This is a genomic window from Shinella sp. OV683 (assembly GCF_057787725.1).
In genome coordinates this window covers 2,961,722-3,073,479 of record NZ_CM173543.1, presented here as the reverse complement: position 1 = coordinate 3,073,479, position 111,758 = coordinate 2,961,722, and the positions used below count along the sequence as shown (strand labels likewise).

Below are 111,758 nucleotides of genomic sequence, written 5' to 3'. Positions count from 1 at the left end.
TTTCAGAGTTTTCTTGAGCAAGTTCAGTTGCAAGGCCGATTTTTTCAAGTTGACTGCGGATCGCATCAATCACTTTCTCGCCAAAACTATCATCAGACAGCTTAATGAACTGAATATCCTTCAATTCTACAGGCACCGGCGCGTCGTCATCCAGCAGGACCGGTATCAAATAAATGTCATCGATAAGTTTTTCATCCGCTCTATCCAAAGCTCGCTTGATTTCCTTTTGGACGTATCCACGCTTATTCACTGAGTTGTTTGATATGAAGACTATGATGATCGCGGCACCATCGAGGGCCCTGAGAATTTCAAAGTCCCAGTTTTGTCCGGGCTTTATCCTTCGATAATCCATCCAGGCGCGGATCCCGTGCGCTTGGAGCTGATCCACCACCTCAGTAACTCTCTCCCTGTCGGCAACTGTATAACTGATGAAAACGTTTGGTTGAATATCTGAGATTTCCATTAATTATCCCCGGTTACGAATAAGATTTCGACATTGACACCCACTGGCTTTCAGGATTTCTCCCGCAGATCTGCCTCGGTTGTTAAGTTGGTTCTTGTACATCGTGGCTTGTTTCGTTTGGTTGCGCTAGTCGGCTCGTAACAAGTAGATGCTTCGGTCAACAGCGATCTACTTGTGTGGGGTGGTGTGGGCGGGTTGGCCGCGCAGCCAGCTGCGCAGATTGGCGTGCGGCTCTCAGCGTTGAACAAGCGGAACGAAACGTGAAAAATTTGCGCCAGATTTGCGCCTGTAGCGAAAAAACACTGGCGCAAATCGGCGCAAAGGGACGCAAAAGGGAACATAACAAGTACGAGCAATGCCGAAAAAAGATAAGCAAATACAAAGGATTAGTACGAAATTTGCGCAACGACGCAAATCAAGCGATTGTTAGCGACTTTGCTGTCATGTAACTGTCGTCATTCTGTAATAATTCCGGCCGAAGACATTAACCAACCCATTTCCCGAGACGGACAAGCAGCATGAATGTGAACGCGACAGATACGATCCAGCCGGCAGTGTCGGTCGTGGAGGCCGCTGCGGAAAACACCATTACCAGCAGTCCGGACCGCTTCATCAACCGCGAATTCTCCTGGCTGCAGTTCAACCGCCGCGTTCTCGAGGAGACGCTGAACACCAACCACCCGCTGCTCGAACGCGTGCGGTTCCTGTCGATTTCGGCGGCCAATCTCGACGAATTCTTCATGGTACGCGTGGCAGGCCTCGAAGGCCAGGTGCGCGAAGGCATCGTCATCAAGAGCCCCGACGGCAAGACACCGGCCGAACAGCTCGAGGCGATCCTCAAGGAAATCAACAATCTGCAGATGGAGCAGCAGGCGGCACTCGCCGTACTCCAGCAATATATGGCGCGCGAGGATATCCTCATCGTCCGCCCCGGCGCGGTCAACAAGGAAGACCGCAAGTGGCTGGAGAAGGAGTTCAACGAGGCGCTGTTTCCGGTGCTGACGCCTCTCTGCATCGATCCGGCCCATCCATTCCCGTTCATTCCCAATCTCGGTTTCTCGATGGGGCTGCAGCTTACCAGCCTGACGGACAAGGAGCCGATGACGGCACTGATCCGCCTGCCGCCGGCGCTCGATCGCTTCATCCGCCTGCCGGATCTCGATGGCGTGCTGCGCTACATCACCCTTGAAGACACGGTGCTGCTGTTCATCGGCAAGCTTTTCCCCGGCTACCAGGTCACCGGATCGGGCACGTTCCGCATCATTCGAGACAGCGATATCGAAATCGAGGAAGAAGCCGAAGACCTCGTGCGCTTCTTCGAGACGGCACTCAAGCGCCGTCGTCGTGGCTCGGTCATCCGTATCGAGACCGACAGCGAGATGCCGCAATCGCTGCGCCAGTTCGTCACCCACGAACTCAACGTGCCGGAAAACCGCATCGCCGTCCTGCCGGGCTTCCTGGCGCTCGACACGCTATCTGAAATCGCCAAGGCGCCGCGCGACGATCTGCGCTTTCCGCCTTACAACGCCCGCTTTCCCGAACGCGTCCGCGAACATGCCGGCGATTGCTTCGCCGCCATCCGCGAAAAGGACATGATCGTCCACCACCCCTATGAGAGCTTCGACGTGGTCGTGCAGTTCCTGATCCAGGCTGCGCGCGACCCCGATGTCGTGGCGATCAAGCAGACGCTCTACCGCACGTCCCGCGACAGCCCGATCATTCGCGCACTGGTGGATGCGGCCGAGGCCGGCAAGTCGGTGACGGCGCTTGTCGAGCTCAAGGCGCGCTTTGACGAGGAGGCCAATATCCGTTGGGCACGCGACCTCGAACGTGCCGGCGTCCAGGTCGTGTTCGGTTTCATCGAACTCAAGACCCACGCGAAGATGAGCATGGTGGTGCGCCGCGAGGATGGCCGTCTCAGGACCTACTGCCATCTCGGCACCGGCAACTACCATCCGGTAACAGCCAAGATCTACACCGACCTCAGCTACTTCACCTGCAATCCCGTGATTGCCCATGACATGGCCAATGTCTTCAACTTCATCACCGGCTATGGCGAGCCGGAAGCGGGCATGAAGCTGGCCGTCTCGCCCAATACACTGCGTCCACGCATCCTCCAGCACATCAACGAGGAAATCGCCCATGCCCAGGGCGGCAAGCCGGCGGCAATCTGGATGAAGATGAATTCTCTCGTCGATCCCGAAATCATCGACGCCCTCTATGCAGCCAGCAATGCCGGCGTCAAGGTAGAGCTCGTGGTGCGCGGCATCTGCTGCCTCAGGCCGCAAGTATCTGGTTTGTCAGAGAATATCTCGGTCAAGTCGATCGTCGGCCGGTTCCTTGAACACAACCGAGTTTTCTGTTTCGGCAATGGTTATGGCCTGCCAAGCGAGAAGGCGCTGGTCTATATCGGCTCAGCCGACATGATGCCGCGCAATCTGGACAGGCGCGTCGAGACGCTGGTTCCGCTGATCAACAAGACTGTGCATGAGCAAGTTCTATCCCAGATCATGCTGGCCAACCTGATTGACAACCAGCAGTCCTACGAGATACTTCCCGACGGAACTTCGAAGCGCATAGATGTGCGCGACGGGGAGGAGCCGTTCAATGCGCAGCTGTATTTCATGACCAATCCAAGTCTTTCGGGACGTGGCGAGGCCCTGAAATCGAGTGCGCCGAAGCTGATTGCCGGACGGTTTTCGTCCGGTCGTAAGTGATAGTATAGGTCTGATTGGATCTACATGGTAGAGTCAGAAGCCCAAGGGCGCTTGCCCGGCATCGAGCCGGTGTCCATCGTCGATATCGGGTCCAACTCGATCAGACTGGTGATTTACGAGGGGCTGAACCGCGCCCCTGCAATGCTCTTCAACGAAAAAGTCATGTGCGGCCTGGGCAAGGGTATTGCCCAGACGGGCAACATGGATGCCGCAAGCGTTGAACGCGCGCTGGCCGCGCTGCATCGCTTCAAGGCGCTGTCGACGCAGGCGCGTGCCCACACCGTCTATGCGCTGGCGACGGCCGCCGCGCGTGAGGCAGCGAACGGTCCGGACTTCATCCACAAGGCAGAAATGATTCTCGGCCAGAAGGTGAGGGTGCTTTCCGGCGAGGAAGAGGCGCACTATTCGGCGCTCGGCATCATCAGCGGCTATCACGATCCCGACGGCATTGCCGGCGACCTCGGTGGCGGCTCGCTCGAACTCATCGACATCAAGGGCCAGACCCATGGCAAGGGACTGACGACCCCGCTCGGCGGCATCCGGTTGACGGAGTTTTCGGGTGGCTCGATTTCCAAGGCGACGACCCAGGCGCGCAAATATCTGCGCAAGATCGATTTTCTGAAAACCGGCGAAGGTCGCACATTCTACGCGATCGGCGGCACCTGGCGCAGCCTCGCCAAGCTGCATATGGAGCTTAACAACTATCCGCTGCACATGGTGCAGGATTACCGGCTGAGCTTTGCTGACGCGATGACGTTCCTCGAAGGCGTCATCGCCAACAAGGATCAGAAGGAGCCGGCTTATCAGGCCGTGTCGCGCGCGCGCCGCGCGCTCCTGCCATTTGGCGCCATCGCCATGCGCGAGATCCTGTCCGAAATGAAGCCGGCCTGGATGTCGTTCTCGGCGCAGGGCGTGCGCGAAGGTTATCTCTATTCGCTGCTGCCGGAATCGGTGCGGCATCAGGATCCGCTGCTATCTGCGGCCGGCGAACTCGCCGTGCTGCGTGCTCGTTCCCCCGAACATGCCCGCGAGCTTGCCGCTTGGACGGGCGCGATGATGCCGGTGTTCGGTATCAGCGAGACTGTGGAAGAGGGGCGCTATCGTCAGGCGGCCTGCCTGCTTGCCGATATCAGCTGGCGGGCGCATCCGGACTATCGCGGCCTGCAGGCGCTCAACATCATCGCCCATTCGTCCTTTGTCGGAATCACCCATCCGGGTCGCGCCTATCTGGCGCTGGCCAATTACTACCGCTTCGAAGGTCTCAACGACGACAGCGCCACCAGCGATCTCGCCGGCATCGGCACACCGCGGCTGATGCAGCTTTCGAAGCTTCTGGGCGGCATGCTACGCGTGCTCTACCTCTTCTCGGCTTCGATGCCCGGAATCATACGTCACCTGCGGTTTGAAAAACCGCGCGATCCGTCAAGCAACATTGATCTCGAATTCGTCGTGCCGCCGGAATATGCGGAATTTGCCGGCGAACGCATCGATGGCCGCTTGCAGCAACTGGCCAAGCTGACGGGCAAGAAGCTGGCGTTCAGGTTCGAATAGCGGGCAACGCTCCGTTTGGCCGGAAAGTAACCTTACTTCGTAACGCTCCTGCAAGATTATTGTGCGGGATCAGCCTGTTGCGAGCCCGTGTAGGATTGACGAGCGAGCTGCGTAGATTGACTGTATCGCATCTTCCCGTTCTATCGGCAGGCGTCCATGAGCTTCGAAAAGATACGAAACGCGGCAACCGCATTCCGCCTCGCTATCGAGAACTCCGACAGGTCCGAACTTTCCGGGGGCTTCAGCCGCTTTCCATGGGGATCGTGTGGCGACGCGTCACTGCTGCTGGCAGCTTATCTGCGCGACGAGGGCCTCGGCGACTTCGAACTGATTGCCGCGCGAGGCAAGGATGGTGATCACGCCTGGCTCCAGCAGGGCGATATCGTCATCGATATCACCGCCGATCAGTTCGCTGGCTTTGATTTTGCAGTCTATGTCGGCAATGGCGAATGGCACCGGCAGTTCGGCGAGTTCAGGACGTCGGAACCAGCAGATTATCATCGCTACGATGCGGCCACCGCCTCAGCGCTGCATTGGGATTATATGCGCCTGAAGGGTCGGACATTGGCCCACGCCACGCACTATGGCATGGGCCTTTGATATTTACAGCAGCACGTTGTCTTCGCCCAGGTCCCAGCGGCTGACGCCTTCGAGCTTGACCATATTGCCATCGCCGAGGTCGATCACGACACTGTCGCCGCCACCATCGTGGCAGCGGCCGCCATGTCCGTCCAGCACATGCTGGTCGAGGAAATCCCGGACGTCGCCGCCAAAGCCATAGCCGCTGAGGTCGAGCGTGTCCTTGCCAGCGTCGAAATCCGCCACCAGATCGGTGCCCGATTTCGGTCCGAACAGGAATGTATCGGCACCCTTTTCACCGACCAGATAGTCGTTGCCGACGCCACCGGTGATCGCATCGTCGCCGGCGCCGCCGATCAGGTAGTCGGCGCCCTTGTTGCCGTAGATCGTGTCGTTGCCCTTGCCGCTGTAGAGATAGTCGCCGTAGCCGGAGCCCGAGATCGTCTCGTCGCCGCCAAGCACGAGGTCGAGAAGCTTTTCGAAATTCAGATTGGCAAGCGCTTTGGAAAAGTCCTTGGCCGAGAGGTCGAGATCGGAAATGGTGAAATCGGCCTTGCCCGGGCCGTCTATGGAGAAGCTGTCGATGGTGCCGCCGGTCATGGTGGGGATCTTGCTGCCGCTCTTCAGGCTGAAATCGAAGCCGGAGCCGTCGACCGAGAAGGTCCATTCGTCGCCGAATGTCACGCTGAGATGTTTGTGTGAAACATCATAATCGGTGATCTTGCCGAGTTTCTTCAGATTAATGTCGTCGAAGTCGATCTTGAAGATATTCGGCAGCTCAAAGTTGAAGTCGTTGCCGTGATAACCGTGATGTCCGTGATCCTCGTTGTTGTCATCATCACCACCGTGCCATCTCTTAACTGCCATGCGTCACCCCTTGCATAAAAACGCGCTATAACCCCGCCGAAAGCGGGCTCTGGCGTAACGTAAGGGAGGGTCTGCAAGATTGCGTAAACGCGAAACATAAAATGCGCGGAAAACGGCAAATTGCCACCTGTGCCGTAAAAAACACGGTTCTGGCGAATTGTTAACTCTTCCTGCTTCGGCTTCGGTAACGTTTGCTTGCTAGGTTGCTGCGAGAATTCATTCCCAGACAGGACCCTCGCAGAATGGCTACAATTAAAATTGGTGATAGCGCTGGAAACTACGACCTTGACGTGTTGAGCATCGATCTCGGATCGCTGAAAAACACCAAGTACAGGAACTTCGATCTGTCGTCGAAGAACAATGTCGATACGCTGACGCTGTATCAAGACCGCACCAAGAGCAATTCTCTGCAACTCGTCGGCAGCTTTAGTGAAATGGCCTTGATCAACGGCAACATCGTCAAGGGGGTCAAAGAGGTCACCAAGCTTTCGGTCACGGAAAGCAAACATCTCAGCTACTCGATCAGCGATATCGAGATGACCGGCGCCGACCTGAAAGACAAGGGAGCCTTTGCGGACTTCCTCTTATCGCAGACGTACAAGATCCTGGGCAATGACGGTAGCAATGTGATTGTCGCTGGCGAACTCGCCGACCAGCTCTATGGCAATGGCGGCAACGATAAGCTCGACGGCCTCGGCGGCAAGGACAAGTTGTTTGGCGATGCTGGCAAGGATATCCTCTCAGGTGGCGACCAGGATGACCAGCTCGATGGCGGCATAGGCAACGACAAGCTGACAGGCGGCGCTGGCAAGGATACGCTCAAGGGTGGCGACGACAACGACACCTACGTCATCGACAAGTACGACTCGATCGTCGAGACCAAGAAGGGCGGCACCGATACGGTTGTCTCGGATGGCAACATCGACCTGCGGAAATTCGACTTCGTCGAACACCTCATCCTGACCGGCACCAAGGCGCTCAGCGGCATCGGTGACGCCGGCAACAATACGATCACCGGCAATGCCGGCGCCAATACGCTCTGGGGCGGCAAGGGCATCGATACGCTCGATGGCGGCAAGGGCGCCGATGTCTTCCAGTTCGTCAAGGGCGACGGCAAGGATACGATCCTCGACTTCGATGCCTCGGGCAGAGGCCAGGATCATATCGATCTCGGTGATTTCGGCTCGCAACTCAAATACAACAGCCTTGATATCGAAAAGCTCGGCAAGCACGATGTCAGCATCAACTTCGGCCACGGCGACGTGCTGGTGCTTCACGATGTCAGCATCACGGACATCGACGCCAGCGATTTTCAGTTCTGATCTTTTATGCATGACAAACGGCCCGGAGAGCAATCTCCGGGCCGTTTGTGTTTGATAGAGGTCGAAGCTTTATTCGGTCGCTGCTGTGCCGATCTCGACCAGATCGATTTTCTTGTTGACGAAGCGCAGGGCAATCTCGCCGGTGATCAGCTTGAGCGCCGGTTCGCCGAAAATCTCACGGCGCCAGCCGTGCAGGGTGGACGTCTCGGCTTCCTCGCCCTTCGACGCCAGCGCATCGAGATCGTCGCTGGTGGCGATGATTTTTGCCGCGACGCCGTGCTTTTCGGCAATCAGCTTCAAGAGCACCTTGAGCATTTCCACGGCAGCGCCGGTGCCTTCCGGCAGGTTGGCGGGGCGAGGCACCTTGGGCAGGTCGGCCTTGGGGATCGCCAGCGCCGCATTGACTGCGGTGAGGATGGCGGCACCGCTCTGCGAGCGCTCGAAACCCTTTGGGATCGTGCGCAGGCGCGCCAGGGCTTCCGTGTCCTTGGGCTGCTGCTGGGCGATTTCGAAGATCGCGTCGTCCTTGAGCACGCGCCCGCGCGGCACATCGCGATTGCGTGCCTCGCGCTCGCGCCAGGCTGCGAGCTGCTGCAAAATGGCCAGTTCGATCGGCTTGCGGATGCGCATCTTCAGCCGCATCCAGGCATTTTCCGGATGCAGGTCGTAGGTTTCGCGCGATTCCAGCACCGCCATCTCTTCGGCCAGCCACTCGGTGCGGTTTTCCCGCTCGAGTTCGGCCTTGAGATGCAAATAAACATCGCGGAGATGGGTGACGTCGGCGATCGCATAGTCCAGCTGCTTTTCCGAAAGCGGCCGGTGGCTCCAGTCGGTAAAGCGCGAGGACTTGTCGAGCTGGACGTTCTTGATCTTCTGCACAAGCGTGTCATAGGAGGCGGAATCGCCAAAACCGCAGACCATGGCGGCAACCTGGGTGTCGAAGATCGGATGCGGAATCAGGCCGCCGCGATTGAAGATGATTTCGATGTCCTGGCGGGCGGCGTGAAAGACCTTGGTCACCGAGGTGTCGGCCATCAGTTCGAAGAACGGCTGGAGTTCAAGACCGGGCACCAACGGATCGACGATCGCGTCGAGATCGGGGCCGGAGAGCTGGATCAGGCACAGTTGCGGCCAGAATGTCGTCTCGCGCAGAAACTCCGTATCGACGGCGACGTAGTCGCTTTTCGCCAGAAGTTCGCAGGCATCCCTAAGCGACTGTGTGTCTGAAATGATCTTCATTATTGCTGAAATCCGTCCTGCGGTGACCGCGAAATCTGATTTTCGATGAATGGCCTGTTCTCGGCTCTTGAGGGTGAGAAATCAAGTGATGCAGGGATTTATTGAAGGTTTTTCACCGAATTTGTCATCATGCCGGGCGTTGTGCGACGCGATTCAACGTATAGGCGATGAAAATCGCTTGTGTCGCGGCAGTAAAGGCAAACAGAGATTTCGGGCCGAAGTAACCCATGATCACGGCGGCAAGTGCAGGCCCGATGATGGCACCTGCGGCCCAGAAAAACAGCAGCCCGGCCGAGACAACGGCGTATTGACCGGGGCCGGCGCGGTCATTGGCATGCGCCGAGCATAGCGAGTACAGCGGCATGGAAAAAGCGCCGAGCAGGAACACGCCGCCGACATTGGCCCAGACGCTGGTGCCGGCGAAGAAGAACAGCAGCAGGCTTGCAATGACGCCGCCTGACGTTGCCACGAGGATCACCGATCGACGGTCCTTGATGTCAGAGAGATAGCCGAACGGGTATTGCAGCACCACGCCCGAAATGATGCTGGCGCTGATGAACCAGGCCGTCGAGATCGTGTCGAAGCCGAGCTCGCGGCAATAGACCGGCCCGAGCGAGCGATAGACGGTGTTGGTCATGCCGACCGAGATGCAGCCGGTGGCAGCAAGCGGCGAGATCTTCCAGAAGAAGCCGAGGTTGAAATTCATCTTGTCGGGCGGCGAGGGGCTCGATTTGTCGGCCAGCGAAATCGGCGTGATCGACAGCGCAAAGGCGATCGCCGATATCCCGAAGAGGATAAAGCCGTCGGCGCCGAACCATGGCAGGAAATACTGCGCTGACGTGTTCGAGGTCAGGTCGACATAGCGGTAGATGGAGAGCGTGCGCGCGCGGATCGAATTGTCGACCTTGGCGTTGATCCAGCTTTCGATGACGGCAAACAGGATCGCCAGGCAATAACCGTTGACCAGACGAAGAACCATCCAAAGCCAGGGATCGACCGCCATGCCGGCGAGAATGATCGTCGCCGTCGACAGCGCCGCCATCGCCGAAAACGCCCTGATATGGCCGATCTTGCGGATCAATGGCGTGATGTGCAGGCAGCCCAATGCGAAGCCGAGATAGTAGGAGGCGGTGATCAGGCCGATCAGCCAGGTGGCGAAGCCCGCTTCCGAGCCCCGCCAGGCAATCAGCGTTGCCTGCAGGCCGTTTGCAAAGATCAGCAAGGCGGCCGAAGCGAGAAGCGGAACGAGGGGGAGGAGTTTTCTCATGAAGCGGCATGCAAGAGGGAAGGTCGGGACTCACCCGCGATGGATGAAGTCTAGACATAAATGCTTCCGCCGCTAGCGGCATTTGCGACACTTTCATGAAAAAGCGGCAGGGGCGATTCTTCCCTCCTACCAAACTCCTCCTAGGCCCTTCAGAGGAAAGGCCGGCTATTCACCGCTTGGACGAATGTGCCCACAACGATGAGGACCCCAAGCATGGCGCCCAGCCATAGGCCACTGCGCACGAAGCGGGGAGCCAGCCGATCCAGAAGCAGGCCGAGGATCGGCAAGCCCTGCATCATGTGGGTCGCGAAAAAGTGGGGAACCCGCAAGTCGCCGCCGGTTCGCGACCAGCCAACCAGAAACAGTCCGCCGGCATCAGTGCGCGCGCCACCGATCCAGTGGCTGTTGGCGGCCAGTTCGCCACTTCCCATGATCCCGGCCGTGATTAGCGTCAGCACCGCGCCGAGCATCAGGCCGACCGCGCCGCCATAGCGCAAGCCTTTGGGCGCGGCTTGCAGTCCGCGCCGCCAGATCATCAGGCCGAAGATGAAACAGCTGACCACGATCAGCACCGCGCCGACGCCCATGACGTTATAGAGCGTCGCCTCCAGCGGCGTGCTGTTGTTGAAATGCGAGGCGCGACCGCGAGCAGCCTGGATGATGAGATAGGAGATTTCCATCGTCGTCATCAGGCCGAGCATCACGGCCGTCCATCGGACGACCCGGCCGCTGCGGGCCTGCTCGGTTATCAATGGCAGGAGCCAGATGATCGTGCTGATGGTGATGATCAGCGACAGCTCGAATTTGATCGGCTTGGACCAGACGTTGATACCGTTGAGAATCCTCTCGTCGAACAGAGAGGAAAGCAGGCTCGGGATCAGAAACGCCACCTGGACGCCAAGCGCCAGCATCAGCGTATCGCGCGCCCGATCGCCGAGCGTTGTGCGCAGGCTCCGCATCGAAAGCGCGGGAACATAGGGGTGCGAAACAATATCCGACATGGCGTCATCCTCCGGTTCTGAAAAGCGGCGCTGGCTGGATTGTGCGGCTGACGAGGTAGAGCAGCAGTCCGATTGGGCCGAACATGAAGGTCGCGACCATCAGCGGCGCCTGCAGGACCCGGCTTACGCCCGCCCGGTCGGCCTCGGCGGCAATCCACATGCCGACGAATAGGTCAAAGGCGAGGTAGTGAATCCAGCCGGCGAGCAGGCCTGCATCCGACAGGAACAATGCCCTGACCTCGCCGATCGAATTGAAACCGCCGCCTTCGATCCGAAAGAAGAACAGCATGATCAGCACGGTGTAGACGACGGATAATCCGCCGATCAGCCCATAGCGCAGGCCACCTATCACCAATCGGTGACGCGGAAGGAAGATGAGGCAGGCCCAGCCGACCAAGGCCGCAGTACTGGCGAGAGAGAAAATCTGTTCGAACGACATGCCATCCTCCAAACTTGTCAGTGTCAAGATTGAGAAATGCGCCTCTATCTTGTCATTGTCAAGATTGCTTTTGACATTTTCCCGTCGGGCGGGTTATGCAGGTTCATGGCGCAGAAAAAGACCTATCATCACGGCGATCTCCGGCAGGCGCTGGTCCAGACGGCACTTGAAATGATCGAGGAGACCGGCCTCGAAGGCTTGTCGTTGAGGAAGATCGCCGCACGTGTCGGGGTCTCGCATGCCGCGCCGGAGCATCATTTCCCCAGCCTCAGGCATCTCCTCAACGCCATCGCCGGGGAGGGGTTCTTACTGTTCCACCAATCCGTGGATGACGAACTCCGCAAATCGCCGAGCGATCCGAAAGAGCAGATCAGGGCCGCACAGCGCGGCTATCTCAGCTATGCCCGCGCCCATCCCGCCTTGTTCCGGCTGATGTTCAACGCCGGCGTTCTCGATTGGTCCGACGATCAATTGACGGACAAGGCGCGAGCAGCCTACGGCCAGTTGCGCCAGATCTGCGCCCCCGTTGCTGATTTTCGCGGGTTGAAGACGGATGCCGAGCGCGCCGCGCTCGAACAACTCGTCTGGTCGCAAATCCACGGCCAGGCGCATCTGATGATCGACCAGAAACTGCCCGATCCGCAAGGCGCCGATTGCCCACCGGTGTCGCATCCGCTCGATCTCGCCAGCCTGCTGTTTCAGCGCTGATACGAGTGGACGCCGGCATTTGCGGCCGAGGCTGTGCTCTCGATCAGAAGGTGAAGTCGCTCTTGCCGAGATCGCCCATGTCGGTTCCCTTCAGCACCAGCACGTCGCCATTACCGCCGTCGATCCAGACATCCTGGCCGTGCTGGCTGATGTGGCTGGCTTTGAGGTCGGAAAAGCTGGTGATCGTCTCCAGCCTCGCGAGATCGATGACGTCGTGGTCCTTTCCTGTCGCTGCGAAATCGGTGATCGTGTCGCGGCCATAGCTGTTGGCGAAGGTGAACGTATCGGAACCTGCCAGTCCGGTCAGCTTGTCGTTGCCGCCCTTGCCGTCGAGGATGTCGTCGCCCGTTGTGCCCTTGAGCGTATCGGCCGCGGCGCTGCCCTTGAAGACATCGGTGACTTCGGCGACATTGAAGGTGAATTTATTGGCGGCTGTTGCCGTGTCGTGGCCGCCATTGGCGGTGCCGCCGTCGTCCATCACCTTGAAGCGCATGGTCGCGAGCGCATTGCCATTGGCGTTCTTGGCCGTCGTCCAGACCAGATCGGCAAGATCGGCCTTGGCGATCACATCGCCGACATGCACCTTGGCACCATCCAGCGTCAGCTTGCCGGAGCCGGGCAGGGTGGAAATCACGATGCCGGCAAGGTGGTCGCTTTCGCCGTCGGTCAAGCCAAAATCGCGGGCCTTGAACGCATAGGCGTGGTCTTCCTTGATCGTCACCGTCTTGTCGGCGCCGACAGGCGCGTCATTGACGGCGGTGACGTCAAAGGTCAGCGTGTGGACGCCAGACGTGTCCTTGCCGTTGCCGGCGGTGCCGCCGTCATCGGTGACCGTAAAGTCGATTGTCGCCACGCCAGTGCCGTTGGCGTTCTTGCCGGGTTTCCAGACGAGGTGCGAAAGGTCCGTGACGTCGATCTCCTGGTCGGCGGCGACGGCAACGCCATTCAACTTCAATGTGCCATTGCCGGGCAGCGTGGTGATGATGACGGACGAAAACACGTCGCCATCGGTGATATCGGAAAAACCGAAATTGGCCGCCGTAAGCGTAAAGCTGTGGTCTTCCAGCAGGCTGGCGGTCGTGTCGGTCGCGGCCGGTGCGTGGTTGCTGCCATAGACCGTACCGTCGGCAGCGTAGCGCTGCTGATAGACGCCGTCGCCGTCGCCATCCTGGCTGATGCCCGGGTACCCCGCCTCCATCTGCACATCCCATGTCACCACCCAGCCACCATCAGTGAGCACGGTGACCTCAGGCGTTTCCTGGAAGGACCCGGTATAGGTGTTGACCTGGGTTTCGCCACCCAGCACTGTTCCGTCGGCGTTGAATGCCTGCTGGTGGATGCCCCAGAATTTGCCGCCTGACCCCTGAGTTTGCCAGATGACCACCCAGCCACCATCCTGGAGCGCCGTGATCTCAGGCGCCACTTGTTGGTGCGATGTGTCTGTGTTGACCAGCGTCTCACTGCCGCGGGTCGTTCCGTCGGCGTTGTAGGCCTGTTGGTGGACGTCCCGGCCAGCCTCGCTATTCGTCGTCCAAGCCACCACCCAGCCGCCGTCGGCGAGTGCTGCGATGTCAGGCTCAAGCTGACCGCCTTCGCTGGTGGCATTGACCCGCGTTTCGCCACCGTGTGTTGTGCCATTGGCATTATAGGCTTGCTGGTAGATGCCCGTGGAACCGTCGGGATCTTGCCCATCGGATTGCCATGTCACTACCCAGCCGCCGCCAGTCAGTGCGGCAACCTGGTGGTTATTCTGGCTATCGGTTGTGTAGCTGTTGACCTGCGTCTCGATGCCGAGCTTTGTGCCATCCTGGTTATAGGCCTGCTGGTAGACGCCCCGGGGGCCGTCCGGGTTATTTTGGTTGTCTTGCCCAGAGGACTCCCATGTGGCGACCCAGCCGCCGCCGTCCAGCGCCGTCACCTGCAGATCGTCATGATAGAACCCAGGTGTGGTGTTGACATGGACCTCGCCGCCGCGCGCGGTGCCGTCGGCATTGTAGACCTGCTGGTAGTAGCCAGGAGCATCATCATCGTCCGCTGGATTGAACGTCTCCCAGGCAACCACCCAGCCGCCGTCATCCAGCGCGGCAATAACAGCATCTGAGGCTCCACTGGTGGTATAGGTGTTGACGCGTGCTTCGCCTTCGCGCTCGGTTCCATCTGAATTGAAGACGCGCTGATAGACGCCGCCATTGTCTTCATCCGATGTCCATGTCACCACCCAACCGCCATCGGCGAGCGCGGCAATCTGCTGATCATACTGAGCGAGCGTCGTGGAAGTGTTGACCAGTGTCTCATCGCCACGCGCCGTGCCGTCGGCGTTGTAGGCCTGCTGATAGACGCCGCCGCCATCGCCATCCTGCCCATCCGACGTCCATGTCACCACCCAGCCGCCATCGGCGAGCGCCGTCGCCGTGGCGTCGAACTGATCGCCCGTCGTATAGCTGTTGACCTGGGTTTCGAGCGCTGGCGTATGCAGCATGGCGGGTTCCTGTCCGGGTTTGCATCGGAAACAGGACCGCCCGTTTGCGAAGTCGCTTGTGAAAACACATGACCGCCCGGTCGCGTGACCGGAGAAGTGGGCTTGCCTCTCTAAATCTAGCGGATTTTCCCGACGCTGCTGGAACTATTTTTGGGTACGATCTTGCAATGTCCGACGCGCTCGCCGGTGTCGGGGAGGGCAGCGTGCGCAACCCTCCCGCCTTGACAAATCGGGCTCATCATGCGTTTGTCCCGCCGAATTTGAATTGGCCGGGAATCTCAAGATTTGCCCGGCTCCAAGCTATAAAAATTGCAGGATATAACCATGCACCGCTATCGCAGCCACACTTGCGCCGCTCTCCGAACCGCCGATGTCGGCTCCACCGTCCGCCTTTCCGGCTGGGTTCACCGCGTCCGTGACCATGGCGGCCTGCTGTTCGTCGACCTGCGCGACCATTATGGCATGACGCAGGTGGTAGTCGATCCCGACAGCCCGGCCTTCAAGACGGCAGAGACGGTGCGCGGCGAATGGGTCATCCGCATCGACGGCGCCGTCAAGGCGCGCTCGGCAGAAACCATCAACAAGCAGATGGCAACCGGCGAGATCGAGCTTTACGCGCAGGAGATCGAGGTGCTCTCCGTCGCCAAGGAACTGCCGCTGCCGGTGTTCGGCGAGCCCGATTACCCCGAGGACATTCGCCTAAAATACCGCTTCCTCGACCTGCGCCGCGAGACACTGCACAAGAACATCGTCAAGCGTTCGCAGATCATTTCCGACATGCGCGCCCGCATGAACTCGGCTGGCTTTGCCGAGTACTCGACGCCGATCCTGACCGCGTCATCGCCGGAAGGCGCCCGCGACTTCCTGGTGCCGAGCCGTATCCATCCCGGCACGTTCTTCGCGCTGCCGCAGGCGCCGCAGCAGTACAAGCAGCTGCTGATGGTCGCCGGCTTCGACCGCTATTTCCAGATCGCGCCGTGCTTCCGTGATGAAGACCCGCGCGCCGACCGCCTGCCGGGTGAATTCTACCAGCTCGACCTCGAAATGAGCTTCGTCACCCAGGAAGACGTCTGGAACACCATGGCGCCTGTCATGACGGAGGTGTTCGAGACCTTTGCCGAGGGCAAGCCGGTCACCAAGGAATGGCCGCGCATTCCCTATGACGAGGCGATCCGCAAATACGGCTCCGACAAGCCCGACCTGCGCAACCCGATCGTCATGGAAGGTGTCACCGAGCATTTTGCCGGCTCCGGCTTCAAGGTGTTCGCCGGCATGATCGCCGCAAACCCGAAGGTCGAAGTCTGGGCGATCCCGGTCAAGCGCAAGTCCGATACCGACGAACCAATCGGCCGCGCCTTCTGCGACCGCATAAACGCCTGGGCGCAGTCGACCGGCCAGCCCGGTCTCGGCTACATCTTCTGGCGCAAGGAAGAGGACGGCACCACGGCCGGTTCCGGTCCGCTCGCCAAGAACATCGGACCCGAGCGCACCGCAGCGATTGCCGCCCAGCTTGGTCTCGAATTCGGCGATGCCTGCTTCTTCGTCGCCGGCGAGCCGTCGAAGTTCTACAAGTTTGCCGGCGAAGCCCGCACTAAGGCCGGCGAAGACCTCAATCTTGTCGATCGCGACCGGTTCGAACTGTGCTGGATCATCGATTTCCCGTTCTACGAATGGAGCGAGGAAGAAAAGAAGGTCGATTTCGCCCACAACCCGTTCTCGATGCCGCAGGGCGGCCTCGAGGCGCTGCAGACTCAGGATCCCCTGACGATCAAGGCCTACCAGTATGACGCGGTATGCAACGGCTTCGAAATCGCCTCGGGCTCGATCCGTAACCAGTCCCCGGAACTGATGGTCAAGGCCTTCGAACTGGTCGGCCTCAGCCAGACCGACGTCGAGGAACGTTTCGGCGGCATGTATCGCGCCTTCCAGTATGGTGCACCTCCGCATGGCGGTTGCGCCTTCGGCATCGACCGCGTCGTCATGCTGCTATTGGGCGCCAAGAACCTGCGCGAAATCACGCTGTTCCCGATGAACCAGCAGGCACAGGACCTGTTGATGAATGCACCGGCACCGGCCATGCCCAAGCAGCTGATGGAACTGTCGCTGCGGGTCATTCCGCCGGTCAAGAAGGACTGAGCCGGATGATCGGCGCCGACGCCATCGAGCGTGTGAAGGCTGCCTTCACACGCGTTGTGGCCTCGGCTGTCGCCGCCGCACTGGCCTATTGGCTGGCACGCGTGCTGCTTGGCCAGCACCAGCCGATCTTCGCGGCGATCACCGCCATCATCTGCCTGGCTCCCGGCATCCTCAATCACTTCCGCCAGAGCCTCAACATGCTGGTGGGCGTCTCGGTCGGCATCGTGGTTGGCGAGCTCATCTTCCTCATCCCCCAGGATCTCGGCGAGATAAGCATCGCACTCGCTGTCTTCGTTGCCATGCTGCTGGGTTCGGCGTTGAGTACGGTTCCCGTCGTGCCCATACAGGCCGGAGCGTCGGCGCTGCTCGTCATCCTGATGGGTCCGCAATACGCCGGTCTGCCACGTTACTTGGATGTCATCATAGGGGTAGCTACGGGCCTGATCTTTGCTGTGGTATTCTTCCGCGCAAGGCTGAATTTTCGGGACTGAGCCGGCTGACCATCACATAGCTTTGGCGGACGCCATCTGTATTCCGTGCCAAGTCTAGGCACATCCGCTGTTTTGCCCGGATTCGGCCGGTATTCGAACGAATTTCCGCAGTGATTGAGCCGCAATCCCCTTGCAACCTCTGTGATGCGGGAAGGGACCCGCTGACATGACAGGGGAATATCATGACGTCAGAACAAGACGATATCGACCGACAGGCCGGACTGCTTCCACCTGATCCCAATATGCCGACCGATCCGCCGCGACAAGGCGGCTTCACCGGCTTCATGCGCCTGCCGGGTGTGAAATTCATCATCGTCGGCATCATCTCTGTGATGCTGCTCGTGCCGACATTGTTGGTCTGGGCTCTGGTGGAGGAACGCAGCGACCGCGCCAGCGAAGTCGCGCAGAAAATTGCCGCCGGCTGGGGCGGGGAGCAAGTGGTCAACGGCCCGTATCTCGCCGTACCCGTCACTGTGAATCGCAGCCAGACGAGCCAGAACGGCACCATCACCTGGCAGCGGGTGACCGACTGGGTGCTGATGATGCCGGAGGAACTGAAAGTCGATGCGAAGCTGGCAACGGAAGCGCGAAAACTCTCGATCTATTCGCTGCCGGTCTACAACGCCAAGCTCTCGATCAAGGGCAAATTTCCGGCCACGATGACGGCGACGCTGGCCCAGTTCGAGGGCACGCCGGATCTTGATCGGGCTTTTCTGGTGATGAATATCGGCGATATTACAGGCATCCGCTCGAATGCCGAAATCAAGATCGACGGCGCACCGGCGCAGCCCTTCGAGCCGGGCATGCGAGCGATTTCCTCGTTCAAGCCGAATTTCAGTAGCGCCTATTATGGCGATCAGGCGGTTTCGACCACTGGCATCAACCGGCCCGTCAGCCGTGATGTCATCGAAAAAGGCTTCGATTTCGACATGGAGCTGTCGCTCAATGGTTCCGGCCGCTTCTCGGTGGCGCCGGCGGGCCAGACGACCAGCCTGGCGATCTCGGCCAATTGGGGCGATCCGGGCTTTGAGGGCACCTATCTGCCCGAAACCAAGAAGATCGAGCCCAAGTCCTTTTCCGCCAACTGGACGATACCCTATCTCGCCCGAGGCATCGACAAGGTTTCCTGGAATACGGTGATGCCCCTCACCAGCAGTCTGATGTCGGTCAATCTGGTCGAGCCGGTCAAGTTCTACCAGATCGTCTCGCGCACGTTGAAATACTCGATCGGCTTCATCTCGCTGATGTTCTTTGCGGTCTTCATCATTGAGTTGAAGAGTGGCCGTATGGTGCACTGGGTTCAGTATGTGCTGACGGGCCTAGCGCTGATCATCTTCTACATCCTGCTGCTGGCCCTCGCCGAGCATCTGGGCTTCGGCCTTTCCTACGCCATAGCCGCTGCGGCGACCACCGCGCTGATCGCCACCTATGTCGGCACAGTAACGGCAAGCCGGCGAAGCGGCGTGTCGCTCGCCGTGGTCCTGGGCCTCACCTACGGGGTCATGTATCTGATCCTCAGGGAGGACGAGTATGCTCTGCTTGCTGGCGCCATCATCTCCTTCGTGACCATCGGGGCGACGATGTACTTCACCCGCAACATCGATTGGTCGGGAGCAAAGCAAGCTCGATAAGTACAATATTCCGGGCGGCTTTGGTCGCCCGGAACTGTCTTTACTGTGAGAAATCGGTCGAATTAGTCCTATTAATACAAGAGGATCTTAATCAAACCGAAACCGTTTGTTCATAGGTTCGCCTCGACAGGGCTTCGCCTCATGCATGATCGCATTCTCACACTGTCATGGATACACAATCCAATTTGGCACGTGATATTATCAAGCATCCATGGCGTATCTTTCTGATTTAAATTGCTAAATTAGATAGACTCATTTTTTGCGACGCCCGTGAGGTCGTTTGCACCATGCTCGCTCAGTAATATTCCTGCTTCTCATCCTAGGGGAATATTGATGTCATTTCTTCAGAACGCGAGGATTCGGACGAAGATCCTTTCCTTGATCCTGCCGATCTGCCTAGTGGGCGCTGGTGCCGTAGCGATCATGTCCATGCAGTACAAGCAAGCCGACAACGATTATTCGGATTTCATCGCGCGCGACGAAGTCGCTGCGGTCGATATGGCCCGCGCCAATCGCAATCTTCAGGGCATGGGCTACCGCGCCCAGCAGACCATCGTCTATGACGCCAAGGCGGACTACTACGCGGACATCGTCAAGCTCTATGAACGCAATGCCAAGCAGCTGCATAACCGGCTGCAGTCGGTAAAGGAACTGATTCCCGAGCATGCGGACGAGATCGACGCTTTCAGCAAGCGTGCTGCGGAGATTACAGCTCTGACCGACGCGGCAGTGAAGCTTGGTTCCGAGAACAAGGATGCTGAAGCGCAAGCCGAAATGACCAAGGCGGACATTCTGATCACGCCGATGGAAGAAGATGTCCGCAAGTGGCTGGACGACTACATGAAGAGCGTCACTGCCCGAAGCGATCAGCTGACCGTTGAAACCAACGACACCATCTTGTATTCGCTTTTGACCCTCGGCATCGTCTTCGCATTCGCTATTGCAGCGTCTCTGTTGGTCACAGCGCGCGGTATCACGACGCCCATCGCCCGTCTGAAAGACCGGATGACAACGCTGGCCGCCGGCGAAACGGGTGCTGAAGTCGACGGCCTCGGCCGCCGTGATGAACTGGGTGACATGGCGAAAGCCGCATCGGTGTTTCGCGAGAACGCCATTGCCAAGGCGGCGATGGAACGTGAAGTCGAAGCCAACCGTTCGCTGGGCGAAAAGGAGAGGCTGGAGCGCGAAGAAATCAAGGCACGTGAGGCGGCAGAAGACAAGTTTGCGGTTGAGTCGCTGGCAACCGGCCTTGGCCGCCTGGCCGATGGCGATGTCGCCTACCGGATCACCACGCCATTTGCGGAGCGTTCGGACGCCCTGCGTCAGAACTTCAACCACTCGCTCGAAAAGCTGAATACAGCCCTTCGTGCGGTTGGTGAGAATGCCCGCGGCATCGACTCCGGCTCCAACGAAATCCGTTCGGCCGCTGACGACATGTCCAAGCGCACCGAGCAGCAGGCGGCCTCCGTCGAGGAAACCGCAGCCGCGCTCGAACAGATCACCACCACCGTCAAGGACTCCACGCGTCGTGCCGAAGAAGCCGGTGCGCTTGTGTCGCGCACCAAGGCAGGTGCCGAAAAGTCCGGCGAAGTGGTTCGCCGTGCCGTTCTCGCCATGCAGGGCATTGAAAGGTCGTCGGGCGAAATCGGCAACATCATCGGCGTGATCGATGAAATCGCTTTCCAGACCAATCTGCTGGCATTGAATGCCGGCGTGGAAGCGGCGCGTGCCGGCGATGCCGGCAAGGGCTTTGCAGTCGTCGCCCAGGAAGTGCGCGAACTCGCGCAGCGCTCGGCCAAAGCCGCCAAGGAGATCAAGGCTCTCATCAACACGTCAGGCGAGCAAGTGCAGTCCGGCGTGGCGCTGGTCGGCGAAACCGGCAAGGCGCTGGAGGTCATCGTTGCGGAGGTCCAGGAGATCAACCAGCACGTCACGGCAATCGTCGAGTCCGCACGCGAACAATCGGTCGGGCTCCAGGAGATCAACACCGCGGTCAACACCATGGACCAGGGCACGCAGCAGAACGCCGCCATGGTCGAGCAGTCGACGGCAGCCAGCCACAGCCTGGCCAAGGAGGCGGCATCGCTGAGTAAACTTCTCGGTCAGTTCAATCTCGGCGGTGGCCCTGCACAGCCGGTGGCCATTCGCGCAGCCTCGGACGCCTCGCGCCCGGCGCCGTCTCCGGCCCGTGCTCTGGGCCGCAAGATCGCCGGCGCCTTCGGCGGCGCCAAATCTGCTGCCGCTACTCAGGAGCAGTCCTGGGAAGAATTCTGATCGATCTGGCGGTATGTGAATGCAAAAAGGGGCCGTGCATTGCGCGGCCCTTTTCTTTTGCATGCCGGCATCCGGACAAAGAAAAACCCGGCTGGCGAATGGCCAGCCGGGTTCGTATGCGTCGCCTAACCAGCGATTACTGGTTGGCGCTGATCTGGACGTTGAGCGTCTTGGCGAGATCGGCCGGGTTGCCCATGGCGGCACCCATGATCTGCGGGAAGGGCAGCGGTGCGCCAGGCTCGGCAGTCACTTCGATGCTCTTGGGATCGTCGAGATAGGTGTTGGCAGCCGTGGAGATCTGCGTCTGCAGATCAGGCATGTTGAGCTGGCCGAGCAGCATCGGCAGCATGCCCTTCAGCGACTGGGCAAACTGCTTGCCATCGACGCCCTGCTGCTTGCCGGCGTAGTCGAGAAGCTTGGAGGTGATGCCGGCATCATCGAAGCGGATCGAGCTGGAATTGTAGACCAGCTGCTGCATCAGGCCCATCATCGACATGCCGAGCGCCTGCTGGCCGGCAGCCTTGTCGGGGTTGGCTTCGGCAGCCTTCATGGCTTCCTGCATGCTCTTGACGAGTTCGAGCGTGTAGCCCGAAAGCGAGACATTCAGGTCGAGGCGGCCGATATTGTCGAAATCGAACGAGTATTCGGTGATGTCCAGCTTGCCGTCGGCGAGCGTCCAGGCGCCCTTCATGGTGATGTCACCGGCAACGGTCTGCAGGCCAAGCGCGTTGATCGCTTCCTGGGCCTTCGGATCCGGGGCAGAGGTCGTGTCGATCTTGATGCCGGAAACCACTGTTTCGGCGTCGATCTTCTTCTCGTCGTCGGAAAGCGTGTAGCTGCCGGTGATTTCGTCGATCGTGCCGACATCCTTGTTTTCAGCGATCAGCTTGGTCGGACCGACATGGAAGGACGAGGCGATCATAACGGAGTCCAGCGTGCCCGGCTCCGGGTTGGCCGGCAGGCTGATGCCCTCGACATAGATGTCCGTAGCGTTGATGCCCGAGCCGTTTTCGATTGCGTTGAGGTCGGCGAAGGATGCCTTCTCGATTTCGTAGCCGCCATCTGCTTCAGTGACACCGGTCAGCGTCACGTCACCGATCGGAACCTGCTTCTTGTCGGCATTGGTGACCGTCATCGTCACGCCGTTGAGGATGACATTGGCGCCGTCAACGGAGGTGCCGGTCGCGGCAAAGCTGATGCCGTTCGGCGAGGTCAGCGCATTGAACTTGGCAAGGACGTCGTTGCCGTCGAGCGCGAAAGCTGCATTGGCGATCGAAAGGAAAGCCGTGCCGGCGAGCAGCAGGGTGATGGTGCGGGTGGTTTTCATTGAAATGTCCCTCTTGGCAAGACGATGACTCTGGATGGCGTATCCAGAGCTAAATACGTCCGATGCGGCATTTATATTCTCAGTCCGGCTAATATCTATGGCGAAAACAGACTTTTTTCGAGGCCACCGGGGCAATGATCTGGTTTTGGGTTAAGGGAATGTTCTTGCAGTTGGCCTGCCGGTGAAACGAGAAGGCCGTTCCTTTGCAGGAGCGGCCTTTCGCGATACGATTCTACTTGCCGTCTACCTGACCCCCGATGTCGCAGCTGAGGCCTCGGCCCGCACCGTCAGGTGCATGGCGGGTCAGCAGTGTCCGGTCGGTACTACTTGATCGTAAGGTCGTAGCGGAAGCCGCTGCTAAGATTATAGGCTGTTCCAGGTCCGAGTCCCGAGCCGATCAGCGAGAACTTGACTATGTCGGTTCCGCGATAGCCTTTTTGCGGCGTGTAAGTGACGAGCATACCCTTCATCGGCTTGCCCTTGCACTGCCTTGTGGCGTCGCCCATTTTCCATGCCTGCCAGCGCGCGGAGACGGTTCCGTGCTCCGGTTGCTTGTTGATCTTGAATTTGGGCATGCTACCATAGTGGCAATTTCTGTTGTAAGTGTACCAGATACCAAGGGAGGATGTTTTCCCGGCTGGTATCGTCATGCTTTCGGCGAGTGCTGGCAAAGCTGCGCTGGCGGCAATGCTAGTGGCGATGAAGAACTTAAGAATTGAACGCATTTGAAGCCTCTTTCCTGAGTGTTTCGCAGATGCAATCAGAACACACGAGGCGGCGAGAAGGGCCGTCGCCAAGCCAAGTCACGTGGAAATCTTGAAGGAAATACATCACTTGACGGTGATGTTGATCTTCCATTCCTTGTCTCGAAGAAGATAGCCAGTCGACATGCCGCCACTGAAGATGATCGACACCTTGTCAGGCCCATGATAGCCCGGCGTCGGCTTGTAGACGACCAGCGTGCCGTGCATCGGTTTGCCGGCGCATTTGCCAGCTTCCTTGCCCATCCGGAAAGGCTTCCACATCGTGGTGATGCTGCCATGCTCCGGTTTGCGTGTGATGTGGACCTCCGGTTTGCCACCGGCGTAGCAGGTGTCGTTGGTAGCGGTGTAGTAGAAAAAGATTGCCGACGCGCGATTGGCCGGCACTGTGCGAGTCTCTGCTGCGAATGCGGATACTGCACTGGCGATAACGGCGATCAAGGTGAGGAGGAATTTTGTGAAAAAGCGCACGATGCTACCTATCTGAGGGTACTGAACAACTGTTCGATAGTATGGCTGAAGATTTGTTGCAATCTTAATGAATGCAAATGCATCACAAGATTGCATTTAAGGTGAATTGCATACATGCGGTCAATGACCTGTCCACAGCTCAATCGCCTGCAATCCTTGCCGGTTGAAGCCGGTTCAGCTATTGACGGCGCATGGGAAAAAGTGAATTGCCGCCCGGCGGCGGAGACGATATTCAGCCGATTGACTTGAGGACTGCGCTCGAGGAGCGCTACCTCGCCTATGCGCTCACCACCATCATGCACCGGGCGCTGCCTGACGTGCGCGACGGCTTGAAGCCGGTCCATCGCCGCATAGTCCATGCGATGAGCGAAATGGGCATCCGCCCCAACACGGCCTACAAGAAATGCGCCCGTATCGTCGGCGACGTCATGGGTAAGTTCCACCCCCATGGCGACCAGTCGATCTATGATGCGCTGGTGCGCCTGTCGCAGGAATTTGCGATCCGCTATCCGATCGTCGACGGGCAGGGCAATTTCGGCAATATCGATGGCGATAACCCCGCCGCCATGCGTTACACCGAAGCGCGCATGACCGATGTCGCGGCCCTGCTGCTGGAGGGCATCGACGAGGACGCGGTCGACTACCGCCCGACCTACAACGAGGAAGACCAGGAGCCGATCGTGCTCCCCGGCGCCTTCCCGAACCTGCTGGCCAACGGCTCGTCAGGCATCGCGGTCGGCATGGCGACCAATATTCCGCCGCACAATGCCCATGAAATCTGCGACGCGGCGCTGCATCTGATCAAGAACCCGGACGCGGATGTCGAGAAACTGGTCGAGTTCATCCAGGGGCCGGATTTCCCGACCGGCGGCACGATCATCGAAAGCCGTGCCAGTATCCTCGATGCCTACCAGACCGGACGTGGTGGTTTCCGCGTGCGCGCCAAATGGGTGCAGGAGGATCTCGGCCGTGGCGGCTATCAGATCGTCGTCACCGAAATCCCCTATCAGGTGCAGAAGTCGCGACTGATCGAAAAGATCGCCGAGTTGTTGATCGCCCGCAAGCTGCCGCTGCTCGAAGATATCAGAGATGAATCCGCAGAAGACGTGCGCGTCGTGCTCATCCCCAAGAGCCGCACCGTTGATGCCAACCTGTTGATGGAATCGCTCTTCCGCCTGACCGAGCTTGAAAATCGCGTCTCGCTCAACATGAACGTATTGTCCATGGGCAAGGTGCCCAAGGTCATGTCGCTCAAGGAAGTGCTGGTCGAGTGGCTCGCGCATCGCCGCGAAGTGCTGGTGCGCCGTTCGCGCCATCGTCTCGCCGAGATCGATCGCCGGCTGGAAATCCTCGGCGGCTATCTCATCGCCTACCTCAACATCGATGAGGTGATCCGCATCATCCGCGAGGAGGATGAGCCCAAGCAGACGATGATGGCGCGCTTCAGCCTCACCGACCTGCAGGCCGAATCCATCCTCAACATGCGACTGAGGTCTTTGCGCAAGCTCGAGGAATTCGAGATCCGTAAGGAGTTCGATGATCTGTCGGCGGAAAAGGCCGGTATCGAGGGCCTGCTCGCTTCCGAAGACAAGCAGTGGTCGACGGTCGCCTGGGAAATCGGCGAGGTGAAGAAGAAATTTGCCAAGGCAACGCCGCTTGGCCGCCGCCGTACTGATTTCGCCGATGCCCCGTCCACCGACAGCGCCGCCATCGAGCAGGCGATGATCGAAAAGGAACCAGTCACCGTCGTCGTTTCGGAAAAGGGCTGGATTCGCGCGCTGCGCGGCCACAGCTCCGATTATGCCGCCCTGCAGTTCAAGGAAGGCGACAGCCTCCGGCTGGCTTTCCATGCCCAGACAACCGACAAGATCATCATCTTTACCACGGGTGGCAAGGCGTTCACGCTGGGTGCGGACAAGCTGCCGGGCGGTCGCGGGCATGGCGAGCCACTGCGCATCATGATCGACATGGAAAACGACCAGGATGTGCTGACGGCCTTTGTCTATGACGCGGCGCGCAAGCTCGTGGTCTCTTCGCATCTCGGCTACGGCTTTGTCGTGCCGGAGGCCGAACTGATCGCCAATACCCGCAAGGGCAAGCAAATCCTCAACGTTGGCATGCCGGATGAGGCCAAGCTGGTGGTGCATGCGACTGGCGACCACGTCGCCGTGGTTGGTGAAAACCGCAAGATGGTGGTCTTCCCGCTCGCCCAGATTCCGGAAATGAGCCGCGGCAAGGGCGTGCGCCTGCAGCGCTACAAGGATGGCGGCGTCTCAGATATCCGCGTCTTCAAGCTCGAGGAAGGGCTGACCTGGGACGACAGCGCCGGCCGCAACTTCAACCGCAACAAGGAAGAGCTGGCCGAATGGCTGGGCGACCGCGCCGCGGCCGGCCGGCCGGTGCCCAAGGGTTTCCCGCGCTCGGGCAAGTTCGCCGGCTGATCAAAGCGGGATGGTGAAAACAAATCTCGCCCAGATTGGGCGAGTTTGAGCTAGTGCAAAGGTATTTCCTCACGCCGCGACGTATGGATCGAATGCCACACAAGCGCGACAAGGATGATTGCACCGCCGATCAAGGTCAGCACGGGCGGCTGCTCGGAAAAGATGATCCAGACCCAGACGGGAGCCAGGACGGTTTCCAGCAGGTAGAACATTCCCGTTTCGGCCGCCGAAAGATATTGCGGCCCCACCGCAAGCGCCCAGAAGGCGAAGGGCGTCAAGATCAGTCCATTGAAGATGATCCACCAGGGCGAGCCGATGTGGAAGCCGGTCTTGGCGGCAAGGATGGCGCCGAGCGTTGCTGGGATGATCGCGGCCACTAGGGGCGTAAAGCCGAAATCCTTGCCCGAAGCACGGCTAAAGGTCAGGGCTCCGGCAATCGACAGCGCTGAAAGCGCCGCCATTGTGTCGCCGAACAGATGGCCGCTTTCAAGCCCGTTGGCGACGATGATCAGCACGCCGATCGTCATTGCGGCCATGGCAACAAAGGTTGCGATCCGCGGCCGTTCTCCGAGAAAGATCCAGGAGAGCAGGGCCGCGAACATCGGATTGAACGCCAGGATGAAGGCAACATTGGCCGAGGTGGTGTTGAACACCGACAGGATGAAGAAGATCGTCGAGACTGCGTAGAACACCGAGATGATGACGCCATGCCAGCCGGGGATCAGCACCGGCGCCTTGCCGCGGATGAGCCGGATCGCGATCCAGACGATGATGGCGACAAGCACGGTAAACACACTGCGTCCGGCAAGTATCGACCAGCTGTTGCCGTCGGCGAGCCGGACGATCGGGATATCGAAGGAAAGCGCAAGCCCGCCACAAAACGTGAGGAACACCCCACGCGCGTGGGCCGACAGGTTTTTCAGCAGCATCAGGCGTCCTGTTCTTCGCCTGTCGGCTCGAAAAGAGTCCAGCCCTGGTGCAGCAAATGCTCTTGTGGGCGAAAGCGCGTCTTGTAGGTCATTTTGCGTGACCCCTCGACCCAGTAGCCGAGATAGACATGCGGCAGGCCTCTGGCCTTGGCCCGACGGATATGATCGAGGATCATCCATGTGCCGAGCGATCGCGCTTCCTCGGACGGGTCATAGAAGGAATAGACCATCGACAGGCCGTCGGCCATGATGTCGGAAAGGGCGGTGGCGATCAGCCGTCCGCCGGGACGGGTATTCAGGCCGTCGCCTTCCTCGCGGATGCGGTATTCGATGATGCGCGTGTTGACATGGGTGTCTTCGACCATCATCGCGTAATCGAGCACGCTCATATCGGACATGCCGCCGGATTGGTGCCGGCTATCGAGATATTTGCGGAACAGTCCGAACTGCTCGGTCGAGGGTTCGGCAGCATATTCCTTGGAAACGAGATCGAGGTTACGGCCAAGGACGCGTTTCATCGAGCGGGTCGGCTCGAACTGATCGACGAGAATGCGGACGGAAACACAGGCGCGGCAGCTTTCGCAGGCCGGACGGTAGGCGATGTTCTGGGATCGCCTGAAACCGCCCTGCGTGAGGATGTCGTTCATCTCGGGCGCGCGCTGTCCAACGAGATGCGTGAACACCTTCCGCTCCACCTGTCCCGAAAGGTACGGGCATGCGGCGGGTGCCGTCATGAAGAACTGTGGTGATGGGTGTGCCTGCGTGTTCATGCCGGGGAGAGAATCTCATCCATTTTCAAGATTTCACCATATAAGCATGGCGAAAGATTGAAAAAGGTCAACTCCTCAGTATGGCTAACATTACGAGTATGTTGTGCCAGTCCAGCGGCTCGCACGAACGCTGACCGTGCCCAGCGCAATATCGTGCAGCAAACGGCCGCGATCGGTGAACAGGCCAACGAGAAGAATGAACGGCGTCAGCACCGAATTCAGGATCCAGAAAACAACCAGATGCAGGATCGCGGTGAAGAAATCGATGTTGTGGCCGCTGTCGCTGGTCATCATCAGGTCCATGACCCGCATGCCCGGCGTCGCCTGGGCCGACGAGGACAAGGACAGGCCGAAATAGAGCGCTGCAATGATGAAGAACAGCACTGGGAAGAGATAGAAGCCCAGCCCGAGCGTCAGAAGAGCAAAGAAGAACGCCACGACATAAGCCGGGATCATCAGCAGGCCGACGATCAGGTAGTCTATCACGAAGGCAAAAACTCGCCGGCTCAGCACGCCGTCATAGACATCTGCAGCAAACGGGCGATTGTTTTCATAGACGTTAGCCATGGAGGCGTACCTTTCGTCGGGTTGTCATCCACGATATGGTGACATCCGTGGCTTCCTGCAATATCCGCATGCAAAAACCCTCGCGGGTCGCGATGCAGTGCCGCGTGCCGATCCGCAGGCGCCGGATCAGCCTTTCGCCAGCAGTCTCGCGACATCCATGGCGAAATAGCTGAGGATACCGTCGCAGCCGGCGCGCTTGAAGGACAGCAGCTGCTCCAGCATCACGCGTTCGCCGTCGATCCAGCCATTGGCGGCGGCGGCCTTGACCATCGTATATTCACCGGACACCTGATAGGCGTAAACCGGCAGGCCGAAGGCTTCCTTGATGCGCCAGCAGATGTCGAGATAGGGCAGGCCGGGCTTGACCATCAGCATGTCGGCGCCTTCCTCCACGTCCATCGCCGCCTCGCGGATGGCTTCGGTGCCATTCGCGGGATCGATGTAGTAGGTCTTCTTATCGCCCTTCAGCAGGCCGGAGGTCGAGATTGCCTCGCGATAGGGGCCGTAGTGGGCCGAGGCAAACTTGGTCGCATAGGACATGATGCCGACATCCTGGTGACCTGCCACATCGAGTGCCCGGCGGATGGCGCCGATGCGGCCGTCCATCATGTCGGACGGCGCGATAATATCGGCCCCGGCATCGGCCTGTGCAACCGCGGCGCGAGAAATATGCTCCACCGTTTCGTCATTGACAATAATGCCGTCGCGCAGGATGCCGTCGTGACCGTGGCTGGTGAAGGGGTCGAGGGCAACGTCGGTGATGACGCCGATATTCAGGCCGGCCTTCTTGATGGCCGCGGTGGCTTTGTTGATCAGGTTATTGGCATTCAATGCCTCCGAGCCGGTCTGGTCGCGCAGTGCCAGATCGACATTCGGGAAGGTGGCGAGGGCAGGGATGCCAAGATCAGCGGCTTCGCGCGCCGCTTCCACGGCCTTGTCGACCGACAGCCGGTTGACACCGGGCATGGCCGGGATCGGCTCGACAATGCCGGTGCCCTCGACGAGGAAGATCGGCCAGATCAGATCATCGACCGTCAGCCGGTTCTCCTGGATCAGCCGCCGCGACCAGTCCGCCTTGCGGTTGCGGCGCATGCGGCGGTGGCCGGTGATTTCGTCAACGAGATGGGTCTTGTCGGTCATGGCGAGCATCCGTGCTGATTTTCCGAGGTGAATAGCATGAACATCCGGGCAGGCAAATGATCGGATTGTCGCGCCTTATCGAGGTGGTCTCATTCTGTGTCATTCGTGGCAGCTGGGCCAGACTGGAATTCGTCATCTTATTCCGCTAGGAAAGCCTCATGACCGATCTGCAGCTCTCCGCACCCAAACCCGTCCTGGCCGAATTCCTGATGACGCTGTTCCTCAGGGGGGTCGCGCTTGCCTGCCTGTTGTTTGCCGTCCGGCTGTGGGGCGAGCTGACGGGATACACGCAAGGGGGCAGGCTGCGCTTTGATCTCCTGAGTTCCGATATGATGGCGGTGAAGGCTTCGCTTTCAGTGCTTTACCCAGTCGCGGCGGTGGGTCTTTGGCTCAAGGGCGCCTGGGGTCCTGTGATCTGGTCGGCAGCGTCGGGGCTCGAGATCGTCATGTATCAGGTGTTTCCGGACGTCTTCGGCGCCCACCCGATGAAGGTGATGACGATCGCCCTCGCCGTGCTGGCCTATATGGTGTTGAGGCTGACGATCATCCTCACCAAACCCCAGAAAGACCCGGCACGGCAGGGTTAACAAGATCTGAAAGGTGATGGATTATTTACCATATGCCTTCGTTCTTTCCGGGTAACCGGGCGTTAATCCTATGATTTAAGTAGAATTTTATAGGTACTCGCTAAGTTGAAGTCATAAGGCGGACATCAAAAACAAGAACCGCCGGGCAAACAGTGAGGCAGAAAATGAACACCAAGCTCAAGGCACAGGCGGCTCCCGTTTCCATCGATCCGCAGGAACAGGTCATCCATAATCTCTATCTCGAAAGCGTCCACCTGGTCGAGCGGCTGCACCGCCGCCTGCTCGATGTCATCAAGGACGAGTTCGACCGCTCGGGTCGCGACGACATCAATGCTGTCCAGGCGCTCTTGCTCTTCAACATCGGCTCTTCGGAACTGACGGCCGGCGAACTTCGCTCGCGTGGCTACTATATGGGCTCCAACGTATCCTATAACGTCAAGAAGCTGGTCGACATGGGCTTCATCAACCACTCCCGCTCGCGCATCGACCGTCGCTCGGTTCGCATCTCGCTGACGGAAAAGGGTCAGGATGTCGCTGAAACGGTGTCGAAGCTCTATCAGCGCCACGTCGGCTCGATCCACAAGGTCGGCGGCATCGGCACCGACGAGTTCGGCCAGATGAACAAGCTGCTGCAGCGGCTCGACCGCTTCTGGAATGACAGCATTCTCTATCGCCTGTAATCAGGCAACTTTCTGATAAAGCTGCATTTCCTCCAGTCATGCGGTGTTTCAGTGGCATAGCGGGGCGTGGGCACACGCTCCGTTATGCCTGTTTTGGAGGGGTCAGTAGACTATCGCTTCGGGAGCATTTTGCGACCAGCGTTTCTGATCGTCAGCATCGAGTCCGCCATCTGCGCCACGAGGCCGGCTGCCATGGCGCTGTCCAGGGCTTCGACATATTCCGGTCCTTCAAGCAGATGCTTTCTGGCGTGACTTTCCACTGCGCCGCGAGTGGCGGTTGGCGAGACGCCATACCTCGCGCTGTGGAATGCATTGATGATAATTTGATGTTTGTCGCTCAGGTTCACGCCGTTCTCCATGGTTACTGTGGCGGTCCTATCAGTAAGCCGGTTACTTTGATAGTCGCGTTATGGAAGACAGCGAAGTTGGCCATGGCCATAGTCGGATTCAGGCATCGGCAGACAGGCCCAGCCTGCGTGTCTGGGTAGCTGCGAAGGATTGGGCTTTTTCCATGTTGTCGAATTGGCTCTTTGTCTCGGCACCTGCCTCGATCACCACAACCGTCCATTTGTCGTTGTCGTAGGCAACGCGGACGCTCGAAACGTCGGCGGAAATCGCTGCTTTTTCAAATCTGATCATGACTCCAGCCTCGCGGTGGCGTGGCCGTGTAGCAACTGCCTGGCGATCTTGGCCTCGAACCCCTCCACGAAGCTGTCCGCGGTATCTTTCTTTTCCATCAGCACGCGCGCAAAGTCGGCGGCTTCGTCGGGATGGCACTGGTGAAGTCGCTGGGCAAGATCGCGACACAGATGCTGCAGATCCCCGGTAATCGCCTGCACTTGCTTGATGTCGAACGTCACATTGTCGCGTTTCATGGACCTTCTCCTTTCTATGTAGATGGCCATGAATATCTGCATTGCAATGAAAAGTTTTGAGACGGACAATATTCAACGAAAACGTTTGATTTGCCTTGTATTGCCCCGCCACAAAGCGCATCATCGAGGTGTCGGCAGCATTTGAAGCGGGCGCTGCTTTTACAGGGTTACCAACCTTGGCCCCAACCAAAGGAGGACTTCGTGTCTTCCAGCCATCGTCAGCATTTCACCGAAACCAACCTGAAAATGCTCGGCCGCGTTCTCGAAAGAGCGGAAATACCTAATGTGCCCGATCCAATGCAACGAGCCATAAGGCTGGAAGCGGCGCGTTTTCTAATTACGACTTTCCAACATGGAATCACAAACGAGGTCGCGCTCTATTCGGCGTTGATGAATCGACCGATATCCTTGCCTCAGTCGTCCGGCGAAAAGCACCAAGCGCCGGTAAGACTCAAAAGCGACCTGAATGCCTCGGTGACCCGTGACGGTTACCGGTATGGCAGAAGGGTCGAGCGAAACGGCACCTGGACCATCTACCATGTTTTTAGCGGTGCGCCCGCAACTTACGATTCCTGGAGAATGATTGGCCTCAACCTCAAGACCGCCGATCGGGCGCTTCGGATACTCAACGCGCCGATCAAGGCTGCCTAATTCGCCTTCGACAGGCCTGAGATCCCTAATATGCCAACATGATTGAGACTGATATGATCGACCGAACGACAGAAACAAAGATAACCTTCAGGCACCGATTTTCGGTGCCGCAGCTTCAACAGCCGCTGGGCGCCGGAACCTACCGTGTGACAACCGACGAAGAGGAAATCGTCGGATTGTCTTTCATCGCCTATCAGCGGACGTCGACGATGCTGCACATTCCAGCAATCGGGGCATCCACCAACACCACGCAATATCTGCAGGTCAGCCCTGAAGACCTTGAGGCGGCGCTTCTCAAAGATGCCGGTGAACCCAGCCCCGCCGCCAGGACAGATAATCTCTATTCCAGGCAGACCATGCTGGCGAAATCGCGTGAACAGCGCAGCTTCAACTCCAAGTGAATGCTGGCAGGCCTGAACAATAAGAAGCAATAATTATGACGCCTGAAACCCAGCAACGACTTCTAAAAGCTCTTGAACTGAATGCCAAGCGGGAGCGGGACATCGTCCAGGCAAACCAGGCAATCTTGGATAAGGTAAAGCTCAAGGCTGCGCGTGAGAAGGCATCCATCGAGAGGTGGCCCTCGTTTCTTCTCGAAATGCAGAACGCCACCGGTGCAATCAACAAACATTCCGCACCCCAGGAGATCCTGTTTGTCTCCGCCGAAAGCTCCCCGGATGAGCATTTTCTGAGATGTGTCGAGGTAAGTCTTTCAAAACCCCGTGAAGAGCGCCGCATTGTGGCACTGTTCAATCTGGATCCGAGCGGTGGCATAGGCGTGACCTTCTTGACACCTCATGCCACGAAATCGGATTCGTTTGATATACGCAGCACGACGGTGTCCTATCTTGAGCGCATTCTCGTGGCGTTTTTCGAGCAGTATCTCGGCGACAAGAAAAGCTGAGAACGGCATGCGATCGCAGGCTATCAGCCGAACCGGCCAATCCTCCGCGATTTATCCTTGCCATCACAGGGCCGGAGCGTATCGCCGTCAACGGTTCAAATGGCTCGGGCAAGACGACATTGCTGGCGCTCATATCGGGAGAGCTGAAGCCTTGGGCAGGGATGGTTTCGCTCATGACAGCGTTCGCGATGCTCGACCAGCGCGTCAGCCTTCTCGATCCGTCGATGTCGATCCGAGACAACTTCCGGCGGATCAATCCCGGTTCTGATGAGAATGCCTGCCGGGCAGCGCTGGCGCGCTTCATGTTTAGCGCGGATGCCGCGCTTCAGCGTGTCTCGACGCTCAGCGGCGGGCAATTGCTACGCGCCGGGCTGGCTTGTGTGCTGGGCGGATTGTCACCGCCATCTCTGCTGATTCTGGACGAGCCGACAAATCACCTCGATATCGACTCGATCGCGGCAGTCGAGGCAGGATTGCGTGCCTATGATGGTGCTCTGCTTGTTGTCAGTCATGACGAGGTTTTCCTCGACGCCATCAGTGTGACCCGCCGGCTGGAATTGCCTTCACCGGTCCAGAAGACGGATCGCTGACACAAAACGGGCCGCATTACTGCGGCCCGGTACTTCATGCAAAATTGATGGGTTAGCTGGCAAGCGCCAGCGCTTCCTTGACGGCGTCGGCGCGAGCGGTGATCGCCAGGTCCGGCATCGCCTGCTTTTCAGCGCGGACGATCGTAATGTCGCTGAGGCCCACGAAGCCGAGCACTGTCTTCAAATACGGCACCGCAAAATCGAGGACCTGTGCCGCACCTTCGGAATAGACGCCACCCGTGGCGACGAACAGCACGACCTTCTTGCCTTCGGCCAGCAGACCCTTCGGTGCGCCATCGACGTAAGCGAATGTGCGGCGAGCACGGACGATGTGGTCGATCCAGGCCTTCAGCGTCGAAGGAATGGCGAAGTTGTACATCGGCACGCCGATGGCGATAACGTCGGCTTCTTCGACTTCAGCAATCAACGTATCCGACAAGTTGGCGTCGGCGCGTTCGGCGCTGTGGTCGTTGGCCGGCACGGCGCCGAGTTGGGCTTCGTAGAGTTCCGGGCCGAGATGCGGCACCGGATTGGCGACAAGGTCACGTTCGATGATCTTGGCGCCGGTATGATGGGCGGCGTACTGGCTGGCGAATGCCGAAGTCATTTCGCGGGTGGCGGAAGCAGTGGCATTCAGGCTGTTATGCAGGACGAGGATGGTAGACATTTCTAAGCTCCTTTGAATTCGTTGAAGCTCATATCGCTCTTCCCGACCTCAGAAAAAACTGGTAAAGATTAGCGCATGTCTATCGAAAAATCAGATGGTCATCCCGACAGCCTGTCGCTTGACCAGATCCAGGTGTTTCTCGCCGTGGTCGACACAGGCAGCTTTTCTGCAGCTGCGCGAAAACTCAGGCGCGCGCAGTCGGCAATCACCTATGCGGTGCAGAAGCTTGAGGACCAGTTCGGGCTTGAAGTCTTCGATCGCTCGACCTATCGCCCGACGTTGACCGAAGCTGGAAATGCGCTGCTGCCGCGGGCACGACGGATTGCGGGCGAGGTTGGTGCGTTCCGCGCCCAGGCGCGGGGTATGGCGGCGGGCGTCGAGGCGGAGGTGTCGCTGGTGGTGGACAGCATGTTTCCCATGCCGCTGTTCCTCGCCGCTATCAAGGATTTCCAGGCCGCATGGCCTTCGGTATCGCCACGGGTGATGGTCGAGAACATGGGCGCGGCGGCCGAGCGGCTGTTATCTGGACTGTCAACCATCGGCATTCTATCTCCTATCCGGGTCGAAATGCCTGACCTTGTGCGCAAGCCTGCCGTCGACATCCGGCTGGTGCCGGTCGTTTCGCCGAACCATCCGCTAGCTGCCTGGAAGGGTGAGATCCCGCTGGAGGTCGCCAGGGACAATGTGCAACTGGTGTTGACCGACCGCTCCCTCATGCTTTCAGGCAAGGATTTCGGGGTCATATCGACGCAGACCTGGCGGCTCAGCGACCTGGGAGCCAAGCGGTCGATGCTGCTGGCCGGACTTGGCTGGGGAAGTATGCCCGAGCACATCATTGCGGATGATCTGCAAGCCGGCAGGCTGGTGCGGATTGATGCGCCCGGCCTGAGAAAGGGGCAGGCACTGACGCTGGATCTCGCCTATCGCATCGACGCCCCGATCGGTCCGGCGACCCGCTGGCTTGCTGACCGCCTGACCGCGAATTATTCATCGCCCGTCATGTGACGTTTATCCCTGACGTATCTTCATTGGCCGCCAGACGGTCATCTCGTGATTTCGGTCGAAATTGCTTTCGGCGAGAAAGACCTTGCAATCACGCCTGTCGCAAGTCTCGCAGCGAAAGGGCAGTGATTGGGGCTCGCGCGTTTGGCCATAGAAGGTGGCAAGATCCTGGGCCAGGAACTTCGCCTGCCGCCCGCACTGCCGACATTCCGCGACAACAAGCATGTTGTGTCGCCCCGCCTTTGCCAATGTATCGATCGTGTTGGTCATATCAGATGATTGGAACATATGGAGAACGAAATCAATATGGACGAAAGGTTGAACAGGGTAGGGAGGTTTCTCGCTGGCGAAGTAGTAGGCACGCTTCAAATTGCATCCAATGCAAATCGACAGCTCAAACGTCTTATCGAAAGGCGTTCAACAGGCGGAGATCGAGATGCGAGCGATGAAAGTGGTTCTGGCCCTGCTGGGCCTTGTTTGGCTGGGTGGATGCACTTTCGAATCCTCAACCGTGTTGCCTGATGTCACGGCGGCAGGGGACCAGATTGCCGGTTTCCCGGAGGATAGGCCGTTTACGATCGAGGCCTTCGACAGGGCAAAGCTTCAATACGCTTATTTCGCTTCGGTCAAATCAGAGAAAGTGGCTGGCAAGGGTATCCGCTACGTCATGACCTTCAGCGACAATTCCCCGATGCAACTCGTCGTTCAGGCAAAGCGGATGTCCGAGGACAACTACCTGATCCGCTATTTCCAGACCGAGGCCGGCAAGGCGCTGACCATGAACGAGAGCGGCCTGGTATTTGCGAAACATGACGGTGACACCTACTACGTCCTGACCGGCATCTCCAATCAGGCGATGCTGGATAAAATTTTTGTCGGCGAGCGGCCGTTGGAGCTTTCGACTTCCGTTGTGCGCATCGAAACCGACCATCAAGCAGACCGGATTTCCACCTATTTCCGCGACCATTTCGATGAATTTCCGAAGGACCAGGATTACGCGCGGATACGCGTCGCGAAGTGATGGACCGAGTCCCACAACGTTCACTTGCTTGTGATTTCCATCCGGCACAAATCAGCCACATTATTGTGACATCCCCGCCACAACGGGTGATCTGAATGGGGCTGATACGACCGTTGCGATCCGAAAGTGTTGCAGTGACCTATATTGCAATGCAGAAGGAACTCGAATTTTCCCCATTCGTTAACCACGATCATGATAGGTGAAATTCGTTTCCCCGGGTTCTCGGAAGGCAGTAGGCATGTCGGACAGCAATTCTAATTCCAATTTTTCCCGGCGCAGATTTCTGCGTTCGGCAGCACTGTTGGGCGCCGCCGCGGTTGCGGGACCGGCCCTTGCCGAACAGGTGCCGATCGACGACGTGATCAACGCGCCGCGCCGTGGCAATTGGGATGACCAGTTCGACGCAAAGTCCTCGCGCACTGCCGCTGCCATCATCTCCAACAACCCGATCTTCGGCTCGGGCGCCGCTGTCAACCTGCAGCAGGCGATCTACGATTACGAAGCGATCGTCGCCAATGGCGGCTGGCCGCAGGTCCAGACCAGTCAGAAGCTCAAGATCGGCGTTGCTGATCCTGCTGTCCGCCAGCTGCGGCAGCGGCTGATGGTATCGGGCGATCTGGCCAAGTCGGCCGGCTTGACCGATTCCTTCGACTCGCTCGTCGAAGAGGGCGTCAAGCGTTTCCAGGCCCGTCACGGCCTTCCGCTCGATGGCGTGCTTGGCAAGTACACGCTGGATGCGATGAACATCCCGGCCGATACGCGCCTGATGCAGCTTCGCACCAACCTGACCCGCGTCCAGGCAATCACCGAGGACCTCGGTCAACGCTATGTGATGGTCAACATCCCGGCTGCCTATATCGAGGCCGTGGAAAACAATCGCGTTGCCCAGCGTCACACCGCCATTGTCGGCCGTATTACCCGTCCGACGCCCATCCTTGACTCCAAGATCTACAACGTCACGCTCAACCCGTATTGGACTGCGCCGCGCTCGATCGTCGAAAAGGACATCATGCCGCTGATGCGCAAGGATCCGAAATACCTGGCCGACAACAAGATCCGCCTGTTTGACGGCAAGGGTCAGGAAGTCGATCCGACGACCATCGACTGGAATGCCGAGAAGGCGCCGAACCTGATGTTCCGGCAGGATCCCGGCAAGATCAACGCCATGGCATCGACCAAGATCAATTTCCACAACGAGTTCGCCACGTATATGCACGACACGCCGTCGCAGGGCCTGTTCAACAAGCTGTCGCGGTTTGAATCGTCGGGTTGTGTCCGCTGCCAGAACGTTCGCGACTTGACGACCTGGCTGCTCCGCGACAATCCCGGCTGGAATCGTCAGCACATCGAGCAGGTGATCAAGACAGGTGTCAACACGCCGATCGAGATGGCCGTCGAAGTGCCGATCTATTTCAAATACATCACAGCATGGTCGGCAAAGGACCGCGTCGTACAGTTCCGCGACGACATCTACCAGATGGATGGTGCCCAGGAACTGGCCCTGCAGACTGGCCTGAACCAGGAGCCGGCTGCCGCCGCCAACTGAGCGACATCCCGATACCACCAAAGCAAAACGCCCGGACAATCGTCCGGGCGTTTGCATTTCGAGCGACCAATAGTGCTCAAATCTCGTCGAGGTCGAACGTGCGGGGATCGCCATCGAAGGCGACCAGAACGGCGGCATTTTTCTGCTTCTTGAGGAAATCCACAAGCGCGGCTTCCGAAGTGCTGTCCTCATCGTCGAGCGTATCGAAGAAATCGGCGACGGTCATGTTGTCGCTGGATTCGAAGCGGAGCGTTTCACCGGTCGTCCCGCCGACCAGCATGATGAAGCGGAATTCCACATCGTCATGCTCGTCGCCGAGCAGGATGCCGATATCGTCGCCTTTTTCATCGTTGAGCATCAAAATGCCGATCGGTTCAATCATGGGAGTGCCTCTTCTTTCTTGTTGCGCGGGTTCATTAGCATTGGGCGCCGGCGGAGGAAAGCACAGGGATTGGACATTTGAATGAAGGCGGCACAAACATGTGACAATGAAATGCGCCGGGAAATGTGTCGGAGGCGTTTTCGACTCAGCCGTGCATAGCCCCCGGTTTGCTCCCACGTTCCATTTCTGGTCCCATCGGCCAATTTCCCGCCGCGCCGATCTGTGGGATAACAGCCGCACTCGGCCCAAGTCGCCGGAATTGCATCCAACAACTTAAAATCCGGAATGCCAGCGCGCCGGCAGCGATTTGCTATGCTCGCCGCCTTGAGCGAAAAAGGAAATGCGATGTATTACGTCATCAACAGTTCGAATTCGATCAACAATACCACGGATAATCTATTCGGCAGTGCGCGAACGATAGCGGCGGGTGAAAACTTGCTGGTACAGAGTTCCGGATACATTCTTGCAACAGGCATCAACTCCACCGGCGTCTATGTGAACGGCTACGCCGATAACAGCGTCGTGATTGTCGACGGTCTGGTGATGGGCGCGAGCTATGGCATCTATTCGCTCGGCGACTATGCCGAGATTTACGTCAATGGCCAGGTTGTCGGCGGGTCCACTGGCGTATCCATCTCAAACGGCGGCAAGCTGCATGTCGGTACGGGCGGCAGCGTCAGCGGCTCGGAAGGTGTTGCGCTGGGCAGCGGCGCAACCTTGATAAATGACGGTACGGTCACGGGCACAAGCAGTGACGCCGTTCAGTTCTCGGGCGGTACAATCATCAACAACGGCCTGATCTCGTCCAGTTTCTTCGGCATCTTCTTCGGGGGGGATGCTACTGGCCACATCACCAATACCGGCACTATCCAGGGCGATCTCACGACCTGGTACGGCGCCGCGGATCCCACGGTCTATCTGTCGATAGAAAACAGCGGGACATGGCAAGGTGGATTGGGTCTGACACCGGGGGGCGATTCCATCGTCAACACCGGTTCGATCTTCGGAGACGTCTCGCTCGGCCTGGGCAATGATCTCTTTGACAGCCGCTACGGACATATTACCGGCAGTATTTCTGCGGGCGCTGGCAATGACGTCATCCGCGCCGGCGGGGAGGACGACATGATTGACGGCGGAGCCGGCGCGGACGTCATTCGAGGCGGCGGCGGCAACAATACGGTTTCCTATCAATCGTCCGCCGGCAGGGTGAAAGTGGATCTCTCGACAGGCATCACGCAATATGGCGATGCCGCCGGAGACCGCCTCTACAACATCCAGAATATCACCGGAACCCTGAAGAACGACATCCTGATCGGCGACAACCAGGACAACGAACTCAACGGCGTTCTGGGCAAGGACCGTCTGATCGGCAATGGCGGCCACGACACATTCATCATGCTCGGCGCCGGCCCGGCCGTTATCGATGGTGGTTCCGGCAACGATCTGATGCAGTTCATATCCGCAGTTCCGGGGACATATGGCTACGCCTTCAGCGCTGCTTGCAAAGTGGATGGCGGCACTGGCTATGATACGGTCGAACTCACCAACATCGCTTCGGTGACCCTCAAGGCGACGACGCTCGTCAATGTCGAGCGCATCGCCGTGATGGACGGCTTCGATTACGACCTGAAGACCGTCGACGCCAATGTCGCGAGCGGCAAGCTGCTGGAGGTCGACGCGGGCACGCTTGGAGCCGCCTACAAGATCGATTTCGACGGCAGCGCTGAAACCGACGGCCGGTTCCAGTTCGACGGCGGTGCCGGCGCCGATATCTTCAAGGCTGGTGCGGGAGCGGATGTTCTTGCCGGCCTCGGAGGAGCCGACAACCTGACTGGCGGCGGCGGAGCCGATACGTTTGTTTTCACCGACGTGACGGATTCCCAGTTCAGCGCCCATGACCGGATCATGGACTTCAAGGCGGGCACGGACGAATTGCAGTTCGACTTCAAGGTGACGGGCGTCGATGCAGCAGTCGGCGGTGGCGTCAGTGCCGATGGCGATCTGGTCGCATTGCTTGCCGGCCATCTGGAGGCGCACCACGCCATTCTGGTCGATGTGAGCAGCGGCGCGCTCGCCGGTCATAAATTGCTTGTGGTTGACGGCGACGGTGTCGATGGCTTCACCGCGGCGGATGACTACGTGATCGATGTCAAAGGCATATCCGGTACGTTGAAGGTGACGGACTTCATGGTCTGAGCCGGGCCTCGAGTGATCCTGATACGAGCTCGACCGTGGCCGGCAGGCCCGGTCGAGTTTCGGTAGTCGTCATGCGCAAACTGCGGCATGCAAGCCACGGCGTCGCAAACTGGCGATCTGCGGCGCAAATCGTCTTGCTCTCGCTGCGTCCAGCCGCTAAGACCCTGAACGAAATTTGGTCTCCCCCAGCCCCAGCGAGATGACATATGAGCACCGACACTTTCTTTACCCGTTCGCTTGCAGACACAGATCCCGATATCGCCGGTGCCATCCAGAAGGAACTCGGTCGCCAGCGCCATGAGATCGAGTTGATTGCTTCGGAAAACATCGTTTCCCGCGCCGTGCTCGAAGCCCAGGGCTCGATCATGACCAACAAATATGCCGAGGGCTATCCGGGCAAGCGCTACTACGGTGGCTGCCAGTTCGTCGATATCGCCGAGGAACTGGCGATCGAACGCGCCAAGAAGCTGTTCGGCGTCAACTTCGCCAACGTCCAGCCGAATTCCGGCAGCCAGATGAACCAGGCCGTGTTCCTGGCGCTGCTGCAGCCCGGCGACACATTCATGGGCCTCGACCTTAATTCGGGTGGTCACCTGACGCACGGTTCGCCGGTCAACATGTCCGGCAAGTGGTTCAACGTCGTTTCCTACGGCGTCCGCGAGGAAGACCATCTTCTCGACATGGACGACGTGGCTCGCAAGGCCGAACAGACCAAGCCGAAGCTGATCATCGCCGGCGGCACTGCCTATTCCCGCATCTGGGACTGGAAGCGTTTCCGCGAGATCGCTGACTCGGTCGGCGCTTACCTCATGGTCGACATGGCCCACATTGCCGGCCTTGTTGCCGGTGGCCAGCATCCGTCGCCGTTCCCGCATTGCCATGTCGCCACAACCACGACCCACAAGTCGCTGCGTGGCCCGCGCGGCGGCATGATCCTCACCAATGACGAGGATCTGGCTAAGAAGTTCAACTCGGCTGTATTCCCCGGCCTCCAGGGCGGCCCCCTGATGCATGTCATCGCCGCAAAGGCCGTGGCTCTCGGCGAAGCCTTGCAGCCGGAATTCAAGGACTACGCGGCTCAGGTGGTCAAGAACGCCAAGGCGCTCGCAGCTTCGCTCAAGGCCAATGGCCTCGACGTCGTCTCCGGCGGCACCGACAACCACCTGATGCTGGTCGACCTGCGCAAGAAAAACGCCACCGGCAAGCGGGCTGAGACCGCGCTCGGTCGCGCCTACATCACCTGCAACAAGAATGGCATTCCCTTCGACCCGGAAAAGCCCTTCGTCACGTCAGGCGTCCGCCTCGGCACCCCGGCCGGTACGACCCGCGGCTTCAAGGAAGCGGAATTCACCGAGATCGGCAACCTGATCGTCGAAGTCCTCGACGGCCTGCGCGAAGCCAATTCCGATGAAGGCAACGCCGCCGTCGAAGCCAATGTGCGCGGCAAGGTCATGTCGCTGACCGAGCGCTTCCCGATGTACGGCTATATGTAACACTGATCGGCGCCATGCCGATAATGACAACCCTCTCCGGAAACGGGGAGGGCTTTTGTTTTTGGTGGAAGACGTCGAGGGTGTTTTCGTTGTCCGCTCGTGGGCCCTTTGCGGACATTTGCGGAGATAACGTCTCGTTTTGGACCGAAGCAGCCAAATGTACACGGCTTCGCACCTAAGGCGTCCACCAATCGGAATTGCCAATAGGTGGCGCTCGGTCATCTGACGGCCGCTAGTTGGCAAAATCCGTGCTCTTTGACAACTGCTCCCAAGCGTCCAGCTCGCCGCGCACATAGGTCAGCTTGTCACCAACCACCGCGAAGGTATCGCTGCCCAATGCAAGCCGAAGCGGCGGATTGGGCGCGTTGACCAGGGCGATGACAGCGGTTCCGAGTTTGGCGGGGTCGCCGGGCTGGTTCATGCTTATCGTCTTGGCGGCCTCGCGCACCATTCCTGATGTTGTGTCGTAATCGGCGATCCGGGTGGGGCTCACGACCAGCGAACGCGCTTCGAGGAAGTCGGTACGGAAATAGCCCGGTTCGACGATTGTCAGCTTGATGCCAAGCGGAGCAAGCTCGGCGGCCAGCGCTTCGCTGAGGCCCTCGACAGCGAATTTGGTCGAGCAATAGACGCCGAAGCCGGGACCTGAGACAAAACCGCCCACCGAGGACAGGTTCAGAATATGGCCCGATCTGTTCTGGCGCATGCTGGGCAGCACCGCACGGGTCACGGCCATCAGGCCAAACACGTTGACCCGATAGATATCCTCGATTTCCTTGGCCGAAGCCTCCTCCACCGAACCAAGCAGGCCATACCCGGCATTGTTGACGAGGATATCTATCCGCCCGAACCGGGCGATTGCAGCATCTGCTGCCTGTTGGGCCTGAGCTTCGTCTGTGACATCGAGCGGCAGGGCCAGCAGACGCTCGCTTTGCCCCAGCGCCGCGACCACGTCGTCGGCTTTGCGTGCGGTTGCAACCACGGTATCGCCTGCGGCGAGCGCGGCTTCGGCGATGCGGAAGCCCAGGCCCCTCGAAGCGCCTGTAATGAACCAAGTGCGCATCATACTCTCCTTTGGTTGATGACTGCCCCATACTTGCGCTCGGGAGAGAGTTGAGACAATCTGCACAAAACTTGATGCATCGGTGAGATTTGTTCAGTAATGCGTGCCAACGTCAGCGAACTCAATGTCTTCATGGCCGTGGCGGCGCATCGCAGCTTCCGCAAGGCGGCGGTCGAACTTGATATGACGCCGTCGGCCATCAGTCACACAATGCGGGTCCTTGAGGAAAAGCTCGGGGTTCGGTTGATCAACCGCACCACGCGAAGCGTTGCGCTGTCGCAGGCAGGCGAGAGCCTGTTGGCCCGATTGCGTCCGGTCATGCGCGAACTCTCCGATGCCCTCGATGAGGTCGATGCAATGCGGGACAATCCGAGCGGCACCTTACGCATCAATGCCAGCGAGGGAGCCGCCCGGACGCTGCTCTCACCCTACATCGCCAGGTTCCTGCGCCACTACCCGGATATGTGCGTCGATCTGTTCGCAGATGGCCGTATGGTCGATATCGTCGAGGAGGGGTTCGATCTCGGTGTCAGGCTGCGCGAGGCCGTGCCGCAGGATATGGTCGCGGTACCATTCGGACAGAGAATGGGTTTTTCGGTGGTCGCCTCCCCAGACTATTTCGCTCAGCGCACTTTGCCGAAGGTGCCGGCTGATCTATTGGCCCACGATTGCATTCGCTACCGTATGCCGAGCGGCAAGCTTCTGCGTTGGGAATTCGAACGGCGCGGTCAGCAGATCGTTCTCGACGTGACAGGGCGGTTGTCACTCAACGAGCCGCGCCTCATGGTGCAGGCAGCGCTGGAAGGCGTCGGTATCGCTTACGCCTTCACCCAGGAAGTTCGCGACCACATTGCAGAGGGCCGGCTGATCCCCAGCCTTGAGGATTGGTTGCAAGACTTCGACGGCATGTGTCTCTACTATCCCAGCCGCCGGAATCTCTCGGCAGGCATGCGCGCCTTCATCGATCTCGTAAAACTCGATGCGGGCCAGTGGTGAAGGCTCGCTCTCCTTAGGCCTTGACCGCTTTATTGGCCCTAAGCGGCCACTGAACTGCCCCGATTTTTGCGCCGTCCAAGCAATTGAAAACGGACATTCACGGCTTCCTCGCCGAGATCAGCTGGCTGCCAGACGGCATAGTGCCGAATGTGATGTCGCCAAAGCCTGCCTCGGACAGCCAGCGAGAATATTCGCTCCGGGTGTAGGATGCGCCGTCGGAATAGAGGTTCATAAAGGTCAGATTATAGAAGACGGCTTCCAGGGGAGATACTCGGTCATCGTTGAGAATGCCGACTCCACTGATGAACAGCCTGCCGCCCGAATTCAGGCTGGCATGCGCATTACGGATAGCCGCCGCCGCATCTTGGGGCGACAGGACCTGAATGACCGCCTTGAGAATGGCGAGGTCATGCGTCGTGGCCGAAGGTGCCTGGACGATGTCACCGATTTCGAATTCCATTCCATCGGCCAGCGACTCATCTGCGAGAAGCGCTTTCGCAAGGGCGACGCTCGGTGCCAATTCCAGCAACGTCGACCGCAGGCCCGGTTTCGTTTCGCGCAGGCCGATCAGCGCATGGCCTGGTCCGCCGCCGATATCGATGACGGAATTTACCTCGCGAAGGTCGATCATTTCCGCAAGTCCCCGGCCGAAAGCCAGCGCATACGGCGCAAGACCGCGGAAGAATGCCAGCGACGACCCGGGATCGGCAGAGGCGAAGTCGTGCTTCGCCGCCGGTTGACCCTGCCTGACCGACGTCGCCGTCAATAGGTCGGCATGCCAGAGTTGGTCGAGAAGTTGGTGCTCGTCGCCGATATAGCCCGGTTTTCCACGCACGAGGTAGACTGCTGCCTCCTGGTTATTGCGGAAGCCATGGTCGCAAATTTCCAGAATCCCCGTCGCGACCAATGCATAGAGCAGGCGCTCGAGACGCCGTGAATCGACGTCGAGTCGTTTGGCGACTTCGACTGCAGAAAGCGTGGCGTCACCAAGGACGGTGAAAACCCCCAGCATTACGCCAGCATGAAGTGCGAATGCCGGCGCGACAGAGGCCTGAAGCGACTGGATGAGAGTTGGTTGCGGACGCGGGTTCTCGAGTGGCATCGTAAAGCCCATGGGTTGGAAATGAAGCTCGGCAAATTCTATCGGTAGATATCGACCTTGTCCCGCGTTTCGTCGATAGAGGACGTGACCTTAAAGTTCCTCCGCAGTGGCCGGAAGACGATTTCGTTTAGTCCATATCGTCCGGGTGGCTGATGGCTCAGCCGTCTAGCCAAGCGGCGAGACCGTCCAGCGTCTGCAGCCCGTATTCCACCGCGCCGAAACCGATGACCACCTGACGCCGCTTGGCGCTGGGGTGGAGCTGCCGCATGGTCAGCACCGTCTTGCCGTCTGCCTGCTCATCGAAGGTCACCGTGGTACGGAAACGTTCGGGGTCGTCAGGGTCGGGTGTGCCATAGTCCATGACGATCCGCTCGTTCGGCACGATCTCCAGAAAGCGCATGAGGTTCGGGAAGCGCTGCTCCTTTCCCTCGAACACGCCCACCATGTCGAACCGCCAGACCCCACCCTCTCGGATATCGGCCTCGTGGCTCTCGATTTTAAGGCCGGCCGGACCGTACCATTCGGCGAGTGCGCTCGGGTCCATCCAGGCGGCAAAGACCTTGTCGCGTGGGTGATTCAGCAATTTGACCAGCACGATTTCGCGATCGAGCGACCAGGTTTCAAACAGGTTTGCCATGTCCTTCAACATCCTCTTCCGTCTTGTCCAGGTAGACTTCCAGGCGATCCAACCGCTCGGCCCAGCGCCGGCGCTCCGCTTCCATCCAGTCCGCCGCCTCGTCGAAGCGCGGCTGCACCAGCCGGCACCAGCGGCTGCGCCCGCGCTTCTCGCTCGCGATCAGCCCGCAATCTTCCAACACCTTGAGATGCTGGGCGAAGGAGGGCAGCGCCATGTTGAAAGGCTCGGCCAAGACGCTGACCGGCACCTCGCCCTCAGCCAGCCGCGATAGCACCGCGCGGCGGGTCGGGTCGCTGAGAGCGTGAAAGGCAAGGTCGAGGGGGGTCGAATGGTAAGGCATGCGCCTTATTAAAGCGCGTCAGGGAGCTGGTCAAGGATAAAAAGGTACTTGCCTTAGTGATTGATTCTGGATACAAAGGTAAATGCCTTAGTATTTGGCCCGCTTAATAGTGGGGCGGTTATGTAACCACTCACAAGGAGGACTCCAGTGGTAGTTCGTGTCGATCACATGATCTCGCTCGACGGTTTCGCGACAACGACGGACCAGACGCCCGAAGCCCCGTTCGGCGAGGACTGGCCACGTCTCGTCGGCGCATATGCTGCAACGCGAACGTTCCGTGAGCGCGTCCTCAAGGATACCACAGGAGCAGGGACCACGGGCGTCGATGACGTCTACGCGAAGGAGTACTTCGAAAACGTGGGTGCCGAGATTATGGGCGCTGGCATGTTCGGGCTCCACAACTTTCCCGACGATCCGAACTGGCGTGGCTGGTGGGGCGACGAGCCACCGTTCCGGGTTCCGGTCTTCGTCCTCACCCACGAGCCACGGCCCTCCATAGAGATGGCCGGTGGGACGACTTTCCATTTCCTCAGCACCACGCCTGCCGATGCGCTGCAGCGGGCTCTTGGTGCGGCGGGCGGCAAAGATGTTCGGATCGGCGGTGGTCCCACTGTCGTTCGCGACTTCCTCAAGGCGGGCCTTGTCGATCGCCTTCATGTCGCCATCGCTCCGATCTTGCTTGGGCGCGGCATACGCCTGTGGGACGATCTGCGCGGCTTGGAAGCTAGCTGCACAGTCAAGGCAGAAACGGCACCGAGCGGCACAATCCACCTGACCTTCCAACGCTAGCCGCTCGCCTGTGACTTGGGTGATCATAGACTGTCCAAGGTGGTCCATGATCTCGGCTTCTCGCGTTACCAGTCCAAGTGCTGACAGTCTGCGTTGACCCCAAATCGGTCATCCGTTCAACCCGAGGCAAATGTCTGCCTTTGGCCCACAGCGGACATTGCTGTGGGCCATATGCGAGCATCTGGAAACAAGACAGCTACGATCTTGCGGGTGCTTCCACGCCGGAAAAGACCTGCACGGCCTCGGGCAGCCTCGCTCCGCGGATTTCGAGCGCAGAAACGGAGGCGTTCAATTCTGTGATCTCTGGCGGCGAGAACCTGATGCTGGGTGCGCCGATGTTCTCGATCATGTGGGCCATCTGCGTCGTACCGGGTATCGGGACGATCCACGGTTTCCGGGCCAGTAGCCAAGCCAGTGCAATCTGGCCAAGTCTGGCCTGCTTGCGTTCCGCCCACATCTTCAGAAGCTCGACGAGCTCAAGGTTGTGGGGAAGATTTTCTGGGGAGAAGCGACCTTCGACGGCACGGATGTCACCTGGTGCAAAACGGGTCCTCGCATCGATCGCGCCGTTGAGGAAGCCGACGCCGAGCGGGCTCCACGGCACGAAGCCGATTCCGAGTTCTTCACAGACCGGAATTGCGCCCGTCTCTGGACCGCGCCACAGCATGGAATATTCGCTTTGCACGGCAGTAAGGGGCACCGCGGCATGTGCGCGACGCAAGGTCTGTAAACCCATTTCGGAAAGACCCCAGTGCAGGACCTTGCCTTGGGACATGAGGTCTTTGACCGCTCCAGCGACGTCTTCGATCGGCACCTGGGGGTCGACGCGGTGTTGGTAGAGCAGGTCGATGCGATCAGTGCGCAGCCTCTTCAACATGCCTTCAACGACGATCTTGATATGCTCGGGGCGGCTGTTCAGCCCCGGCTTCCGTTCCCCGGTCTCCTGATCGATGTTCCAGCCAAACTTCGTGGCGATGACGATCTGGTCGCGGAACGGTTCCACGCCCTCGCCAAGAATCCTCTCAACTTCATGCGGTCCGTATGCTTCGGCGGCGTCATAGAAGGTCAGGCCGTGGTCGAACGCAGTCCGGATGATGTTGTGCATTTCCGCGCGCGTGGGGATGGTCTGCTGATAGGTCCGGCTCATGTTCTGCACACCGAGTCCGACGCTAGACACTTCGAGCGAACCGAGCTTGCGCCGCCCGATCTCAGATGAAGTCGCGGTGGCCGGGGTGTTCTGACCCGTGGTGGTCTGCGCCTGCGCGACACCGACATTCGTCGCCGCGGCCAGCGTGCCTGCTGCCAACAGCAGGTCTCGTCGGTTCAGTTCCATCTTTCGCTTCCTTATGTTGATGATGTGGTTTCGGGATGCTGCTCGGAGGGACCGCGTCCATCTGCCGGACGCCGCGGAGCCTGGATGACGAGGACCCCGTAACGCCCTGCGGCGATATAGAGGCCCGCGATGGCGGCGATGCGCAGGAAGAACCCGGCGGCGTCCTCGTTGAAATCCCAGAACTGCATGGTTGGGATCAGGAGAAGCCTGGAGCCGATGTCGAGTTCGAGGGAACTGTAGACGCCACCGACGGCGATGCCCACGGACGCCAGCCGGAGCAGTGCTGTCCGCAACGGCAGAGTGCCACTGATGGGAAGAAGACTCCTGACGACGTTCATGACGATCGACCAATGGAGACCCAGGTGGATCGACACAATGATCAGGGCCCAGTATGCGGCGAGGATATGGATGTCCCTGGCCGTGAAGCCGCCGATGGCGAGAATGCCGAAAAGCGATTGCGAGATGAGGACGCTCGTCGTCAGCAAAGTGACCATCGTGGCGAGAAGCGCGAGATTCAGCACCACCGACACAAGCGGTCTTGCCTGACGTCGCGTCCGGGGAATTCCGCCGTACCAACGCCGATTGAAGACGTTGTGGAGGAAGAGCAACGCGAACATGCCCGTGCCGATGAGTTCATGCGCACGGTTGTCCAACCACCAGTATGCCATCGCAGCCATGAATAGACCGAGCGCGAGGAAGTCCAAACCGAGGCGGAGCAGGAACAGCGGGCTCATCGTCACCACTCCGTCACTCGATCGCCGTATCGTCGAACGCGCCAAGCGCGTCGGACGTGTACAGGAAGTTCTGGCCGGAGCGCGATGAGTGGCAGGACTGACAGCGGGCGGTGTTCTCGTCCGTGTTGACGGACCTGTCGGCCCAGAACCATTGGAACTGCCAGTCTTCGGTCCGACGGCCCTCGTCGTAGTCGTTTCCCCAGCCTTCGCCCTTTTGCATCACGAAGTAGCGGTGGACCTTGCCGTCACGGTAGTCGACCAGAACGAAGTGTGTGCCGTTGGGGATCGGCTGCCCCCTCTTGACGGCGTCCATTGCCTCGCGCGTGGTCATGATGTGCTCGGTGACCTCGCCGCGGCGAACGGTTGCGTAGTGTACGAGGTCGTCGAGGTTTACCGGGAACTGGACGCGGTTCGTCTCGGCGTGGACCTGGATGCCCAGGGCCGCGGCGGCCGAAAACGCGATTGCGACAAGCGTGGTCTTGCTGAAGGTCATCTGAAGCCTAAGTTGTTGGATCGAGGATCAATGCGGGTACTGGTCGTCGGTCACGTGTTCCATCCACTCGACGGACTTGCCGTCGAGCGCTTCGGAAAAGGCGAGATGGGACATGGCGGTGCCGGGCGTAGCGCCGTGCCAGTGCTTGACATCAGGCGGAATCCAGACGACGTCGCCCGGTCGAATTTCCTGTGCTTCCCCGCCCCAGTGCTGGACCAGCCCGACACCTGAGGTCACGAAGAGGGTTTGCCCGAGTGGATGGGTGTGCCAAGCCGTGCGCGCACCGGCTTCAAAGGAAACAAGACCGCCGCCGATACGCGCTGGGTCGGTGCCCTTGAAGCGTGAGTCGACGCGGACGGCTCCGGTGAAGTTTTCGGGCGCGCCGATGGTGGCGGGTTGCGAGCCGGCGCGCAGGACGGAGATTCCGCTCTCGGCCATGGCCTGCGACGCGACCGAGCCGACGACGATTGCGGTCGCGACGATGTCTTTCATGTTCTTCATCTCCGGTCGTCGAACGTCAGGTCGATGAAGTCATTCGGGAGTGCCATCGGTTTCTCTCTCGTGATTAGACCTGTGAAAGGTACGCGAGAGTGCGCCGCAACATTAGGCGCCGGAAACCGTATGAGCTTATTAGGAGAGCTTCTTAATCACGATCAGTTGATAAGTCGTGATCAACCGCGAAACCGGACCGCGTCGACGAAGAGGCCAAAGGCGGGAGAGGCATGTCTCCGGTTGGGATAATAGAGGTGATAGCCGGAGAACGGTTCGCACCAATCCTCGAGCACGCGCTCCAGTCGACCCGCTTCGAGATATGCCGTGGCCTGATCCTCCGGCAGGTAGGCGAGGCCGAGGCCGGAAAGCGCGGCGTCGATGCGCATCGCGAGATTGTTGAAGACGAGCTGGCCGTCGACCCGGACCCGGACTTCCCGCCCGTCACGCTCGAATTCCCACGGATAGATTCCGCCGTGGGTCGGCAGCCGCATGTTGATGCAATTGTGCCCGGTCAGGTCTTGCGGGGTCTCCGGCCTCCTGTGGCGCTGGAAATATTCGGACGAACCTACGACGGCCATCCGCATGTCCCCGCTCACCTTCACTGCGATCATGTCCTTGGCGACCTGCTCCCCAAGCCTAATGCCCGCGTCATAGCGCTCTGTGACGATGTCGGTCAGGCCGTAATCGACGATCACCTCCACGTTGATATCGGGATACTCGATCGCAAGCTTGCGGATCGCGGGCGCGAGGACGGTAATCGCCGGGTGTTCTCCGGCGGTTATCCGGATCGTGCCCGACGGCTTGTCCTTGAGTTCGCTCAGCGCCCCGAGTTCCGTCTCGATCTCCTCGAACCGCGGCCCCACCGTGTTGAGCAGTCTCTCGCCAGCCTCTGTCGGCGAGACGCTGCGGGTCGTGCGGGTCAACAGCCTGATACCAAGGCGGGCTTCGAGCCCCCGGACCGTTTGGCTCAGCGCCGACTGCGAGACGCCGAGCTTCGCCGCCGCTTTCGTGAAGCTTTGCTCCCGGGCGACGGTAAGGAAGGCGACGAGATCGTTGTAGTTTTCATGCGGCATTCATTAGTCCGTCTAATAGGTTCATGCCGATTATAGCAGCTAATCGAAAACGACCTCAATCGCTAGATTCCGGACAACGAAACTAGAGCAGCCGACCTGGGCCGTTCGACCCCCTAGGAAGCCGTTGCGCAGCACGCGAACAGAAGGAAACAGAAAATGGAAACACGCAAACTAGGAGCGCTCGAAGTCTCTGCTCTCGGACTGGGATGCATGAGCATGAGCTCTGCTTACGGCCCGCCGGCCGACAAGGCAGAAATGATCAAGCTCATCCGCGGCGCGCATGACCGGGGCGTCACGTTCTTCGACACCGCCGAGGCTTACGGGCCGTTCGTGAACGAGGAGCTTGTCGGCGAAGCGCTCGCGCCGATCCGCGATCAGGTCGTGATCGGGACGAAGTTCGGCTTCGACCTCGATCTGGAGACGGGCAGACGTGGCGGAGGAACGAACAGCCGCCCCGAGCACATAAAGGCGGTCGCCGACGCCAGTCTCAAGCGGCTGAAGACCGACCGGATCGACATCTTCTACCAGCACCGGGTCGATCCTGCTGTGCCGATCGAGGACGTAGCCGGAGCCATCAAAGACCTGGTCGTAGCCGGGAAGGTGAAGCACTACGGCCTTTCGGAAGCCGGGATCGCGACGATCCGGCGCGCCCACGCCGTCCATCCGCTTGCCGCGATCCAGAGCGAGTATTCCCTGTTCTGGCGCGGGCCGGAGACTGAATTGCTCGCTGTGCTAGAAGGACTGGGCGTCGGCTTCGTTCCATTCAGCCCGCTCGGGGCGGGGTTCCTGACGGGCAAGATAGATGAAAATACGAAGTTCGATCCGACCGACTTCCGGAATGTGGTGCCGCGTTTCTCGCCCGAGGCCCGCAAGGCGAACATGGCCCTGGTCGATGTGGTGAAGGCGGTTGCGGACCGCAAAGGCGCCACGCCTGCACAGGTCGCCTTGGCCTGGCTCCTTGCCCAGAAGCCCTGGATCGTCCCGATCCCCGGCACGACGAATCCGCATCGGCTCGAGGAAAATCTCGGCGCGGTCGGCCTCGACCTCACCGCCGAAGACCTCTCCGACATTGCGGCGGGTCTCGCGAAGATCGAGGTACAGGGTGAGCGTCTTCCCGAGGCGGCGCTCAAGATGGTCGGCCACTGAGGCGTGAGGTCGGGCGATTGATCGACGACGAACCAGAGGGATAAACATCGTGCCACGGTTCAACCTCAAAGCCGCGTTGATCGCCCTCCCTGCCTTGCTCCATCCAGCGGAAGGCGGGATCGATGACGCCATTAACTTCTGGGCCGAGCGATAGCGTCCCATGACCGCTGTTGGCGCATGCGGACTTAGGGCGCATCTGGAAGTCTAGCATGCCGCCCACCCTTGGCCAGGTTCAGCATGCCTACCAATTTCATCGCATAGTGCGCGGAGCCGCCGCAAAGCACCATCACCGAAACGATGCGAAGAAAGACGCAAAGTGATGACTGGCTGAAATCCCAGACGTTCATCGTGATCTCTGCCATAAGCCGCGATCCGATGCCGATCACGAATGAACTATGGATACCGTAGGTGGCAATGGCGGCGGCCAACGTGCGAAGGACAGCGGTCCTGACTTTGCTCCGGTCACTGATCCGCAGCCATACGGACGCCACGCTCATGACCATCGGCCATCGCAGGCCGACATGGACGGAAACGATGATGAGCGCCCAATATGCGGCAAGCCCATGAATTTGACGAGCGACATAGCCTCCGCCTAACGGCAGGAAGCTGAACACGCTGCGCGATATCATCAGGCTCGTCACCAGGAGCGCCAGCATAGTCGAGAGCAGTGCGACGATGACGACAATGTTGATCCATCCACGAAAGTCGCGGCTGCCCTTCGAAGCCCTTGAATACCAACGTCGGTTGAAGGTGTTGTGGGCGACCAGCAGCGCGAACATGATCGTTCCGACGATCTCGTGCGCCGCGTTACCCAGCCAATCGTAGGCCAGGGCGGCCATCAGCAGGCCGCCTGCAACAAGATTCATCGCTAATCGGATGGGAAGCGAGGGTGTCACGGAAGATAGTCCCGCATCCGGTCGATCGTGAACATGAAGTCGTTGCTCTCCGCCGATTGATGACAGGACTGGCATCGGTCGGCGATCGCGCTCCGGTTCACCTGCTTGTCGAGACCGAACTGTTGGAAATGCCAGTCGCCTGTGCGACGCTCTTCCTCGACGTCGAGGCCCCAATCCACGCCCTTATGCATCACGAAATAGCCGGTGAGTTTGTAGTCCGTCCAGATGCCGAGCACCAAGCGAGTGCCGGCCGGCAACGGCTTTCCGGATTTCGAGAGCTCGATCGTTTCGGGAAGAGCGAACGCTTCTTCCTTCGAGGAACCACGGTCATAGGTCGCATAGAGGACGTATTTGTCGAAGTCGGCGGGAAAGGTGGCGCGATTGGTGTCCGCCCTCGCGCCCAGCCCAAGCAGGACCAAGAACATGGTGGCAATGACGGTGAGGGAGTTGCGCGTGGAAAACATATGCAAGCCTTTCTTGATGAGGCAGGGTGGCGGTCGATGCGGCCCACGGCCAGGGGATTGCCGGGGACCCTGTGGTACCGGCACGATGAAACTGAGGGTTTGGGGCGATCAGTTGCCCGTGGCGGCAACGTCGTCGAAGTCCAGAGAGGTCGAGAGCTGTCGATGGGCGTCGATCTGCTTCTGGAGTGTCGAAATCTTCTGTTCGGCGGTGCCGATGGCATCGGCGCCTGCGATGAAGCGGGTTGGCAACTCGTCCAAATCGGTGAGCGTCAGCAAAGCTTGCGCAAGTTTGGCGGGGTCACCGGATTGCTTGCCGTTGTAGGACTTCCAGAAGTCCAACTGTTGCGACCGCCGCTCGGCATAGTCCCCGATGATGGGGGCTGCGTAGTTGGTGGACTCTTCGGTGAGGAGTTCCGTCCGGAAGAAGCCCGGATTGACGATCATGGTTTGAATGCCGAATGGCGCGACCTCGGCTCCAACCGACTCCATCCATCCTTCAAGCGCGAACTTGGACGCCGCATAGGCGCTTCCGAACTCGAAGCCGCCGAATCCGGCACTCGACGAAATCGAGATGATCTTGCCTGACTGCTGCTTTCGCATTACCGGGAGCACGGCACGCGTAACGTTCATTGGGCCGATGAGACTGGTGGCCAGCTGCAGATTCATCTGAGCAGGCGTCAGTTCTTCGAAATAGCCCGCATAGAAGCTGGCGGCGTTATTGACCAACACATCGATACGGCCAAAGCGGGCCAGTGCCAACTTTACCGCCAGCTCTGCATCCCCAGGCTCGTTCACGTCCAGTTTAACGACAAGCAACTCTGCCGCGTCGCCGATGGCCTTGGATACCTTGTCGGGATTGCGTCCGGTTGCCACCACCTTGTGACCCGCCGCCAGAGCGGCCTTTGCAAATTCCAGTCCCATGCCGCGCCCGGCACCTGTTATGATCCATACGTTGCTCATATTCACATTCCTTCGTTGTGTGACGACAAGATAGGGCAGGTGCGGAGTGCTGATTAGGCGCTATTATCTGCATGTACTTAGAAAGGGCATTTCTAAATTGGCGCTTTGCCGTAAACGCCCGACAGCGTCTCCTCGGCTGCCGGGCGGAGTTCTTATGTGTTTCGTGGGGACAGATTCGATCGAACTGTCAGACGGCGTTGATGTGCGTGCCAAACCAGTCGAGCACGAGCTGCGGGTTCTGGCCGAAGTAATTGTAGCCCTGGAAGCGCTGGTCGGTCCCCTCGATCCAAAACAGCTTCTTGTCCTTCGATGAGATCGTGTCGTAGATTTCCTGGACATTGGATGGCTTGGTCAGGAAGTCGTCGTGCACCTGGGCGACGAGCGTCGGTACGGTCACCGCCTTGGCATATTCCATCGGCCAGACGTCGGCGAGATGAAAGCCGGTCCGCTTGTGGAACGCGACGTCGAAGCGTTCGAGGCCGTTCTCGATCTTCTGGTTCTCGACCGCGGTCTGGACGAACACACTCGGCGAGACGGGCTGCAGCGCGATCAATGCCTTGATGTGCTCAAACTCTTCCGGCTGCTTCTCCATGCCGACGATCGTCGCGTTGGCACCGAGGCAGCGGCTGTAGAGAACCGTCTTCATATCCTTGGTGTCGGGTCTGGATTTGGCGTAGCGCATCGAGCCGACGACATCGCGGTATTCCAAGACCCCGTGGCCATTGACGCCACCGCTGCCCGTGCCGCTTCGGCCGTGGTTGCGCATGTCGTAGGCGATGATGTTGTAGCCGGCATCGTGCAGGACTTTGTATTCCGGCAGGAAGTTCACCTCGAAGCCGCCGAAATTGGTCCACGGTTCCAGGTGGCCGGGATAGCCGTAGCGATTGCAGGGCATGGGATGATTGCAGATGATCAGGCGATCAGAATCGGCGGGAATGAACCAGCCTTCGATCGTCACGCCATCCATCGCCGGGAAGAAGATTTCCTCGTAGTCCATGCCGTATTCATGCGGCCAGCGCAGGATGGGGGTGCGGGTCGAGTGCGCCATCAGGTCGGCCATGCCGTTGATGAACTCTTCTGATTTTGTATCGGTCATGGTTGTTGTCGCTTTTGCATCTGCGGCCTGCGCACGCGTGGTGGTGGCGGCCATGAGGGGAAGGGTGGTGAGTGCCGCGCCGGCTTTCAAAAGCTGCCGACGGCTGGTGGACGCTGCACCATCTTGGTGACGTGATGTGTCATTCGGGTTGCCCATTTCAGGCTCCTTCTTGATGAGTTTGACGTGCGACGGAAAATGGAGATAGCACTTGGGATCAGGGGCCACCTCGTTTGCCCGTCACTGCTTGGGCGGCACGAAGCCTTCGGTGATCACGACCGAGCCTTCGGTCGAAGCAATGCGGAACTTGCGCGCCGCGGTGTATTCCGGCGAGTTGTAGAAGCGTTGGGCGTCCGCCACACTCGGGAACTCGGCGATCGCCATGACGGACTGCGGCTTGCCTTCGACAGCAGTCGCATTCAGATTGAAGACGATGATCTTTCCGCCGAATTTCGGGGCGAGCGGGCCAGCTTCTTCCATATATTTCTGAAAGCCAGCCTGATCCTTGATCGTGTAGTTGGCGATCATGTAGCCGGGTGCCGGCGCATCCTGTGCGTGGCCGGTAGAGCCAACGGCAATGGCGATAACGCTGGCTGCGCCAATGATGAGTCTCTTCATAGTCGTTGTCCTCTTCTGTCGATTGGCCAAGCTTCTCCGTCGCCACGACCGAATGGATCGCGGCTCCTGGGAAAACCGATGGCGTGATGTGAAAACCGACGGTTTCTCCGTCCGGCTTTCATGAAGAGGAATATAGCCGGGATTGATCCATGCGATTAGACTGCATAATCTGCATGAAGCTAGAAAGGGGAGAGATAAATCTGTGTCATCGCTCCACGAGCTTTTCGCGAGAACAGCTAATCTAGGTACGGAGGGCAAAATGGCCGGACTGCTATCCCTTGTACCGAAGCGCTTCGAGCAGGACGGCGAATGCGGGCGTGTGCTGGCGTCTGCTCGGATAATAGAGATGGTAGCCAGCGAAAGGAGGGCACCAATCCTCCAGGACCCGCACGAGGCGTCCTGCCGCGATATGCTGGCAAACCTGGCTTTCGAACATGCAGGCCAATGCCAGTCCGTCGAGCGCGGCGGCTTCCAGCATCTCTCCGTCGTTGAGAATGAGCGGACCGTTGACCCTGACTTCAAGTTCGACGCCGTCCCGTTCGAACTCCCAGGCAAAGAGACCTCCGCTCGTGGTCTGCCGATAGCTGGCGCAACGATGGTCGCCAAGATCGCGCGGCGTTTCCGGTGCTTTATGCTTGGCGATATAGGAGGGCGAGCCCACGATTGCCATGCGCAAGTCCGGACCGACCTTGACCGCCACCATGTCTTTCTGGACTTGCTCGCCAAGGCGGATGCCGGCATCGAACCGGCCTGCCACGATATCGGTCAGTCCTTCTTCCAGGTTGATTTCGACAGAAATGTCCGGGTATTCCAGAAGAAGTTTCGACAGGGCAGGCCAGAGCACGGTTTTGGCCGCATGCCGGAATGTGGTGATGCGGATCGTTCCGGCGGGTTTATCATGAAGCGCCGTGAGTGCTGCGAGTTCGCTGTCGATATGGTCGAAGGCGGGCCTGAGGCCATTCAACAACCGTTCCCCGGCGTCGGTCAGCGACAGGCTGCGGGTTGTCCTTGACAGCAGTCGGACTTTGAGGCGTTCCTCCAGCATCCGGACCGCGTAACTCAAGGCAGACTGGGATAGCCCCAGCTTGGCGGCGGCCCGGGTAAAGCTGCCTTCTTCGGCAACCGCTATGAACACCGCCAGGTCACTAAAGTCGCCTTTTCTCATTTATCGATCCAATTTCTAAATTCGGACTGATAATAGCGGCGGCAAAGGTATGAAGCAAATACGACAAGGGCTAATTGGTGTTTGAGGTTTGGTCTCCTTTTGGCGCGTTGGCGACCATCGGCTTTCGCTGGCGGTCGTGATCTTACAGCTCGATCTGCTCCGCAATTCGTAAAGCGTCATCGATCGCAATTCCGAGGCACCTCACGGTGCTTTCCAGTTTCGTATGCCCTAGGATGCGATCGACAATCGCGCCTCCCTCGAAAAGGGGCGCTTGCAGATGCCCCTTCTGGCTGTCGGGGGCGAGCGTTCGTTCGGACCGACAATGGCCTATGTCATGAGGTTCGCCGCCGACGATGTTCGCCAGGTGGTCATCGCTGATTCCGGCCATTGGCTGATGGAGGAGCAGACCAAGGCAACCGTAGCCGCCATCCGTGCCTTTCTCGACGAACCGACGGATGCCAAATGCCGTTGAGATCGCGGTGCTGACACAAGATCGCGGCTGCAGGCCGATCACTTAGAACCCACAGAACGGCATATCAAGCCGAGACTCACTTCGGACTTTGCAATCAACGGAGAGGACGAAACCATGTCTATTCCCAAAAACCTGGTCCTGAGCGTGGCGGCAGCGCTGACGGCCGCTACACTTACCCAAACGCCAGTTGAGGCCGCATCGAACCCGCCGAAGACTGTCGTTCTCGTTCATGGCGCATTTGCGGATGGGAGGCGTCGAGACACACCGCCTCGATGTGCGCGCCAGTGGCATTTCGGACGAAAGAGGCTATGCCTTGCCCAGATGCTTCGGCCAGAATTCCTGATGGACTTCGGCGGCTTCGTCTTCGAGGTTGGTCGGGCCAACCACAGTGACGATGCGCGCGCCGGTTTGCAACACCGCGCGGCTCGGCACGTTCAACCCGATCCCAGCGATCTCGCCAAGCCGCGTTTCGGAGCACGCAAACACCATACGCCCGATGCCCGACCAGTAAATCGCCCCAGAGCACATCGCGCACGGCTCGGTGCTGGTGTAAAGCGTGCAGTCGCCGAGAAAAGCGGTGTCATAGTGCTGCGCCGCCAGTTTAACCAGATTCATTTCGGCGTGGTTCGTCATATCGTGGCCGGTGAAGACGCTGTTTTTGGCGCGCAGGATGACTTCGCCGTCCTTGACCAACACCGAGCCAAACGGTTCGTCGCCGTGTTCCACCGCGGATTTCGAGAGTGCAATCGCCTCACGTAAAAGCGGCTCGTGGTTTTCCATCGGAGTCTCCCCAAACACTAGAGTGGGATGATCTTGCCTTGAATCGAAGGGATATCCAAGCGCTGCAAATCAGATTCACGATGCTGGCGGGGAAGGCCGGCACGGATGGGCAAGCCATATTCGAACGATCTTCGACGGCGGGTATCGTTTCAGTTGAGCAGGAGGGCCGTTGCGAGTAGTTGGAACGAGGTCATGACCGCTTCTGGCGCGAAGCGGACTTTGTATTCTTGCATGGTCAAGACATCGTCGCTTTTCTTTCTCCAAACCTGTTGTCGCCAGAATAACTCAATGCGCCAACGCATCTTTCGGAAATCCGGCGGCCAGGATGTCGATGAATCGGCGCACGGCGGGAGGCAGCCCGCGCCGTGTGGTAAACACGAGATGCACGAGGCCCCGCATGCCGTGCCAGTCGGGCAGCACGTGGACCAGCTTGCCTTCATTCAAGGCCTGTCGGCAGCTGTGGTCTGGCAGAAGCGCGATACCCAGTCCCGCCAAGGCTGCCGCGCGCACGGCCGTGAAGTCGGCGCAACCCATCCTAGGCGTGTGGCTCAGAATATGCCGCTGCCCAGCTTCGGTTTCGAGATGCCAGTCGACGTCGCCCGATTCATCACTGCTCGCAAGAGTCGGGTGGTTTCTCAGATCATCGATCCCACTGACCCGACTGGCGATCTGTGGGTTGGCAACAAGGATGCGGACCGAGTTCCCGAGCGATCGCATGGTGAGCGAGGCGTCGCCTTCCAGCGACGTGCGGACGCGGAGCGCCACATCGATACGTTCGCCAATCAGATCGACAGGACGGTCGACCGCCACAAGCTGCAATCGCACTTTCGGATGACGTTCAAGGAATTGGTTCACGATTCCGGAGATCGGCTCGACCAGTCCGGTCGGGCAGCTCATGCGGATCAGGCCGTGCGGCTCCGACTGTGCCTGGACCACCAGCGCTTCGGCCTGCTCTGCCTCCGCCACCATCGCCTTGCACCGCTCGTAAAAGGACTGGCCGACATCAGTCACTCGAAAGCGGCGGCTTGAACGCTCTATGAGGCGGACACCGAGCCGGGCCTCAAGGCCGGACACTCGCCGGCTCAGCTTCGACTTCGGCTCGCGCAACGCACGCCCCGCGGCGGCGAAACCGCCATGGGCCACGACTTCGGCAAAATACACGAGATCATTCAGGTCAGACTTCATCATCGTTCTCCATGTGGAACGATGGGTAGCAGTTTTGCCGACTTTCGGCATCATCGTTCTATGGCCATATTCTCCCTCAACGGCAATCGGCCGCAACAAAAGGAGAAAGACAATGACCAAGAGATTTGAAAACAAAGTCGTGGTTGTCACCGGTGGCACGAGCGGCATCGGCCTCGAGACTGCAAAGGCCTTCTCGGCGGAAGGCGCTTCGGTGTTCGTCACCGGCCGCCGCCAGGCGGCGCTCGATGCTGCCGTCAAGGAAATCGGCGGCCGCGTGACCGGCGTCCAGGGCGATATGAGCAAGCTCGTGGACATCGATCGTCTGTATGATGCCGTCCAGCAGAAGCACTCCCATATCGACACCGTATTCGCCAATGCCGGCGGCGGCGAATTCGCCCCTCTCGGGGCGATCACGGAAGAGCACTACGAGAAGACTTTCGACACCAACGTCAAGGGTGTGTTGTTCACCGTCCAGAAGGCTCTTCCGCTGCTTCGTGACGGAGGTTCGATCATCCTGACGTCGTCCACGACGAGCATTTCGGGCACTCCGGCGCTCAGCGTCTATTCGGCCACCAAGGCCGCTGTCCGTAACTTTGCCCGCAACTGGATTCTCGATCTTAAGGACCGCCACATTCGGGTCAACGCGGTCAGCCCGGGCGTGACCGACACCGCAGGTCTGAACGAACTCTTCGGCAATGGCGAAAGCGCCGAAAACACCAAGAACTATCTCGCGGGCCTGATTCCCGCCGGCCGCGTCGGCCAGCCGGAAGAGATCGCGAAAGCAGTTCTCTTTCTTGCCTCCGATGATGCATCCTTCGTCAACGGCGTCGAACTGTTCGTCGACGGCGGCCAGGTCCAGATTTGATCATCTAAAGAAGGAGAGAACCACCATGGCAGACATTGCGACCCTGCTCGAACGGAACCTTCAGGAAATCTTCGGGGAGGGCGACGCCGCCCTCCGTCAGAAGGTTGCGGAGGAAATAATGCACGATGACGCAGTCTTCGTCGAACCCCACGGCGTCCATCGCGGCAGAGAGGAAATCGTTCGCGTCGCCGGGGTCATCCGGGCCACACATCCGACATTCAAATACGCACCAACCGGCCAGGCAGACGTGCTGCAGGGACAAGCGGGACGCATGACGTGGATCGCGGGCGCACCAGGCGAGCCTCCGGTCTATGCGGGCACAGACTTCATCGTTGCACGAGACGGAAAAATTGCTGCCATCTACCTCTTTTTCGATGGCCAGCCTGATCCGACCGGAGCGACTGTATTAAGCTGATGCGTACTCACGCCGCTGCGAGGGGCGGGAACCTCGTGGCGGAAGCGTCGATTGATTTGGCGTCTGCTATTGGCGCAAAGCAGTCCCACTTTGCCACTCCCCACCTTTCCCCTTGTCCCTTGCCCCCATGAACGCTATTTGATCGGCGAGTGATTTTGCTTTCCGCCCAAAAGGTTCTCCATGCGCTGCCCGTTCTGCAATTCCGAAGATACACAGGTCAAGGATTCGCGTCCCGCCGAAGATGGCTCGTCCATTCGCCGGCGGCGCATCTGCCCGGATTGCGGTGGCCGTTTCACCACTTTCGAGCGCGTGCAACTGCGCGAACTGATGGTGGTCAAGAAATCCGGCCGCAAGGTTCTGTTCGATCGCGAGAAGCTGGTGCGCTCCTTCGAGATCGCGCTGCGCAAGCGTCCAGTCGATCGCGACCGGATCGAGCGCGCCGTTTCCGGCATCATCCGCCGGCTGGAAAGCTCGGGCGAAACGGAAATCTCGTCCGAGGATATCGGCCTGCAGGTGCTGGAGGCGCTGAAGGGTCTCGATGACGTCGCCTTCGTGCGCTACGCCTCGGTCTATCGCGACTTCACCCATATCGAGGACTTCTCCGCCGCCATCACCCAGATCTCGGCGAAGATCGCCCGCGATCCCGGCGAGGAACGCTAGTTCATGCGTAGCCATGAAGACGAACGCTTCATGGATACCGCCATCAGACTGTCCCGCTGGCATCTCGGCCAGACCACATCCAATCCTTCCGTCGGCTGCCTGATCGTAAAGGATGGCGTCATCGTCGGCCGTGGCGTCACGGCTCTGTCGGGCCGGCCACATGCCGAGCCGCAGGCGCTGGCCGAGGCGGGCGAAGCTGCGCGTGGAGCCACCGCCTATGTCACGCTTGAGCCCTGTTCCCATCACGGCAAGACCCCGCCGTGTGCCGAGGCACTGATTGCGTCGGGCGTGGCGCGCGTCGTCGTAGCGCTGACGGATCCCGATGAACGGGTATCGGGCAGGGGGCTGCGGATGCTCGCGGACGCGGGTATTGCGGTGACGGCTGATGTGCTGCGCGAAGAGGCTGAATCAGAACTTGAAGCCTACCTGAATCGGCAGCGCAACAAGCGGCCGCAAGTGATTCTAAAACTTGCCGTTTCCGCCGATGGCATGATGGGCAGGCTGGGCGAGGGGCAGGTGGCAATCACCGGCCGCGAGGCGCGGGCGCAATCGCATATCCTGCGCGCCGAGAGCGACGCGATCCTGGTCGGCATCGGCACCGCGCTTGCCGACGATCCCGAACTCACCTGCCGCTTGCCGGGCATGGAGAGCCGCTCCCCACTGCGCATCGTGCTTGATCGGCGGCTCGAATTGCTTGTGAACTCGAAATTGGTTCGAAGCATCGCAGACGGCCATGGCTTGATTGTCGCTACGGCTGCTGACGCTGATGCCTTGCGAAAGACCGCGCTGGAAAGCGCCGGCGCGGAGGTTGTTGCTACGGGCGACGACCTGGAAGCCCTGCTGGATCTGCTCGGCGCGCGCGGCCTGTCCTCGCTGATCGTCGAGGGTGGTGCCAGGACGGCGCAGCGCTTCCTGTCACAAGGCCTGGTCGATCGCGTCGTACTGTTTTCATCGCCGGTGGTTGTCGGCGAAAATGGCGTTCCATCGCCGCTCGGCGAACAGTCTGTTCCGGATGGTTTCGTGTTGCGGCGCCGCGAACAGCTTGGCGCGGACCGGATGAGTGATTATATCCGAAGCTCGAATGGGCAATAGGCAGGGCAGGACATGTTTACAGGCATCGTTACCGATATCGGCACGATCGAGAAGATCACACCCCTCAACGAGGGCATCCGCCTTCGCGTGACCACCAACTATGATCCCGAGACGATCGCCATCGGTGCCTCGATCTCGCATGCCGGCGTTTGCCTGACGGTCACCGCGCTGCCTGCCGAGGGCGACAATCAGCGTTGGCATGAGGTCGAAGCTTGGGAAGAGGCTCTGCGGCTGACCACTGCCGGTGTCTGGGCCGAGGGCGACAAGCTCAATCTCGAACGGGCGCTGAAGATCGGCGACGAGCTCGGCGGGCACATCGTTTCCGGTCATATCGACGATATGGCCGAAATCGTTGCCGTCGAGGAGGAGGGGGAGGCGAGCCGCTTCACGCTGCGTGCCCCGCGCGAATTTGCCAAATTCATCGCGCCCAAGGGCTCTGTGGCGCTCGATGGAACGTCGCTGACGGTCAACAAGGTCGATGGCACCGAGTTCGACGTTCTGATCATCCGCCATACACTGGAGGTGACCACCTGGGGCCTGCGCAAGGCGGGCGACAGGGTCAACCTGGAAGTCGACACTATGGCCCGCTATGCGGCACGGCTTGCGGAGTTCAAATAGCGGAAATTCAGCGCCGTTCGTTCGGCTTGTATTCCTGGTGGAAGAACCGGAAATACGAGGAAATCTGCGCCAGCGCCGGCGCCGTCAGCTTGTACTGGATGCCGACGCGGCTGCCGTTGCACCACCGGACGATGCCGGTGAGTTGCCCGAGTTCCTGGGATTCGAAAGTGATGATCTGATTGGCAGTGATCCGGATGGGACGCTCAAGATCGACCGCCATGCCGGAGGCCGAGATATCGGCAACCCTGCCGCGGATGGCTTCATGCATGACTTTGACAGTTCCGAAGATACGAACTTTCGAGCGTTCGTTCTTGCGGGCAGTCATCTGCTTGGAATTCTGCAGCATCGCATGCTCCTATATTTCTGAAGTCGAATAAAAGGATATTCCAATATATAAATTAAACTGTAGTTAGACCAAAGACTGCAATTTTATATATGGTTAAATTTATACAGAATTCGCATGTTCCTTAGGCGCGATGGTTGGGAAGCCGCAAAGAGGGTGACGTCTCGGTCAGAGCCGCGCAGGGCGGCTCCGCCGGGATTGCCGGGCTACCTCGATAGCCGGGCAACAGGACATGGCAGAGCTACAGGACGTAGATCGTCAGTTCGCCATCGAGCGCCGCGTCAGCGCCGACGATGTTCCTGATTTCGATATTCTCGGCCTTCAGCTTGGCGACCAGCGCGCGGTTATGCTCGACGGCCGATTGCACGGCTGCGACCTCCCGCGGCTCCGTGGTTCTGCGATCCTGCAGTGCCGCCCTGTTGGCGTCGTCGTCGATCTGGCCGACCGGCTGAACCGCGAACGGGCCGCTCTTCCAATGGCGGATGGCATGGTCGGCCTTGCGAGACGCGCTGTCATCGAATGCAACCAGGCCTATCCGCCCGCCCGAGCCGGCCATTCCGGCCTGGCCCTCGACGATGATCGACGCAGGTTGGCCTTCGTCGTGGCTGGTGGGGGTGGGGCTGCCGCCACGCAGGCCGGCTGCGTAGGATGTCCCGGCAACGGATGTGAGTGCGAGAGTGGCAATAAGGGAGGTCTTGAGGAAGCGGTTCATGGCAATCTCCTTTCTGAGGTTTGCGCCATGCGGCGAGGATCATTTATCCGGTCCACCGTCGCTTGCACTTTAGGAGATGGAATGCCATTGTGGTTTTTTCAACGACGTAAGTGTCTGAAAAATATTAATAATAATTCACAATCCAATGCCGCTGGTTTGCCACAATGCGGCAAATTTCGGGCAATGCAAACGCTGCGTCCATAAGACGCGAGAGGCCCCCACGCGCGCCTTGCGTGAGGGGCCTCAGGGGCGTCGAGCTCGCTGATGGCCCTGCCAATACGCTCCATGGGGCAAAAACCGCTTGCCAACACCGCCTGTCCGTGGTTTGACCGCGAAAAATGCAGCCTGCCTGCAATCAAGGTGATTTTCCCGAGGAAAACATGTCCAAGAAGAAATCCAAGCCGCATCTGTTGATCGTCGAAGCGCGTTTCTACGACGATTTCGCCGACGCCATGCTCGAAGGCGCCACCGAAGCGCTGAAGGAAGCGGAAGCCACATGGGATGTCGTCACGGTCATGGGCGCGCTCGAAATTCCGGCTGCGATCGCCATGGCGCTGGATGGTGCTGATGACGACGGCACGCATTATGATGGCTTTGTTGCGCTTGGTATGGTCATTCGCGGCGAGACTTATCATTTCGATATCGTTGCCAATGAATCGTCGCGCGCGCTGATGGATCTCGCCGTCAGCGAGTCGCTGGCGATCGGCAACGGCATCCTGACTGTCGAAAACGACGAACAGGGCTGGCGTCGCGCCAAGCGCTCCGAACTCGACAAGGGCGGGTTTGCAGCCAAGGCGGCACTCACCATGATCGCGCTCAAGAAGAAACTCGGCGCGTAGGGCCTATAGAGAACAATGTCTAAAGAAGAACCAAAACAGGACGTCAAGCAGGCCAACCAGCGCGGAGCCGCGCGGCTGGCTGCCGTCCAGGCGCTCTATCAGATGGAACTGTCGGGCACCGGCGTGCTGGAGATCGTCAGCGAATACGAAAACTTCCGGCTCGGCCAGGAGATCGATGGCGACCAGTACCTCAAGGCTGATCCGTCGTGGTTCCGGTCGATCGTCGCCGGCGTCGTCAAGGACCAGCGGGCGCTGGACCCGGTCATCGCCGATTCCCTGATCGAGGGATGGCCGCTGTCGCGCCTCGATGCCACGATCCGCGCAATTCTCCGTGCCGGCGTGTTCGAGATCATCGAACGCAAGGACGTGCCGACTGCCGTCATCGTCACCGAATATGTCGAGATTGCCCACGCCTTCTTCGATGAAGACGAACCGAAGCTCGTCAATGCGGTTCTCGATGCCGTCGCCCGCAAGCTCCGCGGACCCAAGAAATAGAAAGCATTTCATGACTGCGACTGCGCCGGCGGATGGGTTTGAAGGAGAATTTCGTCACACCCGCCGCAACGTGGTGCTGTTGACCATCGCCCAGGCGATCCTTGGCAGCGCGCCACCGATCGCCTTTGCCGTCGGTGGCATTGCCGCCTACCAGATGCTCGGCGACAACAAGAACCTGGCAACCGCGCCGCTAACTGGATTCAATGTCGGAACGGCTGCCGGCACCGTCGTCGTCGCCATACTTGCCCGCTATCTGCCGCGCCGCGTGACCTTCATTCTCGGTGCGCTGCTGGAAGGTTGCGGCGGCCTGATTGCCGCGATCGCGATTTATCGCAGCGATTTCTGGCTGCTGGTTGCCGGATTGATCCTGACCGGCGTCGCCGCCGGCTTCACCCAGAAATTTCGCTTTGCGGCCGCGGATGCCTCGCCTTCGCATTACAAGAGCACGGCCATTTCGTGGATCCTTGCGGGCGGCATCATCTCCGGCGTGCTGGGGCCGCAGATCGCCATCTATGCCAAGGATCTGTTTGCACCCGTAACCTTCGTCGGAGCCTTCGTGGCCTTTGCGCCGCTCGGCGTCATTGCTGCCTGCGTCCTCGCCTTCCTTAAACTGCCTCATCTGCACAAGACCGGCGCCGCTGCCGTCGACATCGCCCCACCACGGCCGCTTTCCGAGATCGTCATGAACAGGCGCTTCATGACAGGCATGTATTGCGGCATCGTGTCCTACGCACTGATGACCTTCATGATGACCGGTGCGCCGCTTGCGATGGTCTATGAATGCGGCTTCGCCTCCGATCTCTCCACGCAAGGTATCCAGTTCCATGTGCTGGCGATGTTTGCACCGAGCTTCTTCACCGGACGACTGATCCGCCGTTTTGGCGCGCAGGCGATTGTCGCAGTCGGGCTCTGCATTCTCATGCTCTGTGCCGTCGTTGCGCATATGGGCGTTGAGTTGTGGAACTTCTGGGGCTCGTTGAGCCTGCTCGGCCTTGGCTGGAATTTTGGCTTCATCGGCGCAACCGCGATCGTTGCCCAGAGCTACAGGCCCAACGAAGCCGACAAGGTGCAGGGTTTCCATGATATCATCCTGTTCTCCACTGTCGCACTTGCTTCCTTCGCGTCAGGCCAGGTGTTCAGCACCTTCGGCTGGGATGCGATGATCTTGCCGGTGTGGCCGCTGGCCATCGTCGGGCTGCTGCTGCTGTTCTTTTTCGGCCGTACGCGTCGCAGCGCATCGGCACTACGGGCCTGAAATCGCGATCTCGCCTCTAGGGGGCACAGCCACTGGCTGCCCGGAAAGATTCTGGCTCCAGTCGAGTGGTGTGATTCTTCCTGCCTCTAGCCAGGCGATATCGGCTCTGTTCGGCTTGTATTTTTGCACCGTCCTAAATGGCGGTCTAAAACAGTTTAAAATTCAACTGAATTCTTCGTTTCAGGCGATCTAATCAAGGTCCGGAGGCTTGACGCCGCCCCGGACTGCCATCAATCTCGCCTCGGTTCTAGGAATCCGTCCATCTGACAAGGGGAGTCGTCGGGTGGTTCGTGACAAACCGACAGGTGGCTCACCTGCGGTCAAATTGGAGGAATTTGGGAATGAGCATAATGTTTGGCGTCATAGTGTGCGGACTGTTGTCTGTCGCCTATGCGATCTGGGCGACGCAATCGGTCCTCGCGGCCGAGCAGGGCAACGCCCGCATGAAGGAAATTGCAGGCTATATTCGCGAAGGGGCACAGGCCTATCTAATGCGCCAATACACCACGATCGGCATTGTCGGTGTGGTGGTTTTCATTCTGGCATTCTTTCTGCTGTCGGCCGCTGCAGCCATCGGCTTCCTGATCGGCGCGGTGCTTTCAGGGGCGGCGGGCTTCATCGGCATGCATGTCTCGGTTCGCGCCAATGTGCGCACGGCGCAGGCGGCGTCGAAGAGCCTTGCTGCTGCCCTCGATATCGCCTTCAAGTCGGGTGCGATCACCGGCATGCTGGTGGCCGGCCTAGCACTGCTGGGCGTGTCTGTCTATTACTGGATCCTGACCGATGTGATGGGCATGGAACGCGGTGGCCGTGACGTCATCGACGCCCTCATCGCCCTCGGGTTTGGCGCTTCGCTGATTTCCATCTTCGCCCGTCTCGGTGGCGGTATCTTCACCAAGGGTGCGGATGTCGGCGGCGATCTCGTCGGCAAGGTCGAAGCCGGCATTCCCGAAGATGACCCACGCAACCCGGCAACTATCGCTGACAACGTTGGCGACAATGTCGGCGATTGCGCCGGCATGGCGGCCGATCTTTTCGAAACCTATGCCGTGACCGTGGTCGCGACCATGGTGCTTGCAGCGATCTTCTTCGCCGGCACGCCAGTGCTCGAAAGTGCGATGCTCTATCCGCTGGCGATCTGCGGCGGCTCGATCCTGACGTCGATCATCGGCACCTTTTTCGTCAAACTCGGCTCGTCCAACAACATCATGGGCGCACTCTACAAGGGACTGATCGTCACTGGCGTGCTGTCGATCGGCGCGGTTGCAGCGGCTACGTCGCTGACCATCGGCTGGGGCCCGATCGGCAAGGAAGGCGCGACCATCTCCGGCACGCACCTCTTCCTCTGCGCGGTCGTCGGCCTGATCGTTACCGCCCTGATCGTGGTGATCACCGAATACTATACCGGCACCAACAAGCGCCCGGTGAACTCCATCGCCCAGGCTTCCGTTACGGGACACGGTACCAACGTCATCCAGGGTCTGGCGGTTTCCCTTGAGTCAACTGCGCTGCCGGCGATCGTCATCATTGCCGGCATTATCGCCACCTATCAGCTTGCAGGCCTGTTCGGCACAGGCATCGCCGTCACCGCCATGCTCGGCATTGCCGGCATGATCGTGGCGCTCGACGCCTTCGGCCCGGTCACCGACAATGCCGGTGGCATTGCCGAAATGTCGCATCTGCCGCCTGAAGTGCGCAAGGTTACCGATGCGCTCGATGCGGTCGGCAACACCACCAAGGCCGTCACCAAGGGCTATGCGATCGGTTCGGCCGGCCTCGGCGCGCTGGTGCTGTTCGCCGCCTATTCGAATGACCTGCAATATTTCGCCGCCAACGGCGCGCAGTATCCGTATTTTGCCGACGTCGGAACGATCTCGTTCGATCTTTCCAATCCCTATGTGGTCGCCGGCCTGATCTTCGGCGGTCTGATCCCCTACCTTTTCGGTGGTATCGCCATGACGGCCGTGGGTCGTGCGGCGGGCTCGATCGTCGAGGAAGTCCGCCGTCAGTTCAAGGAAAAGCCGGGCATCATGGCGGGCACTGAAAAGCCCGATTATGGCCGCGCGGTCGATCTGCTGACCAAGGCGGCGATCCGGGAAATGATCGTTCCGTCGCTCTTGCCGGTGCTGGCGCCGCTCGTCGTCTATTTCGGCGTGCTGCTGATCTCGGGCTCCAAGGCCTCGGCATTCGCGGCCCTCGGTGCATCGCTGCTCGGCGTCATCGTCAACGGCCTCTTTGTTGCCGTCTCCATGACCTCCGGCGGCGGCGCATGGGACAATGCCAAGAAGAGCTTCGAGGACGGCTTTGTCGATAAGGACGGCGTCAAGCATCTCAAGGGTTCGGAAGCTCACAAGGCCTCCGTCACCGGCGACACCGTCGGCGACCCTTACAAGGATACAGCTGGTCCCGCGGTCAATCCGGCGATCAAGATCACCAACATCGTGGCCTTGCTGCTGCTGGCTGTGTTGGCTGGATAAAAGCCAATAGATCGACAAAGAGAAAGCCGCGTCTGATGCACCAGACGCGGCTTTTTCTATTAACAGACAACCAGCGCTTAAGGCTTGTTCTGGTTGGTGTTCAGGAGCTGCTGTGCAGCGGCTGCAGGATTGAGGCCGCCCTTCAGCAGGCGCATCAGGAAGGTCATTTCGACGCCACCTGTCGGGGTCGTGCGCGAGATCATGTCGAAGACGCGGCCATCCTTGATCGAGTAATGCGCCAGGCGATCGACTTCGCCATCCTTGTTGAAATACACGGCGAGGATGCTCTGTTCGACAAGCGAGGGCTTCATGAAAGCCACTGCGCGAGTCCGCTTTTGCGAGATGTAATAGAACACTTCGGCGTCGAAAGTCGCCGTTGCCGAGGGCGAACCCAGCGAAAGCATAACCTGCTCGCGGCTCGATCCGACGGGGACCAGCGCGAGCGTCTGCTCGTCCACCACATAACCGTTCTGGATGACTTCGCTGGTCGCGCATCCGGAGAGAGTTGAAGTCGCCATCGCCACGGCGAGGATAATGCTATGCGCACGCCTGATGCGGGGCACCTGTAACTCTATTCTCAACGATATCTCCCAAGCTTATGGCCTGCTGGACCACCACCCGCTGACATGCGCACCGGACATTCTCGCAAATTGCCGGAGCGAACCCCAAATGCGCCAATGCCATTGCAATTCATGCCTGCTTCGGTAAACCAGCTTGCTACAGGATGCAACACAGCGGTCGGCCTCGCTGCCACTTTCACAAAGGCAAATCAGGGCAATTTGATGATATTTGGACTCTTCCGGAAAAATAACGTCAAAAAGGTGGTGATTGAGCATCAATATCAGCTGCTGACCGCTGCCGCCCGTCAGCCGGTGCTCTATAAGAATGCCAATGTGCCCGATACAGTGATGGGCCGTTTCGAAATGCTGTCGACGGTTTTGATTCTCTATTTTCACCGCACAGGCAGCTCTACTGACGCAACCAGAGCGCTTGCTCAGGAGATTGTCGACGCATTTTTCGAGGACCTCGACCATTCGCTTCGCGAACTCGGCATCGGCGATCAAGGCGTACCCAAGCGAATGAAAAAACTGGCTTCCATGTTTTACGGTCGGGTCGATTCCTATGGAAAAGCGCTTGATTCCGCCGATAGAAATGCGCTGGAAGCGGCATTGAAGCGAAATTTTCACCCGGAAAATGCCGATCCAAACCTATCTATGGCGCAACTGGCAGATTATATGTTAGAGGCCGACCTGGCGCTCAAGGCACTATCTGACGATGTGCTGGAGCGCGGCGAGGCAATATTGCCTGCAATGCCGGAAGGAGAGGAGCGATGAATCGCTTGCCGGAGGACAGGCCGCCCTTCACCTACATGGTGAAGGTGGGGCATATCTCACACAATCCAGTGGAGGTTCATCTCGAAGCTGATGATCGCGAGCGGGCAGCACTTGCCAAGCTCTGGAAGGTCGTGAGCGTCGATGCACTGTCCGCGGACCTGAAAATTCGACGCTGGAAGAAGGATGGCGTCAGGATTTTTGGCGAAATCGCTGGGCGCGTCACGCAGAATTGTGTCGTCACGCTCGAGCCGCTGGAAAACGAGATATCAGAGGAGATCGACCAGATCTTCGTGCCGGAGGGTTCTGCGCTCGCCCGCGTTCCGGCAAACGACCACGGTGAGATGATCATCGACCCCGATGGTCCCGACCTGCCGGAGACCTTCGTCGGCGATGCCATCGATGTCGGTGCAGTGGTCGCCGAATTCGCAGCGATGGGCATCGATCCCTATCCGCGCAAGCCGGGTGTTGCCTTTTCAGCCCATATCGAACAGCCCGCCGAGGAAGACCGGAAGCCTTCGCCCTTCGCCGTGCTGAAAAATTTGAAGGTCGAAAATTAAACGGCACTCCGCCATAAATTTGATGAATGAGGGCGTCACAGCCCTATTTTCGCCGGGATTGCCCGGAGCAAGTAAGGATCAGGATAGCGTGATCAGGATTTCCATTGATGCAATGGGTGGTGACTTCGGGCCGGAAGTGACCCTGGATGGTGCCGCAAGGGCGCTCGAGCGCCAGCCCGACATACAGTTCATCATCTTTGGACAGGAAGCCGAGTGCTTCCCCATCCTGGCTAAGTACCCCAAGCTCAAGGCCAAGTCGGTCTTCCATCATTGTGAAGTCGCCATCCGCATGGACGAGAAGCCGAGCCAGGCGCTGCGTCGTGGCCGCTACTCCTCCTCGATGTGGAAGGCGATCGAAGCCGTCAAGCTCGGTGAATCCGACGTGGCCATCTCGGCCGGCAACACCGGCGCGTTGATGGCGATGTCGAAATTCTGTCTGCGCACGATGGCCAATGTCGAACGTCCCGCCATTGCCGGCATCTGGCCGACATTGCGCGGCGAGAGCATCGTGCTCGATGTCGGCGCGACGATCGGTGCCGATTCCCAGCAGCTTCTCGATTATGCCATCATGGGAGGCGCAATGGCGCGCGCGCTGTTTGCCATCCGTCGCCCGACCGTCGGCCTTCTGAATGTCGGCGTCGAGGAGATCAAGGGTCAGGAAGAAGTCAAGGAAGCCGGACGCCTGCTGCGCGAGGCCAATCTCGACACGATCGAGTATTCCGGCTTCGTCGAAGGCGATGATATCGGCAAGGGCACTGTCGACGTCGTGGTGACCGAAGGCTTTACTGGCAATATCGCATTGAAGGCCGCCGAGGGCACGGCCCGCCAGATCGCCGATTTCCTCCGCGCGTCGATTTCACGGACCTGGATGGCAAAACTCGGCTATCTGCTGGCCAAGAGTGCCTTTGACCGGGTGCGCGAAAAGATGGATCCGCGCAAGGTCAATGGTGGCGTATTTCTCGGTTTGAATGGTATTGTCATAAAAAGTCATGGCGGAACCGATGGTGAGGGCTATGCGGCGGCTATCAAGGTCGGCTATGAGATGGTCCGAAATGGTCTGTTCGAGAAAATTGAAGCCGACCTGAGAAAATTTCATGCACTGCGTGTCCCTCCCGTGGACCCGCAGGAGGAAACGGCGACAGGAATACTATAAAATGATCCGTTCTATCGTTCGCGGCTTTGGCTCATCCTTGCCGAAGCGCGCCGTTTCCAATCAGGAAATGGAATCGCTGGTGGACACCACCGACGAATGGATTGTGCAGAGGACGGGCATCCGCCAGCGCTACATTGCCGGCGAAGGCGAGACGACTGCGTCGCTCGGTGAAGCCGCGGCTCGCGCGGCGCTCGATAATGCCGGCCTAGTTCCCGCTGACATCGATCTCATCGTGCTCGCGACCTCCACGCCGGACAACACCTTTCCTGCCACTGCCGTCGATATCCAGCGCCGTCTCGGGATCACCCATGGTGCGGCCTTCGACCTGCAGGCCGTCTGCACCGGCTTCGTCTATGCATTGGCAACCGCCGACCTCTATATCCGCGGCGGCATGGCCAAGCGTGCGCTGGTGATCGGCGCCGAGACCTTTTCGCGTATTCTCGACTGGAACGACCGGACGACCTGCGTGCTGTTCGGCGATGGCGCCGGCGCCGTCGTGCTCGAAGCAGGCGAAGGCGAGGGCACGGTTGCCGATCGTGGCATCATCACCGCGCATCTCCGCTCCGATGGCTCGCACAAGGAAAAGCTGTTCGTCGACGGTGGCCCGTCGAGCACCGGCACTGTCGGCCATCTCCGCATGGAAGGCCGCGAAGTCTTCAAGCATGCCGTCGGCATGATCACCGATGTCGTCTATTCGGCATTCGATGCGGCCGCGATCACCATCGACGATCTCGACTGGCTGGTGCCGCATCAGGCCAATATCCGCATCATCGAGGGTTCCGCAAAGAAGCTCTCGATTCCGATGGAAAGGGTCGTGGTCACCGTCGACCAGCACGGCAACACATCAGCCGCCTCCATTCCTCTAGCACTCTCGGTTGCGGCGGGCGATGGGCGCATCAAGCGGGGCGATCTCATCCTGCTTGAGGCAATGGGCGGTGGCTTCACCTGGGGATCGGTGCTACTCCGCTGGTAATGCTTGCAAAAAAGGTTGGGCCTGCCGCAATCTCGGCGCTTGACCGCAAGAGGTAACAACAATACTCTTTCGCGCATTGTCCTGAGATCATACAAATAAAAGCGGGGGATCATGAGCGGCAAAACTGTCACGAGAGCGGATTTGGCTGAGTCGGTTTTTCGCAAGGTAGGCCTTTCACGAACCGAATCCGCGCAGCTTGTCGAAACCGTCATCGACGAGATCTGCAATGCCATCGTGCGCGGCGAGAGCGTCAAGCTTTCTTCCTTCGCCACGTTTCAGGTCCGCGCCAAGAACGAGCGGATCGGCCGTAATCCGAAAACCGGCGAAGAAGTGCCGATTTCTCCACGCCGGGTTATGACTTTCAAGGCTTCGAACGTGCTCAAGAGCCGCATTCTCAAGAGCCACCTGACCCGCAAGGCCAAGGCCAAGGCCTGACACGACCAAGCCGCGCGCGACACGTTGCGGCGACAAAGCAGTTTGATGAATCTCCTCGTGCTCGATTTGCCGGGCACTTGACTGACCGCCCCTTACTTCCGGAGTGCATCGGATCATGGAAAAAAGCCCGGACGCATTCCGCACCATCAGCGAGGTCGCCGACGACCTCGACCTGCCGCAGCATGTGCTGCGCTTCTGGGAAACCCGCTTTCCGCAAATCAAGCCTTTGAAGCGCGGCGGCGGACGCCGCTACTATCGCCCCGATGATGTCGAGCTGCTCAAAGGCATCCGGCATCTCCTCTATGATCACGGCTATACGATCAAGGGCGTCCAGAAGCTGCTGAAGAACAATGGCAACAAGTTCGTTGCCGCTGCCGCCTCCGGAGACCTTGCGACCATGGAGGCGCTTGCCGCCCAGAGCGAGGAGGAAGACGCACCGGCACCTCAGCAGAAGGTGGTCAATGTCGCCTCGCTCGACGAGGACCAGATCGTCGGCCGCGCCAAGACGCCATCGAGCCGCCGCTTTTTCGGCCTGCTGGGTGGCGAAGAACAGGAATTGACGGCCGGCGGCCAGATCGGCAAGGAGGATCGCGCCCTGTTGCAGGAAGCCCTGTTCGACCTGCTCGAATGCAAGCGCCTGCTGGATCAGGTTCGCTAACCTCGGCCTCGATCATTTGCGGCGCGCAGCTTGCGGTAACGTCGATTTTCCGGTGTTTGCTATCCTGATTTTCCTGTCGACTGCTGACACGAACGCGCATGCCGGTGGCATAGCATCTCCCGACATCAGATAGCGTCCACCACCCTGGTTGTGACGTCGCATAGCCAATGCGGAAGGGATTCACGCAATCGTGCCCAGGTGCCGGCGGAAGTGACTTTCCAATCGGAACCATCAGGAGCATTATTCGTTTCGCATCGGACGATCGAGGAGACAGCCAATGCAAAATTTTGGAGGAGAGACCAGCCGTAGCCCGTTTAGCGAGCGCGACTGCTGGCCGATCACTGGACCGATCTACGGGTTCCTCGACGAAGATGATGTCCCGAGCCGTTCCAAGCGGCGTTTTTGGCAGAGATGGCTTATGCCGGAGGTCGATTGCGAGGATAAGGTCAAGGCGGGTCCGATATCGCCCATACATTATTGAACGCTCAGCATAATCTGATGCCACAGGAGATGGCCAAGTATTCCAATTGACAAGTAAATTGGTCGGTCTGATAGTGCGATTGCCGATTGATCATTGAGGAAATCAACATGAACAGACTGGCTATTATCGGTTCGCTGAGCCTTTTCGGCTTGCTGGCCTTTGCACCCAACTCCATGGCGCTGACCATGAAGGAGTGCAGTGCTAAATATAAGGCCGCCCAGGCGGATGGCTCCGCCAAGAGCATGAAGTGGAACGACTTCAGGAAGGCGCAATGCGGCTCGGATGCGACCGCGGAACCGGAAGTGTCTCTCGACAGCGGCGATGAGCCGGACAAGCCGACGATGAAGGCGCCGTCCGGGGTAAAGTTCCCCACGGCAATCTCCGCGAAATATGCCAGCGAGACGGCAGGCAAGGGCAGAATGCACACTTGTGTTGATGCCTACCATGTCAACAAGGATGCGGGCACGCTCAATGGTCTGAAATGGATCCAGAAAGGTGGCGGCTATTACAGCCTCTGCAATGCCAGGCTGAAGAAATGATTTGAAAATGACGAAGCCCTGCCCATGAGGCAGGGCTTCTTTTTTACCGCGGTCTTTTCTACCGCCTGTGCCGGTATAGAAAGGCACTTTCAGGCATGTATATTTCAGATGTGCCCAAACTCTGGAAACTATCCAGAGTTGGAACAGCTTGCGTGCATCTGTTTCTTGACAAAATCCAAAACAAATACTACAAGTAGCGGCTTACTCATTCCGAATTCTATTGGACGTATTATGCCTCGACGCGGTTGCAATTGCATCCGCGACCGTGATGCCTGTGCAATAAGAAACTATCGGAGGCGGTCGTGCGCCACGTAATGCGTCATCAAAGTAATGCATCGTCCTTGTCGTGGGTCGCGCGCTCGTTCGCGTTGATCCTTGCAGTCTCGTCGCTATCCCCGATGGATGAAGGCTTTCAAGGCATGCCGAAGACAGCATCGAGTGAATTGGCGCAGGCGCTGGGTTCGCATTGTGCGACCCCGGTCGGTGTCTGCCAGATCGCGCCTCAACCGATCGGCAGTCCATGTGCCTGTGGCCAATATTGGGGAACAACCGTCTTCTGAGAACAGCTCTCGTGGAGAACGATCATGGCACGCAGAAGCAAAGTCCAGAGTAGCGTGCATGCAATTCCGCACGTCGCCGTCGCGACGCTGCTGTTGGCATGCGCACATCCAATGATTGCATCCGCGCAAATTGATACTTCGGATGCAACCCTATATGCGGCGGATGCTGCCGACAGTGCGCAAGGCACAAGGCAGGTTTCCAAGCCGACGATAACATTTCTTCCCTCTTCAAAACCGGATTCCAGCTGCGGATCGGGCAAGCGAGCGACACTTGTCAAATTCAGCGACGGCGAGAAGGTTGGCGAGACCGAGAAGAATTGCATTCCCAAGGCCACTGGTAACGATTGACGTGACATGACTTCACGGCGAGGGGCAAAGTGCGGTGATGACGAAACGCGAAGACGATCGCGCACTTGCGCCGGCAGACAGCGAAAGCGACGACAGCAGCGGGTCGTTCCACTTCGGAATAGCCTATCCGGTCGTCATCACTATCGCGTTCATCGCATTGCTCGCGGCGCTGTTCTTCACCGACATGCGACCGCTGAAGATCTTCGCATGGTTGCGGGGTCCGACCGGCGCAATCTATGTCAGCAGCCCCGGCGTCTATACGCGCGAGCGGCTAGTGAACGACCGCAACGGGCAGGACTATTGGCTGCGCAAACAGCTTGCGTCGATCGATGGCGAGCCGGCATTCTCCGCCGTGAGCAGTACCAAGTCCTCACTCTCCAACATCGCTGCGTCCCAAGAGGACGAAAAGCACGATGAAAAGCCTGCCAATCCCGTCGGCGAACCGATTGCCGGTATCCCCGGCGTCGTCATTCCCGATGCGGGCGCCCAGGCGCAGGTGCAGGCGGCGAAAGAGGCGGAGCAGGCCGCTGCAAAGCCGGTGGATGCGGACGTTCCGGAAAAGGTCGTTCCGAAATTATCCCTCTCCAACCGCTATCGCCTGCAATCTGCCGAGCGCGACCTCATTCGCCAGGATATTCTCGAGAACCTTCTCGACGACCGCCACGATCTGACGGGCAACTCGATTTACGGCCTGAAGTTCGACACCTCGGTCTATCCGGGGAAATACACCGACGGCAGGGCCTACGTACGTGTCTCGATCTCGGCCTATTTGTCCGATCTGGTTGGCGAAGAGAAGGACACGGGTCCCGCATCGCCGAGCCTACCCTATCATCTTCGCAAGTACTTTGAGAGCAACAATTCCGATCGTGTCAACAATCCGACCGACGCCAGTTATGCCTCGCTGCAGCTCTTTGACAAGTGGGTCAGCAATGTGATGTGGCGTCTGAATTCGCACTTCGTGCAATTGTCTGAGGCGCGCGCCGCCAATCTGGACAGTAAAGATAATTCCGCAGCCGACTCGACCGAGGATGAAAAGCCGCTCTGCCTGAGTAAGGAGGGCTGGACCGACATGCTCGAGACGACGGTCAATACCGTGTTGGCAATGCGCGATGCCAAACTCGAGGCTGCTTACGATGACCCGGAGGCGAAATTTACCAGTGCCCAGGTTATCCTGCCAGAACCTTGGAACAGGTTTCTCTCGGTTCGTGTGAATTATCCGCGATCCAAAGATCCCAGTTGTCAGTTGCGCCCATCGATACTCGCGTCGGGCATCTTCGACACCGTCTACGTCATCGCCAAGAGCAGGCCGAAAGACAAGATACCATCCTATCTTCATCTCGTTGACGAGGTGGACAAGGACGATAACGTATACTTTGCCGCGCCGGATCCAAATGACCCCAAATTCAAGCCGCACTACGACGATATCGGTCGCGTTGTCCGCTATGCCAAGCTTCTTCATAACGAAAATGCCCTGATCAGTTGCGAGCAGTTCGGAATGACGGGAGATAACTGCGACAGCTATCTGTCAATTCCCTCTGGTTACTTCAACTTCATTAAACAGGTCATAAGCCCGGATCTCTACGCCTATTCCCTCTATCCCCGCAGCGAAGCGAATGCGCTGCTGTCGAGCGTCGCCAGCGACATGAATGTCGGTGTTCCGCTCACGGCAGTCGGCAGCGACTCGACGTTGGCGCTGGGCGCCAACTCGTCGCGCGACGAGGCAGTGCTGCAGCCGGTGGCAGTTGGCTTCACCGATGCACGATCGTCCAAGTCGATCGAACTCGGTTGGGTCATCGATGTTGGAGGTCAGGGTAGGCCGTTCCAGAGATCGCAATTTGCGCTGATCTCCGTCCCCGCCTGGACGAGCCAGTTGTCGGTGACAGTCCAGTCGGGTTGGCTGAACGCAAATTCACAGGAAGTCCCGAGTGCGAAATACTCGTACCTGGTTCCCACGCCGCCGGACTATGAAGCTTTCGACGCCTTCATTGGTGGCGACAAATCCATCCGGCGACCGCAGATCATCGACGAGCTTTTCGACACCAACGAGATCAAGCTGACGTCGTGCCGACGCAACACGATCCTTATTCCAGGACTGCGGCTCTGGCGGGGGGCGGTCGTTACGATCGGTTCCGAACAGGCAGACAAGATCACTGTGCTGCCAAATATGCGCGGCGTCGTTGCCGAATTCTCCAATCTGCCGCTTTTCAGTTCCGACAAGGCAAAGCTGCGCGTGTGGACCAGCGAAGGCGTGGATACCGCCAAGAGGGAGATCCGGATACTCAAGCCACCCAGCTGCGGCGACATTGAAACGCCAGTGGAGCAGCAAAACCTTCCAGCAGAGCCGGCGCCCGGATAGAGGCCGTGCCTTTCATGACATGATCGATCATCAAACACCAGGAGGTTGGAATGCCCATTAACCGCAAGTTCTTCTTTCAGTTCGCCAGCCTGAACCTGTTCGATGGAAAATTCACCCAGTCCCAGGTCAATGGCATATCGCTGATCCTCGACGCATGGGAAACAACCATGTCGCAACAGGACGATCGCTGGCTCGGCTATATGCTCGGAACCGCCCATCACGAGACTGGCCGCACGATGCAGCCGGTGCGCGAAACATTCGCCTCGTCCGACGCTGCCGCCGCTGCGATTCTCAACAAGGCCTTCAGGGCTGGACGGTTGCCGTGGGTGAAGTCCGCCTATTGGACACCTGACGCGCAAGGAAGAAGCTGGCTCGGTCGTGGCCTGGTGCAACTCACCCACAAGGCGAATTACGAAGCCATGACCAACCTCATCGGCGTAGACCTCGTGAGTGACCCTACGGCCGCCATGAAACCTGATGTCGCCGTCAAGATCATGATGGTCGGCATGACCAAGGGCGCCTTCACCGGCAAGAAGCTGAGTGATTTCTTTTCGTCAGGCAAAGCTGATTGGCGCAATGCGCGCAAAATCATCAACGGCATCGAGCGCGCCGATCTGGTCGCCAGCTATGCGATGAAGTACTACGCTGCAATCAGCTATACGACGTGAAGGCAATTGCGCGCGCGCTGCGCTTTCGGGTTTCCACGTCGCGGCTTCCATTTTTATCGCGCCGCGCCATTTTTCGCTTGCACCTTCGGGGCCGACTATCTAAGGGAAACGAGCCTTACGGCGAGGTCGGAGTGTAGCGCAGCCTGGTAGCGCACTTGACTGGGGGTCAAGGGGTCGTGGGTTCGAATCCCGCCACTCCGACCATTTTGAAATCACTCAGCCCCCATGGAGTGATTGCGGCTTTCGCCCCTTATCCAATCCAGAAATGCTTCATGCAGCGGCGTCAGAGTCCGGCCGGCGGCATAAGTGATGAAATGGCCGGAATCGGCGCGCAGTTCGACGTCCGAGAGACGCATCAGGCTGCCATCGATCAGCGCTGCGTTGCCGAGAGGTCTGGTCGCCAGCAGCACGCCGGCGCCATGGCGGGCGGCTTCCAGCGCCGTGATGAAACTGTCGAACCGCAGCGGCGGGCGCGAAGGCACCGGCATCGCCGCGGCGGCAAACCAGTTGGGCCATAACTCGCGGGCGCCCGATACGGAGAGCAGAGGCAGCTCCGGCCAGCGCACAGCATCTGCAAGGCCGGCGAGCAGGCCGGGAGCTGCGGCCGGCAGATAGGTTTCCACGGTCAGCCGTTCGCTGCTGCGGCCGGTGAAATCACCGATTCCGAACCGGACATCGAAATCGAAATCGGTCGAGAGATAATCGGCAGGCACATGCATTGTCGAGATGTTCATACGTACGTTAGGAAACCGCACTCTAAAGCTGGCAAGCCGCGGCGCCAGCCACAAGGTCATGAACGACACCGGCCCGAGCAATCGCAAGGTCGTTTCCGCTGACGTGCCGAACAGGTCCTCCGTGCTGCGGGTCAACGAGCGGAACGCCGCCTGCACATGCGGCAGGTAGGTGCCGCCTTCGGCCGTGAGCTCGACGCCGCGCGGCAGTCGCCGGAACAGCGCCACACCGAGTTCGGCCTCCAGCAGCTTGATGTGTTGGCTGATCGCCGCCTGGGTGAGCCCCAGCTCTGCGCCGGCAGCGGTGAAATTCAGCACACGGGCGGCAGCCTCGAAGGACCGGAGCCATAGAACTGAGGGCGATGCTCGTCTTTCTGTCATAACAAAAATCATGCCAAAGATGGAAAATTGATAATTTGCATAATGATTGGCTGGGACGCAAGCTCCTCCCAAATTCCAGATGGGAGAACGCGCAATGGGCTTGGGAAAAATAGACATTCTTGATGACGGCAATGCCGTTGCCATCCATTGGTCGGAGGGCGGCAGCGCTCGCTTCCATGCGCTTTGGCTGCGCGACAATGCGCTGGACGCCAAGACCCGCAGCGCCGGTAACGGCCAGCGACTGATCACCATCCTCGACATTCCGCGCGACACGCGCGTCTCTTCGGCGTCGTTCGACAGCGCTAGCCAGATCCGCCTGACATTTTCGCCCGACGGCTACCAGACCGCGTTTCCGGTGGAATGGCTACGCGCCCGCGTCTATGACCGCAGCCACGGCGCTGAGCGGGGCTGGACGGCACCTGAAATCGAGATCTGGGACCAGCAGTTACAGAATGCCGTGCCCTATGGTTCCTACGCCACGGTCAAGCAGGACAATTCTGCACTTCGTGACTGGCTGTTCGCTGTCCGCCGGTATGGCTTTGCGGTGCTCTCCGATGTGCCGACCACGTCGGGCAGCCTGCTCGATGTCGCCGGCCTGTTCGGTTATGTCAGGGAAACCAATTACGGCAAGTGGTTCGAGGTGCGCGCCGAGGTCAATCCCACAAATCTCGCCTATACCAATCTCGGTCTGCAGGCGCATACCGACAATCCCTATCGCGACCCGGTGCCGACGCTGCAGTTGCTCTCCTGTCTGGAGAATACCGTCGATGGAGGCGAGTCGACGGTGGTCGACGGCTTCATGGTCGCCGAGCGCTTGCGCCGGGAAGATCCCAAGGGCTTCGCGCTGCTCGCTGGCCGTCCTGCGCGGTTTGAATATGCCGGCTCGTCCGGTGTGCGGTTGCGCTCCAAGCGCCCGTTCATCGAACTCGGCCCGGATGGCGAGATGATCGCCATCCGCTTTAATAACCGTTCGGCAGCACCGATCGTCGATGTGCCCTATGACGATATGCCGGCATACTACGCCGCTTATCGCCGCTTCGCCGAAATCCTCGAAGACCCGGCAATGGAGGTGAGCTTCAAGCTGGCACCCGGCGAGCTGTTCATCGTCGACAACACCCGCGTCATGCATGCGCGCAAATCGTTTTCCGGCAGCGGCAATCGCTGGCTCCAGGGCTGCTACGCCGACAAGGACGGCTTGCTGTCGACGCTGGCAGCGCTTGAGGAAACCACTGTCCGGGAGGCTGCCGAATGAGCGCGCCAACTCTCGACCGCACTACGATTGTTCCATTCCTCGCTGATATCTTCGAACGGCGCGGTGCCGAGGAATATCTCGGCGAGCCCGTGACCATGGCCGAGCACATGCTGCAAGGCGCCTGGTTTGCCGAACTTGAAGATGCCAGCGACGAGCTGGTGGCCGCAGCCCTGCTGCACGATGTCGGCCATTTCACCAGCGAGTTCGGCGCCTATTCGCCGGACGACACCCATGACAAGCATCACGACGACGCCGGGGCCGAGGTGTTGGGGGAATTCTTCCCATCTTTGGTTACCGAATGCGTCCGGCTGCATGTGGCCGCCAAGCGCTATCTCTGCGCCACCGATCCCGGCTATTATGCCAAGCTGTCGGTTGCCTCGACCCATAGCCTGCAGCTGCAGGGTGGACCGATGAACGCGTCCGAAATCGCCGAATTCGAAAAGAGCCCGCATTTCCGCGAGGCGGTGCGCGTTCGGCTTTGGGATGATGCCGGCAAGGTTGCGGGCATGGCGACGCGGGATTTCCGCGAATACATGCCTTTGCTGCAACGGGTGGTCGATCGCTACCTGACGGCCGCTGCCTAGCGGACAAGCCGTCTAAAGAGCGCCTCTGTCTTCTCGACCATCTCGTCGAGGGAATAGAGGTGCTTTCTGTCGGCGGCAGTGGTGCGCATCGGCAGCAGCAGCTGCGGATCGATGATCTTCATCATCGCGCTGGCGAGTTCGGACGGATTGTCGGAATTGGCAATCAGCAGGCCGTTCTCGCCGTGAGTGAGCACGGTCGATGCGCCACCGACATCGGCCAGGATCATCGGCAGGCCGGCGGCCGCGGCCTCAAGCATCACATAGGACATCGCCTCGTAGCGGCTCGGCATGACCAGCACGTCGAAAGCCTGCATCGCCTCGGCGCCGGTGATTATGGACGTGAGATGGATCCGATCCTGAACACCCGTCGCAACGATCTGTTTGCGCACCTTCTCTTCATCCGGCCCGCTGCCGATCATCACCAACTCGGCTTCCGGACGATCGCGGGAAATACGGCGGAAAGCCTCGGTCAGTCGTTCCGGCGCTTTCTGCTGGGATAGACGCCCGACGAAACCGAACACGAATGAGGCGGAGTGCACGCCGAGCCGCTTGCGCATTTCCAGGCGGTCACCGCGCGGTGGCGTTGCAACGCCATTGACGATCACCGTTAGCAGATGTTCGGGAATCGCAAGCTGCTCGATCGCGTGCCGCTTCTCGTCTTCCGAAACGCAGATCAGTGCATCGGTGAAGTGGCGGCCGAACAGGCTCTCGATGCCACCGAAGGTTCGCCGCCCGATCTTGCCGAGTTCCGGATCCATTGTGCGGAAGGCATGCGGCGTGTAGACGCGCGGAATCTGCTTGCCGCGTGGCATGTGCAGCCGTGTCAACGCTCCCGCTTTGGAGCTTTGGCCATGAATGACGTCGAATGGCCCGCCCTTGCGGATGATCCTGTTGATCGCCCGCCAGGCCGAGAAATCGGAAGGGGAGGGCGCGCGGGTCATGTTGACCGAATGGACTGCCTTGAGCGGCAGCGCCTTCAACTCGTTGACGAAGCGTTCTTCGGCCCGGAGCGGCGAATAGATCGCGGTGACATTGTGTCCGCGCGCGGCAAGTCCGCCGCAGAGGTCGACGAAATGCCGCCCCGAGCCGCCGCCGCTGGGCTCTAGCACCTGCAATATATTCATCGGTCGATCGGTCACTGCAAACGTCATGCCTGCTCCGTGGCGGGCTGCATTCGCTGCCGCCGGAATTTGTGTTCCAGCGCTGCGCAGCCCCAGACGATGCCGAACAACATGAAATGATGCCGCCAGTGGTCGGTGTCGATGACGTTGCCGATCAGCTCATGGCCGCAAAGCGCGATCCAGCCGATCATCAGATAGGGCTGCCAGGGGCGGTCGCGCATCATGTAGCGCAACCCGAACCAGATAGAGGTCCAGACCAGGCCGATATAGGCGACGAAACCGAGCCAGCCATAGGTGGTCAGCGACTTTAGCCAGATATTGTGCTCATCTTCGGGATAGATTGTCGAAAACACCATCGGCCCGATGCCCAGCGGCTCGCTCATGGCGTTGAGGAAGCCCAGCTGGTGACGCGCAAACCGGCCGAGGCGTTCGCCGTCATAATCCTGCACCAGCTTGGTGCGGCTGGTCAGCAATTCATGGACCTGCGGAATCTGCAACGCGATCACGATCGCCACGACGCAGAAGATGGTGCCGCCCAGCGCGATGATCAGTACCCTCAGCCGGAAGGCACCCGAACGCTCCTTGATCAGCATCAGCAGAACCATCATCGCTGCTGAAAACAGGAACATCGCCCAGGCCGCGCGTGAGAACGACAGCAGCACCCCGAATGCGATGATGCCGAATGCCACCGCCCGCACCGGCAGACCGCTCGCCTTTTCGGTCAGGATGCCATGCAGCAGATAGAGCGATGGCGCGATCAGGAATGGGCCGAAGACGTTGGGGTCCTGGAAGGCGCCCATGGCGCGATCGTAACGTGTAAAGATCTCGGCGCCCGGAAAGGCATGGAAATAGCCGAGAATGCCGAGCATGGCCGTAGTCACGGCAGCGGCGGTCCAGGCATCAAAGATCAGCCTCAGCCGGCGATGGTCCTCATCGATGATCGCGCAGAGAAACACTGCCGAGAGGCACAGGAACAGCGTAACAGCGAGATACATCGGCGCATCGCCGATCTTGGCCATCTGGGTGATCGACAGAAAGCCGCCCGACATGAACACTAGTAGAAAGGCCAGCAGCACGCCGGTGGTGCGCGAAATCTTCAGCCCAAGGATGAACCAGAAACCGATCAGCACCGCCATGTAGATATCGAAGGGCGCAGGCTCGTCGATGACGAAGCCGGACAGGAACACCCCGAACGCGACAAGGCCGGACCCGAGCAGCCTCAGTGCTGCGCGGCCCGGCTTGAACGTCGCGGGGAAGGGGGTGTCGATGGCGGTCAATAGGCGTTGTCCGTATTGAGCAACCGAAAGGGTGTCATGACGAGAATTTTCAGATCGAAAAACAGCGACCAGTTCTCGATATAGTGAAGGTCATAGGCGGTGCGGTACTTGATCTTCTCGTCGCTATCGATCTCGCCACGCCAGCCGTTGATCTGCGCCCAACCGGTGACGCCGGGCTTGACGCGATGGCGGGCAAAATAGCCCTCGACGATATCGGCATAGACGCGGTCGTGGCTCTGGGCGAGCACGGCATGCGGCCGCGGACCGACAAGCGAGAGGTCACCCATCAAGGCGTTGAAAAACTGCGGCAGCTCGTCGATCGAGGACTTGCGCAGGAAGCGGCCGACGGGTGTGACGCGCGGGTCGCCTTTGGTGACCGCCTTGGCAGCGGTCGGATCGCTCTGGTCGGTATACATCGAGCGGAACTTGTAGACGTTGATGATCTCGTTGTTGAAGCCGTGGCGCTTCTGCATGAAAAGGATCGGACCCTTCGAGGTCATCTTCACGGCAATCGCCGCAGCCAGCATCACCGGCCAGAGGCATGCGATCGCGACAAGGCTGAAGAAGATGTCGAAGGCGCGCTTTGCCACCGAATCCCAGTCGGTGATCGGCTTGTCGAACACATCGAGCATCGCCATCTTGCCGACATGCGAATAGGAGCGCGGGCGGAAGCGCAGCTTGCTGGCATGCGCGGCAATGCGGATGTCGACCGGCAGGATCCAGAGCTTGCGCAACAGGTCGAGAATGCGCTTTTCCGCCGTCATCGGCAGGGCGATGATCAGCATGTCGACGCGGGCGAGGCGCACGAATTCCACCAGTTCCGGCACCGTGCCGAGCTTCGGGTAACCGGCAATCAGGTCGGGCGAACGGCGATCGAGGCGATCGTCGAAAACACCAAGGATGCGGATGTCGTTGTCGGGCTGGCTTTCAAGCGAGCGGATCAGTTCCTGGGCGCGCTGGCCACCGCAGACGATCACCGCCCGGCGCTCGAGCACGCCGTTGCGCAGCCAATGCTTGAGGGCAAAACCGAGTGCGAAGCGCTCGATGATGAGAAAGCCGATGCCGGACACGAACCAACCCGCAAACCACAGGCGCGAAAAGGCATCGCCCGATTTCATGAAGAACAGGCTGAGCGCCATGGCGCCGAAGGCCAGCAGCCAGGCGCCGGTGATGCTGCCGATGGCCGAGCGTGGGGCGCGCAGCACCGGGATCTGATAGCAATCGGCGATCTGCAGGAACAACACACTGAGTGCCGAGCCGCAAACGACGATCGGCGCATACCACATTAGCATGTCGCTATCGCCGAGATAGAAGAAGTTGACGCCAAGGCCGATCGCACAAAGGCACAGGAAGTCGAGCAGCCGGAACAGTCCCGTCATCATCGATGGCGAGAACTTCTCCTCGCGGTATTGCTCGGCGATCCGCTTGGCGAAGTCATTGAGCTGGACCGGCTTGTTGGCATCGCTCTTTTCGGATTCGCTCAAGGTGCGAATTTCGGAAACCTGCTTGCGCAGGCGTTCGACATCGAGGTCCTCGTCTTTTTCTGGCTGGATCATCGTTCTCAACTCATTACGGATATCGCAAAAGCATTAGCCGAAATGAACTAAGAAACGCTTACGCCGGTGGCAAAAGGCACCGCGAGCGCATCAAAGCGGGAATTCTTCAGATCGCCCCAAGCTCTTGATAAAGCGAGGTTATACGCTGTGCCATCGTCGATGAGCTGAAGACCTGATGGAATTTTTCATGATCCGGCATGTTTTGGATCTTCCAATCGGGCTCGATCACGCTTTCCGCCATGATTTTTGCGAGCGCATCGCTGTCGCCGGGCGCAACCAGCGCGCGGCTGTGCTTGCCGAGCACTTCGGAAATGCCGCCGACATCCGAGGCGATCACGGTCTTGCCGGCAGCCAGCGCTTCCAGCACGATATAGGGCATGGATTCCGCCCGCGACGGCACGATGACCGTCTGCGAATTGGCGAAGGCCTCGCGGATATCCATCGCCGGCTGCATGGTGATGCGACGGCCGAGGCCACGCACGGTCATCATGTTGAGATATTCTTCCTTCTGCGGACCGTCGCCGATCATCATCCCGGAAAGCGGCCGCCTGAGGATGCGCTCGGCCTTGGCGAAGGCGTCGATGAAGATATCCGGACCCTTGAGATCCCTGAGCATGCCGACATAGAGGAAATGCACCGCGTCCGGATTTTCCGGCACCTCGACGAAGTCTCCCTCGCCGACACCGTTATAGACCACCTCATTGCGGGTCTTGATGTTGCCGACCTTGGTCCGGTAGGTGTTGCGCTCGAATTCGCAGACGAACACCAGGGCATCGGTGGCCTTTTCCTGTATGCGCTCAAGCCTGAAGACGGTCCATCCAGTGAACCGCTTCGGGTTGAAATGCAGGCTGCCGCCATGTGGCGAATAGAGGCGGGATACGCTATACCTGTTCACCCGCAGCGCTGTGCCGGCTAGCCTGGCCATAGCACCACCCTTGGCACCATGACCGTGCAAGACATCCGGCCGCAAACTTCTGATTTCCTTGTAACTTCTCCAAAACACGGGAATGTCCCGCAGCGATATCGACCGATCGATCGGAATGCGTGTCAGCCCGAGCGACAGGTGGGGTAGAATAGTGTTGAAGAGGCGTTCCTCGTGTTCGCCGCCTGTCGAGCTATCGCACAGGATGCCGACGGCATGGCCGGCTTTGCTCTGTTCGATGGCGAGGTCGCGGACATGTCGGAAAATTCCTCCTATCGGGGAGCGAAAACAATGCAGGATTCGTAGAGGTGCTGGGTCCTGCATCGTGTCAGAACAGTCGTTCGCGAACGTAAATCGTGTCTCCCGCCAGCACGGGGTCGGAGATCAGCACGCGCCCGGTCATGATCTCACCATTGATCTTGCGTGTGATATCGGCATTGGCCTGGCTGGCGCGCGACGAATAGCCGCCGGCAACCGCGATGGCGTTCTGCACGGTCATACCAGGCACATAGGTGTACTGGCCGGCCTGGCCGACTTCACCCATCACGAAAATCGAACGGTAGCGATCGACCTCGATGGCGATATCGGGATTGCGGAGAAAGCCTTGCTGCAGCTTGGCGGCCAACTGGCCCTCAAGCTCCTGCAAGGTGCGTCCGCGAGCGGGCACTGCACCGACGAGCGGGAAGGCGATATAGCCGGCCTGGTCGACGGAATAGGTGTTGGACAGGTCCTTCTGGTCAAACACCGTCACGCGCAGCCGATCGCCGCTATCGACGCGATAGGGCTGGATCGTGGCTTCATGGAATGCCTTCGGCGCCGGCCGATAGGACGAGCAGGACGAAACGAGCGCGCACGCCGCAACCAGGGCGATCGAAAGGCTGTGCCGTTTAACGACGGTAAGCATTCGCATTGCGCTCCGTTTCTTGCCGGCGCCATGCCGGAGTTTGTCTTGGAAAGCCTTATTGTTAACCGCGCAACTGCCGGTCGGCCTTCTGTCTTGGGTCTGTTATCGATCCATTAAGGTTAACAGCCGGTAAACCCGTGCCGGAATTGAAGAATTTTAGCGGGAAGGGAGGCTGTTTTTTTGCGAGCGCGCAGGATTAACGGTTCTCTTACCTTGTTTGTTTATCACTTGGCCCGCTGTGTTTGTGAGGTACTGAGTATGTCGGGTGCAAATCGTCGTGAGCAGGATGCGGATATCGATCTGCGTGGACTATTTGTGGCGATCTGGCGGCGCAGGCTACTGGTGCTGACAACGACTGTGGCACTGGGAGGCATTGCCTTTGCCGGCGCAAGCGTTGTTTCGCCGAAATACCAGGCCGAGACCCAGATCCTCATCGAGAACCGTTCACCTGACCTTACACGCAAGGCGACCGACAACGTGCAGCCGGATCTCGGCGCTGACGAGGCCGGCATGGCGTCCCAGGTTGCGCTGCTGCAATCGACAGACCTCATCAAGCAGGTCGCCAAGGACATGAAGCTTTACGAACGGCCTGAATTCGACCCGAGCGCCAATCCGTCGATCGTCACTCGTATCCTGGTGACGACCGGGTTGATGAAGAATCCTCTAGACGTGCCGCCGGAAGAGCGTGTGCTCAAGGAATTCACCCAGAAGCTTCAGGTCTATCAGGTCGAGAAATCGCGCGTCGTCGCCATCCAGTTTTCCTCCAAGGACCCGCAGCTTGCAGCCGCTATTCCCAATGCGATGGCCAAGGTCTATCTGGCGCTGCAGTCGGGCGCCAAGCTCGACACCACGTCGGAGACGGCCAAGTGGCTGGAACCGGAGATCGCCAATCTGCGTGAAAAGGTGAGGGACGCCGAGGCCAAAGTCGCCTCCTATCGCGCCTCGTCTGATCTCTTCACCACCGGCCAGCAGAACACATTCTCCGAGCAGCAGCTCAACGACATCTCGGTCGAGATCGCTCGCGTCCGCGGTGAGCGTGCCAACGCCGAAGCGCGCGCCAAGAGCGTCCGCGCGGCGCTGAATTCGGGCCGTAACGTCGATACCCTCGCCGAAGTCGTCGGATCGCAGATGATCCAGCGTCTCAAGGAAACACAGTCGGGTATCGAGGGCCAGATCTCCGATCTCTCGACCCAGCTTCTCGACGGTCATCCGCGCATCAAGAGCCTGCGCTCGCAGCTTCAGGGTATCCAGACACAGATTCGCAACGAGACCCAGAAAATCCTCGCCAGCCTTGAGAGCGAGGCCAATGTTTCGCGCATGCGCGAACAGCAGCTCTTGCAACAATTGAACACGCTAAAGGCCGACACCGCCAACTCCGAAGAGAAGCAGGTCGGTCTTCAAGACCTGCAGCGCGAGGCGACGGCCCAGCGCCAGTTGCTCGAAACCTATATGGCCCGCTATCGCGAAGCCGTCTCGCAGCAGGACATGAATGCGACCCCAGCGGACGCTCGCGTCGTGTCGAGCGCCGTCATGCCGAGCGAACCCTATTTCCCCAAGACATTGCCGATTACCATTGTCGCGGCACTTGCCGGCTTTTTGCTGAGTTCAGTCTTCGTGATGCTTTCGGAGTTGTTCTCTGGTCGTGCACTTCGGCCCGTGGATTACGAAGAGGATCAGGAAGAATATGAGGATCTGGAGCCTGTTGCAGCGCCAGCACCTGTTCGTCACTATGCGGTGACTGCTCCAGTGTTCGACGATGCCAATATCGTGGCAAAGCCTACATCAACGCCTGCGCAAAGCATGTTGTCGGTTGGCTATTCCGACGAAACGTTGGCCGAGACCATGGACGCTGCCGCCGACGTTGATCTCGACCATGAGTTCTCCGTCGGTGCCGTTGCCCGCCATCTGGTTGATAATGACGTCAATGTCGCGATCTCGGTGTCTCCAACTGGTGACGATGGCTCGACCGCCACGGTGACGCTGGCACGCGCTGTGGCCGAAATGGGCCGAAAGATCATTCTGATCGACATGACCGGCTCGGCATTGCCGACAAAGTTGATGGCTGAAACACCGTCGCTTCCTGGCATTACCGACCTGCTGACAGGCGAGGCGGCGTTTGCCGACACCATCCACGGCGATCGGTTATCCGATGCGCATATCCTGCCGCATGGGACTGCCAACGCCAAGCGCGCAATGCGTGGCGCTGACCGGCTGTCGATGGTGATCGACGCGCTCGCCCATGCCTATGACCTGGTACTGGTCGAATGCGGGCCGGCCGACATTGCCGGCGTCGGACGCCTGGCGCGCAAGGGACAGGCCGAAATCATCCTCTCCGCCGCCGATGCGACTGCGGAGCTGATCGAAGAAACGGCAGGTGTCTTCATCGATGCTGGTTACGAGGATGTGGTGCTGTTGATCGGCAAGGCCGGCAATAACCCGCCGAGTGCCGGCCGCAAGGCGGCATAAAGTCACCGAATGGAGACGTGATGAAAGGCGAGGATCAGTCCTCGCCTTTTTCTTCGGCCTCGGGCGCAGTCTGTACGCGCGAGCGCAATTTCTGGACGAAGGAATAGATCGCCGGGTTTTGCTTGATCATCGCCTTAAGGCGGGTGGCGGTCTCTTCCTTCAGCGCGGCAAGGCGACCGAGCGGCGTCACCGGCAGCGTGACATTGACCTGAATGGTTTCTCGCGTGCACCAGGCGCGCTTGAACGGCATGTCGCCGATGCCGAAATCGAACGTAGCAATATCTTCCTGATTGTACTTTTCCACCATGAGATGGAACAGCAACTCGCCCGGACTCGCATCCACCGTCGGGCCGGTTCCGATCGAGCAGAACTGCACGATCAGGTGATTGCCCTTGCGCGACAGGCCTGCGACGGCCGGCATCTCGCCCTCGAACTCGCCACCGGTCATTCTCAATGCATGCATGCGCAAAGGGAATTCCTCGGCGGTCGGTGGAATGAGCACGGCCGAATGCAGGAACTTGCGCGTCTTCTGGCATGAGAAAGTGTTGGGGAGGCCGAACTCCGCCAGGCGTGCCGACTTCTGGGCGAAAAACAGGTCGAGCAACTCATATTTCTGCGCGGATGTTTCGGCGATGACGTGCTCATAGCCGCCGAGCGCTTCAAGGCGGCGATGCCCAACGCTGTATTTCTTGCGGCGACGCTTGGCACTCAACTGGGCAAGCGTCTCGACAAAAGTCGGCTTCATGTCGAGCTGGAAGGCGTGATTCTGGTTCTCGACATGCGGCAGCATGGAGAAGGGCGGTATGCGGCCGCCCCAGACAGCAGGCATATTGCCCAGGATGATGCAATCGGCGTCGGTGATGTGCTCGCGAAGATCGGCGACGATGCCGGCCATCATTTCAGGTGTGGCTGCCTCGGCGAATGCGCGAGAGATGAGGCCAGTATTGAGGTTGGCGTGATGGGCGCCGATGAACTGCGCCTTGGTGAACATCCGGCCACGCTCGATTTCGAGCGGTAGGATGAAGGCGATCTCTCCACCCATGCGGCCCTCGATGATCCTCAGTGGCCTGCCATAGGCATCGACCCAGGCGCGGCACCATTCGTAGCCCTGATGAAGGGAATTGAAGTTCTCGGCCTGGAGTCTGCGCCACTCCGTCTCCAGCGGTTCCATCCGGTCATGTATGGCGATGGAGATTGTGCCGGACATGGCCTGACGATCCGTCCTTGCTGTGGAAAAGCCGGTGGTTTGATCCTTGTAGATGTCCACGTCGTCAAATTTCATCTGCCCCGCATGCACGGCAAAATGCTCCACAAAGAGATAAGCTACTGGTTTTGTAGCGCGAAAGATGCCGACAAAGAATTAATCGGACCCGTGACCCGCTCTATTTGGAAAAACCTGGTTAACGACCCGTTACCATCCGCTTTCAGGAGCGGTCCTTGGCGCGGCCCGGCTTTTCCATCCACTTGATGATCAGCATCGCCGGCAGGATCCAGAGCAGGCCGCTGAAGAAGAAATACAGCAGATGAACCGTCCAGTGCGACTGGCTGAGTGTCGCCGAGGCGATCATGGTCGCCAGGAATGCGTAGACAAGCACGAGAACGATGATCGCGACGGTGCCGATCAGTTTGCGTAGCGTCTTGGGCATATTGTCTCACATCCGCTATTAGGGTCTTGCCTTGATCTTCACCCTGTAGCAGTGCTTTGGCTGAAAGGGATGACTGTCATGACCGTGAGCGCAATAAACCTCGAAGGCCGGGTTTTCAAGGAAATTGAGCGGATCGACCGCAATCGCCGGGCCGTTCGCATCTGGCTGTTGTTCGTGCTGTTCGCGATTTTCTGTCTGGTGCTGGTCGGCGGGGCGACGAGGCTTACCGATTCCGGCCTGTCGATCACCGAATGGAAGCCGATCCATGGCGTCATCCCGCCGTTGAATGCCCAGGAATGGGACGATGAGTTTCGCCTCTATCAGCAGATCCCCGAATATTCCCAGATCAACAAAGGCATGACCGTGGAGGCATTCAAGAGCATCTTCTGGTGGGAGTGGGCACACCGGTTGATTGCCCGGTCGATCGGCGTGATCTTCGCCATTCCGCTGTTCTTTTTCTGGGTCACCGGCCGGCTTGAGCGCCGATTGAAGTTGCCGCTGCTGGGTATTCTGGCGCTGGGCGGCGTGCAGGGGGCGATCGGCTGGTGGATGGTGGCGTCCGGCCTGACCAAGCGCGTCGATGTCAGCCAATACCGGCTGGCGGTGCACTTGATGGTCGCCTGTCTCATCTTCGCGGCAGTGACATGGGTGTGGCGGGCGCTGTCGCGTCATTCCGGCCGGCCCTACGCTCCGAGCGGACCGAGCCTGTTTGCCGGTGTCATTGTGTTCTTCGTGCTGCTGCAGATCTATCTCGGCGCATTGGTCGCCGGCCTCGACGCGGGTCTTGCCTACAATACCTGGCCGCTGATGGATGGCGCCATCGTGCCAAGCGGCCTGACCGTCATGCAGCCGGTCTGGCTCAATGCCTTCGAGAACGCCAAGGCCGTGCAGTTCCTGCACCGGATGAATGCCTATCTGGTGCTACTGCTGGTGCTCATCAACATGCTCTGGCTGATGCGCAGCCTGCCGGGCACGCCGCATGTCAATCGTTCGCTGGTATTGTTCCTGCTGGTCTGCCTGCAGGCAGCGCTCGGCATCACCACGCTGGTTCTTGCCGTGCCGCTCGATTGGGCCCTTGCCCACCAGGGCTGTGCGCTGCTGGTGCTCGGCTTTTCGGTGGCGCATTGGCGCGGCTTTTATGGCGAGTATCCGCGCCCGACCGATGTTGCGGTGAGAAGTTGAGCCTGCTCACTGCTTTTCCATGGTGAAGATGCGGTCGTTGAGACCGAACATCAGCGTCTTTGCGTCCCGCAGGTGCAGGCTGAGTTCCGAGCAACCCTGAAACAGGGTCGGCACCGGCTCAGAGGTGAAGCCGAGCCCCAGCGCCAGCTTCTTTGCCTTGTCCTCATCGTAGTCGCCGCCGGGATTCTTGGGATCGGCACCAAGCCCACCCTCGAACAACCCCGCAAAGGGCAGCGTCTCGACGGTGATCTCCGTCTTGCCGCAGCCGAGAAGGTCAGGACCCTTCAGCGTGTCGGGCGTGATCGTGACGATCTTGCCGCTATAGCGCTCAACATCGTCAGTGATCATCGGATCGTCGGGATCCTCCCAAGGGGCGTGAACAGCGCCGGTAATTTTCCAGGAGCCCGCGAAGGGAAAATCGTCGGCCGAAGCGGGCAAAGCGGACAGGAGCAGCAAGGCGAGGGCAGGGATGGCACGCATGGGGATATGAACTCTGAGGGAGCCGGTCTTCTCGAATGAGCCAGGCATTCGGTTGTTGTGATCCTGGGTGTAACGGGTGAACGACCCGTTTTATTGCGCATTAAAGAGCGGGCCGCATCCCAGTCAATCAAAAACTGGAAGCGGCCCGTCAAGTCACCCGTCAGGGAACGTAAATCTAATTCGCCTTGCGGCCGGAACTTTCCCGCATGGCGGCGAAATCGACCTCCGGCATGAACACCGGCGATGTTGCCGGCCGGGCTGCAATTCCCGGCAGGCGGCGCAATTCTCCTCGACCGGAGACAGGATTGATCAACCCGTCATCGATCTCCAGGACGCTCTCGCGGATGCCGAACATCGCGTGATGTCGATCCAGCGCCGTCATCGTTGCGTCGATATAAACAGGCACGACAGGCACGCCATTGATCACTTGCGGCGCGTTCAGCGTTTCCACCTTGTAGCCGGTTTCCAGCATCCACGTGACGAGCTTCGGGTGCGTCTCGACGATCAGGCCCTTGATGCCGGCAAGCAGGCAGAATTCCAGCACGCCGGTAATCAGCACATGCGAGGCCTGGACCTCACCGATCCTGCCCGCCCTCTCGTCCGCAATGCAACGCGTCCACTCGTAGACATCGTCGGCGCGCGGCCAGGCATGGCCTTCCATGATTTCTGGATAGACATCGGCAAGAAGATGTGGACCGGCAGTCCTGAGCAATCGCGTATAGCCGATCACGGTGCCGTCGTTGACAACGACCAGATGGATGGCGTCATCGGTGTCGAAACGATCGGTCTCGCGCCCGTCCTCGGATTTGAGTTCCTTCCAGCCCAGCCGCTCGACAAACTGCCGATGTCGGAAGCGCCAGACCTCCTCCATAAGTTCGTGAAATTCGTCAGCATTTTGTGAGGTGACAACATGGATCATAATATTTACCCCTTAAAATCCAGGGGTATTTGATCACATGAACATATTTGCACTCTATGGGGTGTTTTACCCGGTTGACAGTCTATCGGATAAGACGTGCCCGAAGAGATTCTGCAACGAGCTGAGTGCGATTGGTTGTATTCATTTTTTTCTGCGCATTCTCAAGAATGTGTGAAACAGTTCGTTCAGATATTCCCAGTATTGCGGAAATTTCCCAAGCTGTTTTTCCTTCCGAGCACCAGGAAATGCATTCCTTCTCACGTGGCGTGAGGTGCACCACACGTTCAAGTAGACTATCTTTTCCGCCGGATTTCAACTCTTTTATCTTGTTATGCGCGTAAATCGATATCATGTGCAATGCACCACGCGCCTCGCTGGAAAGGTCGACCCGGTCGGCTGCATAGGTCACGATCGCCCTGAAGCCCATGATGGAATGGATCGGCACGCTGAAGCCGTTGATGAAGCCGAAATCCGTCGCCTCCCGCATGAAGTTCATGCCGCGTTTGTCGACATTCATGTGCTTGAGTGCATCGGACCATACGAAAGCATTGTCCGACAGCAGGGTCCGCTGGATGACCGGATCAATCCGGAAATACTGGTTCTGCAGGTAACGGTTGGCCCACTCCTCAGGCCAGCCATTCAGCAGCACGTAGGGATCCATTTTTTCGTTCGGTTCCGGAATTCCCGAAATAGCAAACGAGCCCATACCAAAGAAACCGGACACCTCAGCCAGTTCCTGGAAGGCTTGCTCCTCCGATGTGATCTGCTCGAGCGTCTCGATAAAATCGAACATCGTATTGGCAATGATCGAGCGCATGCTGGCTCCGAATAACAAATCAGCCAAATTTAGTTGGTGAGTTACCACATCTTGCTGTCATTTTAAACCGCTGTTGATCTATCTGGGCGTTTTGGTCAGCAGTTCGTTCCAGCGAATACTAAACTTATCTTCAACCTCGGCGTTCGCCGATCAGTTCTTTCAATATTGCCGCGAGTTCAAGTCTTTGCAGCCCATCGCGAAAGTCTTCCGCCGATTGTGGTTCCTCAAGCGACCAGCAGGCGGAAAGGACCGAGTTGGCTGCGGCAAATCGAAGGATCTTCAACCCGTTAAGATCGCTGTAGCGGCCGCCACTCCGCGCATTTTCGGCAAAGTGGCTGGCAAGGCGCAAGCAGCGCGCCTTGTCGAGAACCTGATCGCGCTCATCGATCGGATTGCCAAAGATGTTTGCATAATCATAGGCGGGGTCGCCAATCAGTCCCTTGGGATCGATTGCTTTCCATCGCACGCCGTCCTCCGAGACGACATTGCCATGGTGCATGTCGCCATGCAGAGGGCGGATATCGACCTGATTGGCAAGCAGTTTCCGGGCGAGATCCGAAGCCCAATCGATCAGGTCGCGTTTTTCACGCAGCGCTTCGTGATGGACAGGCTTGAAGAGAGCATCGAACTGCTGCTCGAGCGGCATAAGACTGATGGAAACAACGTCTTCGGAGCCGGCATGCAGAGCCGTCAACACTTCAGTCAATTGCTTGAGCGTCGCATCGTCGCCACCAATGCGAAAGTGTTTGAGAAGCGTATGCCCGCCGCCGTCTTCCAGCAGATAGGCCTGATCCCTCTGCGCGAGCAGTCGCACGGCACCTTCTCCATCCCGCCAGCGCGGGAAATCCATGCCCGCAGCTTCTTCGAAGCCGGCAGGTTTGAGAATCTTGACGATGACGGATTGCCCATCCCGTTGCGCGCGGTAGACGCGGCTGCTCGGTCCATCTGAAATCAGTTCGACGTCGCGCAGATCCCAGAGCGTCGTTGCCGCGATGATGTCTGTCATCCCAGAGCCTTTCATGCGAAAGGCTCTTAAGCGCTCAGCATCAGGTCCATGTTCTGCACGGCCGCGCCCGAGGCGCCCTTGCCGAGATTGTCGAGCAGCGCCACGAGATTGATGTGCTCGCCGCCTTCGTGGCCGAAGACGTAGAGCTTCATCGTGTCCTTACCGGCGAGTTCGACGGCGTTGACGCGCGGCAGCTTCGCGGAAACGTCGAGTGGCACCACTTCGACGACCGATTGCCCCGCATAATGGGCAACTAGCGCGGCATGTACGCTTTCAAGCGATGCTCCGGCCTGGAGATCATCAAAGTAGAGTGGCACCTGGACGATCATGCCCTGCGGAAACTTGCCCACAGATGGCGAGAATAGCGGCGCACGGTTCAGCATGCCGTGGATCTTCATTTCAGGCACGTGCTTGTGCTTGAGCGGCAGGCCATAAAGGAAATGCGGTGAATCGATGTGCTCGGGGTTCTGCTCGTCTTCGATCTGCGCAATCATCTGCTTGCCGCCGCCGGTATAGCCGGAAACGGCGTTGACGGTGATCGGCTGATCCTCGGAGAGAATGCCAGCCATTCTCAGCGGCCGAATGAGACCAATCGCACCTGTAGGGTAGCAGCCCGGATTGGCGACATAGCGCGCCGAACGGATTTTTTCGGCCTGAGAGGCGTCCATTTCGGCAAAGCCATACGCCCAGTCCGGATGCACCCGGAACGCCGTCGATGTGTCGATAATCCGCACATTGTTGTTGGCAGCCGTCATCTCGACCGCCTGCTTGGACGCGTCGTCGGGCAGGCAGAGAATGGCAATGTCGGCGGAATTCAGCAGGTCTTCGCGCAGTTGAGCGTTGCGGCGTTCGGCTTCCGGGATGGACAGAAGCTCGACATCGGCGCGTCCAGCCATCCGCGTGCGGATCTGCAGGCCTGTCGTGCCGTGTTCGCCATCGATGAAGATCTTCGGTTTCATGTCGCTACCCATTCCAAGCGTCGCAATTCATCCCGCATATACTGTCGATGCGACGGCTTTGCAACAAAGCGGGTCTATTCAGTCATTTGGCCCGGAAAGCGGAATCACTTTCCGAACCAATTGATTCAAGATCTGAACGGCATCAGCCCTTGAGATACTTCTCGGCCTTCAGTCCGAGCACATACATGGCGACCGTCGATGCGGCGATCGCCGTGATCTGCGCGTGGTCATAGGGCGGTGAGACCTCGACGACGTCGGAGCCCTTGATGTCGAGCCCGCCGAGCTGGCGGATGACCGACAGCATCTTGGCGCTCGATGGCCCACCCGAAACCGGCGTGCCTGTGCCCGGTGCATAGGCCGGATCGAGGCAATCGATATCGAAAGTGAGGTAGCAGGGCCTGTCGCCGACCCGGTCGATGATGGCCTTGGCGATCTCTGCCGCGCTCATGTCCTCGACTTCGTGTCCGAACAGGATCTTCAGGCCGCAATCATCCGGCGCCTTGGTGCGGATGCCGATCTGGATGGAGTGCTCGGTGTCGATCACGCCATCGCGGGCGGCGCGACCGACGAATGATCCATGGTCGATACGGCGGGCCTCGTCGAACCATGTGTCCTGGTGCGCATCGAACTGGATAAGGGCGAGGGGGCCATACTTCGCCGCATGCGCCTTGAGCAGCGGCCAGGTGATGTAGTGGTCGCCACCGAGCGTGTAGAGGAAGGCGCCCGATTTCAGGATCTTGGTGGCTTCCTTCTCGATTGCCGCCGGCGTCTTCTGGTGGTCGCCGTAATCCAGCAGGCAATCGCCGTAGTCGATCACCGCCATGTTTTCGAACAGATCAATGTTGAACGGATACTGCGGATCGTTGTCGAAGATCGCCGATGCCTCGCGAATGGAGCGCGGCCCAAAACGGGTGCCGGGACGATTGGAAACGGCAGCATCGAACGGGATGCCCCAGACGACGGCATCGACGCCCGCAAGGCTCTTGGTGTATTTCCGCTTCATGAAGGAAAGCGCGCCCGCATAGGTCGGATCGGTGCCGGGCCCCTTGATCGATTTGGCGGTAAAGGCATTGTCGATGGTTCTGGATGGCATGATGAGTTCCTCGGAATCTGCTTAGCAAAACGAATAGTGGGTTTGCAGCGAGCCGTCAAAGTGACGCTTGCGGTTTATATAAAAAAATATATAATTGCGATATGCGCACTCTAAAGGATGTTGTTTGGGTCGGTTCATCCTTGAAAGAACTCAAGGCGTTGCCTCGGTTGGTGCAAAGAAGTTTTGGCATAAGCTTGTTCGCTGCCCAGTCAGGCTCTATGCCGCCTGACGCCAAGCCGTTGAAAGGCTTCGGCGGTGCAGGTGTCTTGGAATTGATCGAAGACGATCGCAATGGAACATATCGCGCCGTCTATACTGTGAGATTTTCGACTGGGATCTATGTGCTTCATGCTTTTCAAAAGAAATCCAAGAAGGGCATTTCGACACCGGCACACGAGATCGACCTGGTCAAGGAGCGGTTGAAGAGGGCAGACGAACTTCATAAGGCGAAATTGAAGGAGAGTTCTCATGACTGATCAGGATGTTGAAAGTAGCGGCAATGTGTTTGCTGATCTCGGCTTCAAAAATGCCGATCAGGAGTTGCTAAAAGCGAAATTGACCTTGGAGATTCACCTTCGTTTGAAGGCTTTGGAGCTTAGCCAGATCGAGGCCGCACAACTACTTGGAACTACCCAGCCACAAGTCTCCGCGCTCATGCGTTTGCGACCGGTGTCAATTTCGATTGGGCGTCTGATGGAGTTTCTAACAATTCTGGGTCAGGACGTGGAGATCAGCGTTACACCAAGCACGAGTGCCGATGGCGGAAAGCTCTCGTTCCGGTCAACTGCTGAGGCGGCCTAAGAAGCAGCTGATTAAGAGTCAGCGGTTCTGGTGAAACGCATATGATCCGCGGCTGCGCGTGGCGGACTCGATATCGACCGAAGTGGCCAAGGAAGCCTTCGTTGCTGCCTTAACCACGATTATAGGAATCCATCGACAGGATCGCCATCATAGGTCAGAGGAAATAGTCATTATCTATCTCCTAATGAAGTCGCCTTGGCGCAATTTGGCTTCGAATGAAAAATCGGTTGGATTGATTTGGGGTAAAACAGGGGTTTCCGGATACTTCCCCAGCCAGCCGAGCACACCGTCCACCTTGCCCTCTGTTACCGGGTCGTCGGTGATGGTCATGGTGATGGAATTGAGACGGACACCCGGGCCGAAGCTCTTGGCGAGATCCGCCGGATCGACCCTTTTCACGCTCGCCGGATCGTTAATATCGCCGAAGGTGACGAGCATTGGATATTGATCGCGAGCGAGCTCGTGGCTTTCGCGGAGCCTTTCCAATTCAGGGCCCGCCGCCTCCATGGGCGTCTTGCGCCCGAGAAAGACATCCCAGGCCAGTGGCGTTCCTTTTAGCAACGCAAAGAGATACTTGCCTTTGCCGACCTCAAGAACCACAGCCTCGCCCTTCAGCGCAGTACCACCGCCATAGCCCCATTGCCGCTGCCACCAGCCATATTTCTCGATGACGCCCTCGTGGACGCTCGATGCGACTTTGAGGCCGTCTAGCGTGACCACCGAAACAGTCAGCTTTTGGTGCCAGATCCAGCTTTCGCTGCAACCGGAAAGGCCAATCACCATCAAGCCGGCAGCCAGAATTCCTAAAAGCTTTTTCATCCTAGCGTTCCCCTGCATCTCGGCCCGCCACCTTTTCGCACGGTGCGATGACGTCGAGCGACCCAATCCTTAGTTGGCGGATCTCGGCTTTGCAAGCAAAGGGGAGTGTCGTCCCGATGTCTTCTGGACAAACAAAAAGGCCGAGTGAAAACCCGGCCTTTCGTATTCTAATAGTCCAGCGATTAACGCTTCGAGAACTGGAAGGAACGACGTGCCTTCGCACGGCCGTACTTCTTGCGTTCGACGACGCGGCTGTCGCGGGTCAGGAAGCCACCCTTCTTGAGGACCGGTCGCAGGCCCGGCTCGAAGTAGGTCATGGCCTTGGAGATGCCGTGACGAACGGCACCGGCCTGGCCGGAAAGACCGCCGCCGGCAACCGTGGCGATGACGTCGAACTGACCGTCGCGGGCAGCCGCGAAGATCGGCTGACGCAGGATCATCTGCAGGACCGGGCGAGCGAAGTAAGCGGTAAAGTCCTTACCGTTGACGACGATCTTGCCGGAGCCGGCCTTGACCCAGACGCGGGCGACAGCGTTCTTGCGCTTGCCGGTTGCGTAGGAGCGGCCCTGGGCATCGACCTTGCGGACGTGAACGGGAGCTGCGGCTTCGACAGCGGTGCCGAGGTCCTTGAGGGAAGAAAGGTCAGCCATGATCAGCCTCTTTTCGTGTTCTTGGCATTGAGAGCTGCAACGTCGAGAACGACCGGCTGCTGAGCTTCATGCGGATGGGCGGCGCCTGCATAGACCTTCAGGTTCTTCATCTGGCGACGGCCGAGCGGGCCGCGCGGAACCATGCGCTCGACAGCCTTCTCGAGAACGCGCTCCGGAAAGCGGCCTTCGAGAGTCTGGCGCATCGTGCGCTCCTTGATGCCGCCGGCAAAACCGGTGTGCCAGTAAAACTTCTTGTCGGTGTATTTCTTGCCGGTGAAGATGACCTTGTCGGCATTGATGACGATGACGTTGTCGCCATCATCGACATGCGGGGTGAAGGTCGGCTTGTGCTTGCCGCGCAGACGGTTGGCGATAATGGAAGCGAGACGGCCGACGACGAGGCCTTCGGCATCGATCAACAACCACTTCTTCTCGACCTCTGCCGGCTTCTGAACGAAGGTGGACATTTGTCTATTCTTTCGTGTTCGGTCCCCTGATCCGTAGAAGGAAAGGGGCGCTTCTTGTTGCTTGAATTGTGTGGCCTGGGCCCACAAAAAAGATGCCGTCCACGGGGGACAGCGATCTGATCGGGCTTATACGCAAAGCGACGAAATGCGTCAAGGCAACGGAATTTTCCGCTTGAAAAAATAATCAAATAAAATCAACGGCTTGATTATGTGGTATTTTAATACCGCATATTTTGTTGTGCTGAAAGTCGATATTGTTCGCAGCTACTGATACCTCGGGACCATGCATATTAAAACTTAACCGAATTAATCATCTTTTTTAATCTTGAGTAATTGACACTAGTTATCAGCAAGGCTACCCGTCCAATTCAGGAAAGGGGACCGACCGGATATGAAATCTCTACGCCATCTCTGCGTGCTCGCGCACAGATATGTGGGCCTGTTCATCATGCCGTGGCTGTTTGTCGTGGCCTTGTCCGGTTCAGTGATCGCCTTTTATGGCGAGCTGCGGCACACGCTCAATCCCGAACTCTTTTACGTGGTGCCGCAGGGCGAGAAAATGAGCGTCGATGCGCTTTCCCAGCTGATCTATACGCGCCATCCCGATGTGAAGATCTCCTACCTCGTTGTCGATCAGGGCATTGGAGAAGGGCGAGGAAGCTACGAGGTCTATGTGCGGCCGCTGGCGGCGCTTGACGAAGAGCAGCGCCGCAAGATCGATTTCGACGTGCTGCATATCAATCCGTACACGGGTGAAGAACTCGGACGCTACGATGCGGAGGCGATAGCGTTCGATCGCCGCGTTGTTATGCGTATGTTCTATGATCTGCATGAGCAATTGCTGGGCAATGCCTTGGGGCCTGACGTCGGCAGATGGTGCGGCGTCTTCCTCGGAATCATATCCCTTCTGTGGATATTCGACACATTCATCGCCGGCTACATTTCCCTGCCACGCAAAGGCCCTTTGCTCAAGATGCTGTCGGTCAAATGGAACGGCAGCGCCTATCGGCTCAACTTCGACTTTCATCGCGCTTCCGGCACATTGCTGATCGCCATCTTCCTGATGATGGCCGTATCCGGAGCCTATTGGCTGGCAGACTTCGGGGGTATCAAGCCGGTGGAGGCAGCCTTCCAGGCCATGCTTCCGCCTGCGCCCGATCCTGCAGAAGACCGACCGGTGCTGGAGCCCGAGATGGATCGGACCACTGTGACCTTCGGCGAGGCGATCCGCATCGCAAGGCGGGAGCTCGACCGGCAGAACACTGCCTATGGCGACCTGTGGGATTTCTGGACCGATGATCAGAAGGGCGTGATCTACATCGAGCATTACCTGCCTGCCGGCACTTTCGGACCCCGCGGACCGGTCGTGACCATCGATGGGCGAACGGGTGCGGTGCTCGCCACCTATCGCACGCCGCAAAGCACCATGAGCGCCGGCAACAATGTCGACACCTGGATGTATGCACTGCATTCGGGGCGGATTCTCGGCTTCTGGGGTCGGGTCATCATCAGCATGACGGGCCTTGTGTGCTGCGGCCTGTGCATCACCGGCTTCGTCATCTGGCGGAAAAAGGCGGCTGCCGCACGCTTCTCCCGCGCGCGCAGCATGGAGCGGCAATGTCCATCGCCGCTGGCAGGGCCAAACTGACACGGCTGGGACAACCCGACGACAGGGCTCGACGGGGCAAACGAGAGTACGGAAGGGCACAACAATGAACAATCACAACAGACTACGATCATCCACCTGCTGGTCAGGCGGCGGACATTTCGCCTCGATCATGACAGCGCTTGCACTCGCGGCGTTTCTGCCCGGCACGGCAATCGGCCAGGAAAGCCAAACTCCGACGCAGCTCAAGCCAATCGTCGTTGACAGCGCTGACGAGGGTGTCGCCGCAAAGGCCGCCGACAACGACACGATCGTTCCGGTCGAAAACGAAAGCGCGCTGAAAACCGATACGCCGCTGGTCAAGACATCGCGCAGCGTTTCGGTGATCACGCGCACCGAGATGGAGGACAGGGCCGTCACCGACATGATCCAGGCGGTGCGCTACTCCGCTGGGGTGAACACCGGCCAGTTCGGCTTCGATCCGCGTTTTGACCAGATCAGCATACGTGGCTATTCCACTGTGACGACAGGCGATTTCCGCGACGGGCTTCGCCAGCCCTATATGAACTACGCGACCTATCGCACCGAAACCTATGGGCTCGACCGCGTCGAGGTTCTCAAGGGCCCGGCTTCGGTCCTCTATGGCGCATCGAGCGCTGCCGGCATCGTCAACCGGGTGTCGAAATTCGCCGACGGCCTCGACCACGGCGAAGTGGAAACCCAGTATGGCAGCCATGACCGCAAGCAGGTGGCACTCGACTACGGCGCCGTGTCCACTCAGAATGACGCATTTTCGTGGCGCATCATCGGCGTGGCGCGGGACGGCGATACCAGCTACGGCATTGCCGACGATCGGCTGCTGCTGCAGCCATCCGTGCGCTGGGCACCGGATGACGGCACGTCACTGACCGTCTACGCCATAGCACAAAAGGACGAGACGGATGTCAACGTGCAGACGTTCAAGCACAACGGCGACATCCTGCGCTACAGCGACCCCGAATTCGATCGCCAGAAGGTCGAGCAATTCCAGACCGGCTACAAGTTCGAGCACGAGTTCGACAACGGCCTGAAGTTCAAGCAGCATGTCCGTTACAGCTATCTCGATCTCTGGGGCCGCTACCTCGATCAAGCGGAAGTCGATCCGGCGACCAACATCATGAGCCGCTATCCCGTCGTGTTGACCGATCACCAGAACGTATTTCAGGCCGACAACCGGCTGGAAGGTACGTTCGATACCGGTCCGGTCGAACACAAGCTGATCGGCGGGCTTGATTACACCTGGATCACGTCCGATTTCGGTCTCGGTATGGGCGATGTCGATCCGCGCTACAATCTTGATCTCAACAATCCGACCGTGGGCTTCAGCGGTCCCACGCCCGATATCACGACGCGTACCGGGCTGGATCAGGTCCAGACCGGCCTCTACCTTCAGGACCAGCTTAATTATGAGAACTGGAATGCCGTCCTCGGCGTTCGCCACGATTGGCTAAGCCAGACCGCAACCGATGACGTCGCAGGCGTCGAAACCGGTGCCAGGGATCAGGGCGCATGGTCCTATCAGGGTGGTCTGCTCTATCATTTCGACAGTGGTCTTGCGCCTTACGTCAACTATGCGACATCCTTCGTTCCACAAAGCCAACTGGCCGAGAACGGCGCCATGCTGGACCCGATGACCGGCAAGCAGCTGGAAGTCGGCATCAAGTTTCAGCCGGACGGCGCCGACTATTCGGTCTCGGCCGCCTATTATCATCTCGTGCAGTCCAACGCCGCCAAATATGCCGGAATGAACGATACGGTGGGATATTTCTACCGAGCCATCGGTGAAGTCACCTCCGACGGTTTCGAAGTGGAGGCGCGCAAGCATTTTACCAGCGGCTTCAGCCTGATCGCCGCCTACGCTTACAACGATGCTGTCATCACCCAATCCGATAATGCGAGCCAGATCGGCAACCAACCATCAACGACCCCATTCCGCACAGCGTCGCTGTGGGCGGATTACGAAGTGCCCGAAGACACGGCGTTCGCAGGCCTGAAGGGCGGCGTGGGCATCCGCTACAACAGCGGTTCGTTCAAGGACGATGACAATGTGTCTCGAAACAAGAGCGCCCACTACCTCGATGCCGCACTCAGCTTCGATTTCGGCAAGCAAAAGCCTGATTTGAAGGGGCTCATCGCATCCGTGGGCGTCAACAACATCTTCGACAAACGGACCGAGGTCTGCACGGACGGATACTGCTATTTCAGCGAAGGCCGTACCATTGTCGGCTCTTTGAAGTACAAGTTCTAATTCAGGGGAGGGGCGGATATGCCGCCCCTATCCCAACGTGCCCTATCCCAACTTCATGGTCAGGGCACCTATCGCAATCATCGCTCCGGCCATGTAGCGCCAGACGCTGGCTTTTTCCTTGAGGATGAATATCGAGATCAGCAGTGCGAACAGGATCGATGTTTCGCGTAACGCAGCGACCGCCGCGATCGGCGCCTTGGTCATGGCAAACAACGCCAGCCCGTAGGACGCAACCGATCCGAAGCCACCGATCAGGCCGCGCGGCCAGCTCTTGCGAGCATGCGCGAGCACCGGAGGAATGCCACGCATATAGAACGCATAGGCAAACAGCGGAATCGGCGGCAGGATGGAAATCCACAGTGTATAGGAGATGGGATCTCCGGCAATGCGGGCGCCGATGCCGTCGACATATGTATAGAGCGCGATGACGCCGGAATTGATCAGCGCCACGACGATTGCCTTACCATTGCTGCCGCGAAAATCGGCCGCGATCGTCAGTACACCGGCCGAAATGAACACCACGCCGGCAAACATGATCGGCGACAGCGTTTCGCCCAGAATCGCCCCACTGGTGGTGGCAACGATCAATGGTGCCACGCCGCGCATCAGCGGATAGACCAGCCCGATATCGCCGAGCTTGTATGCTGTTCCGACCAGTTGATAATAGGTGAAATGCACCATCACCGAGGCGATGATATAGGGCCAGGCGCCCGCATGCGGCATCGGCAGGAAGGGCAGGGCACAAAGTGCGACGAAACCCGAGCCCAGTGCCACCATGGTGGAATCGAGTTGCTTGTCGGTGCCCGATTTGACCAGTGCATTCCACGTGGCATGCAAAGCGGCCCCGAGCAGGACAAGCAGAACGATTTCGATGGGCATTCGGACTTCCAATATGATGGATGGAGAGAAAATCGAGGGCGCGGCGCACTCTCATCCGAGTCTCCGCCAAAATCACAGCATATTCGATTGCTAGAACAACTCTGTTCAAAAAAGGTCGCTCGGTAGGCGATGCGCGGCGCCGTCAAAGCGTCGTCAAAGATCAAAGGAATTGATTTCTGCATTGACGCTTTGTGAATGCTTGAGTACATAAATCAAACATAACAAGTACAAAAAGGGAATAATGCTGATGTCTATCGACCGCAGGATTTCGCTGATCACCCTTGGCGTCGAAGACGTTGCCCGTGCGACCGAATTCTATGAGAAGCTCGGCTGGACGAAATCGGAAGCGAGCCAGGACTCGGTGACGTTCATCCGGCTCAAGGGCACGGTGCTCGGCCTGTTTTCGCGCCAGGCCCTTGCCGAGGATGCGCAGGTGCAAGATACGCCAAAAGGCTTTTCCGGCATCACGCTTGCCCACAATGTGTCGAGCGAGCGCGGCGTGGACGCGGTTTTCAAGTTCGTGCTGTCCTGCGGTGCCACCGAGATCAAGAAGCCGGAAAAGGTGTTCTGGGGAGGCTATTCCGGCTATTTTGCCGATCCCGACGGTCATCTCTGGGAAGTCGCCTACAATCCATTTTTCCCGATGGATGCCGAGGGTCACGTCATCCTGCCGGAGTAGCGCCTGACGCTGTTCGCGCGATATCGCGGTTCAATAGCAGAATGGGCGGAAGTCGTCACAATCTCTGGTAATGCAGTGCTCAACGAGGCACTGGTCGGTGTCCGCAGATGGAATGAACACACTCTCAATCATCTGATAAGACATGCAGAAGTTGATATTGCGGACATAGCGGTCATAGAGGGTCAGTTCGGGCTTGCGCGGCGAGGGATAGCGGAAGATTGCCGCACCATGCTCGTCGATCAGCGATTGGATCGCGTCGCAGCTGTATTTGAGAGCGCTGTAGCGCGGTGTTGCGGCAGCTGTCGTATGGACCGACGTAAGGGCAAGCAGCAAGGTTGAAATCGTCAATAATTTCGACATCCACTTTCCTCCCGGCTGCTGCAACACTATGTCATTGTTGCGGTTCTTTTAAAATACCAATTCTGGTGAGATATGAAACACGACCACTATGAAGCATCCGAGATTCGTGACGCCCTGACGTCGGTGAAGACGATCGCCGTTGTCGGTGCGTCGGCCAATCCTTCGCGACCGAGCCATGGCGTCATGCGGTTCCTGATCGGCAAGGGCTACACCGTCATTCCGGTCAATCCCGGCCAAGCCGGCCAGGAAATCCACGGCCAGAAAGTCTATGCGAAGCTCGCCGATATCGATGTGCCGATCGACATGGTCGATATCTTCCGCGCAGCAGACCAACTGCCTGGCGTTGTGGATGAAATTCTCGCCCTTCCAAACCTGCCAAAGGTGATTTGGGGCCAGCTGACGGTGCGGCACGACGGTGCTGCCGAAAAGGCCGAGGCGAAGGGCATCAAGGTCATCATGGATCGCTGCCCGGCGATTGAATATCCGCGGCTCATGGCAGCCTGATTACAGTTCGTCTTCGCCGAGGCGTGCGCGGATCTGCACCGGGCGGATCTGATGGCGCTTGTCGAGCTCGGTGGAGACATACACCGCAGCCGCCGCCTGCGCGTAATGGATCGCGGCCTCGAACTCCGACCCCGAGGCGAGCTGGCACACCAGGGCGCCAGTGAAGAAATCACCCGCGCCGTGGCCCGAAACGACTTCCGAGCGAAAAGGTGGCTGGTATTCGGCCCGCCCGCCCGCTCGCAGATGCACGAGGCCGTCGCCGCCGAGCGTGACGATCACCCTCGATACCCACAGGCTGAGCAGCTTGGCCGCTTCCACCGCGTCTGCACGGGTCTCCACCGGAATGCCCGACAGACCTGTCGCTTCGACGCGATTGACGACGAGGATGTCGATGAGATCAGCCAATTCAGCCACCAGCGGCCGGGCAGGGGCAGCATTCAGCACCGTGACCATGCCGGCCGCGCGGGCCTTGCGCGCGAATTCGATATTGACGCTTTCGGGAATTTCATTTTGCAGCAGCAGATAGCCGGCATCACCGGGAAAAGCGACCTTGCTGGCATCGAGGGTGAGGTTGGAGCCTGAAACAATGACCGCACCATATTCGCCCACCGGATTGACGATCGCGATGCTCATGCCGGTGGTTTCGCTCTTGCCTGTCTGCATGAGCGAGATATCGACACCGGCTGCCGCGAGGTTTTCGACGAGGGCCTTGCCCTGCGCATCATCGCCGACACGGCCTGCCATATAACAGCGTCCGGCATTATGGGCGATCGCAGCTGCCTGGTTGCGGCCCTTGCCACCGGAGATGTAGCGGACCGAAGTGCCTGGCAGCGTTTCGTCGAAATCGGGCAGGCGCTCCGCATTGACGATGACATCGTGATGCAGGGATCCCGCAACCAGTATCGACTTCGCCATAGGCTTAATTCTCCCGATAGATTTCCTGCATGATGATGCGCTGGCTGATAGCCGCGTCCTGCTTGGCGATAGCTTGCCCGAGGCCAACATGTCCCGCAAGCCTGTCTGCGATCGCCATCAGCCTTTTGGCCGAGAGGATGTTCGTCCGGCATTCCTCGACGGGATCGAGGCCTCCGTGGTCCGGGAACGTGTCGAAATAGATCGCTTTGTCGTAGCCGTTGTTCTTGAGCTCGATCAGCAGTTCGATCGTCTGCACCGGGTGAACCGTGCCAATCATCAATCCGTCATCGCGTTTGCCGTAGCCGTCGTTGAGATGAACCCCGAGAATGCGGGAATGCCGGGCGGCGAGATGTGCCGAATGGGCAGGGATCTCGTCGGCAAACAGCACATGGCAGAAATCGAGCGTCACGCCGAGATTGGCCGAGCCGGCTTCACGGATCGCCAGCAGCGTCGTGCCGATGTCTGGCATCAATGCATAGGAGCGCGGCTCGTTGGGCTTGTATTCGATGGCGATGTCGCAGCCGGCGTCATGGGCACAGACTTCCTGGATCGCAGAGATCGTGTCATCCCACATTCTCCGGTAGTTGCCCTGGAAGGAGTAGTCCAGGCCATCCTGTCCCATCCACAGCGTCATCAGGCTGCTGCCCATTTCGCGCACGGCGTCGATACCACGTTTGGTGATGTCGATCGCTGCGCGTCGAACCTTGGCGTCTGGATGCGTGAAGGCTCCGAGCTTGAAGCCGGGGTCGGTGTAATAGCGCATCGCCCCGCCATTCAGCGTCACGCCGAGATCGGCCATCCGCGCGGCGAGCTCCTTAGGGGTCGTGTCGGAGAAATGATCGGGATAATTGAGATCGGCCGCATTCAGGCCTTCGACGGTCGCTGCTCGCTCCAGCAGGTCCAGCGTCGTGATGCGATTCTTGCCTGGCCAATAGGTGGCGGCATCCATCTTGAAGGCGTTGAGGCGGGCGGCGAAAAGCTGCGGCTGTGCTGTCATGATGTCCCAATTGTCCCCGTATGCCGTCGGCAATTCAGCCCTTAGAGACTGTCAGTTTTCTTGTTGAGCGTGATTTCGCCGAGCCGGCGCGCCATGTCCTGCTCGACCGAAAGGCCGGGCGTAGCACCCGTCACCACATGGGCGGGTTCGCGGGGAACGGGATAGACGCTGTTGCGCGCGGCGGCATCGCGAGGCTCGATCTCGACATGTGGCGCTGTGCCATCGTCGAGGATGCCGCCCTTTTGAAGCTCCACTTCGAGCAGTTTCTCGAAATCGCTGGCCAGTGCGTCGCGACGCTGGTCGGAAAGATTTTCGGCATAGGCGGGATTGAATGTCGGTTCTGCACGCTCGCGTTCGGCCTCTGCAATGCGCTCGGCTTCGGCGCGCCGCTCGGCCTCGTCAGCCAGGGCGCGTCTCTCGGCTGCCTCTGCCTGTGCGCGCCGCTCTGCCGCTTCCTCGTGAGCGCGCTTTTCCGCTTCGGCACGCAGGCGAGCCGATTCGATCCTGCGCGCTTCGGCACGCTCCCGCTCAAGCCGTTCGGCTTCGAGTCGCTGTGCCGCCTGTTGCTGGGCCTGCAGGCGTTCGGCCTCTTCACGCTGCGCCGCCTGCTGCCGCGCGTCCTCTTCGAGTTCTGCCGCCTGCTGTCGCATGGCATCCTCGCGCTCCGCCTGTTGTCGGGCTGCCTCCGCCCGCTGGGCTTCCTGCCGTTGCGCCTCGATCTTGGCGGCCTCGACGCGCAATCCTTCGATCCGCGCAGCCTCAAGCCGTTCGGCCATTGCCTTGACGGCAGCTTCCTCAGCGGCAGCCTTCTGTTCTTCAGCCAGGCTTTGCGTCGAAAGCACGCGTTCGCGGGCCTGATCGAGCATGTCTTCCGCCCTGGCGGCGAGGGGCTGCTCGGCCGGAGTTACCACCGGCTGGGCAGAAATGGCAGGCTGTGCTGGTCGGATCACGGGCGCTGGCTCGCCACCGAATGGCTCGCGATCCTCGTCGTAGAGCATACTGCCCATGGCCGAGATACCCTTGGCGTCAGCTGGCTGGATTGTCGGTTCGACCTGTTCCCTTGCCTGCTGCCTTTCGACATGTCTCGGACGTTGGCCGACATCGGCATTGGCCGCCTGCCTGGCCTGTGCAGGTCTCGCGGCTTCGGCGACCTTGGCGACGGGGGCAGCGATCGCCGCCCGGATCTCCGGCGCAATCGCGCGTTCCGGCACGGTTTCGACCGCCTGCTGGATGGCCGGCTGACGGCTGACGCCATTGATTCCCGTCTCGATGACGATATCGGTCGGGCCGCCGATCATGATGAGGTGCTCGGTCTCGTCGCGGCGGATCAGCACCAGCCGTCGCTTGGCGTCAATGGCAGCGGCGTCCAGCACCATGAGACGATGCTCGCGCCCCCGTCCGCCCTTGACGAACAGCGGCGAATTCTTGCGTTTGAGAAAGATCAGAACCACGATGAGGATGACGAACGCGAGAGCCACGCCGCCAATGGCGATCATCAATCGGGGGGCAAGGTCCGGTGCCAATCCTTCGAGCATGGTCTGATCCTTTTTAATGTTCTGGACGAAAGACGATCCGTAGGATTACAGGTCATTGACGGCATTTTTCCGGCTTTGCAAGCAATTTTACGTTTTCGCGCCGCAAGCCTGAAGGCAACAGTGGATTGCGCATTT

Annotated in this window: 115 protein-coding genes, 1 tRNA gene and 1 pseudogene (1 of these 117 cut by a window edge); 55 read left to right on the top strand and 62 right to left on the bottom strand. The window is 59.1% G+C overall.

The genetic code is table 11. The annotated features are described in order from the left end of the window. Positions 1–463 carry the 5' portion of a TIR domain-containing protein gene (locus ACXHRN_RS14735; RefSeq protein WP_488637064.1) on the bottom strand. It extends 737 nt beyond the left edge of the window, so only the first 463 of its 1,200 coding nucleotides appear in the window; the start codon lies at positions 461–463; its stop codon lies off the left edge, out of view. A gap of 518 nt (positions 464–981) precedes the next feature. Between ACXHRN_RS14735 and ACXHRN_RS14730 the strand changes: the two genes are divergently transcribed. The 3 genes from ACXHRN_RS14730 to ACXHRN_RS14720 all read left to right on the top strand — a co-directional run bounded on the left by ACXHRN_RS14730 (position 982) and on the right by ACXHRN_RS14720 (position 5,331). Next, on the top strand, positions 982–3,180 hold the full coding sequence (locus tag ACXHRN_RS14730) for an RNA degradosome polyphosphate kinase (RefSeq protein WP_488637063.1): 2,199 nt from the start codon (positions 982–984) through the stop codon (positions 3,178–3,180). A gap of 24 nt (positions 3,181–3,204) precedes the next feature. Further along, complete coding sequence (gene ppx / locus ACXHRN_RS14725; protein ID WP_488637062.1) at positions 3,205–4,731, top strand: exopolyphosphatase; 1,527 nt, start codon at positions 3,205–3,207, stop codon at positions 4,729–4,731. A 156-nt stretch (positions 4,732–4,887) separates the two neighbouring features. After that, complete coding sequence (locus ACXHRN_RS14720) at positions 4,888–5,331, top strand: hypothetical protein (protein ID WP_488637061.1); 444 nt, start codon at positions 4,888–4,890, stop codon at positions 5,329–5,331. A gap of 3 nt (positions 5,332–5,334) precedes the next feature. Here ACXHRN_RS14720 and ACXHRN_RS14715 read toward each other — a convergent pair whose 3' ends face one another. Further along, positions 5,335–6,177 carry a calcium-binding protein gene (locus ACXHRN_RS14715; protein ID WP_488637060.1) on the bottom strand — a complete coding sequence of 281 codons (843 nt, stop codon included), beginning with the start codon at positions 6,175–6,177 and terminating at the stop codon, positions 5,335–5,337. 242 nt (positions 6,178–6,419) lie between these two features. Between ACXHRN_RS14715 and ACXHRN_RS14710 the strand changes: the two genes are divergently transcribed. Continuing rightward, positions 6,420–7,499, top strand: a complete 1,080-nt coding sequence (locus ACXHRN_RS14710) for a calcium-binding protein (RefSeq protein ID WP_488637059.1) — start codon at positions 6,420–6,422, stop codon at positions 7,497–7,499. 69 nt (positions 7,500–7,568) lie between these two features. Here ACXHRN_RS14710 and rnd read toward each other — a convergent pair whose 3' ends face one another. The 4 genes from rnd to ACXHRN_RS14690 form a co-directional block, all read right to left on the bottom strand. Beyond that, a complete protein-coding gene (rnd, locus tag ACXHRN_RS14705; protein ID WP_488637058.1) occupies positions 7,569–8,738 on the bottom strand; it encodes a ribonuclease D in 1,170 nt (389 codons plus the stop codon). A gap of 127 nt (positions 8,739–8,865) precedes the next feature. Continuing rightward, positions 8,866–10,005 carry an MFS transporter gene (locus ACXHRN_RS14700; protein WP_488637057.1) on the bottom strand — a complete coding sequence of 380 codons (1,140 nt, stop codon included), beginning with the start codon at positions 10,003–10,005 and terminating at the stop codon, positions 8,866–8,868. Positions 10,006–10,154: 149 nt separating this feature from the next. After that, a complete protein-coding gene (locus tag ACXHRN_RS14695) occupies positions 10,155–11,006 on the bottom strand; it encodes a hypothetical protein (protein WP_488637056.1) in 852 nt (283 codons plus the stop codon). A gap of 4 nt (positions 11,007–11,010) precedes the next feature. Further along, positions 11,011–11,445, bottom strand: coding sequence for an ABA4-like family protein (locus tag ACXHRN_RS14690; RefSeq protein WP_488637055.1), 435 nt, complete (start codon positions 11,443–11,445; stop codon positions 11,011–11,013). Positions 11,446–11,550: 105 nt separating this feature from the next. Here ACXHRN_RS14690 and ACXHRN_RS14685 point away from each other — a divergent pair, with 105 nt between their 5' ends. Beyond that, on the top strand, positions 11,551–12,153 hold the full coding sequence (locus ACXHRN_RS14685; RefSeq protein ID WP_488637054.1) for a TetR/AcrR family transcriptional regulator: 603 nt from the start codon (positions 11,551–11,553) through the stop codon (positions 12,151–12,153). Positions 12,154–12,196: 43 nt separating this feature from the next. On the opposite strand, the gene ACXHRN_RS14680 is transcribed toward ACXHRN_RS14685, so the two are convergent. Further along, positions 12,197–14,632: a hypothetical protein gene (locus ACXHRN_RS14680; protein ID WP_488637053.1), complete on the bottom strand. Its 2,436-nt coding sequence runs from the start codon at positions 14,630–14,632 to the stop codon at positions 12,197–12,199. 324 nt (positions 14,633–14,956) lie between these two features. Here ACXHRN_RS14680 and aspS point away from each other — a divergent pair, with 324 nt between their 5' ends. The 4 genes from aspS to ACXHRN_RS14660 all read left to right on the top strand — a co-directional run bounded on the left by aspS (position 14,957) and on the right by ACXHRN_RS14660 (position 21,164). Further along, positions 14,957–16,768, top strand: a complete 1,812-nt coding sequence (gene aspS / locus ACXHRN_RS14675; RefSeq protein ID WP_488637052.1) for an aspartate--tRNA ligase — start codon at positions 14,957–14,959, stop codon at positions 16,766–16,768. Positions 16,769–16,773: 5 nt separating this feature from the next. After that, positions 16,774–17,259: an FUSC family protein gene (locus tag ACXHRN_RS14670; protein WP_488637051.1), complete on the top strand. Its 486-nt coding sequence runs from the start codon at positions 16,774–16,776 to the stop codon at positions 17,257–17,259. Between the two features lie 182 nt (positions 17,260–17,441). Beyond that, positions 17,442–18,890, top strand: a complete 1,449-nt coding sequence (creD, locus tag ACXHRN_RS14665; protein WP_488637050.1) for a cell envelope integrity protein CreD — start codon at positions 17,442–17,444, stop codon at positions 18,888–18,890. A gap of 333 nt (positions 18,891–19,223) precedes the next feature. Then, entirely contained in the window at positions 19,224–21,164 is a 1,941-nt protein-coding gene (locus ACXHRN_RS14660; RefSeq protein WP_488637049.1) for a methyl-accepting chemotaxis protein, read from the top strand. Positions 21,165–21,300: 136 nt separating this feature from the next. Here the strand turns inward: ACXHRN_RS14660 and ACXHRN_RS14655 are convergent, their stop codons facing one another. The 3 genes from ACXHRN_RS14655 to ACXHRN_RS14645 form a co-directional block, all read right to left on the bottom strand. Continuing rightward, positions 21,301–22,491 carry a hypothetical protein gene (locus tag ACXHRN_RS14655; RefSeq protein ID WP_488637048.1) on the bottom strand — a complete coding sequence of 397 codons (1,191 nt, stop codon included), beginning with the start codon at positions 22,489–22,491 and terminating at the stop codon, positions 21,301–21,303. Between the two features lie 323 nt (positions 22,492–22,814). Then, positions 22,815–23,216: a hypothetical protein gene (locus ACXHRN_RS14650; protein WP_488637047.1), complete on the bottom strand. Its 402-nt coding sequence runs from the start codon at positions 23,214–23,216 to the stop codon at positions 22,815–22,817. A 105-nt stretch (positions 23,217–23,321) separates the two neighbouring features. Continuing rightward, on the bottom strand, positions 23,322–23,723 hold the full coding sequence (locus ACXHRN_RS14645; protein ID WP_488637046.1) for a hypothetical protein: 402 nt from the start codon (positions 23,721–23,723) through the stop codon (positions 23,322–23,324). A 191-nt stretch (positions 23,724–23,914) separates the two neighbouring features. Here ACXHRN_RS14645 and parC point away from each other — a divergent pair, with 191 nt between their 5' ends. Then, on the top strand, positions 23,915–26,164 hold the full coding sequence (gene parC / locus ACXHRN_RS14640; RefSeq protein ID WP_488637045.1) for a DNA topoisomerase IV subunit A: 2,250 nt from the start codon (positions 23,915–23,917) through the stop codon (positions 26,162–26,164). Between the two features lie 50 nt (positions 26,165–26,214). On the opposite strand, the gene ACXHRN_RS14635 is transcribed toward parC, so the two are convergent. From ACXHRN_RS14635 to hemB, 4 genes are all read right to left on the bottom strand, one after another. Continuing rightward, the gene (locus ACXHRN_RS14635; RefSeq protein ID WP_488637044.1) at positions 26,215–27,093 is read right to left on the bottom strand and encodes a DMT family transporter; all 879 of its coding nucleotides are present in this window, start codon (positions 27,091–27,093) and stop codon (positions 26,215–26,217) included. After that, positions 27,093–27,863 carry an arginyltransferase gene (locus ACXHRN_RS14630; protein ID WP_488637043.1) on the bottom strand — a complete coding sequence of 257 codons (771 nt, stop codon included), beginning with the start codon at positions 27,861–27,863 and terminating at the stop codon, positions 27,093–27,095. Before ACXHRN_RS14630 ends, ACXHRN_RS14635 begins: the two co-directional genes overlap by 1 nt. Before the next feature lie 90 nt (positions 27,864–27,953). After that, positions 27,954–28,430: an RDD family protein gene (locus ACXHRN_RS14625; RefSeq protein ID WP_488637042.1), complete on the bottom strand. Its 477-nt coding sequence runs from the start codon at positions 28,428–28,430 to the stop codon at positions 27,954–27,956. Between the two features lie 126 nt (positions 28,431–28,556). Next, the gene (hemB, locus tag ACXHRN_RS14620) at positions 28,557–29,570 is read right to left on the bottom strand and encodes a porphobilinogen synthase (RefSeq protein ID WP_488637041.1); all 1,014 of its coding nucleotides are present in this window, start codon (positions 29,568–29,570) and stop codon (positions 28,557–28,559) included. Positions 29,571–29,728: 158 nt separating this feature from the next. Here hemB and ACXHRN_RS14615 point away from each other — a divergent pair, with 158 nt between their 5' ends. Next, positions 29,729–30,157 (top strand): DUF6163 family protein, encoded by a 429-nt coding sequence (locus ACXHRN_RS14615; protein ID WP_488637040.1) that lies wholly within the window; start codon positions 29,729–29,731, stop codon positions 30,155–30,157. Positions 30,158–30,321: 164 nt separating this feature from the next. Continuing rightward, positions 30,322–30,837, top strand: coding sequence for a transcriptional regulator LdtR (gene ldtR / locus ACXHRN_RS14610; RefSeq protein ID WP_488637039.1), 516 nt, complete (start codon positions 30,322–30,324; stop codon positions 30,835–30,837). 110 nt (positions 30,838–30,947) lie between these two features. Here ldtR and ACXHRN_RS14605 read toward each other — a convergent pair whose 3' ends face one another. The 3 genes from ACXHRN_RS14605 to ACXHRN_RS14595 all read right to left on the bottom strand — a co-directional run bounded on the left by ACXHRN_RS14605 (position 30,948) and on the right by ACXHRN_RS14595 (position 31,712). Further along, the gene (locus tag ACXHRN_RS14605) at positions 30,948–31,184 is read right to left on the bottom strand and encodes a hypothetical protein (RefSeq protein WP_488637038.1); all 237 of its coding nucleotides are present in this window, start codon (positions 31,182–31,184) and stop codon (positions 30,948–30,950) included. Positions 31,185–31,284: 100 nt separating this feature from the next. Next, positions 31,285–31,476, bottom strand: coding sequence for a hypothetical protein (locus tag ACXHRN_RS14600; RefSeq protein ID WP_488637037.1), 192 nt, complete (start codon positions 31,474–31,476; stop codon positions 31,285–31,287). Beyond that, positions 31,473–31,712 carry a hypothetical protein gene (locus tag ACXHRN_RS14595; RefSeq protein ID WP_488637036.1) on the bottom strand — a complete coding sequence of 80 codons (240 nt, stop codon included), beginning with the start codon at positions 31,710–31,712 and terminating at the stop codon, positions 31,473–31,475. Before ACXHRN_RS14595 ends, ACXHRN_RS14600 begins: the two co-directional genes overlap by 4 nt. A gap of 201 nt (positions 31,713–31,913) precedes the next feature. On the opposite strand from ACXHRN_RS14595, the gene ACXHRN_RS14590 reads away from it, so the two are divergent. From ACXHRN_RS14590 to ACXHRN_RS14575, 4 genes and pseudogenes are all read left to right on the top strand, one after another. Beyond that, positions 31,914–32,363, top strand: coding sequence for a hypothetical protein (locus ACXHRN_RS14590; RefSeq protein WP_488637035.1), 450 nt, complete (start codon positions 31,914–31,916; stop codon positions 32,361–32,363). A 53-nt stretch (positions 32,364–32,416) separates the two neighbouring features. Then, on the top strand, positions 32,417–32,764 hold the full coding sequence (locus ACXHRN_RS14585) for a hypothetical protein (RefSeq protein WP_488637034.1): 348 nt from the start codon (positions 32,417–32,419) through the stop codon (positions 32,762–32,764). Between the two features lie 35 nt (positions 32,765–32,799). Next, positions 32,800–33,267 carry a hypothetical protein gene (locus ACXHRN_RS14580; protein ID WP_488637033.1) on the top strand — a complete coding sequence of 156 codons (468 nt, stop codon included), beginning with the start codon at positions 32,800–32,802 and terminating at the stop codon, positions 33,265–33,267. Between the two features lie 15 nt (positions 33,268–33,282). Continuing rightward, positions 33,283–33,857, top strand: a pseudogene (locus ACXHRN_RS14575) (ATP-binding cassette domain-containing protein); the annotation flags it as partial. 52 nt (positions 33,858–33,909) lie between these two features. On the opposite strand, the gene ACXHRN_RS14570 reads toward ACXHRN_RS14575, so the two are convergent. Continuing rightward, positions 33,910–34,524 carry an FMN-dependent NADH-azoreductase gene (locus tag ACXHRN_RS14570; RefSeq protein ID WP_488637032.1) on the bottom strand — a complete coding sequence of 205 codons (615 nt, stop codon included), beginning with the start codon at positions 34,522–34,524 and terminating at the stop codon, positions 33,910–33,912. Between the two features lie 75 nt (positions 34,525–34,599). Here ACXHRN_RS14570 and ACXHRN_RS14565 point away from each other — a divergent pair, with 75 nt between their 5' ends. Next, the gene (locus ACXHRN_RS14565) at positions 34,600–35,529 is read left to right on the top strand and encodes a LysR family transcriptional regulator (RefSeq protein WP_488637031.1); all 930 of its coding nucleotides are present in this window, start codon (positions 34,600–34,602) and stop codon (positions 35,527–35,529) included. Between the two features lie 3 nt (positions 35,530–35,532). Here ACXHRN_RS14565 and ACXHRN_RS14560 read toward each other — a convergent pair whose 3' ends face one another. Further along, entirely contained in the window at positions 35,533–35,895 is a 363-nt protein-coding gene (locus ACXHRN_RS14560; RefSeq protein ID WP_488637030.1) for a hypothetical protein, read from the bottom strand. A gap of 67 nt (positions 35,896–35,962) precedes the next feature. Between ACXHRN_RS14560 and ACXHRN_RS14555 the strand changes: the two genes are divergently transcribed. Then, positions 35,963–36,547, top strand: coding sequence for a hypothetical protein (locus ACXHRN_RS14555; protein ID WP_488637029.1), 585 nt, complete (start codon positions 35,963–35,965; stop codon positions 36,545–36,547). A 238-nt stretch (positions 36,548–36,785) separates the two neighbouring features. Next, complete coding sequence (locus tag ACXHRN_RS14550; protein WP_488637028.1) at positions 36,786–38,093, top strand: L,D-transpeptidase family protein; 1,308 nt, start codon at positions 36,786–36,788, stop codon at positions 38,091–38,093. Between the two features lie 76 nt (positions 38,094–38,169). Here the strand turns inward: ACXHRN_RS14550 and ACXHRN_RS14545 are convergent, their stop codons facing one another. Then, a complete protein-coding gene (locus tag ACXHRN_RS14545) occupies positions 38,170–38,475 on the bottom strand; it encodes a hypothetical protein (RefSeq protein ID WP_488637027.1) in 306 nt (101 codons plus the stop codon). Positions 38,476–38,820: 345 nt separating this feature from the next. Here ACXHRN_RS14545 and ACXHRN_RS14540 point away from each other — a divergent pair, with 345 nt between their 5' ends. Then, entirely contained in the window at positions 38,821–40,671 is a 1,851-nt protein-coding gene (locus ACXHRN_RS14540; protein ID WP_488637026.1) for a M10 family metallopeptidase C-terminal domain-containing protein, read from the top strand. A 206-nt stretch (positions 40,672–40,877) separates the two neighbouring features. Continuing rightward, the gene (gene glyA, locus ACXHRN_RS14535; RefSeq protein WP_488637025.1) at positions 40,878–42,164 is read left to right on the top strand and encodes a serine hydroxymethyltransferase; all 1,287 of its coding nucleotides are present in this window, start codon (positions 40,878–40,880) and stop codon (positions 42,162–42,164) included. Positions 42,165–42,396: 232 nt separating this feature from the next. Here the strand turns inward: glyA and ACXHRN_RS14530 are convergent, their stop codons facing one another. Further along, a complete protein-coding gene (locus tag ACXHRN_RS14530; protein ID WP_488641910.1) occupies positions 42,397–43,227 on the bottom strand; it encodes an oxidoreductase in 831 nt (276 codons plus the stop codon). 99 nt (positions 43,228–43,326) lie between these two features. Between ACXHRN_RS14530 and ACXHRN_RS14525 the strand changes: the two genes are divergently transcribed. Beyond that, entirely contained in the window at positions 43,327–44,223 is an 897-nt protein-coding gene (locus tag ACXHRN_RS14525; protein WP_488637024.1) for a LysR family transcriptional regulator, read from the top strand. 97 nt (positions 44,224–44,320) lie between these two features. Here ACXHRN_RS14525 and ACXHRN_RS14520 read toward each other — a convergent pair whose 3' ends face one another. The 3 genes from ACXHRN_RS14520 to ACXHRN_RS14510 form a co-directional block, all read right to left on the bottom strand. After that, a complete protein-coding gene (locus tag ACXHRN_RS14520; RefSeq protein WP_488637023.1) occupies positions 44,321–45,325 on the bottom strand; it encodes a methyltransferase in 1,005 nt (334 codons plus the stop codon). 157 nt (positions 45,326–45,482) lie between these two features. Beyond that, positions 45,483–45,962 (bottom strand): SRPBCC family protein, encoded by a 480-nt coding sequence (locus ACXHRN_RS14515; protein ID WP_488637022.1) that lies wholly within the window; start codon positions 45,960–45,962, stop codon positions 45,483–45,485. Further along, a complete protein-coding gene (locus ACXHRN_RS14510) occupies positions 45,946–46,302 on the bottom strand; it encodes an ArsR/SmtB family transcription factor (protein ID WP_488637021.1) in 357 nt (118 codons plus the stop codon). The genes ACXHRN_RS14515 and ACXHRN_RS14510 overlap by 17 nt, the downstream gene beginning before the upstream one ends. 147 nt (positions 46,303–46,449) lie before the next feature. On the opposite strand from ACXHRN_RS14510, the gene ACXHRN_RS14505 reads away from it, so the two are divergent. Beyond that, positions 46,450–47,091: a dihydrofolate reductase family protein gene (locus ACXHRN_RS14505; RefSeq protein ID WP_488637020.1), complete on the top strand. Its 642-nt coding sequence runs from the start codon at positions 46,450–46,452 to the stop codon at positions 47,089–47,091. 196 nt (positions 47,092–47,287) lie between these two features. Here the strand turns inward: ACXHRN_RS14505 and ACXHRN_RS14500 are convergent, their stop codons facing one another. The 5 genes from ACXHRN_RS14500 to ACXHRN_RS14480 all read right to left on the bottom strand — a co-directional run bounded on the left by ACXHRN_RS14500 (position 47,288) and on the right by ACXHRN_RS14480 (position 51,216). Beyond that, positions 47,288–48,424: an aldo/keto reductase gene (locus tag ACXHRN_RS14500; RefSeq protein ID WP_488637019.1), complete on the bottom strand. Its 1,137-nt coding sequence runs from the start codon at positions 48,422–48,424 to the stop codon at positions 47,288–47,290. A gap of 11 nt (positions 48,425–48,435) precedes the next feature. Continuing rightward, positions 48,436–49,158 carry a DUF4405 domain-containing protein gene (locus tag ACXHRN_RS14495; RefSeq protein WP_488637018.1) on the bottom strand — a complete coding sequence of 241 codons (723 nt, stop codon included), beginning with the start codon at positions 49,156–49,158 and terminating at the stop codon, positions 48,436–48,438. A 13-nt stretch (positions 49,159–49,171) separates the two neighbouring features. Further along, complete coding sequence (locus ACXHRN_RS14490; RefSeq protein ID WP_488637017.1) at positions 49,172–49,651, bottom strand: cytochrome P460 family protein; 480 nt, start codon at positions 49,649–49,651, stop codon at positions 49,172–49,174. Positions 49,652–49,678: 27 nt separating this feature from the next. Next, positions 49,679–50,089 carry a (R)-mandelonitrile lyase gene (locus ACXHRN_RS14485; RefSeq protein WP_488641909.1) on the bottom strand — a complete coding sequence of 137 codons (411 nt, stop codon included), beginning with the start codon at positions 50,087–50,089 and terminating at the stop codon, positions 49,679–49,681. Between the two features lie 233 nt (positions 50,090–50,322). Further along, the gene (locus ACXHRN_RS14480) at positions 50,323–51,216 is read right to left on the bottom strand and encodes a LysR family transcriptional regulator (RefSeq protein ID WP_488637016.1); all 894 of its coding nucleotides are present in this window, start codon (positions 51,214–51,216) and stop codon (positions 50,323–50,325) included. Positions 51,217–51,372: 156 nt separating this feature from the next. On the opposite strand from ACXHRN_RS14480, the gene ACXHRN_RS14475 reads away from it, so the two are divergent. Beyond that, entirely contained in the window at positions 51,373–52,362 is a 990-nt protein-coding gene (locus ACXHRN_RS14475; protein ID WP_488637015.1) for an aldo/keto reductase, read from the top strand. Between the two features lie 185 nt (positions 52,363–52,547). Here the strand turns inward: ACXHRN_RS14475 and ACXHRN_RS14470 are convergent, their stop codons facing one another. The 6 genes from ACXHRN_RS14470 to ACXHRN_RS14445 form a co-directional block, all read right to left on the bottom strand. Then, entirely contained in the window at positions 52,548–53,228 is a 681-nt protein-coding gene (locus tag ACXHRN_RS14470) for a DUF4405 domain-containing protein (protein WP_488637014.1), read from the bottom strand. A 26-nt stretch (positions 53,229–53,254) separates the two neighbouring features. After that, positions 53,255–53,722, bottom strand: coding sequence for a cytochrome P460 family protein (locus ACXHRN_RS14465; protein ID WP_488637013.1), 468 nt, complete (start codon positions 53,720–53,722; stop codon positions 53,255–53,257). 108 nt (positions 53,723–53,830) lie between these two features. After that, positions 53,831–54,682: an SDR family oxidoreductase gene (locus tag ACXHRN_RS14460; RefSeq protein WP_488637012.1), complete on the bottom strand. Its 852-nt coding sequence runs from the start codon at positions 54,680–54,682 to the stop codon at positions 53,831–53,833. Between the two features lie 187 nt (positions 54,683–54,869). Then, positions 54,870–55,934, bottom strand: a complete 1,065-nt coding sequence (locus ACXHRN_RS14455; RefSeq protein WP_488637011.1) for an alpha/beta hydrolase family protein — start codon at positions 55,932–55,934, stop codon at positions 54,870–54,872. A gap of 81 nt (positions 55,935–56,015) precedes the next feature. After that, positions 56,016–56,393, bottom strand: coding sequence for a DUF1330 domain-containing protein (locus ACXHRN_RS14450; protein ID WP_488637010.1), 378 nt, complete (start codon positions 56,391–56,393; stop codon positions 56,016–56,018). 271 nt (positions 56,394–56,664) lie between these two features. Then, positions 56,665–57,558, bottom strand: a complete 894-nt coding sequence (locus ACXHRN_RS14445) for a LysR family transcriptional regulator (RefSeq protein ID WP_488637009.1) — start codon at positions 57,556–57,558, stop codon at positions 56,665–56,667. Between the two features lie 277 nt (positions 57,559–57,835). Here ACXHRN_RS14445 and ACXHRN_RS14440 point away from each other — a divergent pair, with 277 nt between their 5' ends. Further along, positions 57,836–58,030, top strand: a complete 195-nt coding sequence (locus ACXHRN_RS14440) for an alpha/beta fold hydrolase (protein ID WP_488637008.1) — start codon at positions 57,836–57,838, stop codon at positions 58,028–58,030. A gap of 306 nt (positions 58,031–58,336) precedes the next feature. Here ACXHRN_RS14440 and ACXHRN_RS14435 read toward each other — a convergent pair whose 3' ends face one another. Further along, entirely contained in the window at positions 58,337–58,810 is a 474-nt protein-coding gene (locus tag ACXHRN_RS14435; protein WP_488637007.1) for a nucleoside deaminase, read from the bottom strand. Between the two features lie 285 nt (positions 58,811–59,095). After that, positions 59,096–59,998, bottom strand: a complete 903-nt coding sequence (locus ACXHRN_RS14430; protein ID WP_488637006.1) for a LysR substrate-binding domain-containing protein — start codon at positions 59,996–59,998, stop codon at positions 59,096–59,098. 109 nt (positions 59,999–60,107) lie between these two features. Here ACXHRN_RS14430 and ACXHRN_RS14425 point away from each other — a divergent pair, with 109 nt between their 5' ends. The 5 genes from ACXHRN_RS14425 to ACXHRN_RS14405 all read left to right on the top strand — a co-directional run bounded on the left by ACXHRN_RS14425 (position 60,108) and on the right by ACXHRN_RS14405 (position 63,645). After that, positions 60,108–60,860, top strand: a complete 753-nt coding sequence (locus tag ACXHRN_RS14425) for an SDR family NAD(P)-dependent oxidoreductase (protein ID WP_488637005.1) — start codon at positions 60,108–60,110, stop codon at positions 60,858–60,860. A 25-nt stretch (positions 60,861–60,885) separates the two neighbouring features. Further along, a complete protein-coding gene (locus ACXHRN_RS14420; RefSeq protein WP_488637004.1) occupies positions 60,886–61,275 on the top strand; it encodes a nuclear transport factor 2 family protein in 390 nt (129 codons plus the stop codon). A 180-nt stretch (positions 61,276–61,455) separates the two neighbouring features. Next, positions 61,456–61,935, top strand: coding sequence for a transcriptional regulator NrdR (nrdR, locus tag ACXHRN_RS14415; RefSeq protein WP_488637003.1), 480 nt, complete (start codon positions 61,456–61,458; stop codon positions 61,933–61,935). Between the two features lie 3 nt (positions 61,936–61,938). Next, positions 61,939–63,027 (top strand): bifunctional diaminohydroxyphosphoribosylaminopyrimidine deaminase/5-amino-6-(5-phosphoribosylamino)uracil reductase RibD, encoded by a 1,089-nt coding sequence (ribD, locus tag ACXHRN_RS14410; RefSeq protein ID WP_488637002.1) that lies wholly within the window; start codon positions 61,939–61,941, stop codon positions 63,025–63,027. Between the two features lie 12 nt (positions 63,028–63,039). Then, positions 63,040–63,645, top strand: coding sequence for a riboflavin synthase (locus ACXHRN_RS14405; protein WP_488637001.1), 606 nt, complete (start codon positions 63,040–63,042; stop codon positions 63,643–63,645). A 7-nt stretch (positions 63,646–63,652) separates the two neighbouring features. On the opposite strand, the gene ACXHRN_RS14400 is transcribed toward ACXHRN_RS14405, so the two are convergent. After that, the gene (locus tag ACXHRN_RS14400; RefSeq protein ID WP_488637000.1) at positions 63,653–63,991 is read right to left on the bottom strand and encodes a PilZ domain-containing protein; all 339 of its coding nucleotides are present in this window, start codon (positions 63,989–63,991) and stop codon (positions 63,653–63,655) included. Positions 63,992–64,229: 238 nt separating this feature from the next. Then, complete coding sequence (locus tag ACXHRN_RS14395; protein WP_488636999.1) at positions 64,230–64,700, bottom strand: hypothetical protein; 471 nt, start codon at positions 64,698–64,700, stop codon at positions 64,230–64,232. Positions 64,701–65,080: 380 nt separating this feature from the next. On the opposite strand from ACXHRN_RS14395, the gene ribH reads away from it, so the two are divergent. From ribH to ACXHRN_RS14375, 4 genes are all read left to right on the top strand, one after another. Beyond that, complete coding sequence (ribH, locus tag ACXHRN_RS14390) at positions 65,081–65,539, top strand: 6,7-dimethyl-8-ribityllumazine synthase (RefSeq protein ID WP_488636998.1); 459 nt, start codon at positions 65,081–65,083, stop codon at positions 65,537–65,539. A gap of 15 nt (positions 65,540–65,554) precedes the next feature. Beyond that, positions 65,555–66,034, top strand: coding sequence for a transcription antitermination factor NusB (gene nusB / locus ACXHRN_RS14385; protein ID WP_488636997.1), 480 nt, complete (start codon positions 65,555–65,557; stop codon positions 66,032–66,034). Positions 66,035–66,044: 10 nt separating this feature from the next. Then, on the top strand, positions 66,045–67,289 hold the full coding sequence (locus ACXHRN_RS14380) for an MFS transporter (protein ID WP_488636996.1): 1,245 nt from the start codon (positions 66,045–66,047) through the stop codon (positions 67,287–67,289). 341 nt (positions 67,290–67,630) lie between these two features. Continuing rightward, positions 67,631–69,766 carry a sodium-translocating pyrophosphatase gene (locus ACXHRN_RS14375; RefSeq protein WP_488636995.1) on the top strand — a complete coding sequence of 712 codons (2,136 nt, stop codon included), beginning with the start codon at positions 67,631–67,633 and terminating at the stop codon, positions 69,764–69,766. A 77-nt stretch (positions 69,767–69,843) separates the two neighbouring features. Here the strand turns inward: ACXHRN_RS14375 and ACXHRN_RS14370 are convergent, their stop codons facing one another. Next, on the bottom strand, positions 69,844–70,284 hold the full coding sequence (locus ACXHRN_RS14370; protein ID WP_488641908.1) for an outer membrane protein assembly factor BamE: 441 nt from the start codon (positions 70,282–70,284) through the stop codon (positions 69,844–69,846). A gap of 264 nt (positions 70,285–70,548) precedes the next feature. Between ACXHRN_RS14370 and ACXHRN_RS14365 the strand changes: the two genes are divergently transcribed. From ACXHRN_RS14365 to ACXHRN_RS14315, 11 genes are all read left to right on the top strand, one after another. Next, on the top strand, positions 70,549–71,100 hold the full coding sequence (locus ACXHRN_RS14365; RefSeq protein ID WP_488641907.1) for a ubiquinol-cytochrome C chaperone family protein: 552 nt from the start codon (positions 70,549–70,551) through the stop codon (positions 71,098–71,100). After that, the gene (locus tag ACXHRN_RS14360; RefSeq protein WP_488636994.1) at positions 71,097–71,657 is read left to right on the top strand and encodes a YceD family protein; all 561 of its coding nucleotides are present in this window, start codon (positions 71,097–71,099) and stop codon (positions 71,655–71,657) included. The genes ACXHRN_RS14365 and ACXHRN_RS14360 overlap by 4 nt, the downstream gene beginning before the upstream one ends. 88 nt (positions 71,658–71,745) lie before the next feature. Next, a complete protein-coding gene (gene plsX / locus ACXHRN_RS14355; protein WP_488636993.1) occupies positions 71,746–72,810 on the top strand; it encodes a phosphate acyltransferase PlsX in 1,065 nt (354 codons plus the stop codon). A gap of 1 nt (position 72,811) precedes the next feature. After that, the gene (locus ACXHRN_RS14350; RefSeq protein WP_488636992.1) at positions 72,812–73,783 is read left to right on the top strand and encodes a beta-ketoacyl-ACP synthase III; all 972 of its coding nucleotides are present in this window, start codon (positions 72,812–72,814) and stop codon (positions 73,781–73,783) included. A gap of 111 nt (positions 73,784–73,894) precedes the next feature. Further along, positions 73,895–74,218, top strand: coding sequence for an integration host factor subunit alpha (locus ACXHRN_RS14345; RefSeq protein WP_488636991.1), 324 nt, complete (start codon positions 73,895–73,897; stop codon positions 74,216–74,218). A 115-nt stretch (positions 74,219–74,333) separates the two neighbouring features. Beyond that, positions 74,334–74,876 (top strand): MerR family transcriptional regulator, encoded by a 543-nt coding sequence (locus tag ACXHRN_RS14340; protein WP_488636990.1) that lies wholly within the window; start codon positions 74,334–74,336, stop codon positions 74,874–74,876. A 588-nt stretch (positions 74,877–75,464) separates the two neighbouring features. After that, positions 75,465–75,896 carry a hypothetical protein gene (locus ACXHRN_RS14335; protein ID WP_488636989.1) on the top strand — a complete coding sequence of 144 codons (432 nt, stop codon included), beginning with the start codon at positions 75,465–75,467 and terminating at the stop codon, positions 75,894–75,896. Positions 75,897–76,480: 584 nt separating this feature from the next. Beyond that, positions 76,481–76,804 (top strand): hypothetical protein, encoded by a 324-nt coding sequence (locus ACXHRN_RS14330; RefSeq protein WP_488636988.1) that lies wholly within the window; start codon positions 76,481–76,483, stop codon positions 76,802–76,804. Positions 76,805–76,841: 37 nt separating this feature from the next. Further along, positions 76,842–79,160 carry a hypothetical protein gene (locus ACXHRN_RS14325; RefSeq protein WP_488636987.1) on the top strand — a complete coding sequence of 773 codons (2,319 nt, stop codon included), beginning with the start codon at positions 76,842–76,844 and terminating at the stop codon, positions 79,158–79,160. Between the two features lie 50 nt (positions 79,161–79,210). Further along, on the top strand, positions 79,211–79,828 hold the full coding sequence (locus ACXHRN_RS14320; protein WP_488636986.1) for a glycoside hydrolase family 19 protein: 618 nt from the start codon (positions 79,211–79,213) through the stop codon (positions 79,826–79,828). A 127-nt stretch (positions 79,829–79,955) separates the two neighbouring features. Beyond that, positions 79,956–80,032 (top strand) — tRNA-Pro (locus ACXHRN_RS14315). Between the two features lie 8 nt (positions 80,033–80,040). On the opposite strand, the gene ACXHRN_RS14310 is transcribed toward ACXHRN_RS14315, so the two are convergent. Next, a complete protein-coding gene (locus ACXHRN_RS14310) occupies positions 80,041–80,940 on the bottom strand; it encodes a LysR substrate-binding domain-containing protein (protein ID WP_488636985.1) in 900 nt (299 codons plus the stop codon). 94 nt (positions 80,941–81,034) lie between these two features. On the opposite strand from ACXHRN_RS14310, the gene tmpA reads away from it, so the two are divergent. Together tmpA and tmpB are read left to right on the top strand one after the other, a co-directional pair. Further along, a complete protein-coding gene (tmpA, locus tag ACXHRN_RS14305; protein ID WP_488636984.1) occupies positions 81,035–82,192 on the top strand; it encodes a 2-trimethylaminoethylphosphonate dioxygenase in 1,158 nt (385 codons plus the stop codon). Next, positions 82,189–82,776, top strand: a complete 588-nt coding sequence (tmpB, locus tag ACXHRN_RS14300) for a (R)-1-hydroxy-2-trimethylaminoethylphosphonate oxygenase (RefSeq protein WP_488636983.1) — start codon at positions 82,189–82,191, stop codon at positions 82,774–82,776. Before tmpA ends, tmpB begins: the two co-directional genes overlap by 4 nt. Here tmpB and ACXHRN_RS14295 read toward each other — a convergent pair. The 5 genes from ACXHRN_RS14295 to ACXHRN_RS14275 all read right to left on the bottom strand — a co-directional run bounded on the left by ACXHRN_RS14295 (position 82,773) and on the right by ACXHRN_RS14275 (position 88,556). Continuing rightward, the gene (locus ACXHRN_RS14295; protein ID WP_488636982.1) at positions 82,773–83,927 is read right to left on the bottom strand and encodes a glycosyltransferase family 4 protein; all 1,155 of its coding nucleotides are present in this window, start codon (positions 83,925–83,927) and stop codon (positions 82,773–82,775) included. The genes tmpB and ACXHRN_RS14295 overlap by 4 nt on opposite strands. Continuing rightward, positions 83,924–85,174 carry an O-antigen ligase family protein gene (locus ACXHRN_RS14290; protein WP_488636981.1) on the bottom strand — a complete coding sequence of 417 codons (1,251 nt, stop codon included), beginning with the start codon at positions 85,172–85,174 and terminating at the stop codon, positions 83,924–83,926. The genes ACXHRN_RS14295 and ACXHRN_RS14290 overlap by 4 nt, the downstream gene beginning before the upstream one ends. Further along, complete coding sequence (locus tag ACXHRN_RS14285) at positions 85,171–86,730, bottom strand: undecaprenyl-phosphate glucose phosphotransferase (RefSeq protein WP_488636980.1); 1,560 nt, start codon at positions 86,728–86,730, stop codon at positions 85,171–85,173. Before ACXHRN_RS14285 ends, ACXHRN_RS14290 begins: the two co-directional genes overlap by 4 nt. Positions 86,731–86,836: 106 nt before the next feature. Further along, a complete protein-coding gene (locus ACXHRN_RS14280; RefSeq protein ID WP_488636979.1) occupies positions 86,837–87,976 on the bottom strand; it encodes a glycosyltransferase in 1,140 nt (379 codons plus the stop codon). 4 nt (positions 87,977–87,980) lie between these two features. After that, on the bottom strand, positions 87,981–88,556 hold the full coding sequence (locus ACXHRN_RS14275) for a polysaccharide biosynthesis/export family protein (RefSeq protein WP_488636978.1): 576 nt from the start codon (positions 88,554–88,556) through the stop codon (positions 87,981–87,983). A 258-nt stretch (positions 88,557–88,814) separates the two neighbouring features. On the opposite strand from ACXHRN_RS14275, the gene ACXHRN_RS14270 reads away from it, so the two are divergent. Continuing rightward, positions 88,815–91,022, top strand: coding sequence for a GumC family protein (locus ACXHRN_RS14270; protein WP_488636977.1), 2,208 nt, complete (start codon positions 88,815–88,817; stop codon positions 91,020–91,022). Positions 91,023–91,056: 34 nt separating this feature from the next. Here the strand turns inward: ACXHRN_RS14270 and ACXHRN_RS14265 are convergent, their stop codons facing one another. Then, positions 91,057–92,304: a GNAT family N-acetyltransferase gene (locus tag ACXHRN_RS14265; protein ID WP_488636976.1), complete on the bottom strand. Its 1,248-nt coding sequence runs from the start codon at positions 92,302–92,304 to the stop codon at positions 91,057–91,059. A 142-nt stretch (positions 92,305–92,446) separates the two neighbouring features. Then, positions 92,447–92,668: a DUF2842 domain-containing protein gene (locus ACXHRN_RS14260; protein ID WP_488636975.1), complete on the bottom strand. Its 222-nt coding sequence runs from the start codon at positions 92,666–92,668 to the stop codon at positions 92,447–92,449. Between the two features lie 78 nt (positions 92,669–92,746). On the opposite strand from ACXHRN_RS14260, the gene ACXHRN_RS14255 reads away from it, so the two are divergent. Next, the gene (locus tag ACXHRN_RS14255; RefSeq protein ID WP_488636974.1) at positions 92,747–93,850 is read left to right on the top strand and encodes a COX15/CtaA family protein; all 1,104 of its coding nucleotides are present in this window, start codon (positions 92,747–92,749) and stop codon (positions 93,848–93,850) included. Between the two features lie 6 nt (positions 93,851–93,856). Here ACXHRN_RS14255 and ACXHRN_RS14250 read toward each other — a convergent pair whose 3' ends face one another. From ACXHRN_RS14250 to speB, 6 genes are all read right to left on the bottom strand, one after another. Further along, a complete protein-coding gene (locus tag ACXHRN_RS14250; RefSeq protein WP_488636973.1) occupies positions 93,857–94,330 on the bottom strand; it encodes a hypothetical protein in 474 nt (157 codons plus the stop codon). A 175-nt stretch (positions 94,331–94,505) separates the two neighbouring features. After that, on the bottom strand, positions 94,506–95,249 hold the full coding sequence (locus ACXHRN_RS14245; protein ID WP_488636972.1) for an acyl-homoserine-lactone synthase: 744 nt from the start codon (positions 95,247–95,249) through the stop codon (positions 94,506–94,508). An 82-nt stretch (positions 95,250–95,331) separates the two neighbouring features. Further along, on the bottom strand, positions 95,332–96,066 hold the full coding sequence (locus tag ACXHRN_RS14240; RefSeq protein ID WP_488636971.1) for a LuxR family transcriptional regulator: 735 nt from the start codon (positions 96,064–96,066) through the stop codon (positions 95,332–95,334). Positions 96,067–96,196: 130 nt separating this feature from the next. Further along, positions 96,197–97,072 carry an aminoglycoside phosphotransferase family protein gene (locus ACXHRN_RS14235; RefSeq protein ID WP_488636970.1) on the bottom strand — a complete coding sequence of 292 codons (876 nt, stop codon included), beginning with the start codon at positions 97,070–97,072 and terminating at the stop codon, positions 96,197–96,199. 26 nt (positions 97,073–97,098) lie between these two features. Next, positions 97,099–98,031: an N-acetyl-gamma-glutamyl-phosphate reductase gene (gene argC / locus ACXHRN_RS14230; RefSeq protein ID WP_488636969.1), complete on the bottom strand. Its 933-nt coding sequence runs from the start codon at positions 98,029–98,031 to the stop codon at positions 97,099–97,101. A gap of 142 nt (positions 98,032–98,173) precedes the next feature. Beyond that, positions 98,174–99,124, bottom strand: a complete 951-nt coding sequence (speB, locus tag ACXHRN_RS14225) for an agmatinase (protein ID WP_488636968.1) — start codon at positions 99,122–99,124, stop codon at positions 98,174–98,176. 101 nt (positions 99,125–99,225) lie between these two features. Between speB and ACXHRN_RS14220 the strand changes: the two genes are divergently transcribed. After that, positions 99,226–99,600: a type II toxin-antitoxin system RelE/ParE family toxin gene (locus tag ACXHRN_RS14220; protein ID WP_488636967.1), complete on the top strand. Its 375-nt coding sequence runs from the start codon at positions 99,226–99,228 to the stop codon at positions 99,598–99,600. Further along, positions 99,593–99,925 (top strand): helix-turn-helix domain-containing protein, encoded by a 333-nt coding sequence (locus ACXHRN_RS14215; protein WP_488636966.1) that lies wholly within the window; start codon positions 99,593–99,595, stop codon positions 99,923–99,925. Before ACXHRN_RS14220 ends, ACXHRN_RS14215 begins: the two co-directional genes overlap by 8 nt. A 174-nt stretch (positions 99,926–100,099) precedes the next feature. On the opposite strand, the gene ACXHRN_RS14210 is transcribed toward ACXHRN_RS14215, so the two are convergent. From ACXHRN_RS14210 to rplM, 3 genes are all read right to left on the bottom strand, one after another. Further along, entirely contained in the window at positions 100,100–100,744 is a 645-nt protein-coding gene (locus ACXHRN_RS14210; RefSeq protein ID WP_488636965.1) for a hypothetical protein, read from the bottom strand. A gap of 182 nt (positions 100,745–100,926) precedes the next feature. Further along, a complete protein-coding gene (gene rpsI / locus ACXHRN_RS14205; protein WP_488636964.1) occupies positions 100,927–101,394 on the bottom strand; it encodes a 30S ribosomal protein S9 in 468 nt (155 codons plus the stop codon). A 2-nt stretch (positions 101,395–101,396) separates the two neighbouring features. Continuing rightward, a complete protein-coding gene (gene rplM, locus ACXHRN_RS14200; protein WP_488636963.1) occupies positions 101,397–101,861 on the bottom strand; it encodes a 50S ribosomal protein L13 in 465 nt (154 codons plus the stop codon). Between the two features lie 391 nt (positions 101,862–102,252). Here rplM and ACXHRN_RS14195 point away from each other — a divergent pair, with 391 nt between their 5' ends. After that, a complete protein-coding gene (locus ACXHRN_RS14195) occupies positions 102,253–103,509 on the top strand; it encodes a PepSY-associated TM helix domain-containing protein (RefSeq protein ID WP_488636962.1) in 1,257 nt (418 codons plus the stop codon). Between the two features lie 64 nt (positions 103,510–103,573). Next, on the top strand, positions 103,574–105,754 hold the full coding sequence (locus tag ACXHRN_RS14190) for a TonB-dependent siderophore receptor (protein ID WP_488636961.1): 2,181 nt from the start codon (positions 103,574–103,576) through the stop codon (positions 105,752–105,754). A gap of 42 nt (positions 105,755–105,796) precedes the next feature. Here the strand turns inward: ACXHRN_RS14190 and ACXHRN_RS14185 are convergent, their stop codons facing one another. Next, positions 105,797–106,633 (bottom strand): EamA family transporter, encoded by an 837-nt coding sequence (locus ACXHRN_RS14185; protein WP_488636960.1) that lies wholly within the window; start codon positions 106,631–106,633, stop codon positions 105,797–105,799. A 247-nt stretch (positions 106,634–106,880) separates the two neighbouring features. Here ACXHRN_RS14185 and ACXHRN_RS14180 point away from each other — a divergent pair, with 247 nt between their 5' ends. Beyond that, the gene (locus tag ACXHRN_RS14180) at positions 106,881–107,312 is read left to right on the top strand and encodes a VOC family protein (protein WP_488636959.1); all 432 of its coding nucleotides are present in this window, start codon (positions 106,881–106,883) and stop codon (positions 107,310–107,312) included. Positions 107,313–107,342: 30 nt separating this feature from the next. Here the strand turns inward: ACXHRN_RS14180 and ACXHRN_RS14175 are convergent, their stop codons facing one another. Continuing rightward, complete coding sequence (locus ACXHRN_RS14175) at positions 107,343–107,672, bottom strand: hypothetical protein (RefSeq protein ID WP_488636958.1); 330 nt, start codon at positions 107,670–107,672, stop codon at positions 107,343–107,345. 72 nt (positions 107,673–107,744) lie between these two features. Here ACXHRN_RS14175 and ACXHRN_RS14170 point away from each other — a divergent pair, with 72 nt between their 5' ends. Next, the gene (locus tag ACXHRN_RS14170) at positions 107,745–108,176 is read left to right on the top strand and encodes a CoA-binding protein (protein ID WP_488636957.1); all 432 of its coding nucleotides are present in this window, start codon (positions 107,745–107,747) and stop codon (positions 108,174–108,176) included. On the opposite strand, the gene ACXHRN_RS14165 is transcribed toward ACXHRN_RS14170, so the two are convergent. The 3 genes from ACXHRN_RS14165 to ACXHRN_RS14155 are packed head-to-tail and all read right to left on the bottom strand — an operon-like array spanning position 108,177 to position 111,623. Then, a complete protein-coding gene (locus ACXHRN_RS14165) occupies positions 108,177–109,091 on the bottom strand; it encodes a PfkB family carbohydrate kinase (protein WP_488636956.1) in 915 nt (304 codons plus the stop codon). Positions 109,092–109,095: 4 nt separating this feature from the next. Continuing rightward, positions 109,096–110,088: a sugar phosphate isomerase/epimerase family protein gene (locus tag ACXHRN_RS14160; protein ID WP_488636955.1), complete on the bottom strand. Its 993-nt coding sequence runs from the start codon at positions 110,086–110,088 to the stop codon at positions 109,096–109,098. A gap of 41 nt (positions 110,089–110,129) precedes the next feature. Beyond that, complete coding sequence (locus ACXHRN_RS14155) at positions 110,130–111,623, bottom strand: hypothetical protein (RefSeq protein ID WP_488636954.1); 1,494 nt, start codon at positions 111,621–111,623, stop codon at positions 110,130–110,132. Between the last annotated feature and the right edge of the window lie 135 nt (positions 111,624–111,758).

Coding starts and splice junctions, on each gene's coding strand:
- ACXHRN_RS14730 (WP_488637063.1), top strand. CDS start 982: ATGAATGTGAACGCGACAGATACGATCCAGCCGGCAGTGTCGGTCGTG.
- ppx (WP_488637062.1), top strand. CDS start 3,205: ATGGTAGAGTCAGAAGCCCAAGGGCGCTTGCCCGGCATCGAGCCGGTG.
- ACXHRN_RS14720 (WP_488637061.1), top strand. CDS start 4,888: ATGAGCTTCGAAAAGATACGAAACGCGGCAACCGCATTCCGCCTCGCT.
- ACXHRN_RS14715 (WP_488637060.1), bottom strand. CDS start 6,177: ATGGCAGTTAAGAGATGGCACGGTGGTGATGATGACAACAACGAGGAT.
- ACXHRN_RS14710 (WP_488637059.1), top strand. CDS start 6,420: ATGGCTACAATTAAAATTGGTGATAGCGCTGGAAACTACGACCTTGAC.
- rnd (WP_488637058.1), bottom strand. CDS start 8,738: ATGAAGATCATTTCAGACACACAGTCGCTTAGGGATGCCTGCGAACTT.
- ACXHRN_RS14700 (WP_488637057.1), bottom strand. CDS start 10,005: ATGAGAAAACTCCTCCCCCTCGTTCCGCTTCTCGCTTCGGCCGCCTTG.
- ACXHRN_RS14695 (WP_488637056.1), bottom strand. CDS start 11,006: ATGTCGGATATTGTTTCGCACCCCTATGTTCCCGCGCTTTCGATGCGG.
- ACXHRN_RS14690 (WP_488637055.1), bottom strand. CDS start 11,445: ATGTCGTTCGAACAGATTTTCTCTCTCGCCAGTACTGCGGCCTTGGTC.
- ACXHRN_RS14685 (WP_488637054.1), top strand. CDS start 11,551: ATGGCGCAGAAAAAGACCTATCATCACGGCGATCTCCGGCAGGCGCTG.
- ACXHRN_RS14680 (WP_488637053.1), bottom strand. CDS start 14,632: ATGCTGCATACGCCAGCGCTCGAAACCCAGGTCAACAGCTATACGACG.
- aspS (WP_488637052.1), top strand. CDS start 14,957: ATGCACCGCTATCGCAGCCACACTTGCGCCGCTCTCCGAACCGCCGAT.
- ACXHRN_RS14670 (WP_488637051.1), top strand. CDS start 16,774: ATGATCGGCGCCGACGCCATCGAGCGTGTGAAGGCTGCCTTCACACGC.
- creD (WP_488637050.1), top strand. CDS start 17,442: ATGACGTCAGAACAAGACGATATCGACCGACAGGCCGGACTGCTTCCA.
- ACXHRN_RS14660 (WP_488637049.1), top strand. CDS start 19,224: ATGTCATTTCTTCAGAACGCGAGGATTCGGACGAAGATCCTTTCCTTG.
- ACXHRN_RS14655 (WP_488637048.1), bottom strand. CDS start 22,491: ATGAAAACCACCCGCACCATCACCCTGCTGCTCGCCGGCACGGCTTTC.
- ACXHRN_RS14650 (WP_488637047.1), bottom strand. CDS start 23,216: ATGCGTTCAATTCTTAAGTTCTTCATCGCCACTAGCATTGCCGCCAGC.
- parC (WP_488637045.1), top strand. CDS start 23,915: ATGGGAAAAAGTGAATTGCCGCCCGGCGGCGGAGACGATATTCAGCCG.
- ACXHRN_RS14635 (WP_488637044.1), bottom strand. CDS start 27,093: ATGCTGCTGAAAAACCTGTCGGCCCACGCGCGTGGGGTGTTCCTCACG.
- ACXHRN_RS14630 (WP_488637043.1), bottom strand. CDS start 27,863: ATGAACACGCAGGCACACCCATCACCACAGTTCTTCATGACGGCACCC.
- ACXHRN_RS14625 (WP_488637042.1), bottom strand. CDS start 28,430: ATGGCTAACGTCTATGAAAACAATCGCCCGTTTGCTGCAGATGTCTAT.
- hemB (WP_488637041.1), bottom strand. CDS start 29,570: ATGACCGACAAGACCCATCTCGTTGACGAAATCACCGGCCACCGCCGC.
- ACXHRN_RS14615 (WP_488637040.1), top strand. CDS start 29,729: ATGACCGATCTGCAGCTCTCCGCACCCAAACCCGTCCTGGCCGAATTC.
- ldtR (WP_488637039.1), top strand. CDS start 30,322: ATGAACACCAAGCTCAAGGCACAGGCGGCTCCCGTTTCCATCGATCCG.
- ACXHRN_RS14600 (WP_488637037.1), bottom strand. CDS start 31,476: ATGATCAGATTTGAAAAAGCAGCGATTTCCGCCGACGTTTCGAGCGTC.
- ACXHRN_RS14595 (WP_488637036.1), bottom strand. CDS start 31,712: ATGAAACGCGACAATGTGACGTTCGACATCAAGCAAGTGCAGGCGATT.
- ACXHRN_RS14585 (WP_488637034.1), top strand. CDS start 32,417: ATGATCGACCGAACGACAGAAACAAAGATAACCTTCAGGCACCGATTT.
- ACXHRN_RS14580 (WP_488637033.1), top strand. CDS start 32,800: ATGACGCCTGAAACCCAGCAACGACTTCTAAAAGCTCTTGAACTGAAT.
- ACXHRN_RS14570 (WP_488637032.1), bottom strand. CDS start 34,524: ATGTCTACCATCCTCGTCCTGCATAACAGCCTGAATGCCACTGCTTCC.
- ACXHRN_RS14565 (WP_488637031.1), top strand. CDS start 34,600: ATGTCTATCGAAAAATCAGATGGTCATCCCGACAGCCTGTCGCTTGAC.
- ACXHRN_RS14555 (WP_488637029.1), top strand. CDS start 35,963: ATGCGAGCGATGAAAGTGGTTCTGGCCCTGCTGGGCCTTGTTTGGCTG.
- ACXHRN_RS14550 (WP_488637028.1), top strand. CDS start 36,786: ATGTCGGACAGCAATTCTAATTCCAATTTTTCCCGGCGCAGATTTCTG.
- ACXHRN_RS14545 (WP_488637027.1), bottom strand. CDS start 38,475: ATGATTGAACCGATCGGCATTTTGATGCTCAACGATGAAAAAGGCGAC.
- ACXHRN_RS14540 (WP_488637026.1), top strand. CDS start 38,821: ATGTATTACGTCATCAACAGTTCGAATTCGATCAACAATACCACGGAT.
- glyA (WP_488637025.1), top strand. CDS start 40,878: ATGAGCACCGACACTTTCTTTACCCGTTCGCTTGCAGACACAGATCCC.
- ACXHRN_RS14530 (WP_488641910.1), bottom strand. CDS start 43,227: ATGCGCACTTGGTTCATTACAGGCGCTTCGAGGGGCCTGGGCTTCCGC.
- ACXHRN_RS14525 (WP_488637024.1), top strand. CDS start 43,327: ATGCGTGCCAACGTCAGCGAACTCAATGTCTTCATGGCCGTGGCGGCG.
- ACXHRN_RS14520 (WP_488637023.1), bottom strand. CDS start 45,325: ATGCCACTCGAGAACCCGCGTCCGCAACCAACTCTCATCCAGTCGCTT.
- ACXHRN_RS14515 (WP_488637022.1), bottom strand. CDS start 45,962: ATGGCAAACCTGTTTGAAACCTGGTCGCTCGATCGCGAAATCGTGCTG.
- ACXHRN_RS14510 (WP_488637021.1), bottom strand. CDS start 46,302: ATGCCTTACCATTCGACCCCCCTCGACCTTGCCTTTCACGCTCTCAGC.
- ACXHRN_RS14500 (WP_488637019.1), bottom strand. CDS start 48,424: ATGGAACTGAACCGACGAGACCTGCTGTTGGCAGCAGGCACGCTGGCC.
- ACXHRN_RS14495 (WP_488637018.1), bottom strand. CDS start 49,158: ATGAGCCCGCTGTTCCTGCTCCGCCTCGGTTTGGACTTCCTCGCGCTC.
- ACXHRN_RS14490 (WP_488637017.1), bottom strand. CDS start 49,651: ATGACCTTCAGCAAGACCACGCTTGTCGCAATCGCGTTTTCGGCCGCC.
- ACXHRN_RS14485 (WP_488641909.1), bottom strand. CDS start 50,089: ATGGCCGAGAGCGGAATCTCCGTCCTGCGCGCCGGCTCGCAACCCGCC.
- ACXHRN_RS14480 (WP_488637016.1), bottom strand. CDS start 51,216: ATGCCGCATGAAAACTACAACGATCTCGTCGCCTTCCTTACCGTCGCC.
- ACXHRN_RS14475 (WP_488637015.1), top strand. CDS start 51,373: ATGGAAACACGCAAACTAGGAGCGCTCGAAGTCTCTGCTCTCGGACTG.
- ACXHRN_RS14470 (WP_488637014.1), bottom strand. CDS start 53,228: ATGAATCTTGTTGCAGGCGGCCTGCTGATGGCCGCCCTGGCCTACGAT.
- ACXHRN_RS14465 (WP_488637013.1), bottom strand. CDS start 53,722: ATGTTTTCCACGCGCAACTCCCTCACCGTCATTGCCACCATGTTCTTG.
- ACXHRN_RS14460 (WP_488637012.1), bottom strand. CDS start 54,682: ATGAGCAACGTATGGATCATAACAGGTGCCGGGCGCGGCATGGGACTG.
- ACXHRN_RS14455 (WP_488637011.1), bottom strand. CDS start 55,934: ATGGGCAACCCGAATGACACATCACGTCACCAAGATGGTGCAGCGTCC.
- ACXHRN_RS14450 (WP_488637010.1), bottom strand. CDS start 56,393: ATGAAGAGACTCATCATTGGCGCAGCCAGCGTTATCGCCATTGCCGTT.
- ACXHRN_RS14445 (WP_488637009.1), bottom strand. CDS start 57,558: ATGAGAAAAGGCGACTTTAGTGACCTGGCGGTGTTCATAGCGGTTGCC.
- ACXHRN_RS14440 (WP_488637008.1), top strand. CDS start 57,836: ATGCCCCTTCTGGCTGTCGGGGGCGAGCGTTCGTTCGGACCGACAATG.
- ACXHRN_RS14435 (WP_488637007.1), bottom strand. CDS start 58,810: ATGGAAAACCACGAGCCGCTTTTACGTGAGGCGATTGCACTCTCGAAA.
- ACXHRN_RS14430 (WP_488637006.1), bottom strand. CDS start 59,998: ATGATGAAGTCTGACCTGAATGATCTCGTGTATTTTGCCGAAGTCGTG.
- ACXHRN_RS14425 (WP_488637005.1), top strand. CDS start 60,108: ATGACCAAGAGATTTGAAAACAAAGTCGTGGTTGTCACCGGTGGCACG.
- ACXHRN_RS14420 (WP_488637004.1), top strand. CDS start 60,886: ATGGCAGACATTGCGACCCTGCTCGAACGGAACCTTCAGGAAATCTTC.
- nrdR (WP_488637003.1), top strand. CDS start 61,456: ATGCGCTGCCCGTTCTGCAATTCCGAAGATACACAGGTCAAGGATTCG.
- ribD (WP_488637002.1), top strand. CDS start 61,939: ATGCGTAGCCATGAAGACGAACGCTTCATGGATACCGCCATCAGACTG.
- ACXHRN_RS14405 (WP_488637001.1), top strand. CDS start 63,040: ATGTTTACAGGCATCGTTACCGATATCGGCACGATCGAGAAGATCACA.
- ACXHRN_RS14400 (WP_488637000.1), bottom strand. CDS start 63,991: ATGCTGCAGAATTCCAAGCAGATGACTGCCCGCAAGAACGAACGCTCG.
- ACXHRN_RS14395 (WP_488636999.1), bottom strand. CDS start 64,700: ATGAACCGCTTCCTCAAGACCTCCCTTATTGCCACTCTCGCACTCACA.
- ribH (WP_488636998.1), top strand. CDS start 65,081: ATGTCCAAGAAGAAATCCAAGCCGCATCTGTTGATCGTCGAAGCGCGT.
- nusB (WP_488636997.1), top strand. CDS start 65,555: ATGTCTAAAGAAGAACCAAAACAGGACGTCAAGCAGGCCAACCAGCGC.
- ACXHRN_RS14380 (WP_488636996.1), top strand. CDS start 66,045: ATGACTGCGACTGCGCCGGCGGATGGGTTTGAAGGAGAATTTCGTCAC.
- ACXHRN_RS14375 (WP_488636995.1), top strand. CDS start 67,631: ATGAGCATAATGTTTGGCGTCATAGTGTGCGGACTGTTGTCTGTCGCC.
- ACXHRN_RS14370 (WP_488641908.1), bottom strand. CDS start 70,284: ATGGCGACTTCAACTCTCTCCGGATGCGCGACCAGCGAAGTCATCCAG.
- ACXHRN_RS14365 (WP_488641907.1), top strand. CDS start 70,549: ATGATATTTGGACTCTTCCGGAAAAATAACGTCAAAAAGGTGGTGATT.
- ACXHRN_RS14360 (WP_488636994.1), top strand. CDS start 71,097: ATGAATCGCTTGCCGGAGGACAGGCCGCCCTTCACCTACATGGTGAAG.
- ACXHRN_RS14350 (WP_488636992.1), top strand. CDS start 72,812: ATGATCCGTTCTATCGTTCGCGGCTTTGGCTCATCCTTGCCGAAGCGC.
- ACXHRN_RS14345 (WP_488636991.1), top strand. CDS start 73,895: ATGAGCGGCAAAACTGTCACGAGAGCGGATTTGGCTGAGTCGGTTTTT.
- ACXHRN_RS14340 (WP_488636990.1), top strand. CDS start 74,334: ATGGAAAAAAGCCCGGACGCATTCCGCACCATCAGCGAGGTCGCCGAC.
- ACXHRN_RS14335 (WP_488636989.1), top strand. CDS start 75,465: ATGAACAGACTGGCTATTATCGGTTCGCTGAGCCTTTTCGGCTTGCTG.
- ACXHRN_RS14330 (WP_488636988.1), top strand. CDS start 76,481: ATGGCACGCAGAAGCAAAGTCCAGAGTAGCGTGCATGCAATTCCGCAC.
- ACXHRN_RS14325 (WP_488636987.1), top strand. CDS start 76,842: ATGACGAAACGCGAAGACGATCGCGCACTTGCGCCGGCAGACAGCGAA.
- ACXHRN_RS14320 (WP_488636986.1), top strand. CDS start 79,211: ATGCCCATTAACCGCAAGTTCTTCTTTCAGTTCGCCAGCCTGAACCTG.
- ACXHRN_RS14310 (WP_488636985.1), bottom strand. CDS start 80,940: ATGACAGAAAGACGAGCATCGCCCTCAGTTCTATGGCTCCGGTCCTTC.
- tmpA (WP_488636984.1), top strand. CDS start 81,035: ATGGGCTTGGGAAAAATAGACATTCTTGATGACGGCAATGCCGTTGCC.
- tmpB (WP_488636983.1), top strand. CDS start 82,189: ATGAGCGCGCCAACTCTCGACCGCACTACGATTGTTCCATTCCTCGCT.
- ACXHRN_RS14295 (WP_488636982.1), bottom strand. CDS start 83,927: ATGACGTTTGCAGTGACCGATCGACCGATGAATATATTGCAGGTGCTA.
- ACXHRN_RS14285 (WP_488636980.1), bottom strand. CDS start 86,730: ATGATCCAGCCAGAAAAAGACGAGGACCTCGATGTCGAACGCCTGCGC.
- ACXHRN_RS14280 (WP_488636979.1), bottom strand. CDS start 87,976: ATGCAGGACCCAGCACCTCTACGAATCCTGCATTGTTTTCGCTCCCCG.
- ACXHRN_RS14275 (WP_488636978.1), bottom strand. CDS start 88,556: ATGCTTACCGTCGTTAAACGGCACAGCCTTTCGATCGCCCTGGTTGCG.
- ACXHRN_RS14270 (WP_488636977.1), top strand. CDS start 88,815: ATGTCGGGTGCAAATCGTCGTGAGCAGGATGCGGATATCGATCTGCGT.
- ACXHRN_RS14265 (WP_488636976.1), bottom strand. CDS start 92,304: ATGAAATTTGACGACGTGGACATCTACAAGGATCAAACCACCGGCTTT.
- ACXHRN_RS14260 (WP_488636975.1), bottom strand. CDS start 92,668: ATGCCCAAGACGCTACGCAAACTGATCGGCACCGTCGCGATCATCGTT.
- ACXHRN_RS14255 (WP_488636974.1), top strand. CDS start 92,747: ATGACCGTGAGCGCAATAAACCTCGAAGGCCGGGTTTTCAAGGAAATT.
- ACXHRN_RS14250 (WP_488636973.1), bottom strand. CDS start 94,330: ATGCGTGCCATCCCTGCCCTCGCCTTGCTGCTCCTGTCCGCTTTGCCC.
- ACXHRN_RS14245 (WP_488636972.1), bottom strand. CDS start 95,249: ATGATCCATGTTGTCACCTCACAAAATGCTGACGAATTTCACGAACTT.
- ACXHRN_RS14240 (WP_488636971.1), bottom strand. CDS start 96,066: ATGCGCTCGATCATTGCCAATACGATGTTCGATTTTATCGAGACGCTC.
- ACXHRN_RS14235 (WP_488636970.1), bottom strand. CDS start 97,072: ATGACAGACATCATCGCGGCAACGACGCTCTGGGATCTGCGCGACGTC.
- argC (WP_488636969.1), bottom strand. CDS start 98,031: ATGAAACCGAAGATCTTCATCGATGGCGAACACGGCACGACAGGCCTG.
- speB (WP_488636968.1), bottom strand. CDS start 99,124: ATGCCATCCAGAACCATCGACAATGCCTTTACCGCCAAATCGATCAAG.
- ACXHRN_RS14220 (WP_488636967.1), top strand. CDS start 99,226: ATGCGCACTCTAAAGGATGTTGTTTGGGTCGGTTCATCCTTGAAAGAA.
- ACXHRN_RS14215 (WP_488636966.1), top strand. CDS start 99,593: ATGACTGATCAGGATGTTGAAAGTAGCGGCAATGTGTTTGCTGATCTC.
- ACXHRN_RS14210 (WP_488636965.1), bottom strand. CDS start 100,744: ATGAAAAAGCTTTTAGGAATTCTGGCTGCCGGCTTGATGGTGATTGGC.
- rpsI (WP_488636964.1), bottom strand. CDS start 101,394: ATGGCTGACCTTTCTTCCCTCAAGGACCTCGGCACCGCTGTCGAAGCC.
- rplM (WP_488636963.1), bottom strand. CDS start 101,861: ATGTCCACCTTCGTTCAGAAGCCGGCAGAGGTCGAGAAGAAGTGGTTG.
- ACXHRN_RS14195 (WP_488636962.1), top strand. CDS start 102,253: ATGAAATCTCTACGCCATCTCTGCGTGCTCGCGCACAGATATGTGGGC.
- ACXHRN_RS14190 (WP_488636961.1), top strand. CDS start 103,574: ATGAACAATCACAACAGACTACGATCATCCACCTGCTGGTCAGGCGGC.
- ACXHRN_RS14185 (WP_488636960.1), bottom strand. CDS start 106,633: ATGCCCATCGAAATCGTTCTGCTTGTCCTGCTCGGGGCCGCTTTGCAT.
- ACXHRN_RS14180 (WP_488636959.1), top strand. CDS start 106,881: ATGTCTATCGACCGCAGGATTTCGCTGATCACCCTTGGCGTCGAAGAC.
- ACXHRN_RS14175 (WP_488636958.1), bottom strand. CDS start 107,672: ATGTCGAAATTATTGACGATTTCAACCTTGCTGCTTGCCCTTACGTCG.
- ACXHRN_RS14170 (WP_488636957.1), top strand. CDS start 107,745: ATGAAACACGACCACTATGAAGCATCCGAGATTCGTGACGCCCTGACG.
- ACXHRN_RS14165 (WP_488636956.1), bottom strand. CDS start 109,091: ATGGCGAAGTCGATACTGGTTGCGGGATCCCTGCATCACGATGTCATC.
- ACXHRN_RS14160 (WP_488636955.1), bottom strand. CDS start 110,088: ATGACAGCACAGCCGCAGCTTTTCGCCGCCCGCCTCAACGCCTTCAAG.
- ACXHRN_RS14155 (WP_488636954.1), bottom strand. CDS start 111,623: ATGCTCGAAGGATTGGCACCGGACCTTGCCCCCCGATTGATGATCGCC.